Here is a 115,343-nt window from a genome sequence, read left to right as displayed (position 1 = left end):
AGGTAGGGGAACCACACGTCGTGGCGGCGCTCGTTGGTCTTGATGTAGTGGTCTTGGACCTCGACGTGGTCCTCTTCCGGGCCGGCGAGGAAGAGGGCCTGACGCTCGGGGCTCAGGGGGGCGTAGGGATCGATCTCCTCGGGGGCGGCCTCGGGGGCGGCCTCGGGATCACCCGCTGCCTCGACGTCCTGGGCGGACGCCTGGGGATCGTCCGCGTTGGCTGGCTCCTTGGCCGGGGCCTCGGCTGGAGTCTGGACAGCCTGGGCCGACTCCGGCGGCGTGTTGTCGCAGGCCAGGGGAGCCAGGGCGAAGGCGAGGAGGGCGAGGGCGCGGGCGCCGGGGAGGGCCGCGGGGGAGAGCCGACGCGAGGAGGGCATGGCGTGCAGTCTAAGCACGGCCTTCGCCCGGCCGCGAGGCGAAGATCCATGCGGCTCCGCACGGCTGTCTGGCCGCGACGAGGGCGGACCGGACCCGAGCGGGGCGCCCTGGGGCCGCGTTTGGGACCTCGGCGGATGCGTGGGGGCGAGCACCGAGACTTCCAAAGTCAATGAATCAACTCACACGCTTTTGGCTGTTGATGTGCTCGGGTGCTTGGAATAGAAACCGACCCGAGCTGTTCGCGGCCGGCCGTTGAGGGCCGGCGGGGATCCGCCGCCGGGTTGCTCCGCGGCGACCCAAACCGACACGGGGCGACTCCCACGCGAGCGCGTCCCTTCTCGAGAGATCTGACCATGAGCGAAACCCCTGCTTTTGCCGGAGCGCCGGTGACCATTCGTGCGAAGGGCGTATCGAAGGTCTACGGCGACTTCGTGGCGGTCGACAACCTGAGCTTCTCGGTCCGCAAGGGCTCCGTGACGGCCTTCTTGGGCCCAAACGGCGCCGGGAAGTCGACCACGATGAAGATGCTGACCGGATACCTCGCGCCGACCTCGGGCGAGGTCGAGCTGCTCGGCAAGGACCCCGGTGACGAGGGCTCGCGCATCGAGCTGGCCCGTCGCCTGGGCTACCTGCCCGAGAGCGGTCCGCTCTACCTCGACATGACCCCCAACGAGCTGCTGGAGTTCTTCTCGGCGGTCCGCAAGCTGGGCGAGGTCCGCAAGGCCATCGATCGCGTGGTCGAGCAGTGCGCAATTGGCGAGGTGCTCCACAAGCCGATCGGCAAGCTGTCCAAGGGCTTTCGTCAGCGCGTGGGCATGGCCCAGGCGCTGCTCTCGGATCCCGACGTGCTGATCCTCGACGAGCCGACCTCGGGCCTGGATCCCCTGCAGATCCGCGAGGTCCGCAAGCTGATCCGCGAGCTCGGCCAGCAAAAGACGATCTTGCTGTCGACGCACATCCTCCAGGAGGTCGAGGCCGTGGCCGACGCGGTCTTGATGATCTTCGAGGGCAAGCTCGTGTTCGACGGCAGCCTCGAGCAGATGCGCGGGGAGGGCGACCTCGAGCGCCGCTTCTACGAGCTCGCCGGGGTCGACTTCGACGACGACGGCGACGACGGCGACGACAAGGAGACCAACTGATGGGTGCCATCGACTTTGCGGTGATCTCGGCCATCGCCAGGCGCGAGCTGTCCAGCTACCTGGGCAAGCCCGCCGGCTACGTGTTCTTGACCCTGTTCATCGCCGCGACCGGCGCGGGGGCGTTCCTGCAGGAGGGCTTCTTCGCCCGCAACCTCGCGGACCTCGCCCTGCTCAACAAGGTCATGCCGGCGATCCTGATGCTCTTCGTGCCCGCCGTGACCATGAACGTGTGGGCCGAGGAGCGCCGCCGGGGCACCGACGAGCTGCTCATGACCATGCCGGTGCGCGACGTCGAGGTCGTGCTCGGCAAGTACCTGGGCGCGCTCGGGGTGTTCACCGTGGGCCTGGCCTTCTCGCTGGCCCACGTGGCCGTGCTCGGCTGGCTGGGTGAGCCCGACATCGGCCTGATGTTCTCGACCTACCTGGGCTACTGGCTGGTCGGCTCGGCCTTCGTCAGCCTCGGGCTGCTGGCCTCGCTGTTCAGCGCCAACGCCACGGTGGCCTTCATCCTCGGGGCCATCGGCTGCGCGGCGCTGGTGTTCACGGGCGCCGAGCCATGGGCCAGCGGCCTGGTCGGCTGCGTGCTGATGGCCAGCGTGCTGACCCTGGTCTGGGTCACGATCCAAGGCAACGCCGAAGGGGCCGGTTACGTCGCGGTGATCGGCGGCGTGATCGCGCTGATCATCTGGCTCTCGGGCACCTGGCCGGGCTTCGAAGACGCCTTTGCGATGCTCGGCGTCGACAGTCACTCCTACGGCTTCGGCGAGGGCGTCGTTCGCCTCGGCGACGTCGTCTACTTCCTGGGGATCTCGAGCGTGGTCCTCTACCTGTGCACCTTCATGCTCGGACGGAGGCATTGGTGATGGCGCCTCGTATTCACCGACTTGTTCGTTTCTTCGCCCTGGTGGTGCTGGTCGCCAGCGTCACCTACATGGCTCAGCGCAGCAACGCGCGCACCGACCTGACCTCGGCTGGACTCAGCGAGGTCACCCCCGAGACGCGGCAGCTGCTGCGCAGCATCGGGACGCTGGCCGAGGTCGAGGGCCCCGAGGGGGAGACCGAGGCCCGGGAGATCCCGCCGGTCGTGGTCACCGCCTACGTGTCCAAGGAGGTCCCGCGGCCCTACGTGCCCACGCGCAGCCGGCTGCTCAACCTCCTGCGCGAGATGGAGGCCAGCGGCGGCCCTGGGCTCACGGTCCAGATCCACGAGCCCGACGCCTTCTCGCTCGAGGCCCAGGAGGCCATGGACACCTACGGCATCGTCCCGCGCCCGTTGGTCAGCACCGAGGGTGACAAGGTCGACACGCTGCCGGTGTTCATGGGCGTGGCCTTCACCAGCGGTCCCCGCGAGGAGGTCGTGCCCTTCTTCGACCGCGGCCTGTCCGTCGAGTACGAGATCGTCCGCGCGCTCGAGGTCGTCATCCAGCCCAAGAAGAAGGTCGTCGGCGTGCTCCGCGACGACACCAAGATCATGGGCGACTTCGACCTCCAGAGCCGCCGGCGGATCCCCCGCTGGCGCGTGGTCGGCGAGCTCGAGAAGCAGTACGAGGTCCGCAGCCTCAACCCGGGCACGCCGATCGCCGACGACGTCGATCTGCTCTTCGTGCCCCAGGTCTCGAGCCTGACCCAGGAGGCCCTCGACAGCGTCCAGGCCTACCTCCTGGCGGGGCGGCCCGCGCTGATCGTCGCGGACCCGCTGCCCTTCTTCAACCCCAAGCTCGCGCCGAGCCAGCCGATGCTCCCGCCGCCTTCCCAGGGCGGGATGATGGGCGGCCAGCAGCAGGCCAGCCCCAAGGGCGACTACCGCAGCCTGCTCGCGACGATCGGCGTCGACTGGGCCGACGACCACGTCGCCTTCGACCTCGAGAACCCCGAGCAGCAGCTCTCCGACGCGCCGCGCAGCATCATCGTGCTCGGCGAGCGCGGCGGCAAGGACACCTTTGCCGGCCGCGACGAGACCATCGACGGGCTCGCGCAGATCATCGCGCTCTTTGGCGGCGACCTGCGCCCGCTGTCCGGCGGGACCACCGAGGTCGAGCGTCTGCTGGTGACCGGCAGCAAGGGCGGCTGGGACCCCTTCGGGGCCTTCGTCGACGACAGCAACTTCCTCTTCGGCCTGCAGTTTCGCGGCGTGCCGCCGACGCCCACGCGCATGGCCGCGGAGGACGCCCTCGAGAACATCGCCCTGGGCGTGCGCGTGCGCGGACAGGCCCTCGGCGGCGGCGAGGTCAACGCGATCGTGCTCGCCGACCTCGACATGTTCGCGGACAGCTTCTTCCAGTTCCACGAGCGCGGGGGTGACCTCGACGGTGACGGCCTGATCGACATGCGCTTCGACAACGTCACCTTCTTGCTCAACTGCATCGACAGCTTGTTGGGTGACGATCGCTTCATCGACCTGCGCAAGCGCCAGCCCGAGTTCCGGCGCCTGAGCAAGGTCGACGAGATGACCCAAAAGGCCAACGACGAGCGCCAGGCGCAGCTCGAGCAGGCCACCGAGGCGGCCAACGAGGAGCTCGAGGAGGCCCAGGCCGCCCTCGATCGCGCCGTCGAGGCGATCCGCGCCAAGACGGACATCGACGAGACGACCAAGCAGATCATGATCCGCTCGGCGGAGGAGGCCGAGAACCGGCGCCTCCAGGCTCAGACCGAGCAGATCGAGCGCGAGAAGGCCCAGCAGATCGACCGCATCAAGGCCGAGCACGCCCGCGCTGTCGACGAGGTCCGCGATCGCATCCGCGTCGCGGCGATCCTCTGGCCGCCGCTGCCGGCGCTCCTGCTCGGCATGCTGATCTTCCTGCGCAAGCGTCGGCGCGAGAGCTCGACCATCCCCGAGAGCCGTAAGCGGAAGGATTCGTGATCGTGATGAGGAACGCGACCCTGATCATGGTGGTGTTGGCGGGCGCTTCGCTCGCTGGGGCGGTGGCCATGCGGCCCCAGGTGATGCCGCCTCCGACCTTCGAGGACTCGGGCGAGGAGCTCTTCCCCGAGTTCCAGGACCCGAACGCCGCGGCCTCCTTGGAGGTCAAGGCCTACGACCAGGAGCAGGCCCAGGTGACCAGCTTCTCGGTCAAGCTCCAGGACGGGCTGTGGGTGATCCCCAGCCACAACGACTACCCGGCCGACGGCACCGAGCGCATGGGCAAGGCCGCGGTCTCTTTCCTGGGCGCCAAGAAGGACGTCGTGCGCAGCGATGATCCCAAGGACCACGCCGAGTTCGGCGTCCTCGATCCCGAGGGCAGCGAGGGCGAGGGCGAGGAGCGCGGCCAGCGGGTCACGATCAAGGACGCGAGCGACTCGGTCCTGGTCGACGTGATCATCGGCAAGGACGTGCCCGACAAGCAGGGCTTCAAGTTCGTGCGCTACCCCGGGCAAAACCGGGTCTACGCCGCCAAGATCGCCCCCGAGATCTCGACGCAGTTCACGGACTGGATCGAGAAGGACCTGCTCAAGCTCGACCAGGACGGGATCGTCGCGCTGCGCAGCAACAGCTACAGCGTCGACGAGAAGAGCGGGACGGTCACCGGCGACAACCCGCTCTACTTCGAGCACGTCGACAGCGGGGCCATGGGCGCCGACGGCAACCCCACCTTCGAGTGGACGCTGACGGCCCAGCCGATCTACGGACCCGACGGCGAGCTCGTCGACCTCGAGGCCCTGGCCGAGCAGATGGCCGCGCAGGGCCAGGAGATGCCGCCGCTGCCCAAGCCCCCCGAGATCCCCGCGGGCAAGGAGCTCAACCCCAGCAAGATCACCCAGGTCCTGGGGGCCGCCGATCGCCTGAAGATCGTCGGCGTTCGCCCGCAGCCCGAGCGCCTCAACGCGATCGACCTGCTCAGCAAGGGCTTCTTCGTGGGCGGCGAGCCGCCCAACCAGCGCCTGTTCGGCAACGAGGGCGAGCTCGCCCTGTACGCCGACGACGGCGTCATCTACACGCTCTACTTTGGCGAGGTGACCTACGCCAGCGGCGAGGTGCTGACCGCCGGCGGCGAGGGCGAGCTCGAGACCGACGCCGAGGGTGAAGGGGAGGGCGAGGCCGCGGACAAGGGCGCAGCCAACCGCTACATGTTCGTGTCCGTGGGCTACGACGAGCGCCGCGATCTCGGCTCGGCGGACGCCCCCGTCGCGGGCGAGCTGCGCGGGCGAGACCGGGCCGAGGCCCTGGCCGAGCGCTTCAACAAGTGGTTCTACGTGATCCCCGACTCGAGCTTCACGCAGCTGCACAAGCTGCCGGATGACTTCTGGCGGGACGTGAAGCCCGAGTAGTCGCTGTGCGCGACGCGTGAGGAAGGAGGCCGGCCCGATGGGGTCGGCCTTCTTCGCGAGCGCTCGACGCCGGCGCTCGGCAGGCCACTCGAGCGCTGGCCACCGATGTGGCGAGGAAAGCCGAGTTCGAGCTTGGCTGTGAAGCGCCGGCACGGCTCGGCAGGGCATCGAGGCTGAAGCGCCCCGAGGGACCGGGAGAGCTCAATGCTCGAGTTGTTGGCGTAGGGCCTCGGCCCGTTCGCGCCATTGAGCGGCGCTGGAGAAGTCTCCCTCCAATGCCCTCGCTGCTGCGAGGCTGTCGATGGCCGAGAGCTGGCCATGAAGATCGTGGCACGCACGATAGGCTGCGAGGGCGTGTTCGAGCGCGCTGTTGGCGGCTCGGTAGTCCTCGCTGTCGAGCCGCGCGTGCCCCAGTCGCTCGTAGGCCTGGGCGCGCTCCCGATCGCTCTTTGCGAACTCGAGGGCGCGCCGATAGGCGGCGGAGGCCTTCCTGCGGTCGGTGTCGAGGTCGCCCAGCTGGAGGCTGGCGAGGTAGGCGAGATGGCGAAGGCCCGCGTCGGCTGCGATCTGCAAGGCGCGCTCGGTATGGGCCAGACCGACTTCGGGGCGGTTGTCGAGGGCCCCCACGCGCAGGCAGGCCGCCGCGATCAGCTCGGGCGCGTTCAGGGCCTCGGCGATGCGCAGGGCCTGCGTGGCGAGGTCGAGCGCGTCGTCCGATCCAGGGAGGACATCGACCCGCTGGAGCAGCGCTCGCACGACCTCCGGGTGCTCGGGCCCATGGGCGGCCTCGCTGGCGGTGAGCGCCGCGTCGAGGTGTCGCTGAGCCGCGAGGGTCTCGCCGCGGCTGGCAGCGCGGGCGCCCAGCCAGCGGTGCAGCGCGGCCTGAACGCCCGCGTCTTCGTGGTGCTGCGCTCGCTCGAGGGCGAAGCGCACGAGGGCCTCCGACCCGGGGGCCGTGGCGACGAGGCGCGGCGTGGCCTCGCGCAGGAGCGTCCAGGCGGTGTCGAGGCCAGCGTCGAGGCCAGCGTCGAGGCCGGCGTCCCGCCGCTGCTCGAGCCAGCGCGCCGCGGCGTCGAGGTCGGCTGGGCTGCTCGGATCGGCGAGGATCCGGCGCAGGTGGGCGAGGCGGAGCGCGTCTGCATCGGGCCGGGCGTCGAGGATGGCGAGGGCCAGGTCGCGCAGGGACTCGTGGTTGCGAAAGCGCTCGCTCGTGCTCGCGCTCGCGTCGATCAGGGCGCGCGCTCGCAGCAGCGCCAAGGCTGCGGCGCAGCGCTGGGGCGGCCAGCCCGTGAGCGCGGCGGCGTCCTCGGCCGTGAACGCGCGGCGAAAGAGCGCGAGGGCGGGCCACAGCGCGCGCGGGTCGTCGGGGAGCCGCGCGAGCAGCTCGCGGGCGAGCTGGGGGAGGTCCGCGCTGAGCTGCTGTGTCTCGCCGAGCTGAGCGGCCAGGCGCAGGCTCAGGGGGACGCCCTCGACCTGATTGGCCAGGCGGCGCTGGTCGGCCGCGGTCAGCGGGCGATCCAGCGAGAGCAGCTCCCCCGCCGCGGCCGGGGAGAGGGCGCCGAGGTCGATGTGCTCGTCGAAGCGGCTGAGATCGAGGGCGCCGCGCTCGCGGCTGGTCGCCACGAAGGAGGCGCCACTGCCAGGAATGAGCCAGGGGAGCAGCGCCCCGTCATCGACGTCCTCGACGATGAAGAGCGCGCGCGAGCCCTCACTGGTGGCGACGAAGAGCTGGCGCAGCGCTTCGAGGGCGGTCGGCGGGGTGGTCCCCGGCGAGAGCTGGATGAGCAGCTGGCGCAGCAAGCTGCGCGCGCGCTGGTCTGGATCTCGATCGCCACCCTCCAGGGGGATCCGCCACACTCCGCCAGGGTAGCGGTCCGCGATCCGCGGCAGCGCGGTGCGGATCAAGCGGGTCTTGCCGATGCCGTGGGGGCCGGTGATCAGGATCCGCGCCCCGGGATCGCGCAGGCTCGCCACGAGCAGGCGCAGCTCGGCCTCGCGGCCAAAGAAGGGGCGTGGATCGGTGGTGAGCGCGGAGTCGTCGAGCCGCCAGCTGGGGCCCGATCGCGCTGCCTCCCCCCTCGCGCGGGCGACCATGTGCGGAGGCGCTTGGTCTTCGGCGCGGGGACGGATCTGGCCGCCGCGGGTGGGCGCAGTGGTTGGGCCGCGGGTGGGCGCAGTGGTTGGGCTGCGGGCGGGGGAGGGCGACCGACTGCGACGCGGGTCGGGATCGAGCGCGCTGGCAGTGCCTGTGTCCGCGCCCATGCCCGCGGCCGCGAAGCGGAACACCGCCTGGTGGATGCTCCAAAAGTCGGGCGCGTGGCGGCGAAAGCTTGCCCACGCCAGCGGGTGCATGGCGAGCACGAAGGGCGCGTCGGCCAGGCTGGAGATGACCTCGCGCTTTTGATTGAGCAGCAAGAAGCGCTCGCCGAGGGCGTCGCCATCGGCCGCGGCGGTGAGGAAGAAGACCCGCGGGCAGGGGGCCGCGGGCAGGCGATCGAGCAGGCTGGCGATGCTGGTGTCGGGCTCGAGGGCGAGGTGCTCGACGTGCAGCGCTTCCTCGCGGCCGCGCTCGTCGAGCAGCGCGCCGAGCAGCTCGCCCGCGAGCGCGTCGCGGACCTGAACCGCGAAGAAGGTGAAGCCCTCGGCGAGCTCGACGGCCGCCCACAGCCGCGCCCACTCCTCGGTGTTGCGCTCGCGGGCGAGCCAGCGCGCGCGCGCCTGCTCGCCCGCGCTCAGGAGCAGACCTCCGCGATCTGCTCCCAGGGGGGCATGACCACGCCCAGGCGATCCCAGAGCAGGGGGTGCGCGTCGTACCAAAAGTGCGAGTTGTGGTAGCGCAGCATCAGGTGGCCCTGCATCAGCGCGTCCATGCGCGCGAGGTTGCTGCGCTCCTTGGGGAAGTCGCGGTCACGGTGGACCTGGGCGAGCAGGCTCTCGTCGCTGAGGTCGAGGCCCTCGAGGTAGGTCTGGCGGACCTGGACGATGGCCTGATCCGCGATCGCGCGGGTGATCTTGCCGCCCTTGGGCACGCGGTAGATGCAGTCGATGACCAGACGCAGGAGATCGCGCATGTAGCCGCCGCTGTGCACGGCGAGCCAGGCGGGGATGCCGGGGTCGTCGAAGTGCTCGGCGGGGACGCGCTTGCGCAGGGCCGCGCACATCGCCGCGACGCCCGGGCGGTGGAGCAGGGGGCGGCCCTGATCGTCGTCGCTGCGCTCAAACACCCGGACCATCGGGAGAAAGAGCAGCTCGTGGCCAAACTGGGCGCCGAGCTCGGCGGCGCGGCGGATCATGAAGGGCGGCACGGTGTAGACGACGTGGACCGGCGGGCGCAGGTCGGCGGCGTGGGTCAAAAACGCGCCGAACCAGTGGTTGCGGTACTTCTCGCGCTCCTCCGAGCCAGAGAGGTCACCGGTGGCGCGCTTCTCGATGCCATCGAGGATGATGACCAGCGGCTCGTCTGCGTGGTCGGCCGCGAGCGCGGCCTGCTCGAGCAGACGAAACACCTTCTCGCGTAGGTCGCGGAGCTCGCCGAGGCGGCGGGCGGCCAGTTGGAACAAGGTGTTGTTGGTCGTCAGCGCGGCCTCGACCCCGACGTTGCCCACGGTAGTCGCGCTCACGCCCTCGACGGAGACCTCGCTGACGAGGAACTCGCGCACCTGCTTGGCGTACTCGGTGATCCAGCCCGAGAACTCGGTGGGCTTGCCCTCCGGGTAGAGGGAGAGGACCAGGGCGAGCAGGATGTCCTGGTGGGTGATCGGCGCGTCGTCGCGGATCCACGCGCCGGCGTCGGCGAGCACGACGCGGTGACCGAGGCCCTCGAGATCTCGGTGGAGCTGCTCGAGCTCGGTGCTCCGAGCCCGCATTGGACCGCTTGCAGCTTTTTCCCCCCTCGTGCATACAGCGCCCAAGATGGCCGAGGCGAGCGCGGAAGAGCACCACGAGCAGCGGCTGAGCTGGAAGGAAGGTCTCTTCCTGGTCGGCCCCGACCCGCTGACCTCGCCCTACTACAGCTCTGGCGCGTTGATTGCTGCGGGGGTCGGCTACGCCACCCCGCTGTTTCAGATCGGCCTGTACCTGCTGCTCTTCCTGCTGGCGCCCCTCTATGTCGAGGCGGTGCTGCTGACCTTGAGCAACGGCGGGACCTACGTGATGACCCGCTACTCCCTGGGTCACCTCGGGCGCGTGGCGATCCTCGTGGCCGCCCTCGTCGGCATCGTGATCAGCTTCTCCTACGTGGCCACGGCGATCGTCAGCTTGTTGGCCTACTCGGACTACGTCTACTCGCTGGTCGCAGAGATGCACAGCGGGGCGACGCTGGCGGCGATCGGGCTGTCGGTGATCCCCTCGATCGGCTTTGGCGTGTGGGTGATGCCCCGTCAGTGGCGCCCGGTCAGCGTCGCGGTCCTGGCCACGGCGGGGATCTCGGCGATGCTCAGCTCGGTGATGAGCACGGGGGCGGTGATCATGCTGCCGCCGCTGGTGATGCTCTTCATCCTCAACAACCAGGGGCTCAAGGAGAGCGTCAAGGTCAGCAAGACCATCTTCCTGATCAACTTGGTGGTCATGGGCATCACCATCTTGGTCTGCCTGCTCTCGCTGGTGGTCAACGGCGCCGACTTCTCGCGCTTCATCGACGGGGCCCAGCTGGCCCTCGCCGACAGCCCGGGGCTGGCTGACACCCACGAGCACCACGGCCAGATCCACTCGCTGCCTGGCTTCGCCACCTTCGGGGCCCCGCTGATCCTCGCCGGCGCCGGGGTCTCGATCCTCGGCGCCTCCGGCGTCGAGTCGGTGATGAACATCCCCGAGGAGCTCGACAACCCGCGCCGCGACATCGCCCGCATCTACCGCTGGATGCTCTCGCTGCTCCTGGGCATCGGCGGCTCCTTGAGCCTGCTGCTCTTCTTGGTCCTCGAGCCCGAGCAGCTCGCGGGCAGCGCGAGCTACCTGCTGGCGGTCCTCGGTCAGCAGGGCTTCCTGGGCGTGTTCGGCAGCGAGACCCTGGCCGGGGCCTGGAAGATCGTGATCGTGGCCAACGCCGCGCTGATGCTGATCGGCGCGTGCAACACGGGCTTCGCCGGCGCCCGCGGCCTGTGGCAGACCATGGCCCGCGACAGCTTGCTGCCGCGGATGATCCTCGACCCCAACGAGCACGGGGCCTTCTCGCGCATCCACTGGATGATGCTGATCGCGATCTTCTTGCTGGCGATCGAGGGCAGCTGGGACCTGTCGAAGCTCGAGCGCTGGTACGGGGTGACCTTCGGCCTGGTCATGTTCTCGGGGGTGATCGCCTTCATCTTGCTGCGCAAGTTCCGGTCGGAGGACCGCCGGGTCTACCGCGCGCCGCTGAACTTCAACTTTGGCGGCACCAAGGTCCCGCTCGCGGCGCTGCTCGGGCTCGTCGTGCTCGGCTACGCGCTGCTGAGCATGTACGGCTCCTACAGCGGTGAGCTCGGCGAGCTGCGCACGCTCGTGACCATCGTGGCCTTCGGGGTCGCGGGGGTGATCTTGATGTACAACCACCGCCCGCTGCTGCGCGCGGCCCACAGCTACTACCGCCGGGTGATCGACACCGTGGAGTCGACGGCGATCGAGACCGAGGACCGCACGGTGGTCGTCGCCGTCGGCTCGGTGCGCATCGGTCGGCTGATCGAAAAGGGCATCGCCCTGGCGCGCATGCAGTCCAAGGTCACCGGGATCCCCTACCGCCAGATGGTCGTGTTTCACATGAGCGAGCGGGTGACCAGCGAGACCGTCTACGAGGTCACGCGTCAGTCGATCCGCCCGGCCGGGCTGGCCCCCGACGCCACGCGGATCTTCACCCAGCTGACCGAGCTGGCCCCCGAGGAGCTGCGCGTCTACCTGGCCGTGGTCCCGCCCGTCGACCGCGAGGAGAGCGACAACCTGACCGCGGCCCTCGACAGCCTGGTGGCCTTCCACGACCAGCACAACTTCACCGGCCACATGGTGGTGGTGGGGACCTACGGCGTGGACCCGGAGCGCTTCGCGGGCCTCAACGAGCGCCTCGAGGGCTCCACCTTGGTCCCGATCCCGCTCTACGGTGAGTGATATGCTCCCGCGCGAGCGAGCATGAGCGAGCACGAGATCGGAACCATCGCTTTCCTCGGGGCCGGGACCATGGGCGCGGGGATGATCCGCAACCTGGCCAGCGCCGGCTTCGAGGTCGTCGTCTACAACCGCACCCGCGAGAAAGCCGAGGATCTGGCCCACGCCTGCGGGGTCGAGATCGCCGACGAGCCGGTGTTCGCCGCCCGCGGGGCCGCGGTGATCATCTGCTGCCTGTCCGGGGACAAGGCGACCTGGGAGGTGCTGCTCGGCGAGTCCGGTGCGCTGGCGGGGACGAGCCCTGGGGCCCTGGTCATCGACTGCGGGACGACCAGCCTCGAGCTCACCGCCAAGCTCGCCGCGGCCTGTGAGCACGAGGGCCTGGGCTTCCTGGACGCGCCGATCACCGGCAGCAAGCTCGGGGCCGAGAGTGGCCAGCTGACCTTCATGGTCGGCGGCGACGAGAGCGACCTCGATCGCGCCGCGCCGCTGTTCACGGCCATGGGCAAGCACACCGTCCACGTCGGCGACCAGATCGGCGACGGGCAGCGCGCCAAGTACTGCCTGAACATGACCCAGGCGGTGGTCCTCCAGGGCGTGCTCGAGGGCTACACCCTCGCCAAGCTGCTCGACATCCCCCTGGCCAAGGTCGCCGAGATCTTCGAGCACAGCGCCGGGAAGACCGGCGTGGGCAGCTTCAAGACGCCCTATCTGCTCGCGGGTGACTTCGATCCGCATTTTCGTCTCGACCTGATGCACAAGGATCTGCACCTGGCGCTGGCCCAGGCCGAGGCCCAGCGGGTGCCGCTGGCGGCGGCGACGACGGTGCGCGGGCTCTATGATCAGGCGGTGGCCGAGGGCCTCGGGCCGCGGGACTTCCTGGCGATGGCGACCTTGCTCGAGCGCTGGTCCGGCCTCGAGCTGCGCGAGTGAGTCGCGGGCGGCCCGAACGTTGATCGCAGGGCAGGGGGCCCCTCGCTCGTCCATGTTTTGGGCGGGTAGGGGGGCTTGGGGCTATGCTCGCTGCGATGCGTGAGGCCCTCGCCCGCTTTTTGGTCCACCTCGACAGCGAGCGGCGGCTGTCGGCCAACACGCAAAAGGCCTACGCCCGCGACGTGGGGGCCTTCTTGGACGCCGTCGAGGCTCGCCGGGGGCGCCCGGCCCGGCCCCGAGACCTGAGCGTGCGCGAGGTCCGGGCGCACCTCGCCGAGCTCCACGGCGAGCGAGCGCCGAGCACCATGGGTCGCAAGCTCTCGGCGCTGCGCAGCTTCGCCGAGTTTTGTCGCCGCGAGCGCCTGGTCGAGGACAACGAGGTCGCCCTGGTCCGCCGGCCCAAGCTGGGTCGCAAGCTCCCCGTCGCCCTCCCGGTCGAGGACGTGGGCGGGATGATCGACGGCCCCCAGCGACCAGGGGCCATCGGCCTGCGGGATCGCGCCCTGCTCGAGGTGCTCTATGGCGCCGGGCTGCGGGTCTCCGAGGCCGTGGGCCTCGATCTCGACGATCTGCGCTGGGAGGGGGAGCGGCTGACGCTGCGGGTGCGCGCGGGCAAGGGCAACAAGGATCGCGTCGTCCCGCTGGGTCGCCAGGGCGCCGAGGCGCTGCGCGCGTGGCTGGACCGACGCAGCGATCTGGAGACCCCGCGAAGCCCAGGCGCGGCCGTATTTTTGGGGGCGCGTGGCGGACGACTGGCCAGCCGCAGCGCCCGTGAGGTGGTTTACCGACGCTGCCAGCAAAGCGGCGCCCGGGCTCGGGTGGGGCCACACGGTTTGCGGCACAGCTTCGCCACGCACCTGCTCCAGAGCGGCTGTGATCTGCGAAGTATCCAGTCCATGCTGGGACACGCGAGCTTGTCGACGACGCAGCGCTATACCCACCTCGACATGGGCCGGCTGTTCGAACTCTACGAGCGAGCACATCCGCGGGCTTCGCTCGCAGGCAAGGAGGATGGGGGTGAGTGAGGCGCGAGGCGTCGAGCCGATCTCACCCCTCGCAGACGCGAGATCGGCTAAGATCGACCGGATGGCTCTCGAGCCGACCTCGCGCCTGAGCGTCAACGCCAGCCAGGATCTGCGCGCGCTCCCGCTGACCCCCCAGGAGTTCTTCCTGATCAGCCGGGTCGAGGCCATCGCCGGATCGGAGCCGCCGACGCTCTCGGAGGTCGTCAGCGCCAGCGGGCTGCCCGAGGGCGACGTCCACCGCTCCATCGCCAGGTTGATCGAGCTCGGCGCGCTGTGTGTCGAGATCGTGGCGGCCAAGCAGAGCGGGCAGAGCGGGAAGCGTCACGGCCGAGTCGAGGCGCGGATCGTCCCGCAGCCCAGCGCCGAGGCCGACGACGAGCTGCGCGCGCGTGCGCGCGAGCGCCGGAGGAGCGTGCTCGAGGCGCAGATGCGGGCGCTGCGTCGCAGCGGCGGGGTCACGGAGACGGACAAGGTCAACGCCAAGGCGTCGGCCAAGGCGAGCGCGCGGCCCTCCGCCGAGGCCGAGGAGGCCGGGCTGCCCAAGTCCAAGCTCGAGGAGGCGCGTCGCCAGGCGGCCGAGCCCGCGAAGGCCCAGCCGATCCTCGAGCGGGTCTCTCCGGTGGGCGAGGGGGATCCGCGGCTCCAGCCGGCGATCTCGATCGCCATCGAACGCCAGCGTCGCCTGCTCGCCGTGCGTGACGACCTGCGGCGGATCGGTCACTTCGAGCTGCTGGGCATGGTGCCCGTCGACGACGAGAAGGCCGTGCGCCGGGCCTTCCACGTGGTCAGCCGCGACTTTCACCCGGACAATTTCTACGGCAAGGAGCTCGGCTCCTTCCGCGAGGTCCTCGACGATCTCTTTCGGCGGGCGCGGGCGTCCTACGACTTCTTGATGGACGCGGCTCACCGCCGGGCGCTGGTCGACGCGCACCAGGAGCAGCAGCGCGCCGAGCAGGAGGCGATCGATCGCGACGCCCTGGCCCGCCGCCGCGTCGAGCAGGAGGCGATCGAGCGCGAGGAGGCCCGGCGTGCGGCCGAAGCCCAGGTCGAGGCGGAGCGCGAGGCGCAGAGGGCGCAGGAGCTCCGGGACGCCCGAGAGGCGCGTCGGCGCCAGCAGCTGCGCGATCAGGCGCTCTTGCAGCGGCGCATGCGAGGCCGGGACTATGCCCGCCAGGCGGAGCAGGAGCTCGCTCGGGAACGCTACGGGACGGCTGCAACGCTGTTTAGGCTGGCGCACGAGCACGATCCCGGGAACGAGGAGTATGAGCGGAGGTGGCGCGAGACCTTGAGTGAGGCCCGGAAGCGGCGGGCCGAGACTGGCCTCGCCCGCGGCCGGGAGCTTCGCAAGGCCGGTCATCTGCGGGAGGCCGCTCGTGCCCTGGCCGAGGCGGCCGACGCCGATCCCTCCCTCGCCAACCTGACCGAGGCCATGCTCGCCCTCTGCGAAGTCGAGCCGAATCGGGCCCGCGGCATGGCGATCATGGCACTCGAAGTCCTACAGCAAGCCGGGGCGCGGGGGCTGGTGTTTTCTCCTGGCGAGGCGGCGGCCGTGCACCAGGCCTGCGCGCGGGCGTTTTTGTCTGCGGGTCAGCTGGCCTCTGCCAAGGAGCAGGCCGAGCGGGCCCACACCCTCGCGCCGAGCAGCCAGACGCGGACCCTTCTCAACGCCATCAAACTGACCTAGCCTGATCGAGCCGCTCAGCTCGGCAACAAAAGCATGGAGAACGTCGTCGGAATCGACCTGGGGACCTCGAACTCTGTCGTGGCGATCGTCGAAGACGGCGTGCCCACGGTGATCCCCAACAAGGGCGGGTACAAGACCACGCCGTCGATGGTGGCCGTGTCCGAGAGCGGCAAGCGCCTGGTCGGACACATCGCCAAGCGGCAGGCGGTGACCAACTCGGTCAACACCGTCTACGCCGCCAAGCGGCTGATCGGGCGCAAGTGGGACTCGCCGGCCACGCGCACGGTCCAGGACTCCTGCCCCTACTCGATCGTCGAGGGCCCCCACGGGGACGTGCGCATCGTCTTGCGTGAGCAGGTGTACTCGGTGCCGGAGATCAGCGCCTTCGTGCTCCAAGAGCTCAAGATGGTCGCCGAGCAGTACCTCGGCAGCGGCGTCGAGAAGGCCGTGATCACCGTCCCGGCCTACTTCAACGACAACCAGCGCCAGGCCACCAAGGACGCCGGGCGGATCGCCGGCCTCGAGGTCATCCGGATCATCAACGAGCCCACGGCGGCCGCCTTGGCCTACGGCTTCGGCAAGGACTTCGAGCGCCGGGTCGCGGTCTACGACCTCGGCGGCGGGACCTTCGACATCTCGATCCTCGACATCGGCAACGGCGTGTTCGAGGTCGTGTCGACGGCTGGCGACACCTTCCTGGGCGGCGAGGACTTCGACATCCGGGTGATGAACTGGCTGATCCAGGTGTTCCAGGAGCGCAGCGGCGTCGACGTCCGTGACGACCGCATGAGCCTCCAGCGCCTGCGCGACGCCGCCGAGAAGGCCCGCTGCGAGCTGTCCTCGGTGCGCGAGACGCTGATCGATCTGCCCTTTTTGTACACCACGGCGGGCGGCGAGACCCACCACCTGCAAGAGAGCCTCAGCCGCGATCAGCTCGAGGATCTGACCCGCGACCTGGTCGATCGCACGGTCTCGATCTGCGAGCGGACCTTGTCCGAGGCCGGGGTCGAGCGCGGCGAGATCGACGACGTCGTGCTCGTGGGCGGCATGACCCGCATGCCCCTGGTCCAGCGCTCGGTCGCCGAGTTCTTCGAGCGCGAGCCCTGCAAGGGCGTGCACCCCGACGAGGTCGTGGGCCTCGGGGCGGCGATCCAGGCCGCCGCGCTGACCGAGGACACCCCGGAGCTGCTGCTCCTCGACGTCACCCCGCACAGCCTGGGCATCATGGTCCACGGCGGGACCTTCCACGAGCTGATCGCCCAGAACACCACGGTCCCGACCAGCGCCTCGCACATCTTCACCACGGTCCGCGATAACCAGACCTCGGTGAAGATCCTCGTGCTCCAGGGCGAGAGCGAGGAGGCCAAGCAAAACGAGCTGCTCGGCGAGTTCATCCTCTCGGGGCTGCGCAAGGCGCCCAAGGGCCAGGTCGAGGTCAAGGTCACCTTCTCGATCTCGGCCGACGGCATCGTCTCCGTCGCCGCCCAGGATCTCGACACCGGACGCGAGCAGTCGATCACCGTGACCGCGACCTCGGGCCTGACCGAGGAGGAGCTCCAGCGTCTGGTCGAGCAGAGCCAGGGCTATATGGTCGAGGTTCGAGCCAGCGAGGAGTTCGAGCGCGAGCGCCAGCGCATCGAGGGCCTCGCCGGCGAGGTCCGCGAGCTCTTCCCCCAGGTCGAGGGCATCATGAGCGGGACGAGCTTCGGCCGCGACGCCATCGCCAAGGCCCAGGCGGTGCTCGAGCGGGCCGACCGCGAGATGAAGGGCAACGACCTGCGCGCCCTCGGGGACGTGGGCGAGAGCCTCGAGCGCACGCTGAACATGTTCCGCGGCGTGGTCACCAAGACCAACCTGTCCTGAGCGACGCGGGCGCCCGCGAAGGGCAGCGCGTGCTCGACCGCCGATAGGGCAGCGTCGCCGCTGGTCGTCGCCTCACTGCTGACGGCGACGACTCGAGCGAGCGCGCCGCCAGCCGAGCAGGGGGAGCAGCGCGAGCCAGGCGAGGGGATGGCCGCCGTCTCGGCGGTCGGCGCTGCGGCAGCTGCAGCCGTCCTCGCCGAGGTCGTCTCCCGACGTGTCCTCGCCGTCGCCGGTGTCGTCGCCGATCTCGTCGCCGGAGCCCGTCGAGTCGGGGGGAGGGCCGTCTTCGGTCGAGTCGTAGGGGTCGCTGGACTCGCTGGACTCGCTGGACTCGCTGGACTCGCCCTCGGTCGAATCGCTCTCGGAGGACTCGTCGTCGGAGGACTCGTCGTCGGTGGACTCGCTCTCGGCAGACTCGCCCTGATCCGGGTCGCCCTCCTCGAGGCCGCCATCGCAGGCCTGGTCCTCCTCGCAGGTCAAAAAGGCGCAGCAGGGGTCGAACTCGACGGCCTCGACCTTGGCGGCCAGGCGCTGCTGGAGGACCTCGAGGGTGTCGAGTTCGAAGTGTGTCTCGGCGCCGCCGGATCCCCAGGCGGCCATCTGATCGAGCTGGGCGATGACCTCGGGCTGGTCGAGGGCCTCGCCCAGGCCGAGCACGTAGGTCTCGATCCCCGCCTGGGCCATGGACTCGAGGGCGGCCTGGACCTGGGCGTCCGTCGAGTAGCCGGTGTAGCCGCCATCGGTGATCAGCACGTTGACGTAGGTCGTCTGCGCGGAGGTCGGGTTGTCGGCGGCGCCCAGCTGCTGGGCGTGATACTCGGCCTGGTTGCTGGCCATGCGCTCGAGGCCGAGGTGGACGAAGGCGCCCGAGCCAGCGCAGGGGCCCTCGCCCTCACAGCGCGGCATGTGGCTGAGGGTCTGGGGCTCGAGGCAGGGGTCTTGCTGCGCGCCGTCTTGGAAGGTCCAGGTGATCGGGGCCCCGCCCCAGGGGTCCTCGCAGCCGGGCTGCTCGCAGGAGGAGAGCGGATCCAGGGCCCAGGCGATCGCGTCTTGGGTGCAGGGCCGATACTGGATCAGTACGCGCTGCTCGCCGGGGTCGGGCTGGTCGTCGCCGAACACCGAGAGCCCGATGAGGCTGAGGTCGCCGATCTCGGCGAAGCCCGCGGGGTAGGTAAAGAGCGGGCCGGCGAGGAGCTCGCGGGCCATGTCCCAGCTGGTCTCGCCCATGGCCCCGGGCGCGTCGCCGACGTTGAGGGTCGAGGACGAGGCGTCGAGCAGGACCATGATCCGCGGCTTCGAGCTCGCGCACTCGGGGACCTCGACGGCGTCGATGATCTCCAGGATGAACTCGGCCATGGGCTGCTCGAGGGCCGCGGGGGAGTCGCCCTCGAGGGCCACGCCGCTGCCCCCCGCCGCGGCGAGGGCGTCGGCTTCGGCCTTGGCCGCGTCGTCACCTGGGAAGGCCATGACCTGCGTGGCGATGCCGGCGTCCAGCAGCGCCGCCGCGCCGCCGACGGGGTCGGCCTCGGCCGGCGCGTCGACGCCATTGGGGCCGGTCCAGTCGCCCTGGGTGAACACGATCGCCATGCCCTGGCGCGTACCCATGTCCTCGGGGTGGTCGGCCGCGGTCTGAGCGAACTCGAGGGCGGCGCGCTCGAGGGCGCCCAGGGTCCAGCTGCCGATGCCCTCGCTCGCGCCCATCAGCGGCGGCGCGAGCGAGGAGAGGTGCGCGCTCAAAGGCGCGCAGTCGCGCCACACCAGCGCCTCGTCATCCCACTCGAGGTCGAGGGCGAGGCCGTCGACGAGCCCGCTGTCGTCGCCGGGGATCGTCGTCCCGGGCGCGTCGGGATCGGGGTCGTGGCCGTAGCGGAGCAGCCCCATGTAGGTGTTTTGTTCGACGAAGCCGCCCGGCTGGGTGAGGGTCTGGAGGGTCGAGACGAGCGCGTCCCAGCGGGTCTGCTGCTCGAGCGCGTCCCAGGTCTGATTCATGGCCGTGGAGTACTCGACCACGAAGAGCACCAGCGGCTTTTTGAAGGTGCACTCGCCCTCTTGGGGGCAGTCATCGCCGGCTCGGCTGGGCGCGCTCGAGGTGACGCCCACGGCGATGGCGGCGAGCAGGCCCAGTTGGAAGGTGATGCGTCGGCGCGCGGGGGTCATGCATCCCTATGTTCGAAGCGGCGCCCGGCCTTCACGCAAAGCCACGGGCGCGCTTGGTGGCCGCGCTCAGCCGAGGCCGAATTCGCACGCGATCAGCACGTCGTGCTCTCCGAGCGCGGGGGCGGGGCGATCGGGCGTGCGCCCGATCCCCTGGGTCGCCGGGCCGGGGAGCTGCAGGCTGCCGCCGTCGGGCATGGGGGTGTGCTCGAGCAGGCCGGCCGTAGCGAGCAGGGGATCCGCGCGGGCCTCGTCGAGCTCGTGGACCGGGGCCACTGGCAGGTTGGCCGCGGCGAAGTGGGTGAGCCACTCGTCGCGTGGTCGGCTGGCGAGGCGCTCGCTGACGGCGGCGGCGGTGGCCTGGCCGCGGGCGTCGAGATCGAGGCCGGACACGGCGAGCTCGGGCAGCTCGATGGCCTGACAAAAGCCGATCCAGAACTTGGGCTCGAGGCAGCCGACGCTGAGCAGCTTGCCGTCGCCGCAGCGGTAGCAGCGGTAGCAGGGCGCGCGGCCGGACAGGGCGGTCTCGCGCAGCAGCCCACCTCCGCCGGCGGCCGCGTCGGCCCACGGCCAGGTGAGCAGGGGCAGGGGACCGCTGGCCAGGGACTGGCTGACCCGCCGCCCGCGGCCGCCCGTGTTCGCGCGGCCGAGGATGGCGGCGAGCACCGAGGTGCAGGCGAGCAGCCCGGTGGTGACGTCGGCGACGAGCACCCGGGGGATCTCGTGTCCATCGCCGAGGTGCAGGCGCTGACCCGGGAGCAGGTCGAGCAGGCCCGTGAGCCCGGTGAGGTTGAGGTCGTGGGCGACGCGATCGTCACCCTCGGCGATGCCGGGGAGCGAGCAGGTGATCAGCCTGGGGTTTTCGTCCTCGACGGCGTCGAGGTCGAGGCCCCAGCGGGCGAGGGTGCCGGATCGAAAGCTCTCGATGAAGACGTCGGCGCGGCGCAGGAGGGTGCGCAGCTTGGCCATGTCGGCGGCCTCGCGCAGGTCGAGGCGCAGGGACTGTGCGCCGCGATAGTGGGCGCAAAAGCCCGCGCCCGTGCCCCCCATGAGGGGCGGGGCGGCGCGCAGAGGATCCCCGCCTCGCGGGGCCTCGACCTTGATCAGCCGGGCCCCGAGATCGATGAGCCCACGGGCGAGCACGGCCCCGGGGACCATGCGCGAGCAGTCGATGACCAACACGCCCTCGAGGGGGGGCGGCGCCGCGCTCATTGAGGATCCTGGCCAGGGCCCTTGGGGTCGCGGGGAGGGACCGTCAGCTGGGGGATGTTGGTGGCGCGCTGGGCCGGATCCGAGGCGGGCTTGGGCCGCCCGGCGGGGGGAGGCGGGAGCGCGCCGGCCTTGGCCGGAGGCGGTGGCACGGGGGCCTGGGCGGGGGTCGGCGCGGCCGGAGGCGGAGGCGCGGCGGCCATGGCCGACGGAGCCGGGCTCGCCGTGATCGGGGGCGCGGGTGGCTGGGGAGTCGGGCCTGCCTCGGGCGGGGGCGGGGCCGCGAAGGTCGGCGGCGGCGCAGCGCGAGCGCCCGATGGGTCCGCGCCGCCAGTTCCTGCGCTGGTCACGGGGGGAGCCGAGGTGACCGGGGGCGTCGAGGTGGCCGTGGGGGGCGCGGCCGTGGGGGGCGCGGCCGTGGAGGGAGCGGTGGGCGTCTGGGCCGGTGTCTGGGCTGGCGGCTGGGCGCGCCTCGCTGCGGCGGCCGTCCCTCCCGAGCCGGGGACGAGGTCGACCTCGAGCTGCTCTTTGCCCTCGCCCTCGCTCGGCGCGTCGCCGGGCGGGCGGATCTCCACCTCGAGGTCGGGCCGGGGGATCCGGTCCGTCGGCGAGTTCTCGAAGGCCTCGCGGGTGTTGGCCGCAGCCGCGCCCGTGCCCGCGCCCTCGTCTTCGTCGGGCGCGAGGGTGTCGAGCTCGGCCTGGGAGAGCTCCTCGATCTCCTCGAGCGAGGGCTCGGGCCGCGCGCTGATGGTCGAGCGCGTCGGCAGGCGCAAGAAACGAGAGATCAGCATCTCGACCTCGCGGCGGAGGTCGTCGATGTTGCCGTCGTTGTGGATGATGTAGTTGGCCCGCTGGCGCTTCTCTTCTTCGGGCATCTGCACGCGCATGCGCGCGAGCACGTCGTCGGTGGTCAGCGTGTCGCGGGCCTTGACCCGGGCGATGCGGGTGTCGGCCGAGGCCGTGACCAGGATGACGGCGGTCATCTCGTCTTGCTGCTCGAGCTTCTTTTCGAACAGCAGCGGGACCTCGTAGATCATCACGGGGTGGCCGGCCTTCTCGAGGGCGTCGAGGACCTGCTCGTAGCGCTCGCGGATCCGCGGGTGCAAGATCGCCTCGAGCTGGCGGCGGCGATCCGGCGCGTTGAACACGATCTTGCCCATGCGCTTGCGATCGAGCTCGCCGCGATCATCGAGGACCGTGGGACCAAAGGCCTCGACGACGTCGGCGAGGCCCTCGCTGCCCGGGGCCACGACCATGCGCGAGAGCTCGTCGGCAGAGACCACGGGGATGCCGTATTCCTCGAGCATGGCGGCGACCGTCGACTTGCCGCTGCCGATCCCGCCGGTGAGTCCGTAGACCTCCATCGCCTGCGAGGGTAGCAGAGCCGGCCGCGCTGGCGTCGAGCCGGTTGCCCTGCGATGGTTGGCGGCGATGGCCGGGCGCAGCAAGGGCAGCAAAGCCAATTCGGGGGTCAAGCGGGGCGGGCACCGTCCGCGCTGGGAGGTGATCGAGGCCGGCTTCGAGCTCAGCGCCCCGGGCCTCGCCGAGTGCCCCCCCGGGGACCTGGCGGAGATCGCCGTGGCCGGGCGCTCGAACGTGGGCAAGTCGAGCCTGCTCAACGCCTTCACCCGGCACACGGGCCTCGCGCGGGTCAGCCGGACCCCGGGGCGCACGCGCCTGCTCAACTTCTTTCGCCTGCGCCTGCGCGGCCCGGCGAACAGCAGCGTCACGCTGCGCTGGGTCGACCTCCCGGGCTACGGCTTCGCCAAGGCCCACCGTGAGGTCCGCGAGGCCTTCGGGCCGATGATCGAGGGCTACCTGCGCGGGCGGGAGCCGCTGCGAGGGCTGCTCGTGCTCGTCGACGCACGCCACGGCCCGCGCGACAGCGATCTGGACCTGCTCGAGTTTTGTGCGGCCGTCGAGCTGCCCTGCCTGGTCTGCGTCACCAAGTGCGACAAGCTGGGCGCGTCCGAGCGTGGCCTGCTCCCGCGGCGCTTTGGCGAGATGCTGGGGATCGACCCGCGCGACGTGCTGCTGACCTCCGCGAGCAGCGGCGCCGGCCTGACCATGGTCGAGCGCCGCGGCGGCCTCGGCTCGGAGCTCGCTCGCCTGGCCCGCGACTGGCCGGGCGCCGAGCAGCGCAGCCAGGGGGGGAGCGGGGGGAGCGAGGCGAGCGAGGCCGCAGGACAGGGGGGAGCCGATGCCGACACCGACACGGACACCGATGACGACGCGCGCGATCCGTGACGCGACCCTCGATGATCTCGACGCGATCATGGCCGTCGACGCGGCCTGCTTCCCCAAGCCGTGGTCGCGCCCGGCCTGGGTGGCCGAGATCACGGCTGGGGGCCGGGAGCGTCCGCTGGTCCTGCTGAGTGCTCCCCCGGTGGCCTTCGCCTGCGCGCCGCTGCTCGACGAGCGCTGCGAGCTGCGGCGGATCGCCGTGCTCCCGGGGCATCGGGGGCAGGGGCTGGCGGGAGATCTCCTCGCAGCCGTGATCGCACGCGCACAGGCCTCGGGCTGCGAGCGCGTCGAACTCGAGGTCTCGGCCGAAAACCAGGCCGCCCTCGCGCTCTACAAATCCGCCGAATTCCGCGTCGTAGGCCGGCGTCCGGGGTACTACAGGGACCCGCCGAGTGACGCCCTGTTGCTCGACCTGGCGCTGCGCTGATTTTGCGTGAATTGCTGACCGCGCGGGGCGCGTCCGGGTGTGGACTGCGGCCGAGCTTTCGCATATGACGAGCGCGTGCCCGCCTCCCCGGCCCAGTTCCAGGTCGAGGTCGTCGCCAACCGCGCGTTGACTGGGGGGTACTTCGTGCTCGAGATGGCCTCCTCCCAGGCCAACCCCGTAGCCGAAGCGGAGCCCGGACAGTTCGTGATGTTGCGCGGCGAGTGGGGCCGAGACCTGCTCAATGGCCGGGCCTTCTCGGTGCTCCAGCCCATCGACGACCGACGTTTCTCGATTATGGCCAAGGTCTTCGGGCGCGGGACGGCGCGCCTGCGCGATGCGCGTGAAGGCGAGCGGCTCACGGTCACGGGCCCCCTGGGCCGTGGCTTCCCTGCGGCTCCCGCCCCGGGAGACGGCCGCACGCAGCTCCTGGTCGCCGGCGGCGTCGGCTTGCCGCCGCTGCATCTGCACGCCCGGGTCGCCGCGGCGAGCGGCCGCGCGCAGGCGGTCGAGCTGTTCTATGGCGGTCGCAGCGCTGACGACCTGGTGCTCACCGAGGCGCTCGCGGACTGGTCCGTGGCCACGACCTTGGCCACCGAGGACGGCAGCCGCGGCAACGCGGGCTTCGTGACCGCGCCGCTGCTCGAGCGCGTCGAGGCGGCGGCGAGGGCAGGGGAGCGCGTCGAGCTCCTGGCCTGCGGGCCGACGCCGATGCTCCGCGCCGTGCGGGCCATCGGCCTCGAGCACGACCTGCCCACCTACCTGTGCCTCGAAGAGATGATGGCCTGCGGCTTCGGGGTCTGCCTGGGCTGCGCCGTGCCGGTCTACGGACCCAAGCCCTACAAATACTGCTGCACCGACGGCCCGGTGTTCGAGGCCAGGGAGGTGCGCTGGTGAGCAGCGAACGCCACACCAACGCGGCCGTGCCCGTCGACGAGGTCGAGCTCGGCTGCGCCTTTGGCCCGCTGAGCCTGCGCAGCCCGCTGCTGACGGCCTCGGGCTGCTTCGCCTACGGCCAGCAGTTCGCCAAGTTCATGGACCTGCGCGAGCTCGGCGGGCTGTCGACAAAGGGCATCTCGCCGCTGCCGCGCCACGGCAACCCGCTGCCGCGGATCTACGAGACCGCCTCGGGCATGCTCAATTCCATCGGCCTCGAGAACGTCGGCTGCGAGGCCTTCCTGACCGAGAAGCTGCCCTTCCTCGCCGATCTCGGCGTGAGCGTGTGGGTCAACTTCTTCGGCACGGACTTCGAGACCTACGTCGAGTGCGCCAAGACCCTCAGCGAGGGCGGCCGCGGGCGCATCGACGCGCTCGAGATGAACATCTCCTGCCCGAACATCAAAAAGGGCGGGATCGAGTTCGGCACGGTCCCCGAGGTCGCGCATCGCCTGACCAAGGCCTGCGTCGAGGTCAGCGACGTCCCGATCGTCGTCAAGCTGACGCCCAACGTCGCGGACATCGTGGGCATGGCCGACGCGGTCAAGCAGGCCGGCGCCGCCGGGGTCTCGCTGATCAACACGATCACCGGCATGGCGATCGACGTCCGCAGCCGACGCTCGCGGATCGCCACGACCTACGGCGGCCTGTCCGGCCCCGCGATCAAGCCGGTCGCCCTGCGCATGGTCCATCAGGTCGCCTCGGCGCTGCCGGGCTTCCCGATCTGCGGCATGGGCGGGATCATGACGGGCGAGGACGCCCTCGAATTCCTGCTCGCCGGCGCCCACTGTGTGCAGATCGGGACCGCGAATTTCTCCGAACCCGGCGCAGCCCTGCGGATCACCCGGGAGCTGCGCGAGCTCATGGCCGAGCTCGGACTGCGCCGCGTTCGAGAGGCGGTTGCGACCTTGGTCCCCGCCAACCCAGAACCCCCCTACGCCCCGCGCAGCCCCCACACAGAGCCGAAATAAGCCATGAGCCTGGACTCGGATGTCGACCCCCTGGAGACCGGCCTCGTCAAGATCGAGGCGATGATTCGACCCTTCAAGCTCGACGACGTCAAAGAGCGCCTCACGGAGCTCGACGTCGGCGGCATGACCGTCACCGAGGTCAAGGGCTTCGGCCGCACCGGCGGCAAGACGGAGTTTTATCGTGGCTCCGCCTACGTCATCGACTTCGTGCCCAAGATCAAGGTCGAGGTCGTGATCCCGGCCGCGCGGACCGAAGAAGTGATCGCGGCGATCCGCGAGGTCGCGGCCTCCGATCGCATCGGCGACGGCAAGATCTTCGTGCTCCCGGTGCTCGAGGCCGTCCGCATCCGCACTGACGAGCGCGGCGAGTCGGCGCTCTAATCATCAAAATTTTTCAACCCGTGTCGCCGCCAAAATTGGTGGCGGCCGATATTGACGAAACCGACCCCTCACAAAGCAAAATCATCATGAGCGAACAAACGCCCAAGACCGTCATCGACCTCATCCGCGACCAGGAGATCCGCATGGTCGATCTGCGCTTCATCGACCTGCTCGGCGCCTGGCAGCACTTCACCGTGCCCGCCCACGAGCTCACGGAAGAGGCATTCGAGGAGGGCTTCGGCTTCGACGGATCCTCGGTCCGCGGCTGGAAGACCATCAACGCCTCCGACATGCTGGTGATCCCCGACGCCGCCTCGGCCAAGGTCGATCCCTTCATGGAGGCGCCGACCCTGGCCCTGCTGGGCAACGCCGTCGACACGATCACCCGCTCGGACTACGAGCGCTGTCCTCGCTCGCTGGCTGGTCGCGCCCAGGACTTCCTGCGCTCCACCGGCATCGCCGACACCTTCTACGTTGGCCCCGAGGCCGAGTTCTTCATCTTCGACGACGTCCGCTTCGAGACCTCGACCAACCGCAGCTTCTACGCGGTCGACTCGGACCTCGGCCACTGGAACACGGCCCGCGAGGAGTTCCCCAACCTCGGCTACAAGGTCCGCCCCAAGGGCGGCTACGTGCCCGTCCCGCCCACGGACTCGCTGCACGACCTGCGCACCGAGATGGTCCTCGCCCTCGAGGAGGTCGGGATCACCGTCGAGCGTCAGCACATGGAGGTCGCCAGCGGCGGCCAGGCCGAGATCGACATCCGCTACGACAGCCTGCTGTCGCAGGCCGACAAGATGGCGTGGTTCAAGTACGTCATCAAGAACGTCGCCCGCCGGGCCGGCAAGACCGTGACCTTCATGCCCAAGCCGCTGTTTGGCGACAACGGCAACGGCATGCACACCCACATGTCGCTGTGGAAGGACGGCAACCCGCTCTTCGCCGGTGAGCAGTACGCCGGCCTGTCCGAGCTCGCCTTGCACTTCATCGCCGGCGTGCTCAAGCACGCCTCGGCGCTGTGCGCCTTCACCAACCCGAGCACCAACAGCTACAAGCGCCTGGTCCCGGGCTTCGAGGCGCCGGTCAACCTGGCCTACAGCTCGCGCAACCGCTCGGCGGCGATCCGCATCCCGACCTACTCGAGCTCGCCCAAGGCGATCCGCATCGAGTTCCGCACCCCGGATCCTTCCTGCAACCCCTACCTCGCGTTCTCGGCCCTGCTCATGGCCGGCCTCGACGGCATCCAAAAGCGCATGGATCCCGGCGAGCCGCTCGACAAGGACATCTACAGCCTGACCCCCGAGGAGCTCTCGAACGTGCCCTCGGTGCCCGCGCACCTCGCCGGTGCCCTCGACGCCCTCGAGGAGGATCACGAGTTCCTCCTCGCTGGGGACGTGTTCTCCCGCGATCTTCTCGAGGCTTGGGTCGACTGGAAGCGCAGCGCCGAGGTCACTCAGGTTCGTGGGCGCCCCCATCCCCACGAGTTCTCGCTCTACTTCGACTGCTGACCCCTCACGTGCGGATCCCGGCGCTGCTGATCCGGGACTCGCGCGGGCCGCTCTCGTGCTTGCGGGGGCGCGCCGTGCTCGGATAGGATCGAGCTCCCCATGCGGAGCTCGGACCTGTCCTGGCGAGACCGACTCGCCGTCGCGCTCGTCGAACGCACGCCGCCGCGGTCCGCCATGGCGGCCAGTCAGGCCCTCGGTGCGGCCGCCCGTTTGCCCCTCCCTCGAGCGGTGAGCCGGGCGGCCGTCTCTACATACGCTCGGATCTTCGACGTCGACCTCGGCGAGGTCGACCCCGGGCAGCTCGCCGAGGGCTTCGGGAGCTTCGACGCCTTCTTCACGCGCTCCCTCCGCGAGGGCGCCCGGCAGATCGACAAGCGCCCCGAGGTTTTGGTCTCGCCCTGCGACGGTCGGCTGCGCGAGATCAGCGAGATCGAGGCGCAGGGCGTGGTCATCGCCAAGGGCTACGGCTACGCCATCGACGAGCTGATCGCCGACGCGGCCATGGCCAAGCGCTTCGTGGGGGGGCTGCAGACGGTCATCTACCTGCACCCGCGGGACTACCACCGCGTGCACGTACCCTTCTCGGGCGTCGCCAAGCGGCTGACCTTGGTCCCCGGGCGGATGCTCCCGGTCACCGACGCCTCGGTCGCCGCCGAGCCGCGGCTCTTCGCCGTCAACGAGCGGGCCGTGCACCTGCTCGAGACCGACGCGGGCATGGTCGCGGTGGTCATGGTCGCGGCCTTCGGCGTGGGCCACATGAGCTGCGACTACCGGGATGTCGAGGCGCACCCCGAGGCCCAGACCTCGGTGGACTTCTCTCCGCCGCCCTTCCTGGCCAAGGGAGACGGGCTGGGGGTGTTCCACCTCGGGAGTACTGTCGTGTTGTTGTGTGAGCCGGGCTTCGAGGCCGCGCCGGGGCTGACCCCGGGCGATCGCCTCCGCTTCGGCCAGCCCCTGCTAACGCGGGCGGGAGGTGCCGAGTGAGCTGGGAGGTCGAGGATAACGAGTGGCTGGTGTTCCCGCGGGCGAGCACCAGCGAGGGCCCCGTCGACGCCTTCGACGGGCGGGTGCAAGAGGCGTTGACCGCTGCGCCGGTCTGGCAGGGCTCCACGCGGGTCGCGGGGACCGGCGCCGGCGCGGGTACGCCCCCGAGCAGCGACGCTGGAGGCGGGGAGGCGCACGAGGCCGACGCGCCCGCGTCGAGCATGGATCGGCCGACCCCGATCGTGCCTGTCCCCGTCGCGCCCGCGCCCGGCGTGCCTGGCTTCGCGCCGGAGGTGCCGACGCCGACGCCGATCGTCCCAACGCCGCTCGTGCCCGTCGCGGCGCCCAGCGTGCCCGCTCCGAGCGCGCCAGCGCTCTCGATCCCGCCGCTCGTCGCCCCGCCAGCCGCGGCGCCCAGCGGCGGCCTGGACGTCCAGATCTCGGACGTCCCGCCGCCGCCCACGAGCGCCGCCTTCGAGGCGCATCAGCACGAGCAGCCCTCGTACGAGAGCGGGGAGTTCATCGCCAAGGATCCGGGCGAGCAGGAGCAGGGGAGCGCGCAGGCCGGTGAGCGAGAGGCCCCGGCGCAAGAGAGCGCGGGCTTTCACATCCCCGTGCTCTCGGCCTCGGTCCCGAGCGAGCCCGAGGCGCCCGCTCAGGCGCCTCAGCCCCCCGCTCAGGCGCCTCAGCCCCCCGCTCAGGCGTCCCAGACTCAACCCCAGCAGGAGGCGCAGGGCTTCGTGATCCCGACGCTCAGCCGTCAGCCCGAGCCTGCGCCCGAGCCCGAGCCCGAGGTCCCCGTGCGCACGGGGCAGACCGTGATCGCGCCGGCACCGGAGGCGCCCGAGGTCCCCGTACGCACCGGTGACACGGTCGTGGCCGCCGCGCCCGAGCCCGTTGGGGCGAGCGTCACCTCCTCCGTCTACGACGACGATGACGACGACGGGGCAGAGGCAGAGGCGAGCGCCCCCGCAGGCGTCCAGGCGGTCGATTCGGGGGAGTTCGAGATCCTTCCCGACGAGGACACCCACGTCGAGGCGGCGCCGACAGAGCCCGAGGCGGAGGAGCCCGCGGCTGCCAGCGCCGAGGGAGACTTCGTGATCCCCGTGCTCGCGCGCGGTGAGACCAAGCCCGAGGTCGAGGCCTCGGTCGCCTCCTCTCCGGCCGCGGCCGAAGAGGTCGAGGTCGTCGAAGAGGTCGAGGTCGTCGAGGAGGTCGAGGCCGTCGAGGCGGTCGAGGTCGTCGAAGAGGTCGAGAGCCTCGACGGCGCGGAGCTGCTCGAGGAGGTCGAGGCGCCCACACCCGCGCCGGAGGTGGCGGAGGAGGCCAAGCCCCCGACGCCGCCCCCAACGGAGGGCCGCAGCCAGCCCAAGCGTCGCAAGGGCTGGTATGACGACGTCTTCACCGAGCACTACCTCTATCTCTACCCGCCGAGCTGGGACGAGACCGCCCGCCGTGACGCCGAGTTCATCAAGGCGCAGCTCGGCCTCGCCGACGGCGCGAGCGTCCTCGATGTCGGCTGCGGCGATGGTCGGCACGCCGTCGAGCTGGCCAAGCTCGGCTACCAGGTCGTCGGCTTCGACAACTCCATGGCGATGCTGCTGTCGGCCGGGCAGAACAAGGAGTTCGCCGGGCTGGACGACTCGATGGTGCAATTCGTCCACGGTGACATGCGCCAGCTCCCGCGCGAGCGCGAGTACGACGCGGTCATCAGCATCGGGACGAGCTTCGGCTACTTCGAGGAGGATCAAAACCGCAACTGCCTCGAGCAGATGCGTGATCGCCTCGCGCCCGGTGGCCGGCTGCTCCTGCACGTCTTCAACCGAGACTTCGTCGCGCCCCAGCTACCCGCGCGGAGCTGGTGGCAGGGCAAGCGCTGCATGGTGCTCGACGAGGCGGAGATGAACTTCTTCGCCAACCGTCTGCGGGTTCATCGGACCGTGATCTTCGACGACGGCCGGCAGTTCGAGCACTACATGTTCATGCGGGCCTACACGGTCCACGACCTCGGCAAGACCCTGTCGGGGTTGGGCATGCGCGTGCTCGAGGTCTCCGGCAGCCGCGAGACCCGGGGACGGTTTTACGGATCGGCTTCTCCAGAAATCTGGATCATGGCTGAGCGTAAGACCTGAGGTACTACACGGGCACACAGGAGGGTGAATCACCTCGACTAGAGTGGTGGCCGAGGCTGGCTCATGTAGTAGCCGGCGCTCGAGATTGCCGCGACAGTCGTGTCGTGTCTCGTCACCGCGCACAGTCGCGCTGGGCCCGACCTTTCGGCCAGGGGGGGCGCGCCGAGGCCGGGTGCGATTGTGAGCAGGAGGCTCGAATAAGCCAGTAACGTGGGCAAGCTCGCCACGAACACCCTTGGAGAAAACCTAGCGAGGGGCGCTGGTCAGCCCTGGGGCGGGCTTACTCGGTATGGTGTCGAGTTGGGAAGCAACTCGAACAAAGCTGGCACATCTGCGACTATCGTCACTGGCATGGCATTGGCAATGACGAACGAGTCGGAGAGCGATTGTCTCCACCGCGACCCTCGAGGAAGAGATCCTCAGCTGTCGATGTCAGTGAAGCACCACCTCGAGCGTTGTCCAGTACCTGCGGCCGAGCACCAGCGTCACCCCCTGTGTCTCACGAACTGCCTACGCAACTTCCACCAGTGCGAAGGCGTCCGAGGACGGCAGGCATGAACTTTGGGCTCGTCCTTTTTGCACCCGCTCGGGGGGAGCGACTCGCTCCTTGGGCGCCCGCACCCGTACCCTATACGAATGAGCGCTTTGTGCGCTAGGAATGAGGAACCAACATGGCACGTCGCAAGGTCACCCGGGGCGCACCCCCGCAGCTCGCACGCAGCTCGCGTAGCAAGTCCTGGCCCAGCAGCTCGCGCCGCGCTGGTCGCTCCGCCAAGGGCGAGACCGACTCGGCCAACTTCCTCAGCGTGTATTTCCGCGAGATGTCCGACCTGGACGTGATGTCTGCGGAGCAGGAGCTCGAGGCAGCCGTCCGCATCTTCGAATTGCGCAAGGTCTATTGGCGCACCTTGCTGTCCTACCCGCCCTTCATCGACGGTGTCGTCGCCTTCATCGAGTCCAAGGTCGACGCGGACGAGGTCCCCGCCAAGGAGCTCCGGGCGCTGCGCAAGGCCTCGCGCGAGCTTCGTGACCGCGAGACTCGCGTCAACAAGGACAACTACGACGAGCTCGTCAACGCACTGTCCGAGCGGATGCTCGACCTCGACGTCGACAACCTGATCGCCGAGGCGATCACCGAAGAGGTGCGCTCGCTGGAGATCGGCCAGCGCCACGGCCTGGAGCTCGCGGTCAAACCTCCGCGCGAGGGCAGCAAGCCCTTCGCCACCTACGCCAAGGACGTGCGCGGCGCCAGCCGGGCGCTCCGCCACGCCAAGAACGCGTTCGTGAAGGCCAACTTGCGCCTCGTCGTCTCGATCGCGCGGCGCTTCAACCACGGTCGGATGCCGCTTCAGGACCTGATCCAGGAGGGGAACATCGGGCTGATGAAGGCGGTGGATCGCTTCGACTACCGCAAGGGCTTTCGGTTCTCGACCTACGGGAGCTGGTGGATCCGCCACGCGATCAGCCGCGCGATCGCGGACAAGGGCCGCCAGGTCCGGCTCCCGGTCCACATGATCGACGCCTACCACAAGGTCAACAAGGCGCGGCGCGAGCTCGAGGCCAAGCTCAGCCGCGAGCCCACCCGCGAGGAGCTGGCCAAGCACACGGGGCTGGCGCTCTCGAAGATCGAGAAGATGGGGACCTTGCTGGTCGACAGCCCGGTCTCCCTCGACAAGCCGGTCTCGGACGACGACGGGCGCAAGGTCGTCGACTTCCTCGAGGACGACAACGCCGAGACCCCGGGCGAGGGGCTCGAGGCCGAGGCGCTCAACGAAGAGGTCAAGCGCCTGGTCGCCAAGCTGCGGCCGATCGAGGCCGACATCCTCCGCAAGCGCTTCGGCCTGATCGACGAGGAGGAGCTGACGCTCAAGGAGATCGGCGGGCAGTACTCGCTCTCGCGCGAGCGCATCCGCCAGCTCCAGGAGCAGGCGCTGGGCAAGATCCGGCGCGAGCTCAAGCGCCTCGAGCTGATGTAGCGCAACGCCGCGGGAGGCCTCGCGTTCATCAGCGGGGGCGTCGAGGATCCTCGGCGCCCCCGCTCTCGTATACTCGCGCGGATGCCGAGGCAGTCAGCGCTGGTGGCTTGGCTCGCGGTGGGCAGCTTGCAGCTCGCTTGCTCGGGAGCGGGCGCCGAGCTGCGCGTGGAGCCCAAGGTCGCGCGTGTTGGCGATACGCTGCGGATCCAAGGGGAGGGCTTCTCCGGCCACGGCGGGGTGATCGTGCTGGTCGCAGCGCGGCCCGCGAGCGGCGTGGTGATCGCGGCCGACGGGCTGATCCGTGCGCAGCTGACCGAGGACATCGAGCCGGGCCCGGCCACGATCGAGCTCGTGTTCTCCGATGGCGAGGTGCGCTCGGTCGAAGACGCGCTGATCATCGAAGCGAGGGCGCTCGAGCTGCGCCCGCGCCCGGAGTGAGCTGCGAGCGGGGGCTCGAGGCTCACCGAGCCAGTACGTCGACGATCCCCGGCGCACCAGGCCCGCCGAGCTTCGATGAGCCCAGCGGCGAGGCGCCCCGAGGCGCTGAGCGGGAGGCTCAGCCGAGGTCGATGCGGAAGAGCTGCTGACCGATGAGGATCAGGCTGCCAGGGCGGATCAGCTGACCTTTTCGGACGCGGATGTAGGTCCCGTTGGAGCTGCCGAGATCCTCGAGGAAGACGCCTTCGTCGTCGCCGATGATCTTGCAGTGGGTACCCGAGACGTAGCCGTCCTCGGGGAAGGTGACCTCGCCGTTTTCGCGCCCGATGGTCACGCCCTCTTCCATGATCGGGAAGCCCGCGCAGGCCTGGTCCGGGCTGACCATGACGCTGACGCGTCCCCAGTAGCCGGGGTTTGGGCTGCCCATGCGCTCGGTGCCGTCGGTGGTCGTCGCGGGCTCGGGCAGGTCTTCGTAGAGCAGGAGCTCCTGGCCGACGCGGAAGAAGTCGCGGTCGCGCAGCTCGGTGCGCCCGAAGAGCTTGAGGTAGATGCCGTTGAGCGACTGGAGGTCGTCGATGATCAGCCCCTCGCTGGTCGCCGTGAGATCGGCGTGCTGCGGATCGAGGTAGGCGTCGTCGTCGAAGGGAGCGCCGTGGGCCCGACCGATGCGCTCGGGCCCGCCCTCGATCACGAGCACGCCGCCCTCGCTTCCGTCCTCGCGCAGCAGGGCCAGGCGGACCCTGCCGGGGGTGTGCGCGCTGGGTGTTGGTGGACGCTGGTCGGCGTCCATGAACATGGTCTTGGCCGAGACGTCGAGGGGCTCGGCGGCGGCCGGAGGCGGCGGGGAGGGGACGGCCGGGGCGGGCGCTGGCGCCATGGGGGCAGGCGCGTTCGGGATCGAGTTGCCGCAGGCGCCACAGAACTTGAACTGTGGCGGGTTTTGAGCGCCGCAGTTGGAGCAGGTGCGCATCGCGTTGGCGGCGGTCGAGGGGCCGCCCGGGTGACCGTGGTGTTGCGCCTGCTGGGGCTGAGGAGGCTGGGGGGAGCCCGCGTAGGCCGGGCTGTAGGGCGCGGCCTGTCCTCGCGCCTGCCCCTGGGGGGGAGGCGGCGGCTGGCCGTAGGTGCCCTGCTGAGGCTGGCCGTAGGGCCCCGGAGGCGCTGGCGGGGGCGGAGCCTGGCCAGAGTTGACGTAGGCCGGGGTGGATGGGCGCGCGCCGGCGTTCGCGTAGCCCGGCGGGGGCGGAGGCTGACCTTGCATGGCCACGCCGGCCGGCGCCGCCATGGGAGCGGCCATGGGCGGCGCAACCGGGGGGGGCGGTGGCACGGCGCTCGCGGGGGCGGGCGCCGGAGCCGGAGCCGGAGCCGGAGGAGGGGGCGCCTGCCCGGGTGCCGGGAGCTTGGCGCCACAGCCGAGGCAGAACTTGTAGTGGTCCTGGTTTTCCTTGGCGCAGTTGGGGCAGACGATCACGGGTGCCTCACGAGATCTCGACGCGGAAGAGTTGCTGTCCGACGAACAGGTAGTCGCCGTGGAAGAGCTCCTGGGCGCCCTTGATACGGATGAAGGTGCCGTTGCGGGAGCCCGTGTCAGTGAGCAAGACCTTGGCGTCGTCAGAGAGGTCGAGCTTGGCGTGGTGCCCGGAGATGAAGCGGTCGTCGGGGAAGTCGAGGTCGTTGCCCTCGCGGCCCATGGACAAGGTGTTGCCGTTGGCCGAGCGGATCAGGCCCTCGCCGCCGCCGGCGAGCTGCTGGACGATGCGAAAGGCACCGTTTGGTCGCGGGCTGCCGTAGAAGTAGGTGCCCTGAGCGTCGGGCGCGTAGTCGGGGAGGGGGCGGCTGTCGATGTGCAGCAGCTGCTCGCCGAGCAGGAAGGAGTCGCCGTTGTCGAGGAGCACGGGGCGCTTGATCCGGACGAAGACCCCGTTGTTGTTGCTGAGGTCCTGGACGAAGAGGCGCCCGTCCTGAACGGTGAACTTGGCGTGCTCGGGGCTGAGGAAGACGTCCTCGGCGAAGCTGATGTCACCCTCGCTGCGGCCCACGAGGTGAGAGGTGCCGCTGAGGTGGTAGGTGACGCCGTCGCCACCTTCGCCCTTGATGACGACCAGGCGAGGGGTGACCGCCTGCTGCTGGAGCGCGCCAAAGAACATGGTCTTGGCCGCGGGCTTGTTGGGGTCGCCGCCGAGGGCCTGGCCGGTGGCGGCGTCGTAGCGCGGGGCGCTGGGGGGTGGAGGCGGAGGCGCGACCGCGGTGCGGGCGTAGCTCGCCTGTGGCTGCATCGGGGGCGGCTGGTTTTGCAGCGGCGAAGGCGGTGCCGCGCCCGGAGGCGCCGGCGGTGCCGGCGGACCAGGGGGGGCAGATGACGCCGCAGAGGCCTGCATCTGCGCCGCGGGGGCCAACACGGTGCCGCAGCGGCTGCAGCTCGTGGAGCGGATCGTGTTGAGTTGGCCGCAGACCGGGCACGCGAGGCCTAGTTCCATGTCTCGTGAATCCTTGCGCTGGTACCGGTGGATTGTCAACCGAGGCCCGGGCGTCAGCGGGGCGCCGGCGCGGCCAAGGCGGGTGTTCAGGGGGCGGGCGTACCCGAGCCGGAGCTGGTGCCCGCGCTGAGCTCGATGGTGCCCTCGACCAGGGGCTCGAGGCACAGCCGTGTGGGTGTCTGCGCGTGGGCCTTCGTCGTGCTCGTGGTGGCGCTGACGGGTGCGTCGGTGGCCGCAGCCTCGCCGCAGCCACGCGCGGCGACCTCGGCGGCGCGCAGCTCTGCCCGGGTACCGTTGACGCTCCGCGCCCAGGCCGAGAGCAGCGCAGCTTGGTGCTCGCGGAGCGCCGCGGGCTCGAGCGCGGGGACGTCCGGGGCGAGGTGCTCGACGAGCCAGCGCTCGATCACCGTGTCCCAGCCGCGCTGACGGGGCAGGGGAGGCGCCCCCACGCCGCCGGGGCCGACGCGCTCGGGATCGCCGAGGAGCCGCGCCAAGCTGGCGATGGCGGCGTCTCGGGGCAGGCCGCCGGGGCCAAAGTAGAGCCCAAAGAGCGCCTCGAGGCTGTCCTCGCGCAGGTGCTCACGGGTGACCTGACCGATGCGCCACGCCGCGATCGCGGCGACATAGGGATCGGCGTTGTGAAGCTGCGGGTGCAGTCGGACCACGCGGAAGTCCGGGGTCAGGGCCGCGGCCGCGAAGGCGCAGGCGCGACGAACGGGCACGCTGGCGTCGCGGGCCAGACGATCGACGACGACGAGGTCCTCGACGCGCTCGTCGTCGCGGGACAGGCGAGCGAGGCCCAGGCAGGCCAAGGTGATGGCGATCTCGTCGTCGCGGCTGCGGATGCGCTCGCGCAGGGGCGCGGCGGCCTCGGAGGCGCTGCTGCGGGCGAGCGCCCAGAAGGCGGCGGCGCGGATCGAGGACTCGATGGTGCGATCACCCACGATCTCCGCCATCACGGGGATCGACGCCGGATCGTCGAGCTCGCCGGCGGCCTGGGTCGCGGCCACGCGCGCGGCGATGAAGCGCTGACGCACCGCCCGGGTCGCGTCGCGGGGAGGCTGGAGGTTCGCGCCGGTGCGCGCGAGGTGGATGGCGGTGTCGGGGAGGGCGAGCTCTCCGAGGTGCTCGGCCGCGCTCATCCGGTTGTTGATCGAGCCGCGGGAGAGCGCGGCGACGAGCGGCCGGCGCAGCGCGGCGACGCGGTCGTCATCGCGGGCCTGGCCAGCGTCGCCGCTGCGCAGCCACAGCTCGACTTGATCGTCGTTGACGCGATCGAGGGTCGAGAGCAAGAAGTCGCGCGGCTCGTCCGCGTTGGGCTCGCGCTTGGTCCGGCGGATCGCCAGATCGAGGACGTCGTCGGTGCTCCCGGTGACCTCGGCGAGATCGAGGGCCCGGGCCCCGGCCTCGCGCATCAGGTCCGCGGGGCCGCCGGCCTCGAGCAGCTCGCGGAAGCTCGCGGCCGCGCCCGAGATGTCGCCGGTGGTCAGCTGGAGCTCGGCCAGGCGCATGCGCGTGCGCGCGTGATCGGGGTGGACCTCGAGCACGGTCTGGTAGCACCACATGGCCTGCTCGATGTCTCCGCGCCGCTCGCTGAGCTCGCCGAGGCGCAGCAGCGGGCGCACGCCGCTGGTGCCCTGCTCGAGGGCCCGGACCGCGGCGTCTCGGGCGTCCTCGGGGCGGTCGAGCTCGTGGGCGAGCTCGGTCAGCATCAAGAGCACGTCGACCTCGCGCGAGGGCGCGAGGGGGAGCAGCTTCTCGAGGGTCTGCACGGCCTCGTTGGGCTTGCCCGCGCGGCGCTGGGCCGCGGCCAGCTCCATGAGCCGGTCGGGATCGTTGGGGAACATGTCCCGGAGTTTGGTGTACATGCTGACCGCCCCGGCGTAGTTCTCCTCGCGCGAGTAGAGCTCGGCGAGCAGCAGCCCGGACTCGAGGGCCTCGGGCGAGGCCCCCGCGGCGACGTCGGCCTCGGCCGCGGCGACGATGCGGGTCCGCTTCTCGCTGCGGTTTGGCAGCCCCGGCCCGGCGAGGAGCTCGACGATGCGGGTGCGCGCCTCGGCGCGGAGCAGCTCCTGGGTGGGCTCGGTCGCGACCGCGAGCACCTTCTCCCAGATCTCGAGGGCGTGATCGGGGCGGTTGCGCTCCTCCTCGAGCATCGCCTGCAAGCGCAGATAGGTGGGCTCGCTGGGGCGCTTGCGCAGCGCCTTGTCGAGGGCGTCGAGGGCCTTGTCTCGCAGCGACCGGTCGATGTTGGCGTGGTCGGCGAGGATCTCCGCGTAGCGATACCAGCCCTTGTCGTTGGGGCGGACGAGCTTGGGCAGCTGATCCCACTGGGCGAGGGCGTCGTCGCGGCTGCCCATCTCCCACAGCTGCTCGCCGTAGGCGATGCGCGCCTCGGCGTTGCGCGGCTGGACCTTGATCAGCGTCCGGGCGGTGTCGAGGGCCAGGTCGCGCTCGTCGGTGTTGTTGTAGAACTCGATCAGCAGCAGCAGCGTGTCGGCGTTGCGCGACCCGTTTTGGCGGATCTCCGCGGCGATCTCGAGCCCGGTCTCGCGCTCGCCATTGATGATCAAGCGCTCGGCCATCTCGAGGCCGAGGCGGACCTCCTCGGCGCTCTTGCCCCGCAGCGCCCGGTACTGCTCGAGGGCCGCGGCCGACTCGCCCTGCTCCTCGAGGGCCTCGATGAGCGCGGCCCGAGCCACGGGGTCGCGGGGCGCGAGGTCGATGGCCTTGCGCAGCGCGGGGATCGGGTTTTGGCCGGCGGCCTTCTGCGCGCGGGCGAGGGCTTGCCAGGCGGCGACCTCACGCCCGTGTTTGTCGTCCTCGAGCCAGTTCGAGAGCTCGTGGACGAGGACCTCGGAGCGGGCCTCCTTGCGGTAGCAGGTCTCGAGATCTGCCCACCAACCCTCGCGCTGATCGGGGCGCCCGCGGTCGGCGTCGTCGAGCAGCTCCCACAGCAGCTTGGAAGCCTCGCCGCTGTCGCCGGCGTCGAGGCGCGCCCGAGCTCGCTCGGCGCCGAGGTCGTTGCGCGCGTCGCCCTTGGCCTTGGCGATGGCCTGGGCGTAGCGCTCGTCGGAGAGCGCGTGGTCACCCGCGGATCGAGCGGCCCTGGCGACCCGGACGATCGCGCCGGCGTCCTTTGGGTTCGCCTTGGCGATGGCCTCGGCGAGCTCCAGCGCGCGCTCGTGCATGGACGCTCGATCCGCGAGCTTGTAGGCGCGCTCGAGCAGACGATCGGCGTCTTTGGGCCGGGCGCTGGCCTCGGCCGCGAGCAGGTCGATGGCCTCGGACCAGGACTTGGCCTGCTCCAGGGCGTCGACACGCATGTCGAAGACCTGCCGCTCCCAGCGCTTGGCCTTGCCCTCGAGCTCGGCCAGGCGCGTGGCGGCGGCCGCGGGGTCACCGCTAGCGAGCTCGGCCTGGGCGCGGAGGATCTGCAGGGCCACGTCCTTGGGCGCGCGGTCGGAGGCGGCCTCGATCTTGCGGATCAGCCCGTTTCGACCCAGAGCCTTCTCCAGCGCGCGCCACTGCTTGCGGTCGAAGGGGTTGGCGCGGAGCTTGGCGAAGCGCTGCTTGACGAGCTTCTCGTCGTCGTTGTGGGTCTCGAGCGTCCAGTCGTCCCCGGGGGGAGAGGCCTCGGCTTGGAGGAGGAGCGCGAGCGTGGCGGCGAAGCTGGCGACGCCGACGATGCGGGAGCAGCAGCGGCGAAGGTGGCGAGTGGATTCGCGCGTCACGGTGGGATCCTAGCAGGGGATGAGCGGACTGCGGGGGCGGCATGGGGGACGCTCGCCTGCGACGATTGGTTCCGACCTCGCGCAAAGCACGGGGCGCCACCTCGGGGACGACGCGCCATCCACGGAAATGTTCCGATTGGGCTTGACCCCTGCGCCAGCGCGCCTACAGTCCCTGCGCCATGCCGATCTATCGCTACCGCTGCGCCAGCTGTGGCGCCCAAGAGGAGCACATCCAGAAGATCAGTGACGACCCCGTGGAGGTCTGCAGCAGCTGCGGAGGGTCCCTGAGCAAGCTGATGACCTCGGCCGCGTTCCACCTCAAAGGTGGCGGTTGGTACAAGGATCTCTACGCCACGCCAAAGGCGGGCGCAGACTCGGGCGGCTTGAGCTCGGGTAGCTCGTCGTCTGGGTCGTCTGGGTCTTCCTCCAGCGCGTCTTCGTCCGACTCTTCGTCGTCCTCTTCCGGCACCAGCGGGGGCTCGACGGGCTCCTCCGGTGGCAGCGCGAGCTCGGGTGGAACCGGTGGAACCGGTGGATCTGGCGGCTCGGGTGGCTCGGGTGGCTCCAGCGGCAAGTCGTCGGCGGCATGAGCGAGTCGGCCAAGCTGCTCGACGGTAAGGCCCTGGCCAAGCGCGTCCTCGCCGAGCTCGGGGGGCGGGTCCAGGCCTGCACCGCGGCTGGGCGCACGCCCTGCCTGGCGGTCGTGCTCGTCGGGGACGATCCCGCGTCCAAGATCTACGTGCGCTCCAAGGAGCGCAAGGCGGCCTCGGTGGGCATCGAGACCCGAGACCACCGCATGCCCGCGACGACGAGCACCGAGGCGCTGCTCGAGCGCATCGCCGAGCTCAACGCCGACGAGAGCGTGCACGGGATCCTGGTCCAGCTGCCCTTGCCCGCCGGCGTCGACGAGCGCCGCGTGCTCGAGGCCGTGGATCCGCGCAAGGACGTCGACGGCTTTCACCCCGACAACCTCGGCCTGCTGATGCTCGGCGTGCCGCGCTTCGTCGCCTGCACGCCCCAGGGCTGCATGCGCCTGATCGCGGCGTCGGGGATCGAGCTCTCGGGCAAGCGCGCGCTGGTCATCGGGCGCTCGAACATCGTCGGCAAGCCCGTCGCGCAGCTGCTGCTTCAGCAAAACGCGACCGTCACCATCGCGCACTCGCGGACCGCGGACCTCGAGGCCGAGGTCCGTGGCGCCGACGTCGTCGTCGCGGCGGTGGGCCGACCGGAGCTGGTCCGCGGCGAGTGGATCAAGCCTGGCGCCGTCGTGATCGACGTGGGCATCAACCGCGTCGACGCTGGCGGCGACAAGCCCAAGCTGGTCGGGGACGTGGCGTTCGAGGCTGCGGCCGCGCGCGCGGGCTGGATCACCCCGGTCCCCGGTGGGGTCGGGCCGATGACCATCGCCTGCTTGCTCGCCAACGTCGTCGAGGCGGCCGAGGCCGCCTCGAGCTAGGTCGCTCGGATCGGGCCGGCGTCGCTGCCCAGCTGCGCCGGGCGAGACCCACGATGAAAGAAAGGGCGTCGAGAGGCACCTGGCGCTACTGCGAGGCGCTCGACGAGGTCTGAACGAACTGGACCTGGCCGAGCTTCTCGAGCACCTTGAGCTGAAGCTCGCGCTTGTCGACCGGGGTGGGGATCACCGAGGCGAAGCGAGCGACACGCTCGCGCATGTCGGCGTCGCGGTCGTTGCACAGGGCGAGCACCGGCGGGGTCTCGTCGCGGTTGCGCAGGCTCTCGAGCAGGGCCAGGGCGTTGCGGGGGTGGCCGTCGACGTCGACGAGGACCAGATCCGAGCGACCCAGGACGTGCTCGATGCCCGACTGGAGGGCGAGCTGCCGGGTCTGGCAATTGACCAACGAGCGCAGCAGGGCGTGGAGGTGGGCCGAGGCGTGGTCGCTGCGCCCGACGAGGTCGATGCGCAGGGGCGCGGCCGAGGTCACCAGCCGATCGATGTGCTCGCCGAGCACGCCGTCGAGGTCCGCGAAGCTCAGGCCCATGCCCGCGGGCCCATCCTCGTTGTCGGCCATCCGGTTCCAGCGGACCTTGGCCTTGACCGCGACCGGGATCGAGCGCCCGGGGACCCGCAGCGAGAGCATGAGATCACTGCCCACGGGTTCGGGTTGAGGCGTGCTGATGAACAGGCCGCCGCGCGACAAGTTGGTGCAGTAGGAGACCAGGAACTGCCCAGCGTTGCGGTAGCGGACCTCGAGGACCACGCCGGCGCGTGGGTCTCGCTGGACGTGCTCACGCCGACTCGACATCCCCGCGAGCCTAGCAGCGTCCGTAGGCCAGCGGACAAAAAGTGCAGCTTTTCCTCGTGACTATCCTGCGTCTCCGAGCAGCGTATGGAGCAGGCGCTGGAGCTCGTCGAGGTCCTTGTAGGGCAGCTCGATGGTCCCGGGCCCCTTGGATGACTTCCCCGTCTTGAGGCGAGCCTGGACGCCGAGGTGCCGGCGAATTCGACCCTCGAGATCGCGAACGATGATCTCGTGGCGTTTGCGGTCGTCGTCGGGCTCGGGCTTGGGCGGCGCGGCGGGCTGGGTGCGCCGGCGGACCTCGGCCTCGGTCTGGCGCACGCTCCACGAGCGGCGGACGATCTCGGCCGCGAGCTCGCGCATGTCGGCGGCGCGGTCGAGACCGAGCAGGGCGCGGGCGTGGCCCATGCCGAGCTTGCCGGTGATCAGCAGATCCTGGACCTGGCTGGGCAATTTGAGCAGGCGCAGGGCGTTGGCGACGGTGCTGCGCTCCTTGCCCACGCGCGAGGCGAGCTCGGCCTGGGTGTAGCCGTGTAGATCGAGCAGCGCCTGGTAGGCCTGGGCCTCTTCGACGGGGTTTAGATCCGCGCGCTGGAGGTTCTCGACCAGCGCGAGCTCGAGGCGGTCGGCCTCGGGGGTGTCGCGGACGACGACGGGGACGTGGTGCAAGCCCGCGAGCTGGGACGCACGCCAGCGCCGCTCACCCGCGAGGATCTGGTAGCGAGGCTCGTCGGGGCCGCGGCCAGGCAGGGGCGTGACGATGATCGGCTGGATGATCCCCTGGGCGTCGATGCTGTCGGCGAGCTCGCGCAGGCGATCCTCGTCGAAGTGCTTGCGCGGCTGCTCGCGGTTGGCCTCGATGGCCTCGATGGGCAGCTCGCGGGGGGCTCCAGAGCCGCCAGCGCTCTGGCCGGCCGCGGCAGCGTCGCCTGTGGGGGCGGGCGGCGGCGTGGGGATCAGGGCACCCAGCCCTCGGCCGAGGGCCGTCCGCTTGGGCCGGCTCACGACTGGGCTCGCTTGGTGGTGGTGGACGCGCGGTCCCGCTGACGCTCGAGCAGCTCCTTGGCCAGGGCCAGGTAGGCCTGGGCGCCCTTGCTCTCGATGTCGTAGAGCAGCGCCGGCTTGCCGAAGCTGGGGCTCTCGCTGAGGCGGATGTTCTGGGGGATCACGGTCTCGAAGACTTGCCCGGGGAAGTGGCCCTCGACCTCGCTGACCACCTGCTGGGCGAGGTTGGTGCGCCGGTCGAACATGCAAAACACGATGCCCTCGACGCTCAGCGTGGGGTTGAGGCTCGCGCGGACGCGCTCGATGGTGCCGACGAGGGCCCCGAGGCCCTCGAGGGAGAAGTAGCGGGCCTGCATGGGGATCAGCACCGAGGTCGCGGCGACGAGCGCGTTGAGGGTGAGGATGCCCAGCGAGGGCGGGCAGTCGAGGACCACGAACTCCCAGGGCACGCCCTTGCCCTTGCCCTGCTTGGACTGGGCCTGCTTCAGGGCCCGCGCGAGCACGGACTCGCGGCCCTCGACGGAGACCAGCTCGATCTCCGCGCCGGCGAGATCCGTGGACGCGGGGACCACCTCGAGGCGCTCGAGCTCCGTGGGGTGCACGACCTCCGCGAGGGTGGCCTGACCCAGGAGCAGGTCGTAGGTCCCGCGCTGGGCGGCCCCTCGCGGGTAGCCCACCGAGGAGCTGGCGTTTCCTTGCGGGTCGAGGTCGATGAGCAGCACCCGGCGCTCGGCCGCGGCGAGGCTCGCGGCGAGGTTGACCGCCGTGGTGGTCTTGCCCTCACCACCTTTTTGGTTGCTGATCGCCAGGACTTGCGGGCCCGTCCGACTCGTGGTCGAGGGCTTGGCGCGCTTGGCGGGGTCGGAGCTGTGCTTGGCCTCAGGCACGGGGCGCTCATCCTTACCACCCGCCGCGAAGTTGGGCACCGGATCGGGGGCCGAAGAATTTCGAGTATGTTTTTTGCCTACATGTAGGACACGGCCCTACTATCCATCTCGCCGACGCCGCGCAGGGCGCAGAGCCCCTCTCTGGGCGCGCAAACAAAGTTTCTCGGCCAATACGGCCACAGACGAACAGACCAGACCTCAGGAGACGACCTGTCATGTACTTCCGCCAACGTTTCAGCAGCTTTGAGGAATTCCAGCGCGAGGCCTTCGACTACGGGGACCGCGAGTTGGGCAAGGACGAGCTCGAGCTGCTCGAGGATCTCGAGGCCGAGGAGGAGCTGTTCATCCGCCCTCGCGCCAGCCGCTGGGACTGATCGTCTCGAGTTTCGATCGCAGGGCGGCCATCGGGTCACGGCCGCCCCGTCTCGCTGCCAGGCCCCCGGCGTCGGTTGACGTCGGGGGCCGTTTTTTTGCGTCGCCGGCCGGCCGCGCTCAGGGCAGGCCGGGGCTGGCGGGCGCGACGACCCAGGCGCTGGGCAGATCCTCCGCGCCAGGGTCGACGCGGTGCAGCGGCTGCTCGTCCGTGACGAGCGGCTCGGCCTGGGGGTCCTCCCACAGGCGGTAGCTGCTGACCAGCTCGCCGAGCCCGTCCCACAGGCTGACCGGCTCGAGGGTCGTCAGGCCGCCGTCGGCGATCGTGCTGTCGTCGGTGCGCAGGACCAGGGCCTCGCCGACCTCGCCGAGGTAACCGTCGGCGACGATCAGCGCGCGGCGACCGGGGGCCAGGCAGGTCTCGGGATCGCAGCCGCCCTCGCCCTCGCGGTAGATCAGCGGATCCGTCCCGGGGGCGTCGAAGCTGTCTGCGTCGGCGATCCAGCAGTCGGCGAGATCGACCGGCTCCGTCGAGCGGTTGAGGATCTCGACGTACTCCCAGGCCTTCTCGCTGCTCGCGGGGCCGGGGGGATCGGCGTGGACCTCGACGATCTGGAGGGCGGTGAAGGGGACCGCGGCCGGGGGCACTTCTTCGCCCTCGTCGCTCGCGCCCCCCTCGTCGCCGAGATCTCCGGGGTCGCCCACGTCCGAGTCGCCCGCCTGGTCGAGGGGCAGCGGCTCGAGGACGCCGGCCGCGGGCGTGCAGGCGCCCCAGTCCTCGGCCCGATCGCTGTCGGTCGCGGGGGCGAGTCGGCACATGGACTCGCCGGATCCAGGCGTGGCGAGGGGAGCGCCCAACCAGCCCTCGCTGGTCGCAGGCGCGGCGCCGTAGACCAGGCGATCGTGGGGCAGGGCGTCGGCGCTCGGCAGCGCGATCTCGCCGTCTGCGTTGCGCAGGCCGCTGGCGTGGAGGAAGCCGGTGAAGATCACTCCGTCTTCGATCCTCGGCTCGGCGAGGCTCGGATCCACGTCCTTGGCCCAGCGCTGGATCACCAAGAGGTCGCCGGGATCGAGGCTGAGCTCCGCGAGCCCGAGATCGGTCGCGTCGAGCTCGGGCCAGCTCAGGGCCGCGAGGGCGAAGCCCGCGAGGGGGACGGGGTCGGGGCCGGGGTTGAAGAGCTCGACGAATTCCGGCGAGTCGGCGCCGCCGTCCTTGCCCTCGGGATCCACGAGCGCCTCGGTGATGCGCAGCTGGGCGAGGGCGGGATCCGGGGGGTCTTCTTCGGCATCGGGCTCGGGCAGGTGGCCGCCCTCGTCCAGCCAGGGCGTGGCGGCATCGGCCTCGCCAGGCTCCAGGCCGACGACGGGCTCGAGCGGACCCCAGGTGTCCACGGCGCCGAGATCGGGCGGGGCGGGATCCCAGGCCTCGAGCTCCGGCGCCTCGACGCAGGCGACGAGGGCGAGGCCGAGGGTCAGGAGGGCAGGGCCCTTCAGGCCGCGGGGCCAGATGTTCCGGTGGCGGATCCGTTGGGGGCAAGTGTGCAGGTGACTGGGCGAGGCGTGGTGTCGCATGCCCAGTCTTCGGCCCGGGCGAGCGACAATTGCAGGCGAGCGCAGATTGGCTCGCCGAGCCTCCTACTTTTGCTGGTCCTTGAGCTTGCGATAGAGCGTGGTGCGATCGATGCCCAGGAGGGCGGCCGCCCGGGCCTTGTTGCCGCCGGTCGCCTGGAGGGCGGCCGCGATCGCCTGCTGCTCGAGCTCCGCGAGGGGCACGACCTTCTGTGGCGAGATCCGCGGCGAGCCTCCGCGCTCGCGCTCGCCTTCGCCCTCACCCTCACCCTCATCCCCCCCATGCTGGCGCGCCGGCGCGGCGTGCTGGAGCTCCGGGGGGAGATCGTCGAGCTCGAGGGCGCGCCCATCTCCGAGCACCAAGGCGCGCTCGATGACGTTGCGAAGCTCGCGGATGTTGCCTGGCCAGCGGTAGCTGGTGAGCACCTGCATGGCCTCGGGGGTGATCGTGTCGATGTGTCGCCCCATGCCATCACCGAGCACGTCACAAAAGTGCCGGGCGAGCTCGGGGATGTCCTCGCGGCGCTCTCGCAGAGGGGGGAGTCGGGTCTGGATGACGCTGAGCCGGTAGAGAAGATCCTCGCGGAACTGGCCGCGCTCGACCATCGCCCGAAGATCGCGGTGGGTGGCCGCGACCAGGCGGACATCGACGTGGACCTCCTCGGTGCCGCCGACCCGGGTGAAGCAGCGCTCCTCGAGCACGCGCAGCATGCGAGCTTGAGTCGAGGGCGCCATCTCGGCGATCTCGTCGAGGAAGAGCGTGCCAGTGTGGGCGCGCTCGAAGACCCCGGCGTGGCGGGCGACGGCCCCGGTGAAGGCACCCTTTTCGTGGCCAAAGAACTCGCTCTCGAGCAGGTTCTCGGGCACGGCGGCGCAGTTGATGGCGACGAAGGGCCGGCTGGCTCGGGGCGAGCGCGCGTGGATCATGCGAGCGGCGAGCTCTTTACCCGTGCCGCTCTCGCCGTTGACGAGGACCGTGGCGTTGGTCGCCGCGACCCGCTCGAGGAACACGTGGAGCTTTTTGACAGCTGCCGATGAACCGACGATGCGCCCGTGACCGGGGCCGTGCGCCCCCTCTGCGCCCTGCGAGGACAACACGGCGCGCATCTGCGAGCGCTCGCTGGCGCTGTCGCCGAGGGCGTCGAGGAGCTGGGCCGCACACACGAGCAGGTTGAGGGCGCTGTCGTCCCAGCGTCCGCGGGTGGCCTCGCTGGCGCCCCCTTCGGCGTAGAACACCAAGTTGCGCGCGGGCGCGGCCATGGCCGCCTGGATGCCGCGGACCTGGACCGAGCGGCGGTCGGCGAGGTCGGGCTCGGACAGCACGTCGCGCACGAGCACGGCGCGGCTCTGGGCGAGGACGCGGCTCAGGAGCGTGCGCGAGAGGGCGAGATCGAGGACCGGCCCCGAGCTCGCGGCCGCCAAGATGTCGCTGCCGTCGGGGCTCAGCAGCAGCGCGCGGCTGGCTGGCAGGGCCTCGACGGCCCACTGGCTCGCGGTGCGATAGACCGCCTGCAAGGACGCGCAGCGGGCCAGGCGATCGCCCAGGGCCGCGAGGGCGGCCAGCCGGCTTTGTGCACCGTGACGCAGGTCGAGCTCGATGGTGCCGCGCTCGTCCGTGGTCACGCCGGGGCTCGCAACCATACTTGCAGCTGCGCTCGGTTCCGCGCCGAGAGCCTCGATCTCGAAGCCCAGGGTCGTGTTGCCCACGGTCAGCGCCGCCCCGGGCTCGAGGCGCTCGCCACCGGTGAGCGTGCGCCGTTGACCCTCTTCGAGTGTCCAGACCGGGTTGACCCCCGCGACCTCCACGAGCAACACGCCGCCGTCCTCGCCGAGGCTGAGGCTGAGGTGATGGCGTGACACGGCTTGGTCGGCGAGGCGCAGGCCTTCGCCTTCGCCCCGTCCAACGCTGAGGGTCTCGCCGCGACGAACTCGAGCGCGCAGGCCGGTGTCGGGCCCGGCACGCACGATCACGCCGAGGTGATGAACGGCCACGACCCTCGTTTTACCCGAAGGGGCGGGGCCTTCGATAGACCCTCGCTGCCGCCCCGTCGGCCGTGCCCGCGGCAGGGCTCGCCTCGCCGAGCGCTCGCGGGCGCGTCGACGGATGGGGCACAACCCCCCCTGTGGGGCCATGGAGCGCGGTTTCTTCGGTTGACAGGGGGGGGGCGGGTGATACGTTCGCAGGGTATCCGGGGACACGCCGCGCATGACTAGTACGACGCCGCAGATAGAAGAAATCAAGGACCTTCCCGAGGTCATCTCCTTGCTTCCGCTGCGCAACTCGGTCCTCTTCCCAGGCTCGATCATCCCCATCGACGTTGGTCGTCCCAAGTCGGTGAAGTTGATCGAAGAGGCGATCGCAGCCGAGCGACCGATCATCGGCATCGTCACGCAAAAGGACGCGCGCACCGAAGACCCGAGCGCCAAGGACCTGCACGAGGTCGGCTGTGCCGTCCGCATCCTCAAGGTCATCAAGCTCGCCCGCGACAACTACTCGGTGATCCTCCAGGGGGTCGTGCGCATCAAGATCGAGGAGCTCGTGTCCGACGAGCCGTTCTTGCAGGCCCGGGTCAGCGAGCTCGCCGAGATCCACCCGGTCAAGCTCGAGGCCGAGGCCCTGGTCGCGAACATCAAGGAGACCGCGCGCAAGCTGATCTCGCTGGTCCCCGAGCTGCCCCGCGAGGCCGCGGCGCTGCTCGACAGCGTCAACGAGCCCGGGCAGGTCGCCGACCTCGTCGCCTCGAACCTCGACATCGAGCCGGCCGAGAAGCAAGAGGTGCTCGAGGCCTTCGACGTCAGCGAGCGCCTGCGCAAGGTCCTGACCCTGCTCACTCGCCAGCTCGAGATCCTCGAGATCCGCGAGCGCATCAACACCCAGGTCCAAGAAGAGATGGGCCACTCGCAGCGCGAGTACGTGCTGCGTCAGCAGCTCAAGGCGATCAAGGGCGAGCTCGGCGAGATCGACGACGAGAACGCCGAGGCCGACGAGTTCGAGCAAAAGATCGCCGAGGCCAAGATGTCGGAGGAGGCCGAGAAGGTCGCCTTCAAGCAGCTCAACCGCCTCAAGCAGATGCAGCCCTCGAGCGCCGAGTACACGGTCACGCGGACCTACCTCGAGTGGCTCGTCGATCTGCCCTGGTCGGTCTCGACCGAGGACCAGCTCGAGATCGGCACCGTCCGCGACGTGCTCAACGAGGACCACTACGACCTCGAGAAGGTCAAAAAGCGGATCCTCGAGTACATGGCGGTGCTCAAGCTCAACGCCTCCAAGAAGGGGCCGATCCTCTGCCTTGTCGGGCCGCCCGGCGTGGGCAAGACCTCCCTGGGCAAGAGCGTCGCCCGGGCGATCGGGCGCAGCTTCGTGCGCATCAGCCTCGGCGGCGTGCGTGACGAGGCCGAGATCCGCGGCCACCGGCGGACTTACGTCGGCTCGCTGCCCGGCCGACTGATCCAGGCCCTCAAGCGCGCCGGGACCAACAACCCGGTGATCGTCCTCGACGAGATCGACAAGCTCGGCCACGACTTCCGCGGTGACCCGGCCTCGGCGCTGCTCGAGGTCCTCGATCCCGAGCAAAACCACACTTTCTCGGATCACTACCTCGAGGTCGCCTTCGACCTCTCGCGGGTGATGTTCATCGCCACGGCGAACACCATCGACCCGATCCCCCCGGCGCTCAAGGATCGCCTCGAGATCCTCGAGCTGCCCGGCTACACGCGCCAGGAGAAGCTGGCGATCGCCCGGCGCTTCCTGATCCCCAAGCAGATCGGCGACCACGGCCTCGACCGCGAGGACCTCGCGCTGACCTTCTCGGATGACGCGATCATGGAGGTCATCGACAGCTACACGCGTGAGGCCGGCGTCCGTAACCTCCAGCGCGAGATTTCCTCGGTGATCCGCGGCGTGGCCGTGAAGTTCGTCGAGGACGAGCTCTCGGGCGAGGTCGAGATCGCGGCCAAGGACATCCCCGACTACCTCGGGCCACAAAAATTCATGCCCGAGATGGCCGACCGCACGGCCTCGCCGGGCGTGGCCACGGGCCTGGCGTGGACGCCGACCGGCGGCGAGATCATGTTCATCGAGGCCACGGCGATGCCGGGCAAGGGCGGCCTGATGCTCACCGGCCAGCTCGGCGACGTCATGAAGGAGTCGGCTCAGGCGGCGATGAGCTACCTCAAGAGCCACTTCGACCAGTTTGGGATCGCGGCCGAGGCCCTCGAGAGCCGGGACATCCACATTCACGTCCCCGCTGGCGCCATTCCCAAAGACGGACCCTCGGCGGGCGTCGCCATCTTCTCGGCGCTCGTGTCTCTGCTCACGGGTCGCTGCATCCGCGCGGACGTGGCCATGACCGGCGAGATAACCCTGCGCGGTCTCGTGCTCCCGGTGGGTGGCATCAAGGAGAAGCTGCTCGCAGCGCACCGCGCAGGGATCCGCCGGATCTTCCTGCCAGAGCGCAACGAGAAGGACGTCGTCGACGTCCCCGAGGAGATTCGCAGCGAGATGGAGATCATCTACGCCAAGGTCGTCGACGACGTGCTCGCGGGCGCCCTCGAAGACGCCAAGGCCGACTAGATCGCCCTTCGTGCCCGCCAAGCGGCGTTCCGGCCTCGAAAAAGACGGCCTGAACGCCGCTTGACACATCAATTGACCGACTTAGGTTCGGCGCCGAAACGATTCCCGGGGCCTGCGCCGCCGCCGCTCGACCGGACCTTCGGCGCCGCTGCCCCGACAGCGCACAACCCACACCTCACAAGGATTTCAAAGCAATGGGCAAGATCATCGGTATCGACCTCGGCACCACCAACTCCGTCGTCGCGGTCATGGAGGGCAACGAGCCCCAGGTCATCACCAACGAAGAAGGCGGCCGGACCACCCCCTCGGTGGTCGCCTTCGAAGCCAGCGGCAACGTCCTCGTCGGCCAGCAGGCTCGCCGCCAGGCCATCACCAACCCCGAGAACACCGTGTTCTCCGCCAAGCGCTTCATCGGCCGGCGCTTCGCCGAGGTCGGCGAAGAGGCCAAGCGCATGCCCTTCAAGGTCGTCGCGGCCGCCAACGGCGACGCGAACTTCGACGTCGGCGGCAAGGTCTACCCGCCGCCGGAGATCAGCGCGCGCGTGCTCATGAAGCTCAAGAAGGCCGCCGAGGACTACCTGGGTGAGCCGGTCAACGAGGCCGTGATCACCGTCCCGGCCTACTTCAACGACTCGCAGCGCCAGGCCACCAAGGACGCCGGCCGCATCGCTGGCCTCGACGTCAAGCGCATCGTCAACGAGCCCACGGCGGCGGCGCTCGCCTACGGCCGGGCCAAGGGCAGCGAGGAAGAGCAGATCATCGCGGTCTACGACCTCGGTGGCGGCACCTTCGACATCTCGATCCTCGAGGTCGCCGAGAACGTGGTCGAGGTCATCTCGACCAACGGCGACACGCATCTCGGCGGCGACGACTTCGACGTGCGGATCATGGATTGGCTGCTCGAGGAGTTCAAGAAGGACACGGGCATGGACGTCAGCGGCGACAAGCTCGTCCGCCAGCGCCTCAAGGACGCCGCCGAGAAGGCCAAGATCGAGCTCTCGCACGCGACCGAGACCGACATCAACCTGCCCTTCCTGACCGCCGACGCCAGCGGCCCCAAGCACCTGCAGATCAAGCTCAGCCGCGCGCGCTTCGAGTCGATGATCGAGGACCTGGTCAAGCGCAGCATCGAGCCGGTCAAGAAGGCGCTCGCGGACGCCAAGAAGGACAAGGGCGAGATCGACGAGGTCCTGCTCGTCGGCGGCTCGACCCGCATCCCCATGGTCCAAAAGGCCGTGCAGGAGTTCTTCGGCAAGGGCCCCAACAAGGGCGTCAACCCCGACGAGGTCGTTGGTCTCGGCGCCGCGGTCCAGGCCGGCGTGCTCTCCGGCGACGTCAGCGACATCGTGCTCGTCGATGTCACCCCGCTCTCGCTGGGCATCGAGACCCTCGGCGGCGTGATGACCACGCTCATCCCGCGCAACACCACCATCCCCACGCGCAAGTCCGAGACCTTCACGACCGCGGCCGACAACCAGCCGAGCGTCGAGGTCCACGTGGTCCAGGGCGAGCGCAAGATGGCCGGTGACAACCGCACCTTGGGCAAGTTCAGCCTCGTCGGCATCCCCCCGGCCCCGCGCGGCGTGCCGCAGATCGAGGTCACCTTCGACATCGACGCCAACGGCATCGTCAACGTCTCGGCCAAGGACAAGGCGACCAGCAAGGAGCAGAAGATCACGATCACCGCGAGCTCCGGCCTGTCCGAGGACGACATCCAGCGCATGGTCGACGACGCCAAGGCGCACGAGGAGGAGGACACGAAGCGGCGTGAGGCGGTCGAGAACCGCAACCAGCTCGACGCGACCATCCTCCAGATCGAGAAGCTGCTCAGCGAGAACGGCGACAAGCTGCCGGCCGACGCGAAGACCGAGGTCGACGCGGCGCTCACCGAGGCCAAGGAGGCCCTCGAGTCCCAGGACGACGACAAGGTCAAGGCCGCCCAGGAGAAGCTGACCGCTGCCTCGCACAAGCTCGCGCAGGCCATGTACGGCCAGGGCGAGGGGGCGCCCGGTGCCGAGCCGGGGGCGGGCTTCGATCCCGGCGCCGCCGCGGGCGGAGCTCCGGGAGCCGACGCGGGCGCGAGCTCGGACGAGGGCGACGTGATCGACGCGGAGTTCGAGGAGAAGAACTGAGCTTCGCCTAGCCCTCCAAGGGCTCGCTGGCTCCCAAACGAGAGGGGAGAGGCCTTCGAGGTCTCTCCCTTCTTCTTTGCTTCAACTCACTGTACCCGGCCGCGACCCCACTGTAAGGTTGGTCCACCTCCCAACCCCAAGCGCGAGTAGAGCGAAGAGATGGCCGATACCGTACGTTGTGGACTGATTCAGTGTGCCAACCCGATCAACGACGAGAGTCGCCCCGTGGCCGAGATCTCCGAGGCCATGATCCAAAAGCACATCCCGATGATCGAGGACGCGGGCAAGAAGGGCGTTCAGATCCTCTGCCTGCAAGAGATCTTCAGCGGACCCTACTTCTGCGCCAGCCAGGACCCGCGTTGGTATGAGCTCGCCGAGCCCGTCCCCGGGCCGATGGTCGAGCGCATGGCTCCGATCGCCAAGAAGTACGAGATGGTGATGGTCCTGCCGATCTACGAGAAGGCCATGCGCGGCGTCTACTACAACACCGCGGCGGTGATCGACGCCGACGGGACCTACCTCGGCAAGTACCGCAAGCAGCACATCCCGCAGGTCGCGGGCTTTTGGGAGAAGTTCTTCTTCAAGCCCGGCACCGGCGGCTACCCGGTGTTCCAGACCCGCTACGCCAAGATCGGTGTGTACATCTGCTACGACCGCCACTTCCCCGAGGGCGCGCGCTGCCTGGGGCTCAACGGCGCCGAGATCGTGTTCAACCCGAGCGCGACGGTGGCCGGGCTCTCGCAGTACCTGTGGAAGCTCGAGCAGCCGGCCCACGCCGTGGCCAACGGCTACTACGTGGGCGCGATCAACCGCGTGGGCACCGAGGCGCCGTGGAACATCGGCAAGTTCTACGGCAGCAGCTACTTCGTCAACCCGCGCGGCGAGTTCATCGCCGAGGGCTCGGAGGACGACGACGAGCTGGTGATCGCGGACCTCGACCTCTCGCTGATCGACGAGGTCCGCTCGACCTGGCAGTTCTACCGTGACCGTCGGCCCGAGGCCTACGACGAGCTGACCAAGACCTGAGGAGGACGGCCGCGATGACTGACGCAATCGTGATCCGCGGCGGCACGGTGGTGACCGCCGACGACGAGCGCCGAGCCGATCTGTTGATCGTCGGCGAGACCATCGCGGCGATCGCCGAAGAGGACGAGACCCTCGACGCCCCGGGCGGGGCGCGGGTGATCGACGCCTCAGGGGCCTTCGTGATGCCCGGCGGCATCGACCCGCACACCCACATGGAGCTGCCCTTCATGGGCACGGTGGCCTCCGAGGACTTCTTCACGGGGACCTCGGCGGCGGCTGCCGGCGGGACCACGATGGCGATCGACTTCGTGATCCCCGACCCCCAAGAGCCGCTGCTCGCGGCCTTCCACAAGTGGCGCGGCTGGGCCGAGAAGGCCGCCTGCGACTACGGCCTGCACGTGGCCGTGACCTGGTGGGACAAGTCTGTCCACGACGACATGGGCACGCTGACCCGCGAGCACGGGGTCAACAGCTTCAAGCACTTCATGGCCTACAAGGGCGCGATCATGTGCGACGACGAGGTGCTGATTAACAGCTTTCGTCGCGCCGGCGACCTGGGGGCGTTGTGCACGGTCCACGCCGAGAACGGCGAGCTCGTGTGGGCGCTGCAGCAGGCGGTGTTCGAGGCCGGGATCACCGGTCCCGAGGGCCACCCGCTCTCGCGTCCGCCCGAGGTCGAGGGCGAGGCCGCCAACCGGGTGATCCGCATCGCCGAGGTCCTGGGCGTCCCGGTCTACCTCGTGCACACCTCGTGCATCGACGCGCTCGAGGCCGTGACTCGGGCTCGCCTCGAGGGCCAGCGGGTGTTCGCCGAGGTCCTCGCCCAGCACCTGGTCATCGACGACTCGGTCTACCGCGACCCGGACTGGGACAAGGCCGCGCACCACGTGATGAGCCCGCCCTTTCGGCCCAAGCACCACCAGGACGCGCTGTGGGCCGGGCTGCAGTCAGGCATGCTCCAGACCACGGCCACGGACCACTGCTGCTTTTGCACCCCGCAAAAGCGCATGGGCCTCGGCGACTTCCGCAAGATCCCCAATGGGACCAACGGCATCGAGGATCGCATGGCGGTGCTCTGGCACCACGGCGTGCGCACCGGCAAGCTGACGGCCAGCGAGTTCGTGGCCGCGACCTCGACCAACGCCGCCAAGATCTTCAACATCTACCCGCAAAAGGGCTCCGTCCGCGTCGGCGCCGACGCGGACCTGGTGATCTGGGATCCGAGCAAGCGGCGCACGATCTCGGCCAAGACCCACAACCAGAACATCGACTTCTCGATCTACGAGGGCATGGAGGTGATCGGGAACCCGGCGTTCACGCTCTCGCGCGGCCGCGTGGTCTACGAAGACGGCGAGCTCAAGACCACGCGCGGCGCGGGCCGCTACGTCGAGCGGCCGTGTCACGCGACCTACTGGGCAGCCCAGAACCTGCGCAACGACCTCGCGCGGGTCCGCCCGGTCGAGCGCGTGCTCCCCGAGCCAGAGCAGGAAGGGTAGGCGGGCATGGCAGGGATCGTGCCGAAGCTCGAGCTCGATCGCCCCGACCCCAGCTTGGTCAATGACGACATTCGACCGGTGGCGCTCGCAGATCGCCACTGGTCGGTGCTCGCCATGGCCAGCTTGTGGGTCGGCATGGTGGTCTGCGTGCCCACTTACATGCTCGCCGGCGGCCTGATCGATCAGGGGATGAGCTGGGGTCAGGCCGTGCTCACGGTCATGCTCGGCAACCTCGTGGTGCTCGTGCCGATGATCCTCAACGGCCACCCGGGCACCAAGTACGGCGTGCCCTTTCCGGTGCTGGCCCGGGCCAGCTTCGGGGTGTTCGGGGCCCACGTGCCCAGCCTGGCCCGGGCCCTGGTCGCCTGCGGGTGGTTCGGGATCCAGACCTGGGTCGGCGGGGCGGCGGTCTTTCAGCTGATCGACGTCATGGCCTCGGCCGACCTCGCGGCGCTCGCGGATCTGCCGGTGCTCGGCATCAACGCCGTGGAGCTGGCCTGTTTCCTGGGCTTTTGGGCGCTCCAGGTGGTGATCATCCACCGCGGCGTGGAGTCGATCCGCCTGCTCGAGAGCGCCGCGGCGCCCTTTTTGATCGCCATGGGCCTGGCGCTCTTGGTGTGGGCCTACGTCAAGGCTGACGGCTTCGGGCCGATGCTCTCGGCGCCGAGCCAGTTCGACGCGGGCGGTCCGCGCGAGGGCGAGTTTTGGTCGGTGTTCTTCCCCAGCTTGACCGCCATGGTCGGGTTTTGGGCGACGCTCTCCCTCAACATCCCGGACTTCACGCGCTACGCCAAGTCCCAGCGCGACCAGGTCCTCGGCCAGGCCATCGGCTTGCCCGCGACCATGACCTTGTTCGCGTTCATCTCGGTCGCGGTGACCTCGGCGACCACGGTGATCTTCGGCGAGGCGGTCTGGGACCCCACGGTGCTGCTCGGCAAGATGGGCGGGGGCGTCTCGGTGGTGCTCTCGCTGCTCGCGCTGACCGTGGCCACGCTGTCGACGAACATCGCCGCCAACGTGGTCTCGCCGGCCAACGCGATGATCAACGTCAACCCGCGCAAGATCAGCTTCCGCCTCGGCGGCTACGTGACCGCGGGCCTGGGCGTGGTCATCTTCCCCTGGAAGCTGCTCGAGAGCACCGACGGCTACATCTTCACCTGGCTGGTCGGCTACTCGGCGCTGCTCGGGCCGATCGGCGGGATCCTGATCACCGACTACTTCCTGGTTCGGCGCACGCGCCTCGATCTCGAGGGGCTGTACCGCCTCGATGGACCCTACCGCTACAAGGGCGGCTTCAACCCGGCGGCGCTGATCGCCTTGGTCGTCGCCGTGCTGCCCAACGTCCCGGGCTTCATCCACGCCGCCGGCTTCGTCGACGCCGTGGCCCCGATCTGGGACCAGCTGTACTCCTACGCCTGGTTCGTCGGCTTTTTGGTCGGCGGCGGGCTCTACTGGGTGTTGATGCGCGCGCAGCCCCTGGCCGACCAGGCCGACCAGGGCGGCCAGCGCGAAGAGAGCGAGACGACATGAGCGAGATCCTCGGAAAGTTCCAAGCAGACAGCTACGCGTTTTTGGCGGTCGCCCCGGCGCAAAACTGGATCGGCGGTGAGTGGCGCGAGGCCAGCACTGGCGAGCGCGCCGAGGTGATCAACCCCCGCTACGGCCGGGCCATGAGCTCCACCCCGATGTCCGCCGCGGCCGACGTCGACGCGGCGGTCTCGGCTGCTGCGGCTGCCTGGGTCGAGTGGCGGGCGTGGCCGATGCGCGAGCGCGCCCACGTGTTCTATCGCCTGCGCGACTTGATGAACGCCGAGCGCGAGTCGCTGGCCTGGCTGGTCTCCCACGAGAACGGCAAGGTCTACGCCCAGGCCCTGGCCGAGGTCGACAAGGCCATCGAGTGCGTGGAGTTCGGCTGCTCGCTGCCCAACATGGCCGGGGGGCCGCAGCTCGAGGTCAGCCGCGGGGTCCACTGCCAGCTCGTCCATGAGCCGCTCGGCGTGGTCGCCGGGGTCACGCCCTTCAACTTCCCGCTGATGGTCCCGCTGTGGATGATCCCCCAGGCGATCGTCAGCGGGAACTGCTTCGTGCTCAAGGCCTCGGAGCGCGTCCCGCTGTCGACGATCCGCCTGGCCGAGCTCTTCGAGCAGGCCGGTCTGCCCAAGGGCGTGTTCAACCTCGTCCACGGCGGCAAGGCCAGCGTCGAGGCGCTCTGCGATCACCCGCAGATCCGCGCCCTGGCCTTCGTCGGCTCCACGCCGGTGGCCAAGCTCGTCTACGGCCGGGCGGCGGCCGCGGGCAAGGCCGCGCTGTGCCTCGGCGGGGCCAAAAACCACCTCATCGTCGTCCCCGACGCGGACCTCGAGCTCACCGCCGAGAACGTGGTCGCCTCGTTCACGGGCTGCTCGGGGCAGCGCTGCATGGCCGCGGCCAACCTCGTGGCCGTGGGCGACGTCGACGACATCATCGCGGCCATCGCCGAGCGCGCGGCCAAGCTGGTCCCGGGCAGCGACCACGGGGCGATCACCTCGGCGGCCGCGGCCGAGCGCATTCGCGGCTACATCGACGCGGCCGAGCAGAGCGGGGCCAAGGTCCTGGTCGACGGCCGACAAAAGCGCGGCGAGGAGGCGGGCGGCTACTGGCTCGGGGCCACGGTCCTCGACGGTGTGCCCGCGGACAGCCCCGCGGCCCGCGAGGAGATCTTTGGACCGGTGCTCAGCATCATCCGCGTGCCCACCCTCGAGGCCGCGATCGCGTTCGAGAACGCCAGCCCCTACGGCAACGCCAGCTCGATCTACACGACCTCCGGGCACATCGCCCGCGAGGTCATGGGCCGGGTCGAGGCGGGGATGTGCGGGGTCAACATCGGCGTCCCCGTGCCCCGCGAGCCGTTCGGCTTCGGCGGCTGGAACGACTCCAAGTTCGGCCACGGTGACATCACCGGCTGGGACGGGTTTCGGTTTTGGACCCGCCCACGCAAGATCACCACCAAGTGGGCGCTGCAAAAAGACTGGACCTGGATGAGCTGAGCCGAGGAGGACCGCCATGACCATGAGCTCCGAAGAGATGATCCGCGACTGCCTCGAGCACACGATGTTCTCGTGGGCGGCGAGTGGCAAGGTCTCGCCGCTGCCCGTCGCCCGGGCCGAGGGTGTCTACCTCTACACCCCCGAGGGCGAGCGCATCCTGGACTTCAACAGCCAGCTGATGTGCGTGAACATCGGCCACGCGCACCCCAAGGTCGTCGCGGCCATGAAGGACGCGGCCGAGAGCGGGCTGCACTACGTCTACCCCGGCGCGGCGACCGAGCCGCGGGCGCGCCTGGGCAAGCGCCTGGCCGAGCTGTGCCCCGGCGACATCGACAGCTTCTTCTTCACCCTCGGCGGCGCCGAGGCCAACGAGAACGCGATCAAGGCCGCGCGGCTGTACACCGGCCGCCACAAGATCCTGTCGAGCTACCGCAGCTACCACGGGGCGACCAACGCCTGCATGCAGCTGACCGGCGACCCCCGGCGCCTGCACAACGAGCCCGGCGCCCCCGGCTTCGTCCACTTCATGCCGCCGTGGCCCTACGGCTACAGCTACGGCGCCGACGAGGACGAGATCACCAAAAACCACCTGCGCTACCTCGAGGAGCTGATCATGTACGAGGGGCCCGAGACCATCGCGGCCGTCTTCGTCGAGACGGTCACCGGGACCAACGGGATCCTGCCCCCGCCGCGCGGCTGGCTCCAAGGTCTGCGCGCGCTCCTCGATCGCCACGGGATCTTGCTGGTCTGCGACGAGGTCATGTGCGGCTGGGGTCGGACCGGCAAGCTCTTCGCCGTCGAGCACTACGACGTGGTCCCCGACATCCTGACCATGGCCAAGGGTCTGACCTCGTCCTACGTGCCGCTCGGCGCCATGGGCGTGCGCCGCAAGATCGCCGACCACTTCCGCGAGCACGTGTTTTGGGGCGGGCTGACCTACAACGCCCACGCCTTCGCTTGTTCGGTGGCGCTGGCTGCGATCGACGCCCTCCTCGACGAGGGGATGGTCGACAACGCCGCCCGGCTCCAGGGGGTGATGCGCGAGGAGATGGACAGGCTCCAGGCCAAGCACCCCTCCGTCCGTGGGGGTCGCTGCCTGGGGCTGTTTGGGATGATCGACGTGCAAAAGAACGCGGCGGGAGATCCCATTGCACCCTACGACGGGACCCACCCGGCGATGACCAAGTTGGCGGCCTTCTTCCGCGAGGAGGGGCTGTTCACTTTCGTCCGGTGGGGCAGCTTCATGTGCAATCCGCCGCTTTGCATTAGTGAGACACAGCTGCGTGACGGCTTTGCGATCATCGATCGTGGTCTCGACATCACCGACGAAGTCTTCGAAGGTTGAGTCATGCATACGCCTCGCTTCGAATTTCTGACATTGGCTGCCGCGCTGTCCCTGACCTTCGCCTGCACCGACGACGGTGGGGGAGGGAGCGACGACGAGGTCGGCGAGACGCAGACCGGGAGCGAGAGCGACTCGAGTGGGACGAGCGCCGAGGGCTCGAGCTCCGAGGAGTCGGGATCGAGCAGCTCGGAGTCGGGGAGCGAGAGCGAGAGCGAGGAGAGCACCGAGACCGAGACCGAGACCGAGTCGAGCTCGGAGAGCGAAGGGGAGAGCGCCGACACCGAGGGTGAGAGCGCCGACACCGAAGGTGAGAGCGCCGACACCGAAGGGGAGAGCTCCGAGACGACCGGTGAGGAGGAGCCCGAGTCGGACATCGAGGTGGTGATCACCAGCGACAACGCCTACGGCTTTGGCTATGGCACCGAGAGCGCCATGGCCAACTACTACGGCGGCATCGAGAACACGACCGCCGGCCAGATCTTCAACTGCAACGGCGGCCCGGAGACCTACCAGATCCCCGCCGAGGCGGCCGACAACGCCTCTTACCTCTACATCGTGACCTGGGCCGACTCCTCGACGACCCAGGGCGTGATCGCTCGCTTCCGCCGTGACGGCGGGCTGATGGGCTTTGGCGAGGACGTGCTCACCGGCGACGAGGGCTGGGAGGTCTGCGCCACGGGCTCCAACTACAACCCCGGCAGCGGCGGCCCCAGCCTCGACGTGATCAACACGAACATCGTCGACTGCAACGCCGACGCCCTGAGCCCCGACACCTCGAGCGTCGGCTGGGTCGACGACGTGGGCACGGAGTACGGCGCGGTGGTCTTCGGCGAGGACAACACCACGCCCTACGACGGCAGCGCCAAGGCTGGCAACGAGTTCCCCCTCGTGTGCCAGGACGTGATGCCCGAGGAGGCCAAGTGGATGTGGTTCAACTGGGATCCGGCGAACGTGGTCTGGCCGAACCAGAGCCCGTTTTTGTGGCCTGGCGGCTCCAACCCGGACCACCAGTTCCTGATCTTCCGCCTCGCCGCGGACCTGATCCCGGACCCGCAGTAGTGACGCGGACCGCGGCGAATTGGCGATTTTGACGGGGTCGGAGCAGACTGATCCCGTGCTTGCGCGAGCGCGGCGACGAAGCTGGGCCAGGTTGCTCTCGGCGACCGCAGGTCCAGCTTTGTCGTTGGCGCTCGCCGGCTGCGCCGCCCCGGGTCGCTGGACCGACTACACCTCCGTGTCGATCGGCCAGAGCAACGGCGGGCGGATCCACCGCCCGGCGAAGATGCCCAGGCGTGGCGAGGGCTTCGAGGTGCCCCGGACGTGGCGCGAGCGCGGCAACCAGTGGGGGACCGAGGAGCTCGTCGCCCTCGTCGAGCGCACGGCCGCCAAGGTCCGCGCCGAGTCCCCGCGCCGGGTGACCCTGGGCGTCGCGGACCTCTCGCCCAAGCGCGGGGGCAAGACCATGTGGCACGCCAGCCACCAGAGCGGCCGCGACGTGGATCTGATCTTCTACGCCGTCGACGAGCGCGGCCGGCCGATGGCCCCGCCCGCGGTCGAGATGGTCCACTTCGACGGGGAGGGCGAGCCCTTCGTGCCGCGGCAGATGAGCGCGCTCGGCTACGAGGAGCCCACCTGGCAGGCGCGGCGCTTCGACGACGCGCGCAATTGGGCGCTGGTCGAGGCTTTGCTCTCCGATCGCGCCGTCCGCATCCAGTGGATCTTCGTCAGCAACGCGCTCCAGACCCGGCTGCTGCGCTGGGCCGAGAAGAACGAGCGTCCGCGCTGGGTGATCGAGTACGCTCGCGAGGTCATGCGCCAGCCTGGCGCCTCGGCGCCGCACGACGATCACTTCCACGTCCGGGTGTACTGCTCGCGCGCCGATCGTGGCCTCGGCTGCGTCGACACGGGACCGGTCTGGCAGCACGAGAAGAAGACCTACAAGTACGCGGGGCCCGAGCGCTATGAGCCTGCGTTGACGCGGGCGATCATGGTCCGGCCGACCTTCTTTTTACACGGCTGAGGGTGGGGGCTTCGTCGAGGGGCATTGGGCCGTGGCCCTATGTAGCCTGTGCGCGCACAGCGCGAGGTGTGTTCGTAGGCTGCACTGAAGTGCAAAAACGAGCTCCTGCCGCGTCATCTGGAAAAAACCTGGAGAAACCCTGCACGCAGCGCGAGCGCGGGCCGAAGACAGGTCGTGCACGCGACGCTCTCGTCCCTGGTGACACTCCCTCGGAGCTCCAAGTTCCTGCGCAAACGACCGGTGAGGGCCGGGCTGACGGCCCGCGTCACGAGGGTCTGGAGGTCGGATGCGGTTGACAGCTCCAAGCTCCGAACGCGAACCTTTCGGGCCTTGAGGAGACTCGGCGACTACGAGCTACTGCGCAAGATCGGATCCGGCGGAATGGCCGAGGTCTGGATGGGGCGTCGTGCGGCCATGGGCGGAGCGAGCAAGGCCGTGGCGATCAAGCTGCTCGCGCGCAACGTCCTCGACGATCCGGCCTACCGCGAGATGTTCCTCGAGGAGGCGCGGCTGTCGATGCTGCTGACCAACTCCAACGTGGTCCAGGTCTTCGACGTCGGTGAGAACGACGGCGAGATCTACATGGTCATGGAGTGGATCGACGGCCTCAACTTGTCGGAGCTGCGCCGCAAGATGCTCGCCGGAGAGGACAGACTCGACGCAGAGGTCTCGGCGCACATCATCGGCGAGGTCCTGCGCGCGCTGGCCTACGCCCACGGCCTGCACCACGACGGCAGCCAGTCGACGATCGTGCACCGCGACGTCTCGCCTCAAAACGTGCTGCTCTCGGTCTCCGGTGAGGTCAAGCTCGCGGACTTCGGAGTCGCTCGCCTCGCTCGCGAGGAGACCTCGGGGATGCACGTGAAGGGCAAGCTGCGCTACATGGCGCCCGAACAGCTCAAGGGGCGCTCGCGCGAGCCCACCGTCGACATCTACGCCGTGGGGGCGATGCTCCACGAGCTCTTGCTCGGCGAGAAGTTCCGCAACACGCGAGACGAGAGCGACCTCTACTCGATGGTCCTCTCGGGTGAGTACAAGCCGCTGCCTCCAGATACGCCGGCGCCCCTGGCCGAGCTGTGTCATCGCTTGCTCGAGCCCGATCCCAAGCAGCGCATCGCCTCGGCCGAGGAGGCGCTCGAGGTCCTGCACCGCTGGCAGGGCTTCCGCAACAGCTCGATCGAGCTCGCGCGCCTGGTCCGTCGCTGGGTGGGTGTCGAGGCGCCGCGCTCCGGCATCCTGACGAGCGCGATGATGGCCGAGGCCGAGGCTCGGGGCCGAGCGCGGCAACAGGCTGCGACCGCGGACACCGCGAGCGTCGCCCTGGCCGGGTCGACAAAGGGCATCGCGGGATCCGCTCAGACCGCGACCTTGGCGAGCTCACCCTCCGAGGGCAGCGCGCGCACCGATCGTCTCGAGCCGACCGAGGTCGACGAGCCAAGCCGAGACTCGCAGCCCTCGCGCGCGCCCACCGGCGGCCACGCTGTCGAGACGCGAACCTGGGCCGCCAGCGTCGAGCAGGACCCCGGCAAGGTCACGCGCTGGATGGCGCTGATGGCTGTCGCGGTGTTCATGGCCATGGGCTTTGGCGTGCTCGGGCTCGGTTTTGGCATGGGATGGTGGGGGAATGGAGGCGACGATGTAGTCGCAGGTGGGGAAGGGGGCAGCGATGACCTGGAGGGCGTTGATGACGCAGCTGTTGGGCACGCGCTGAGCGAGACATCCTCGCCAGCGGACCTCGGCGGCCCTGCCACGGACTCGCAAGTTGCGATCGTGCCGTCATCCGAGCTCGAAGGTGACTCGACTGGGACCAGCGGCACCGGCGATCCGTCATCCGAACTCGAAGGTGACTCGACTGGGACCAGCGACACCGGCGAGAGCTCCGATGGGGAGACTGCGGACGAGGACGAGGACGAGGACGAGAACGAGGACGAGAGCGGGACCGAGACGACTGAGAAGAAAACTCAGGTGGATAGGACGCCATCGGAGATTACGTTTCTTACAGGCGACTATATGTTTGTCTACGTGAAGATCGCCGGGAAGCAGCTCTCCCTCGAGCCATCTGCGTCGATCTCGCTGCGCCCTGGAAGCTACCGGGTGCAGTTCCGGGAGATCGACGGCGAGTGGAAAAACGCCAAGAAACGCTTGAAAATCAAGGCTGGGCGCGAATACCGGGTTCGGATGAGCAAGGGCGGCGGCTTTGGTGTCCAGGAAGTCCACTGACGCTCGGTGGCCCACAGTTGGCACTGTCCTTTGGGACAATGACCTGTGGATATGTGGATAAGTTGTCTTGTCCTTTTGGACAGTCCCTGATTTGGGACTGAACATAGGATTCGATTCGTTACAGGACGCCTTCGGGATCCACTCGATCGATCCAGTCGTGGACACGCTGGATCGCTCGAATCGATCACTAAGACGGCCCTGGATGGTCGGATCTAGCGTTCCCTAGCACTCTGTTCAGGCCTCTGAAACGCAGAATATAGGCGTTTAGAGGCCATTGGCGGATGTGCGGGATCATCGAGTCTGCTCTTGTGTTCAGGTTTGGAGGTCAACGGGGCCTCTTTGATCTGAAAAAATTTGAGTGGGCGAAGAGAAAGTGCTTCTTTGAATCCACTCAATAGAGTACATTTAGGCGCTCCCAAACAGATTGATCTTCTAATCAGATCTGTCCTAGCGTCTGCGTTCGACTCTCTCCGAGTCCACTTCTCTCCTCGCGCCACTCTCTTCTCGGCTCTCTTTCTTGGCGCATCCACCCGCTCTCTCGAACGCACGATCAAGGTCATGGCCACCGCACTGTCCGAAGCGCAGCTCCGCGAGATCGAAGCCGCCAACGCCGAAGGGCTGACCTCGCAAGAGATCGTCCGGGTGTTCGCCGACCGAAAGGTGCGCTTCTCGGAGGCCAACCTTCGCCGCTACGTGCAGCTCGGGCTGGTCCCGCGCTCGTACCGTGTCGGCCAAAAGGGGCGCCACCAGGGATCCCGGGGCGTGTACCCGATCCGCGCGGTCCGGCGCATCAACTTGATCAAGAAGTTGATGGCCGAGCGCTACACGCTCGAGGAGATCCAAGACAAGTTCCTCGCCTTCAAGGACGACATCGAGACCCTCGACGACGCCAGCACCAAGCTGATCGATCGCTTCGAGGCCAAGCTCGGTGAGCTGCCTGCGACCAACCGACGCGAGCGCCTGTTCGAAGAGCTCGCCCTCGTGCGCCGAGCCGCCGCCGAGCTGCTCGACGCCGTCCATCGCCTGGAAAAGATGCTGATCCCCGCTGCCGGTGCGCGCCGCCCTCGTGGTGGCGGCGTGGCTGACCCCACCGAGCTGCTCTAACACCACACTTCTCGTCCTCGTCAGCCCTCACCACGCCAATGGTCCGCGCCTGTTCGCGCGAAGCCAGGCAGGGCTGCGTCCTCCGACTTCTCCCGACTTCTCCTCCGACCCCTGCTCGAGCGACTGCGAGACCTCCGATGATCGACACCCCGACCAACCCCGAAGCCCAGACCACGGCCCCAGCCCCGGCGATCATGCCGATCAGCGGCAGCATCCCCCCGATCCGGCGACGCTCGAAGGCCAAGACCATCGCCATGAAGCGGCTGACCAAAGAGGAGCTGCGCATCGGCGCGCTGCTCTACCCCGAGCGCAGCTACTGGCGCCCGGAGACCCGCAGCGAGTGCGCCAACGTCTCGCGGCCTTGCCCCTACGTGAGCTGCAAGTACCACCTCTACATCGACGTCAACCCGCGCACCGGCAGCATCAAGGTCAACTTCCCGGAGCGCGAGGTCTGGGAGCTGGACAACTCCTGCGCCCTCGACGTGGCCGAGCAAGGCGGCATCACCCTCGAAGAGGTCGGCGAGATCCTCAACTTGACCCGCGAGCGGATCCGTCAGGTCGAGGTCCGCGGCCTGATGAAGCTCAAAGAGGCTGGCGGCGAGGATCTGATGAGCTACCTGATGCGCCAGTAGGACGCGATCGAGCAGGGCAGGGGCGCGCGTTGCAGCGACGCCGCCGACCGAGCCCGCCATCGCCGACCTCGCACCGACCCCGCGCTCGCCCCTGCGCCCGGTCGGTGTTCGCGTTCGTGCCGACCCGCGCGCGCCCCTGCGCCCGGTCGGTGTTCGCGTTCGTGCCGTCGGGGGCTTCAGCTGCCGAGCACCGCGTGGCCGATGTCGCGGCGGAACTGGCCGCCCTCGAGCTCGATGGTGCCGAGCAGATCGTAGGCCCGGGACAGGGCCGCGCGCAGGTCCGAGCCGCGGGCGCAGGCGCCCAGCACCCGGCCGCCGTTGCTGGTCCACAGCCCAGACTGGGGATCCCGGCGCGTGCCGGCGTGAAAGAGCGCGAGCTCGGGATCCGCGTCGGCGCGGGCCATGGCGGCCTCGAGGCCGACGAGCTCGACGCCCTTCGTGGAGCGCTCGGGGTAGCCGGCCGAGGCCAGGATCACCGTCGCCGCTGGATCACCGGGGAGGTGCTCGTCGGCGAGGCTGCCCGTGGCCGCGGCCAGCAGGCGCGGGACCAGGGGCGTGCGCAGGCCGAGCATCAGCGGCTGGACCTCGGGATCGCCGAAGCGCACGTTGTATTCGATGACCTGGGGATCGCCGGCGGGGTCGATCATCAGGCCGATGAAGAGCACGCCGACGAAGGGCCGGCCGTCCTCGCGCAGGCCGGCCAAGGTGGGGGCGACGATCCGCGCTGCGACCCGCTCGCGCACGGCCGCGTCGACGATCGGCGCGGGGCAGTAGGCGCCCATGCCCCCGGTGTTCGGGCCGGTGTCGCCCTCGCCGATGCGCTTGTGGTCCTGGCAGGGCTCGAAGGTCGCGGCGTGCTCACCGTCGGTGAGCACGAAGAAGCTGGCCTCCTGGCCGCGCAGGCGCTGCTCGAGCACGACCTCGGAGCCCGCGGCGCCAAAGCGACCGCCCTCGAGGCAGGCGCGCAGGGCCGCCTCGGCCTCGGCGTGGGTCTCGGCCACGACCACGCCCTTGCCCGCCGCGAGGCCGCTGGCCTTGACCACGGGGGCCTCGTCGAACTCGCGCAGGGCCGCGAGGCCAGCGTCGAGCTCGCGCACGGTCACGTGGCGGGCCGTGGGGACGCCGTGGCGGGCCATGAACTGCTTGGCCACGGCCTTGCTGCCCTCGAGCTGGGCCGCGCTGGCGCCGGGACCGAGGGTGGGGATCTCGGCGCGGCGCAGGGCGTCGGCGAGGCCGTCGACCAGCGGGGCCTCGGGGCCGACGATCGCCAGCTCGACGGCCTCGCGGCGGGCGAGCTCGACCACGGCGCCGTGATCGTCGGCGGTGGCGAGGCAGCGGGCCCCGGGGAGCCTGGCGATGCCGTCGTTGCCCGGGGTGGCGAGGACCTCGTGGCCCTCGTGGACGCAGCGCCAGGCGAGGGCGTGCTCGCGGCCTCCGCCGCCGACGATCAGGATCTTGGTCATCGCAAAACTCCGGGGCTTTGGGTTTTGGGATCAGTGCCTGAAGTGGCGCTCGCCGGTGAACACCATGGCCATGTCGTGCTCGTCGCAGGCCGCGATCACCTCGCGGTCCTTGATCGAGCCGCCAGGCTGGATCACCGCGCGAACGCCCGCCTCGGCGGCCGAGTCGATGCTGTCGCGGAAGGGGAAGAAGGCGTCGGAGGCCAACACGGCGCCCTTGGCCAGGTCGCCGGCGCGCTTGATCGCCTGACGCACGGCCTCGACCCGCGAGGTCTGGCCGCCGCCGATGCCCACGGTCACGCCGTCCTTGACGAGCACGATGGCGTTGCTGCGCACGTGCTTGCCCACGCGCTGACCGAGGTCGAGGCTGCGCAGCTCGCCGGCGTCGGGCTTGCGAGCCGTGGGCACCTGGCCGTCGCTCGCGGCCACGCCGATGGTGTCCTCGCGCTGCATGAGCAAGCCGCCGGCCACGGAGCGCACGCGCAGCGGCGCGGGCCCGGCGTGGGCGGCGAACATCTCGGGGACCTCGAGCAGGCGGAGCTTCTTTTTCTTGGCCAGGATCGTCCGGGCCTCCTCGCTGTAACCCGGGGCGACCACGACCTCGAGGAAGGTCTCGATCAGCTTCTCGGCCGTGGCCGCGTCGACGATCTCGGTCAGCGAGACGATCCCCCCGAAGGCGCTCTCTGCGTCGGCCTCGCGGGCGCGCAGGTAGACCTCGGCGAGGCTGTCGCCGCTCGATCCGATGGCCGCGCCGCAGGGCGAGAGGTGCTTGAACACGGCGGCCGCCTTGGCGCCCTCGGCCAAGCCGGCGTGGAGGTCTCGGATCAGCCCCAGGGCCGCGTCGGCGTCGAGCAGGTTGTTGTAGCTCAGCGCCTTGCCCTGGTGGACGAGGGCTTTGTCGAGGCCCGTGGGCTCGTCGGCGGCGTAGCTGGTCGCAAAGAAGCGCGCGTGCTGGTGGGGGTTCTCGCCGTAGCGCAGCTCGACGACGGGCTCACCGGAGACGAAGAGCCCGGCCGGGACCTGCTCGGCGGGGGCGGCCTCGCCGGCGTCGTCGTAGCTCGAGAGGTAGGTGGCGATGGCCGCGTCGTAGCTGGCGGTGTGCGCGAAGGCCTTGCGCGCCATGGCCCGGCGGAAGCCCTCGGGGAGCTTGCCCGCGCTCTCGCGCAGGGTCTCGCCGAGGGTCGCGTAGTCGTCGGGATCGACGATCACGGCCACGCGCGGCCAGTTCTTGGCGGCGGCGCGGACCATGGTGGGGCCGCCGATGTCGATGTTCTCGATCGCGTCCTCGAAGCTGCACCCGGGCTTGGCGATGGTCTCGCGGAAGGGGTAGAGGTTGACGATCACCAGATCGATGGGCGCGATGCCGTGAAGCTCGAGCTCGCGCTCGTGGGCCGCGGTCGGCAGGGCCAAGATGCCGCCGTGGATCTTGGGGTGCAGGGTCTTGACCCGGCCGTCGAGGATCTCGGGCGCCCCGGTGAACTCGGACACCTTGACCACGGCCACGCCGAGCTCGCTCAGCGCCTTGTAGGTGCCGCCGGTCGAGAGCACCTCGACGCGGTGGGCGATCAAGATCTCGGCGAGCACGTCGAGCTTGGACTTGTCACTGACGCTGACGAGCGCGCGGCGCAGGGGGGCAGGCGAGGTCGACACGGCGTCCCGGTACCATAGGGGCGGTGGGGTGACCAGCGCGGGAGGGGAGTCCGCCCAAGCTCACACCCCCCGCGCCCCTCGCGAGGTCCGCTATACGGTTCACGCCTCGCTCCGCTCGCGGTATAGGGCCCCCCATGGCCAGGATTCGCGCCTTCGAGGGCCTCCGCTACGACCTCCCCCGAGCCGGGGAACCCGCTGATCTGCTCGCGCCGCCCTACGACGTCATCGACGCCGAGCAGCGGGCCGCGCTCGCGGGCGCGTCGCCGCACAACTGTGTCCACGTGATCCTGCCCGAGGCCCCCGCGGGCAGCGAGGATCCCCTGGCCAAGTATCGCGCCGGCGCCGAGGCCTTCCGCAAGCTGACGGCCGAGGCCTTCGTGCGCGACCTCGAGCCGAGCATCTACGTCTACCACCAGCGCTTCGAGTCCGAGGGCCAGACCTACACCCGCAAGGGCTTCATCTGCCTGATCGAGCTGACCCGCTTTGGCCGCGGCCCGGTGCTGCCCCACGAGCGCACCTTGTCCGGGCCCAAGCAAGATCGCCTCGAGCTCATGCGGGCCTGCGACGCCCACCTCGAGCTGGTGTTCGGGATGTTCTCGGATCCCGAGCGCGCCTGGGAGGCCGCCGTCGAGGCGGCCCGCGGTGAGCCGGTGATGGCGGTCGAGTGGGACGGGGTCGAGCACACGCTGTGGCGCGTCCACGATCCCGAGGCCTGCGCCGCGCTCGAGGCCGTGCTCGCCGATCGCAACATCTACATCGCCGATGGTCACCACCGCTACGAGACCATGTGCACCTTCCGCGACGAGCTCGAGGCCGCCGGCCGGGGCGAGGCCGCGAAGTGGGGGATGATCTACCTCAGCAACCTCGACGACGACGGCCTGGTCGTGCTGCCGACGCACCGCCTGGTCCACGGCATCGAGGCGCAGGCCCTCGACGAGGTGATCGCTCAGCTGCGGCCCTACTTCGACGTGGAGGCGCGGGCGCTGCCCGGGGATCCTGCGGACCTGCGCAGCACGCTGATCGGCGCGAGCGAGGCCGCGGACGGCCGCGCGGCCGTTGGCCTGGCGGTGCCGGGGGAGGGGACGATGCAGCTGCTGACCCTGCGCGCGGACTTCGATCCCGCCGCGGCTGGGCTGGGTGCGCTGCCCGAGGCCCTCCAGCGCCTCGACGTCGCGCTGCTCCACGAGCTCGTGCTCGAGCGCGTGCTCGGGATCAGCAAGGAAGCCCAGGCCGCCAAGACCAACCTGCGCTACTACAAGTCCACGCCCAAGGCGCTGGCCGTGGCCCAGGGCGACGACCCCGAGGGCGGCACGCAGCTGGTCTGCTTCATGAACGCGACTCCCGTCGGCGACGTGGTCGCGGTCTGTGACAGCGGCGAGGTCATGCCGCAAAAGAGCACCTTCTTCTTCCCGAAGATCCCCACCGGCCTGGTGTTCCGCGACATCGGGCGCTGAGATCATGGCGAAGGCCGAGGTCAAGGCCGCGAAGACGACGGCGATCGTCGACGCGAGCGTGTTCAACCCGTTGCCGACCGGCGCCCGCGATGGCCTGCCGGGGCCGACGCGTCGGCGCCGGGCCGTGAGCGAGGGGCTGCTGCGGACCTTCGAGGCCTGGGGCTACCGCGAGGTCGCCCCGGCGCTGCTCGAGTACTTCGAGGTCCTCGGCCGCGGCCTCGACGACGCCATGCGCGAGCGCTGCGTTCGCTTCATCGAGGCGGGGACCGGCGAGCTGATCGCCCTGCGCTCGGACGTGACCCCGCAGATCGCCCGCATGGTCGCCCAGCGCGTCGGCGGCTCGGTCCAGGCCGGCGACGCCATGCGCCTGTGCTACGCGGCCACCTTGGTCCGCCTGCCCGCGGGTCACTACGATCGCGCGGAGCTCCACCAGGTCGGGGTCGAGTACGTCGGCGACGGCAGCCCCGAGGCCGACGCCGAGCTGATCGGCCTGGCCGACGAGGCCCTGCGCGGCCAGGGCTGCGCCACGCACCGCTTCGATCTCGCGCACACCGGCGTGATCCGAGGGATGCTGGCCGAGCTCGAGCTGCCGCCCGCGGCCGAGCGCGAGCTGCGAGGTCGACTCGCGCGCAAGGATCGCGAGGGCCTGAGCGCGGCGCTCGAGCGCTGGGGCGTGCGCGGCAAGGTGGGCGAGGCCGCGGCCAGCCTCTGCGATCTCCACGGCGAGCCCAAGCTGCTGGCCGCTGCCGAGCGCAAGCTGGCGCCCCTCGGCCCCGGCGTGGGCGAGGCCGTCGCGCGCCTGCGGGCGGTGGTCGCCGCCCTCGCGGCCGAGCACCCCGGGGTCCACGAGCGCCTGCTCGTCGACCTGGGCGAGGTCCGCGGCTTCGACTACTACACGGGCATGCGCCTGCGGGTCTGGGCGCCAGGCTCGAGCGAGCCGGTGGTCCGTGGCGGACGCTACGACGACATGCTCGCGCGCTATGGCGCCTCGCTGCCGGCCACGGGTTTCGCCGTGGACCTCGACGCCCTCGAGGAGGCGCTGTTAGCCGCCGGGGTGAGCGTCGAGGGCGAGCAGGCTCTGGCGGCGCGGATGGTCGCCATCGCGCCGCCACCAAAACGGGCCAGCAAGGCGCTGCGCGCACAGCTGCGCGCGGAGGCGGCCGCCGAGGCCAGGGGCGCGCGCGCTCGGGGCTTGCGCGCCTGGATCGACACAGAGCTCGGCTTGGAGGCCGCGCAGGCCATGGCCGATCGTCGCGACGCCGCGCGTTTGAGCTGGCTGCGCGTCGACGGTCGTGAGATTGTCCGTGAGCGCTGGCGCCGACGCGCCAGCGGCTGGCGGCAGGAGAAGGTGATGCACGGGAGTTCGAATACATGAGCACGCTCGCGGTGGTCGGCGCCCAATGGGGCGACGAAGGCAAGGGCAAGGTCGTCGACGTGATCGCGGCCGAGGCCGATCTCGTGGCCCGCTACGCCGGTGGCAACAACGCCGGGCACACCCTGGTGGTCGAGGGTAAGAAGATCGTCACCCACCTGGTGCCCTCGGGCTGCACCTACCCGGGGACTCGCTGCCTGCTCGGCGCGGGCATGGTCATCGACCCCGAGGTCTTCAAAGAGGAGATCGCGGAGATCCGCGGGCAGGGGCTGCTCCAGGGCGACGAGCTGCGGGTGTCCCTCGACGCCCATGTCATCTTTCCTTTTCACAGGGAGCTCGATGGGTTGCGCGAGGACGCCTCGGCGGCGCAGACCATCGGGACCACGCGACGCGGCATCGGCCCGGCCTACGAGGCCAAGGTCGCCCGGCGCGGCATTCGGGTCCGCGACTTGCTCTCGCCCGCGCGCTTGCGCGAGCGCCTCGAGCACAACAAGCGCGCCCTCGAGCCCGAGTTCGCCCGCCTCGGCCGCGACCGCGAGATCGACGTCGATGCCCTGTGCGCACAGGCGGCGAGCTGGGCCGCGTGGATGGGCCCGATGGCCTGTGACGCGAGCGCCGAGGTGCTCGACTTCGTCGCCGCGGGCAAGCGCGTGCTCTTCGAGGGGGCACAAGGTGCCCTGCTCGACGTCGACCACGGCACCTACCCCTACGTGACCTCGAGTTCGACCATCGCCGGTGGCGTGTGCACGGGGTTGGGGATCGGGCCAACCCTGGTCGATGGGGTCTGGGGCATCACCAAGGCCTACACGACTCGGGTCGGCGCGGGGCCTTTCCCGACGAAGCTCGAGGGCGAAGCTGGAGATCGCCTGCGCGACGCGGGTGGTGAGTACGGCGCGACCACGGGGCGCCCGCGCGACTGCGGCTGGCTCGACCTCCCCGCGCTGCGCCTCGCCGCCCGGCGCAATGGCCTCACCGGCCTGGTGGTCACCAAGCTCGACGTGCTCGCGTGCCTGCCGAAGATCGAGATCTGCACGCGCTACGCGGACGACCTCGACCCCGGTCGAGACGGCTTCGACGAGGCCGCGCCGGTCTACGAGGCCGTGGGTGACTGGGCCGGCGGCCCCGAGTGGGGTGAACGCGTGAGCAAGGCTCGGCGCCCCGACGAGCTCCCCGCGCCGGTCCGCCGCTATCTCGATCGCATCGAGGAGGCGACTGGCGTGCCGATCACGATGATCTCCGTCGGTGCCGATCGCGAACAGACCATTCGCCTATCGGACGCGTTCTGAGCCCCGTGCCGCCGGCCGCCCCGCCTCGATCCACGCGCCTGCGCCCCCTCGTCGGCCCAGAGGGGGTGTGCAGGGGGTCGGGGTTCTCGGCGCCAATGCGGCGTTCCCGTGGCGCCTCGGCGCCCGTCACCAGGCTGAAACGACCACCGCGCAACCATGCGGACTCACCGCGGAACCGCCCTCAGGCCCACCTGCAACCCACCGATGAGTTTGGTGGCGAGGGGAGGGCTTCGGTGGTTGTGTGCCCACACCTCGTTCCATATACTGGCGCCCCCTCCACCGGTGGCTCCGGTCGCTCGCGTGGGCTCAACGTCCCCATGACGCCAAGCTTCAGCCTCCCAGACGTTCGGGACGCGACCGCAGCAGCGGCGCCCCGAATCTCCTTCCGGGCCGACGAACAGATCCGCAGAGGCCAGCCGGCGATTCCGGCAGAGGAACCCAGCCCATGAGAATCGAATGCGACAAGTGCGGTGCGAAGTACTCCATCGCGGACGAAAAGGTCCGCGGGAAGACCTTCAAGATCCGCTGTAAGAAGTGCAGCAACGTCATCATCGTCCGCGACAAGGCTGCGGGCGGTGACGCCGGTGCCGCTGCGGACGAGGGCGCCGCCGCAGATGAGCCCGCTGGCTGGCACATCGCAGTGGACGGCGAGACCGTCGGGCCGATCTCCGAAGACGACGTCCGCAAGCGCTACGACGCCGGTCAGATCGACAAGTCGACCTCCGTTTGGCAGGAGGGCTTCGAAGACTGGATCGAGCTCGGTCAGGTCGAGGCCTTCGCCGATCTCCCCGATCGCGCCGCGGGTGGTGCCGCAGCGGCTGCCGCTGGCGGTGCCGCCGTTGCAGCTGCTGGTGCGGCTGCCGATCCCTTCTCCGGTGGCGCCTCCGAGGACGCCTTCTCCGGCGGGAGCGGTGAGTTCGGTGGCGGCGGTGACTTTGGCGGTGGCGGTGACTTCGGCGGTGGCTTTGGCGACCAGCCCGAGGAGCCCCCGGCGGCCGCGTCTTCCTCTGCTTCGGCCGCGGCCGAAGAGGAGTCGCCCCGGGTGTCGTCGCTGACGGGTCAGCGCAACGAGAACTCGGTGCTCTTCTCCCTCGACAGCCTCAAGGCGATGGCGTCGACGGGCAAGCCGTCCAGCGCGGGCCCGGTCCGCGCCGCGCCCTCGACCACCGCGCCGGCCTCCGAAGGCTCGGGGCTCATCGACATCCGCTCCATGAGCGCGATGCTCGACGAGCAGGGCGGTGGCGGTGGCGGTGGCGGTGGCGGTGGCGAAGACGAGATGCTGCCCAGCTTTGGCGGCGGCGGTCTCGGTGGCCTCTCGGTCGAGCCGCTGGCCAGCGAGCCCACGCCCACGGTCACCCCCGAGCCCACTCCGCAGCGCTCGAACGCGCCGATATACATCCTCATCGGCCTGCTCACCGTCGGCCTCCTCGGCGCCGGCGCCTTCATCCTCCTGAAGCCGCCCGTCGAGCCCCAGATCATCGAGAAGACCATCGTCACCCCCGGCACCGTGGCCGAGAAGGACGATGACGACGACAAGGGCAAGGAGAAGGACGAAGAGGACGACGAGAAGGACGACGAGAAGGACGAGGACACCGGCGACACCGGCGAGACCGGCGACGAGGAGTCGGGCAAGTCCAGCAAGTCGGGCAAGTCCAGCAAGTCGGGCAAGTCCAGCAAGTCCGGCTCGAGCAGCGGTTCCGTGGCCTCGAGCGGAAGCAGCTCGAGCAGCGCGTCCTCGGGCTCGTCCTCGGGCAGCTCGTCCTCGGGCACCAAGTCCGGATCCTCCGAGCCCGACGTCGACTGTCTCCTCGACCCCAACTTGCCCAAGTGCAAGAAGGGCGGCAGCAGCAGCTCGTCCGGCTCGTCCTCGGCGGCGGTCGACCCCAGCTTGCCCAAGAAACTCGGCACCGCCGAGATCAAGAAGGGCATCGACTCGGTCAAGGCGCAGGCCAAGGCCTGCGGGCCCAAGAACGGGGCCGCGGCCGGCACCAAGGTCATGGTCAAGTTCTCGGTCAAGGGTTCCTCGGGCACGGTGGCTTCGGCCACGCCGACCGGCGAGCACGCCAGCACGGCGCTCGGCTCTTGTGTGGCGGCGGCCGCCAAGAAGGCGACCTTCCCCAAGTTCCAGGCGGACCAGCAGGGCTTCCAGTTCGGCTTCCGGATGTGAACCCAGCTCGACTGGAGCGGGCCTGAGCCCGCGCGAGAGGCCACCACTTGGTGGCCTCTTCGTTTTGGTTGATGGGGATTGGGCGCTACTACGCGAGGAGAGCTTCGCGGACGCGCTGGACGGTCGCCTCCACGGCCTCGTCGTCGACGCCGAGGTGCACGACCAGGCGGATCTCTGCGTACTTGTTTGGATGGCAGAGCACGCCGCGGGCGCGGATCCGGGCGCACAGCGGCTCCGCGTCCTCGCCGGCTGGGAGGTCGAAGCGCACGATGTTGGTCTGCGGCTCGATCGCGGTCCAGCAGGGGAGATCCTTCAGCTCTGCCCACAGCGCGCGGGCGCGGCGGTGGTCGTCTGCGAGGCGCGCGATGTGGTGCTCGAGGGCGTGGCGCCCGGCGGCGGCGAGCACCCCAGCTTGGCGCAGCGCGCCGCCAAAGGCGTGGCGGGTGGCGCGGGCGCGGGCGATGAAGTCGTGCTCGCCGACGAGCACCGAGCCCACGGGGCAGCCCAGGCCCTTGCTCAGGCATACGCTCACGCTGTCGGCGACGCTGGCGAGGGTACGCATGGGCAGGCCGCTGGCCACGTGGGCGTTCCACAGCCGGGCACCGTCGATGTGGACCGGACGCCTGTGGGCCTGGGCGCGCTCGAACACGGCCCGCATCGCCTCGTGCGGCCAGACCAGGCCACCGGCGAGGCCGAGGGTGTTCTCCATCCAGACCAGGCCCACGCGCGGCCAGCCGCAGCGCTCCTCGAGCAGCCGGGCCGCGAGGGTGTCGGCGTCGAAGCCCGCGCGATCGCCCAGCGCTTCGACCTGGACGCCGGACAGGCGGGCAGGGGAGGCGTCCTCGTGGACCTGGACGTGGGCCTCGGCGACGCAGGCGAGGACCTCGCCTGGGCGGGCGTGGGTGGCCACGGCGATCTGGTTGGCCATGGTCCCCGAGGGCAGCAGGAGCGCGGCGGGTTTGCCGAGCAGCGCCGCGACCTCGGCCTCGAGGGCGTTGACGCTTGGATCGTCGGCGTAGCAGTCGTCCCCGACCGGCGCGGCGGCCATGGCCGCGCGCATGGCTGGGGTCGGCTTGGAGACCGTGTCGCTGCGCAGATCGATGACCGCCGTCATGATCCGCGTTCTAGCTCGATCACGGCTGGATCAGGGATCCAGGGGCGCCGGCATCAAGGGCACGGAGTGATCGTCCTCGGGATCATCCTGCTTGGGCGGCGGCTCCTCTTCGCGCTTGGGCGGGGATGCCGGCTGCCCGCGCTCGGCGCGAACCTTGGCAGCGAGCCCGTCGAGGATGGCGTTGGGCAAGTGCACGGGCCCGGCGCTGGTGCTCACGGACACGCTCACCGAGGGCCGGCCAGAGGAGTCTTCGGTCGCAAACATCTCGAGGCTGCCAGATCCCTGGCGATCTCCCTCGAGGTCGAACTCGAACAGGATGTAGCCGGCCTCCTCGTCGCGGTCCGTCACCTCGAAGCCACGATCGATGCGCAGGTAGCGAATCGCGGTCGGCCACACCTGGGGGAAGGGGTAGCTGAGCACGCGCTGGTGCTCGATCATCGCGGCGCGGTGCTCGGGGGTGTGGGAGGCGTCGAGGGCGTCCTCGCCCTGCCCGGGAGAGGCGCCGACCTCCCGCTCGGGGATCGCGGCCACGCCCACGCAGGTCGCAAGTAGCGCGATCAGGGCGAAGGGGCCGACATGCATGCGTCGGAGCGCGCGCGCCGAGGTCATGGTCGGACGCTAGAGGGGGGTAGCGCGGCGAGCAAAATTCCGGCATTTTTGAGCAGACGCATATCGAGGCCAAGCAGCCGGGGCAAACCGCCTCATTGGCTCGTGCGTTCGGCCCAAAGTTCGTGATCTCCCGTACCGCTTCGACACGAAGCAACCTGGTAGATCGAGATCGCCCCCAGCCCCAGCGGTAGCAGCAGTCGCCCAGCAGCAGCGGAGTCCAGGACAGCATGACACGAGAAAACTCAGCCCTGATCGCGCTAGAGGAGCTCAAGAACCTCGAAGCTCAGCGAGTTCAACAAGTCGAGGACGAGCAGCGCCGCCTAGATGAAGCAGAGCGCGCGCGCGTCGAGGCCGAAGAGCGGGCCCGCCGTGAAGAAGAGGAGCGCCTGCGCCAGGAAGAAGAGGAGCGCCAGCGCGTCGAGCAGGAGGCTCGCGAGGCCAAGGAGCGAGAGGAGCGGATCCGCATCGCCGAGGCCGAGGCTCGCAGCCGCGCCGAGCAAGAGGCCCGCCTGCGCGAGGAGCAGATGCGACTCGACGCGCAGGTCAAGATGGCCGAGCGCAAGAAGACGCCCTACTGGCTCTACATCACCGCCGGCGTCCTCGCTGTCGGCCTCGCCGTGGGCGGCTACTTCCTCGTTCAAAAGCGCAAGGAGAACGAGCAGATCGCCGCCGAGAAGGCCCAGCAGGCCGAGGAGCTCGAGGCCGAGAAGAAGGCCCGCGCCGCCGCCGAGGCCGAGGCCGCCGAGCTCAAGAAGAAGCAAGAGGAGCTCGACAAGAAGGCCAAGGATCTCGAGAGCAAGCTGGCCAAGGCGACCACCGAGACCGAGCGTGCGGCCATCCTCGCCGAGCAGGCCAAGCTCAAGGAGGAACAGGACGCGCTCGACAGCAAGAAGAAGAGCAACAAGAAGAAGGGCGGCGGCAGCAGCAGCTCCTCTTCGAGCAAGTCCAAGCCGGCCACCAAGGAGCGCAAGGACAAGATCAAGCTCGGCGGTGGCGACAACCCGCTCGGCGGGCTCTGATCGAATCGGCTAGGAGCCCGTGGTGGAACCCAGCGCGGCTCCTGGCGCCGGGTTTTTCGTCGAGGGCGCGAAGCCAAAACGCCGCTGTACCGGGCGTACTGCCAGTTTTGGCGACAAAGCCCTCGGCGAAAAGACCAAGCGAGGTGTCGTGTTGGGTTTCACCACGGGCTCCTAGCTCTCAGCCAAGCTCGGGCGCGTCGGTGGGGCACTCACCGGCGCGCTCGTCGTTTGCGCTGTGCTGGTGCCACGTTGGAGATGAGCGGCGAAGAAAAGCGCTTGCGAGCGCCCGATACCCGTGTTAGTTCACCGTCCCCACGACGACCGCGGCACGGTGGCCAAGTGGTAAGGCAGAGCTCTGCAAAAGCTCTATTCGCCGGTTCGATTCCGGCCCGTGCCTAACTCGAAAAACAAAGCGAGCGAGCCAAGCGGCTCGCTCGTTTTGTTTTCGGGCCAGGCGCTGGGTCGAGGGGGCTGCCGTTGCCAGCTGAGCCTCGCTCCTGGGCCCAGTTCGCCGGTCCAGTTCGACGGATCAGTTCGCCGCGACCTCGGGCTTTTGGGCCGCTCGCCGCGGCGACTCGGGCAGCTCTTTCCACTGCAAGAAGCGCTGGGCCATCTGGTACTCGAAGTCGCCGAGCATGCCGGCGGCGATCACCTCGCGCATGTGCTCGAGGCTCGCGTCGTGCTGGCCGCCTCGCCACTGCGCTAGCCCGGCGTAAAAGTGCGCCTCGGAGCGCTGACGCGGCTCGCCGGCGGCGGCGATCAGCGCGTCGCCGTCGAGCTCACCGAGGCCGTGGAGGGCGAGCTTGCGCTGCCAGGCGTCGTTGGACGCGTCGTCGGCGTAGCTGCGCAGGCGGGCGAGGGCCTCCTCGCCGGCGTCGGGTTGCTTCAGGCGCGCGGCGAGATCGGCCACCCACAGCGAGAAGTAGACCTCGAGCTCGTCGTTGGAGCCCTCGGAGGCGAGGGCGTCCATGAAGATCTCGCGGGCCTCGTCGAGGTGGGCGTGGACGAAGGTGAAGGTCATCGCGTCGCCGTAGATCCCGACCGAGTCGGGGGCGAGGCTGTGGGCCGCGCGGTAGTCCTTCATGGCGAGGTCGATCTCGCCGAGGCTGAAGAACACGGTGACCCGGCGGGTCAGGAATTCGACGCGGACGAAGTCGGCCAGCCCGGGGTAGCCGAGCAAGGTGTTGAGCTGGCTCAGGGCCTCGCGCAGCGGCGCCTCGGCGGCCTGGGGACGACCCGCGAGGACCTCGATGTCGGCGAGCTGGACGTTGGCGCGGATCTGCCAGTCGTAGCGCTCGAGCTGATCGGAGAAGGGCAGGGCCAAGATGCGCTCGAAGGTCGCGCGCGCCGTGTTGAACTCGCCGCGCCGCGCCGCGATGGTCCCGAGCAAGGACAGGGCCATGGGCTGCGGCTCGAGGGCGACGGCCTCCTCGAGCAGGCGCTGGGCCTCGTCGACGTAGCCCGCGTCGAACTCGGCGACGGCCACGGTCATCCACGCCATGGGCAGCCCCGGCTCGACGGGCTGCTGTGGCCAGGTGTCGCGGGCGCGGGCGTGGAAGTCTTCGACGCGGGCGAGGGTCTGGGCGGCCTCGTCGGCCCCGCGGGCGCCCTCGCGCTCGAGCACGAGCTGGTAGAGTTCGGCGAGCTCACTCCACGCGCGGTGGAGATCGTTGCGGTCGCTCGCGCGGCTCTTGCCCGCGAAGGCGCGCTCGTAGTGGACGATCGCCGCCTCGTGGAGGTTGAGGGCCCGCAGCACCCGGCCGCGCGCGAGGTTGGCCGGCGGATCGCCCGGGTCGCGGGCCAGGGCCCGGCGGGACAGGTTGTCGACGATGCCCCAGCTCTGGGCGACGATCTCTTCGGGCAGGCCACCGCCAGGCTCGGGGGTGAACTCGTGGATCAGCTGGACGAGATCCGCGGACGAGCGCGCGTCGGCTCGGGTCGCGTCGGCGATCAGATCGCGCAGCGCTCGGGTCGACTCGTCGACCTCGAGGCGATCGATGGCGGCGACGGCTGCCTGGGGATCGTCGGCGCGCAGGTGGGCGCGGGCGACGAGGTAGCCGGTGTAGATCACCCGGGGATCTCGGCTGCCCTCGCGCTGGGCGGCCCGGTGGCGCTCGAGGTAGGTGTCGGCCAGGGCCTCGGTCAAAAAAGGGCTGGGGAAGACCGCGCTGGCGCCCTCGAGCAGGCGCTCGAGCACGTCGCCGTAGCGGGGATCCGTGCCGAAGGCGCCCGTGCGCTCGAGCCAGTCCTGCAGCAGCGTGTAGTCCGCTTGGGCCTGCGCGCGGGCCTCGGCGTCGCCAAAGACCTCGATGAAGGCCAGGGCGAGCAGGGCGGAGCCCTCGTCACCGCTCTGGGCGACCTGCCCGTAGACCCGACGACCGATCGCAGCGGCCTTGGGGTTGGGCTTGGGCTCGGCCAGCTCTCGGGGCAGCCACAGCCCCGCGAGCTGCTCGAGAGCGCCCACTGCGGCGTCGTCGCGGTCCTCGTCGAGGGCCTCGTCGACGTAGCCTGCGAGGTAGTCGATGAGCTTCTCGCGGAGCGCTGCGCGGCTGGCGTCTGCGGGATCGAGGAGCGCGTAGGCGTTTCGCGCGGCCTCGAAGTCGCCGAGATCGTCGATCTCGGCCGGGACCTGAAGGGAGGGCGCGTGGGTCCCCGCGGCGTGGGTCTTGGTACAGGCCGGCGCGGCGAGGAGCAGCGCCAGGGTCAGGAGCAATGGCCGACGGGGCACTCGGGGAGTGTACGGGCCAGATGCTCGGGGTGCGAGTGGCCGGCTCAGCGGCGGGCCGGGAGCTCGCGTGCGCCGATCCCACGCTCGGACCAGCGGACCGAGAAGATGATCGTGTGCACGGCCCCCACGTAGAGCGCCGCGTTGGTCGGCTGGGCCCGGCCGGCGAGCACGGCCTCGGCCGAGGCGTGGTTGATGTCGCCGCCGCTGGCCTCGAAGGCCACCGCGTCCGTGGGGTCGTAGGCCGGCGTCCTGCCGCCGGGGCCGACCCGGGTCGGGAGCGAGAGATCGAGGCCGTAGGCGGGGACCAGCGACCAGGTGCCCGAGCGCCCCGGGAGGTTGAAGCTCGTGCCGATGCTGGCGAGCACCGTCCAGCCGTCGCTGCTCGCGGCGGTCAGCGAGTCGGGGTCGACGGCCGGCGAGTTGAAGCCCGCGCCGAGCAGGAGATCGACCCGCGGGACGCAGCGCATGCGCTTGCCCGTGGTCGGATCGATGGTCGGCCCGCTGCACAGGACCTTGTAGTAGGGCAGGTTCGCGCCGACGAGATCGTCGAGGCGATAGCGGGCCCACAGCTCCGCGCCGTAGACGTCGCGCAGGCCGCGATAGATCGTCGTCTCGGACAGGGTCGAGGCGCTCTGGTCGAGGCCGACGAGCTCGAGCTGACGCCCGTCGCGGTCATCACAGCCGCCGCCTTTCTCGCTGCCGGGGCAGCGGTCGATCCAGTAGAGGTTGGCGTCGAGCTGCCAGTTGCCGATCCCGCCCGCGATGCCCACGGCGAGCTCCCGGGGCAGGGTCTCGGTCAAGGTCGCCGCGATCGCCGAGGCGCTCTCGCAGGTCGGCAGCGAGTCGTCCTCGGTGTCGTCGGAGCAGACCACGGCCTCGCCGTTGAGGGTGATCGTCCCGCCCTCGAGCAGCGGCTGCGTGCGGTAGCGGATGCCCACGGTCAGGCGGTCGCGGATCGCAAACGCGACGCCCACGGTCAGCGCGAAGTCGAGGCGGCTCGAGGGCGAGTCTCGCAGGCCGAACCAGCGCAGCTTGGTGCTGCCGCGGAAGCTCAGGCGCTCGGCGCAGTCGGGGTTCTCGACGCCGTCGACGCTGGCATCGCAGCCCTCGTCGCTCGAGGTCAGGGCGGAGTCGATGTCGCGGGCGAGGTAGGTGCGCTGGCGCGGGAAGTGGAGCGTGGCCCCGACGCTCATGAAATCGAGGGCGTTCCAGGCCAAGGAGAGATCGAAGTCCGTGCGCAGCTCGAGGGCGCCGCCTTGGCGGACCTGGGGGCAGATCCGCGAGCTGTCGAAGGTGCAGCCGATGTCGTCCTCGGGCGCGAGGTGGTAGCTCAGCGCCGAGTCGCTCGCGTAGCGGTAGCGGCCGTCGAAGGTGTGGACGGCCGCTCCGATCGCGATCGGATCGAGCAAGAAGCTCGCGCCGATGAAGTAGTCGAAGGCCGGGTTGGCGAGATCGATGCGCTCGCCGAGGCTGTCGGTGGGGGCGCCGTCGCTGTCGATGGCGAAGCGGCGCACGGACAGGTGATCCACGCCTGTCCGCAAGGTGGTCTGAAAGTTGAGCCCCGGCAGCGCGCCGAGCATCGCGGGGTTGTGATAGATGCCGGTGACCGACGCGGTCGCGGGTCCCTGGGCGTGGGCGCCAGACAGGCGATTGGCGACCCCCGGGCTCGCCTCGGCGAGCGCAGGGATCGTCCAGATCGTCGCACCCAAGGCCAGCGCCGGCACGAGGGAGCATCGCGGAGCCTTGGCGCCCGCCGGCCTCCGGGGATGGGGCACGGGCGGGAGCATAACGCTTTGCTGGCCCATGCACGTGCGTATGCGCAAAGAGCGTGCCCTCGTCGTCGGTCTGGGTCCATCGGTGGAGCGAGGGCGCCACTTCGACACGGCGCCGAGGTGGCGTTGCGGTGGCGCCCAGGGCCTCGAGAGATCCTCCGCAGGCCGAAGCCCGGCGTGGCGCGCCGGGAGGGGGGGTGCGTGGACTTTTCCCCCTAGTTGGGGTTTGACCCCCCGGCGGTGCTCGCCCTAGGATCGGGGCCGCTCGGTCCGCCGACCTCGGCCGCCGGGTTGGGTCTGCGTCGGCAGGCCAAAGGACAGCATGAACAAGACCGTCCACGAATTCGAGTGCCGAGACGACATCTGGAAGCGCGTGGAAGCGCTCGCCAAACGCCGCGGTGTCACGACTGACGAGATCGTTCAAGCAGCGCTCATTCAGCTGTTCACCCGCAAGAAGTCGGCTGCGTCCTCCTCGCCCTCACAGGAGGCGAAGACCCCGGCGCCTGGCCCGGCGCCCAAGGGCCCACCTCCGCCCAAGGGCCCGCCGCCTTCGCGCCCGGCCGGCGGTCCGCCGCTGCCCTCGGGTGGAGCGACGCGCTCGCCCGGTCTCCCGCGCCCGGGAGGTGGTGGTCGCCTGCCGCCGCCCGGTGGACGGGCACCCTCGGCTCCCCACGGCGCCGCGAGCTCTCCGCCTCCTCCTGCGCCCGCACCCGCACCTGCACCCGCGGGCCAGAACCGCCCGCTCTATCTGTTCTTCGAGGGCAACTGGTACACGGTCGACAAGGACGAGTTCGTGATCGGTCGCGGGAGCAAGTTCTCCGACCTGCCGATCAAGGACGCGAACATCTCCCGGCGGCACTGCGCCGTGGTCCGGCGCAACGGCGAGTACCTGATCAAGGACCTCGGGAGCACCAACGGGGTCGAGTTCGCGGGCCAGCGCGTCGACAATCACCCGGTCGAAGAGGGCAACGTCTACTACCTCTGCGACCACGAGCTGCGCTTCTCCTACAACCCCCCTTACTAGTCGCCCTTGGCCACCGACGCCCTCGAGGAGCTTCGCGCGTGCCTGCGCGAAGCCGCGGCCGACGGCTTCGCTGGGGTGCTCGAGGACAGCCTCGGGCCGCGCATGCGGGCCGCGACGGACGCCCTGCTCGAGCAGGGCGCCGGCGATCACGAGGCCGAGCTGCGCCACTTTCGGGGCGGGCTCGAGCGCTTCGAAGAGCGCGGTCGCCAAGATCGCAGCCGCGTGGTCGCCCACGGCCTGCGCCTGGGCATGGGCCTGGCCGCGCAGCGCAGCGACGCCCAGGGCGGACAGGCGGGGCGTGGGCGCGTGGTCAAGGCAGATCTTGGCCGACGCCTGGGGCAGGCGGCGAAGACCCGCGAGGCCCTCGAGGGCGGGAGCTTGGATGATCTCCTGGGCACCGCGGGGGAGGGGGAAGGCGAAGGCGCGGGCTCGGAGGCGACGAGCGAGGCGCCGGCCAAGAAGAAGACCAAGACGGCCGCGGCCAAGAGGAAGACCAAGGCGGCCGCGGGGAGCGAGGGGAGCGAGGGGAGCGATGCGGCCCCCAGCGCGGCCAAGAAAAAGAGCGCGAGCAAGAAGAAGGGTGCAGCCAAGAAGAAGAGCGCAGCCAAGAAGAAGAGCGCAGCCAAGAAGAAGGGCGCAGCCGAGCGCGGCCCAGATCCCACGGCGGGCCTCGACGCCGAGCTGCTCGAGCGTCTACGAGCCTCGGCGCTGCGGCGCCTGGCCAGTGTCACGACCTTGTCCGGGGTCGGCAAGCGCACGGCGGAGAAGCTCGCCGCGCGGGGCATCGAGACCATCGAAGATCTCGCCTTCTTGCTCCCCCTCGGCTACGAGGACCGCCGTCACACGGTGGCGCTACAGGAGATCGTCGAGGGCGAGAGCGCGGTCGTCGACGGGGTCGTTCGCAGCTTCCGCTCGGGTTGGTACGGCGGCCGCTACTCGGCGACGATGCGCATCGAGCAGATCCAGGAGAACGGCGCGCGGATCGGCCTCGAGGCGCGGTGGTTTCACCCGGTGGGCGGCCTCGGTCAGCGCGTGAGCACGGGCGACACGGTGCTGCTCGCGGGGGTGGTCAAGCACTTCCGCGGCAAGCTCAGCATGGTCCACCCGGAGATCCTCGATCCCGAGCTCGGCCTGGGCATCGGCCTGCGCTACCCGCAGGTCGAGGGCGTGGGCCAGCGGACCTTGGTGCGCCTGTGCCGTGCGGCCCTCGAGCGCCTGCAGGAGGCCGGCGAGCTCGCGGATCCGCTGCCGCCCGCGCTCGTCCGCCGCCACCAGCTGATCGGGGTCCTCGACGCCCTCGGCCAGCTCCACGAGCCCGACGAGGCCATCTCCGACGAGGCGCTGCGCGCCCTCCAGCGCCGCGAGAGCCCCGGCCACCGCCGCCTGGCCTTCGACGAATTCTTCTTCCTTCAGCTCGCCCTGCTGCGCCAGCGCGGGCTCTACCGCGCCGAGCCCTGCGCCCTGCCGCCGCTGGTCGAGGGCAGCTTCGACCGCGAGCGCCTGCGGGCCTGCCTCCCCTGGGAGCCGACCGCGGCCCAGTGGCGGGTGATCGCCGAGATCGAGGGCGACCTCGGCCGGCCCAAGCCGATGCTGCGCCTGCTGCAAGGAGACGTGGGCTCGGGCAAGACCGCGGTGGCCTTCGCCGCGGCCCTGGCGGTGATCGACGCGGGCGCCCAGGCGGCGATCATGGCGCCCACGGAGATCCTGGCCGAGCAGCACCTGCGCAGCATGGAGCCGTGGTGCGAGGCCGCGGGCCTGCGCATCGGCCTGCTCACCGGCTCGACGCCCAGGGCCCAGCGCACCAGCTTGCTGGCGCTGCTCGCCGCCGGCGAGATCGACCTGCTCGTGGGCACCCACGCGCTGCTCGTCGCGGACGTCGAGTTCGCCAACCTCGCCCTGGTCGTCGTCGACGAGCAGCACCGCTTTGGCGTCGAGCAGCGCGGGGCCCTGCGCGAGAAGGGGGCCGCGCCGCACCTGCTGGTGATGACCGCCACGCCGATCCCCCGCAGCCTCGCGCTCACGGCCTTCGGCGAGCTCGACGTCTCGGTGATCGACGAGCTCCCGCCCGGCCGGGTCGCGCCGGACACCCAGGTGTACGCGGGCGCGCGCTCCTTGGTCCGCGCCCGCCGGGCCCTGGTCGAGCGGGTGCTCGCTGGCGACAAGGCCTACGTGGTCTGCCCCCTGGTCGAGGCCAGCGAGGCCGTCGACGCCTCGGACGTCGAGGCGACCGCGGCGGCGATGCGCAAGCTCCTGCCCAAGCACGCCGTGGGCGTGGTCCACGGGCGCATGGTCAGCCGCGAGAAGGACGAGATCATGACCCGCTTTCGCGCGGGCGAGCTCCAGATCCTGGTTGCGACCACGGTGATCGAGGTCGGCGTCGACGTCCCCGACGCCCGGGCGATCCTCATCGAGCACGCCGAGCGCTTCGGCCTGGCGCAGCTGCATCAGCTGCGCGGTCGAGTCGGGCGCTCGGCGGGGCGCTCGAGCTGCATGCTGCACACGGCGAGCGAGGCCAACTCCGACGCCGGCGCGCGGCTGTCGGTGCTCGCCGAGAGCGGCGACGGCTTCGTGGTCGCCGAGCGCGACCTCGAGCTGCGCGGGCCCGGGGAGCTGTTTGGCACCCGCCAGTCGGGCGTGCCCAGGCTGCGCTTTGCGAGCTTCTCGGGCGAGGGCATGAAGATGCTGGTCGCCGCCCGCGAGGCGGCCCTGGCGATCGTCGAGGATGACCCGCAGCTGCGCCGCCATCCGCAGCTGCGCCTCGAGCTCGAGCTGCGCACCGGCGACGCGCAGCTGTGGGCCGGCGAGTCGGGCTGAGTCGTCTCAGCGGTTTGGGATCAGTCGTCGATCAGTCGTCGAGCGCGCCTGCGGCGATCCACTCGCGGACCAGGGCGATGCTGGTGTCGTCGAGGAGCACCGGCGCGTTGAGGGGCATGTGGCTGCCGGATCCGCCCTGGGGCTCGCAGTCGGCCAGGATCCGGTAGAGCCAGGAGCTCTCGGGATCGCCAGGCTCGACCAGAGTCGCGCCGACGTTGCCGATGATCTCGTGGTCGAAGAGCTCGGCGTGGAGGTCGGGCGCCTGGAGGTCGAGGCCCGCGGCCTGGGCCGAGGACCCGTGGCAGGCGTTGAAGGTGCAGCTTTGCTGGAAGACCACGCCGGCGACGTTGGACAAGCTGGGCTCGAGGGTGGGCGCGACGCTGGGATCGTGGTCGACGCACTCGGGCACCGGCGGGATCTCTGGATCGCCGCTGGACGGGACATAGAGGTCGCCGGACAGCTCGGTGTAGCTGGGCATGCCCTGGGCGGGGTTCTTGGCGATGACCAGCATGCCGCAGGGCGCCTCGAACTCGAGCACGCCGTCCTCGCTCTGGCCCACGGCCTGGGTGCCGCCGGTCACGGTGATGTCCATCATCACCGAGGACTCGGCCAGGCCGAGCATCACGCACATCTCCTGGTCGCCCACGCCCCAGCCGACGTTGACGTCGCGCCAGTTGTCGTAGCCGCAGGTGTAGCGCAGGCCGTCGACGGTCGAGAGGTCCAGGGGAGGATCGAAGGTCAGCCCGTTGGCGCCGCCGTTGAAGCCGTCGTGCTCGTAGACCGGCCCGTCGAAGCCCTCGCCGATGAACTCGAGCGAGAAGTAGTTGCCCAGGTAGTGGTAGTGGGGCAGCACGTAGTGCAGGACCATGTCCATCGGCCCGCCGGTAGCCGCCTCGTAGCGGGCGCCAAAGCCGTCACACTGCCCCGTGAACCGGCTCTCGGCGTTGGCCGGGATGTCGAGATCGAGGTAGCTCAGGCGAAAGGGGGTGAGCACGAGCTCGACCAGCTTGGGGTGGATGAGCGAGAGGCTCATGAACAGCTGGCTCTCGACCTCGCCGGGGCCGACGTTGAGCAGGTGCGTGCCGGCGACGACCTTGTGCCGCGCGGGGATCTTGATGACGGCGCCGTCGACCGTGCGCTGGTGCTCCTCGAAGGACTGGGTCGACTGGGCGAAGAGCACGGTGCCGGCCCCGGCCGCCGCGAGCTCGGTGAAGCCGCGGCTCGAGCAGTCGAAGAAGCCGTCCTCTCCGGGGTAGAGGTCCTCGGGGACCACGAACCAGTTGGAGTGGTGGAAGTAGCCGAAGTTGCTGAGCGTGACCTCCTGGACGTAGAGCGGGGCGTCGTTGTCCAAGGTCCACTGCACGCAGTTTTCGATCTCCTCGAAGGGCGCCAAGGTGATCGTGCCGAAGTCGTGGGTGAGCGTGGCCTCGAGCCCATCGACCCCGCCGACGTCGGTCTCGCCCTCGTCGTCATCGGGGTTTGTCGTGTCGTCGTCGTCGAGGCCGACGTCGTCGAGACAGCCCGAGAGGGCGGCGCAGAGCAAGATGGTGAGCCAGCGAGGGGAGGGGGTCATGACAGGAGGGGCGGTGAGGGGCGACGAGGGCGGGCGCGCAGGCAGAGCGCAGCGAAGAGCAAGAAGAGCAGCAGATCGTCGACCAGCCTGCCACGCGCGGGGTCCAAGGAGCAACGACCGCCCGCATCCTCGCCCTGACCAGAGTCGGCTGCCCCGGCCCCGTCCTCTGTCTCGCTTTCGTCTTCGCCCTCGCCCGCGTCGTCCTCCGTCGTGCCCTCGTCACCCTCGTCCTCGTCCTCGCCCTCGCTGGCGATGGTGACGACGGCGCTCAGGGCGTGAGCCTCGTAGTCCAGCTCGGGATCCTCGTTCGGGTGGGTGACGACGGCGCGCAGCTGCACGGTCAGCCCCCAACTCGGGGCCGGCGCCGCAAACTCGAGCTCGAGGAGCTGCTCCCCCTCGCTCTCCAAGCTCGCGCTGTGGGCCTCTGTCCACTCGACCTCGCCCTTGGAGGTCCGCCACTGGAGGCTCAACACGGCGTTTTGCGGGCCGTGAACGCAGACCGGCAGGCTCAGGGTCTCGTCCGACCACAGCACCTGGGGGGTCTCGCCCAAGGTCGCGGCGGTCTGCGTGGGCAGGTCTTCGCTGGAGTCGAGCACGCGGACCACCCAGGGGGCGCGGCGCCACAGGTTGTAGGGCGGCTCCCAGGTGTAGCCGGCGAGCATCCAGGTCCCCGCGGGGATGGAGCTGGTGTCCCAGTCGACGGGCTCGGCGGCGGCCTCGAAGCTGATCGCCCGCCGGGCATCATCGGCGGTCACGCGCTGCCAGCAGCCCGCCCACGCGACGCTGGTCTCGAGGGTCGCCTCGGGGTCGTCGAGGCGCTCGGCCGCCTCGAAGCCCGCGTCCACGCTGCGCTGGAGGTCCGCGACGGAGATGTAGCTGGGAGGCGCTGAGCCGGCGACGTACTGGCGGCACAGCGCGATGAACTGGTGCGTGCGGCAGTCCTCGAGCTCGTCGACGGACAAGCTGGTGTCCTCGGCGGGGATCTCGTAGGTGAAGCTCAGGGTTGGATCGACGCTGCGGTCGACGGTCTGAATGCAGGGGGCCTCGGGCCACAGCACGGGCGTGCGCGGGTGCTCGGTGTTGCCGGCGTGGGCGCTGGCTGGGGCTAGCGTGGGTAGCAACGCCAGCGCGACAGTGGTCGCGGCTCGGCGTGCGCGCTGCGAGGGGGCGCTCATTCAGGGGATAGCCTAGCAGGTCGTCGCCGATCCCGTGGGCGAGATGGGCGTAGCGCATCGTGACCACGATGGAGCTGTGGCCGAGCCACTCCTGGACCTGATGGATGGTCGAGGACTTCGACCACGATGACGATCTCGCCGCGATGATCCGCGGCCTGCCCGAGACCGAGCAACGGCTCGCGTACGCCATGCTCGGAAACCTCTACATCTACGCCACGGCCAGCCGCTGACCATCACTCGCGCTTGGGGTCGGCGAACAGTTCGGTGACATCGACCCCGAGAACATTGGCGAGCTTGTTGAGCCAGTCGAGGTCGGCGTCGTACTCGCCGGCCATCATGCAAACAGCTCGCGTCGATCGATGCCAGCCCTGTCGGCAACAACCGTCAACGGGATCCCCTTGGCTCGGTCAGGCGACGGAGGTTCTCGGTCACGACCTCGTGAGCAAGTGGGCTCGGCGCTGTGGGGGACAGTACACCAACTCCCCGGTATTCCACGCGATGCTCGCTGACAACATTTTCCAGGTTTCAGTTCACGGCGGATGGCTACCGAACACTTCGACTTCATCGACGACAAAGGGAGGGGGGGAACAACGCATGTTGGACCTGGCTCGCCTCGACCACGTCAATTACTCATTCTTTCTCGCCGGGGATGCTCCCGTGTTGTGGCATGTGCGCCGAGTCGAGTGGCGCGAGGAGCTGTCACAGCCCTACGAACTCGTCGTCGATCTCATCACCGATGGCGAGCTCATCCCCGTCCAGGACCTACTCGGCGGCGGGGCGGAGCTGGTCATGGAGCGCATGGGCCTGGTCCACGCGGCCTTCGGCATCATCCATCGGCTCGAGGAGCTTGGCGGCGACGGCGTCCATCACTTCGTGCGGGTCTACCTCGTCCCTGCCCTCCAGTTGCTCGACCAGCGCGTCGACACGCGGGTGTTCCAGGGCCAGACCGTGCCAGAGATCGTCGAGGCGGTGCTCGGCGAGGCCCTCGCCGAGTACGAGCGCGAGATCGACGTAGCGAGCGGGCTCAGCCAGACCTATGAGGCTCGGGACTACTGCGTCCAGTTTCGCGAGTCGGACTTCGACTTTTGCGCGCGCCTGCTGGAAGAGGAGGGCATCGCCTACTACTTCGAGGCTGACGAGGACAAGGGCTGCGAGAAGCTGATCCTCGTCGACAACAACGAAGCCTATGTCGATACGCCGATCTTGGTCGGTGGCGAGATTCCGATCATCACCGACCGCGTCGACGAGGCCGGGACGGAGTCTCTTCAGGGTCTGGAGCTGACCCTCAGCCAGCGGCAGACCAAGGTCGCGACGCGGGCCTACAACTTCAAGGCCCCCAGTGCTCTCGACGAGGGTGAGCAGGGCGGCGCCGATTCACTCGGGCGCACGCGCGAGCTCTACCTGTTCGACGAGCGCCGGCAGATCGTCGATGACCCCGTCGGAGACCCCCGCGCGGAGAGCTTCGACGGGACCTCCGTGCCCCAGCGCGAGCTGCTCGCCGAGCACCGCCTCGAGCTCGCCCAGCGCGACACTCGGACCGCCGTCGGCTCCTCCAACGTCATGGGCCTCGGCGCAGGGCGTCGCTTCACCCTCGCCAGCCATCGGCGCGATGAGCTCAGCGGGCAGACCTTCCTGGTCACCCGGGTCTTCCACGAAGGCAACGCCCCGGACGAAGAGATCGGCGGGGCCGCGGACGGGGGCCCCCGCTACGCCAATCACTTCGAGTGCATCCCCGTCGAGCAGCGCTTCGTCCCCTCGACCTTCACGCCCCGTCCGCGGGTTCACGGGGCCCAGACCGCCACGGTCATGGGGCCCGCGGACGACCCCAGCGAGGACATCCACACCGACCCGCACGGGCGCGTCAAGGTCCGCTTTCACTGGGACCGGCTCGCGCCCGAGGACGAGACCGCCTCGTGCTGGGTCCGCGTCGCGCACAGCTGGGCCGGGTCGGGCTGGGGCAGCTTGTTCATCCCGCGCGTGGGTATGGAGGTCGTCGTCGAGTTCCTCGACGGCAACCCCGATCGTCCGCTGGTGATCGGCTGCGTCTACAACGGCGAGCAGACGCCACCCTACGCCCTGCCTGATGAGAAGACCAAGAGCACGATCAAGTCGGACAGCTCACCGGGCGGAGGTGGCTTCAACGAGTTGCGCTTTGAAGACGCCAAAGGCAGCGAGGAGGTGTTTCTCCACGCGCAAAAGGACTTCAACGAGACCGTGCTCAACGATCACACCACCGACGTCGAGGCCAACCAGACGATCACCGTCGGCGCTGACCAGAGCACCACGGTCACCGGCAACCAGACCAACACCGTCAAGCAGGACCAGACCGAGACCATCACGGGGAACCAAACGATGACCGTGGAGAAGAACCGGGTCGTGACGGTGATCGGTAGCCAGAGCTTGACGATCAAGGGCTCGAAGAGCGAGGGCGGCGTCAAAGGATCGAAGCTCGACATCACCGGCGACTGGAAGGCCGATGCGTCCAACACCATCGAGCTGCAGGCGCCAACCCACATCAAGCTGACCTGCGGCGGCAGCGTGCTCGAGATGGTCCCCGGCAAGATCACCTTGACCGCTGGCGGCGGCGCGAAGCTCGTGCTCGACGCCAACGCGCTGATGTCCTCGAACGCCGGGAGCTCGGCCAAGCTCGATGGCAACGCGAAGATCTCGGCCTCGACTGGCGCGAGCGCGGAGTACACGGCCAACGCGACCATCACCGGCGCGACCTCGACAGTGCAGTCGAGCAGCGGCGGCATGGTCGAGCTCACCGCCGACGCCGTGCTGGCGGGGGCGAAGTGCACCTGCGAAGGCTCTGTCGGCAAGCTCGAGCTCGCCAGCGACGCGGACCTGTCCGGCACCAACGTCAACTCGACCGCGATGGCCAAGAACGCAGTCATGGGCGCGACCGTGGCGCTCAACTGAGGTCCACATGGCAGAGCCCAACCCCATCGAACAGCGCCTCGATCGACTCTATGAGGACTGGGACGACTTCGCGGCCGCGCCCGCCGCGAAGCTGCTGCGCTGGCAAGTCGTCGACAACGAATGGCGCATGATCGAGCTGTTCTTCCGCGTCGAAGATGAGGAAGACAGCGGGCAGCTACCCGTCATCTTCGTCCGCCTCGACGCGCCCTACCACGACGCGCGCACCTACACGCAGGCGCTCTACGACCAGCTGAGCGCGCAGATCGAGGACAGCCTCGAGCAGATCGGGGAGGGCTTCATTGCGCCACCGACGACGGGGCATGCCCTCGCTGATCTACTCGGGCTCGCCGATGCGCTCGCCGATGTCGCGGGTGAGGCCCTCGAGCTGCTCGTCTTGGTGTTCACGCCGACGGAGGTCCTCGACCCCGAGGAGTGGGCGAGCTGGCTTGGGCTGTGTGTCGACCGCATGCCCCCGAGCGTGCGCGGGATCGTGATCGACGAGCTGGGGTCCCCGACAACCGCGCCCCTCGATCATCTCGCCAATGCGCGCCCCGAGCAGCTGCGCTCGGAGCTCGCCGATCTGGCGATGCTCGACGTTGGCGTCGAGCTGGCCGATCATAGCTGTCGTCAGGGCCCAGACGCAGACTATCGCCGCTGTTACGCCCAGATGTTCGCGGCGATCGGTCGGAGCCAGCTCGACGCTGCGGTGCATGCAGGCGCCGAGGCGCAAGCCATCGCCCGCGCGCAAGGCTGGGGGCCGCTCACAGTCGCGGTCGACCTCGCCCTCGGCAGTGGACACTTGCAGACGCAAGAACATGAGCGCGCGATCGAGCTGTTCCACCGTGCGCGCGAACAGGCTCTGGAGCTGCCCGATGAGCAAGCCCCGGCGCTGGCGTTGCAGGCTCAGTTTGGCATGGGCGCCGCTGCGATCGCTGCTGGGGCGCTGCCACAGGGCGCTCAGCTCTACGCCGAGGCCGCGCAGCTCGCTGAAGCGAGTGAAGATTCCCGTTCGCAACTCGACGCGCTGCGCATGCAGGCCCACTGTCTCGAGTTCGACGGCAAGCCCGAGCAAGCCTGGCTCGCCGCGAGCGCGGGCTTTGGTGTCGCGGAAGGCATGGACGAGGAGACCCGTCGTTCGTCGACGCTCGCGTGGCTGGGCGTCGCGGCCGAGCGCCTCGCTAGCCGCGTCCACGCCCAGCCCCCCTGGCCCGAGTTGCGGACCAGGCTCGAGGCCTGGATCGGACCGAGCTGGCGGGCGCTCGGCAGCGGGGAGGTGTCGCCATGATGCCCGCGGCCAAGCACCTCGATCCCCTGTTGGGGATCGACATCCACATGATCCAGCCGCCGATCACCTGTCCGCCGATCCCGATTCCACATCCGCACATCGGCATGGTGCTCGACCCCTTCGACTACGTGCCGATCCTGGGCGCGACGGTCACTGTCGCCGGTCTCAAGCGGGCGCAAGCAGGCACGGCAGGGATCGCTATCCCCCACTTTCCGATCGGAGGAACCTTCATCAAGCCGCCGGCCAACGAGTCGGAGATGTTCATGGGGTCGGCGACGGTCTCGGTCGACGCCGACGCGTTTAGCTACCTCGGCCTGCCCGCGCTGAGCTGCCACTGCATCGGCATGCCGGCGCCGCCGCGGCCCAAGGGAGCGCCGCCCAAGTCGCTCGTGCTGCCGACGACGGTGGTGCTCTCGATCCCCATCGGCGTCACCGTCGGCGGGCCGCCGACGATCTCCTTGATGGCGCTGGGTATGCGCGTGGGCATGGCGGCGCTGGGCAAGGCCTTCAAGAAGCTACGCAAGCTGCAAAAGTCGAGCAAGCGCATGAAGGCGATCTCCGATCGGATCCACCGCGCGGCGTCGAAGGTCATGGACGATCTCGGTGTCCCGCCCAACGTCCAAAATCGCATTCATCGCTCGATCTGCACGGCTACGGGGCACCCCGTCGATGTGGCGACGGGCAAGATGTTCACCGAGTTCGACGACTTCGAGATCCCCGGCGCGCTGCCCTTTCGCTGGTCGCGGGTGTGGATGAGCTGCTCGAGCTACGAGGGCCCGCTCGGGCATGGCTGGCACCACAGCTACGACTACGCGCTCGCCGTCGATTGGGAGCGCCGCTGCATCGCCGTGCGCCTCGACGACGGACGCGCGGCGGTGTTTCCGACCTTGGAGCTGGGCGAGCAGGCCTTCGACCTTGGCGAGCGGATGACGCTGATCCGTGATGAACATGGCTACATCCTGCGCACACCATCGCGGGTCAGGTTGCGATTCGCTAGCTTGAGCGCTCATGATGGCCAATTGCGCCCAACCGAGATACACGACGAGTTCGGCGCCCACCTTCAGCTCGCTTGGACAGGCGGCCGTCTACGTAGTGTGACCGACAGTGCCGGTCGTATGTTCGAAGTCCAGTCTGATGCCGAGGGACGGATCGTTGCGATCGTCGGGCCCGATCCCGACCATCCTTCCGCACGCATGCCCCTCGTTACCTACGAGTATGACGCGCATGGTGATCTCGTTGCGACGACGGATGCTTGTGGCGCACGCGCGCGCTTTGTCTACCGAGACCACCTGCTCGTGCGCGAGACCGACCGCAACGGCCTGAGCTTTCACTTTGAGTACGAGACCATCGCCGGTGCAGCTCGCTGCGTCCGGACCTGGGGGGACGAAGACATCTTTGTTCGCACCCTCGAGTATGAGGTCGCCGAAGGGCGTACGATCGAGACCGACGGCGAGGGGCATCGCACGATCCACCAGCACGACGGTGTCCTCGTCAAAGCAACAACTGATCCGCTCGGTCATCGGACCAGCTTCGAACACGATGAGTGGGGCCGATTAACCCGCCGGACCGATCCGCTCGGCGCAAGCACGAGCTTTACCCACGACTCGCGCGGCAACCTCGTCGAGCAAGTTGGGTCGGATGGTAGTCAGATCACGCTCGGCTACGATGACTCCGACCGACTCGTCGAGCTCGTCGATCCGAACGGTGGATCCTGGCAGTGGACACGCGATGAGTATGGTCGTGCAGTCGCGCGCAGGAGCCCCGACGGCGCGACAGTCCATCTGCGCTGGCGCGGCCCCTTGCTCGAGGCGATCGCCGACGGCGTGGGAGCCACCACTGGATTCGAGTACGACGCCGCTCACAATCTCGTGGCTCTGCACCTCGCCGATGGGGGCTCGCTGCGCTGGTCCTACGATCGGCTCGGGCGTGCGCGCAGCTTCACGACCGCGACCGGCGCCGTCCTGACCCTCGTCCGGGATCGTCTCGGCCGGGTCATCGAGCGGGGTGAGGCAGACGGAACCCTGCGACGTACACGCCTCGACGGCGAGGGGCGGCCCCTGCGTATCGAGCTCCCCGATCGCGTCATCGAGCTGGCGTGGGCCGGCCTCGAGCAGCTTCGGCTGCGGCGCGAGGCCGGCGTCGAGACCCGCTTCGACTATGACAGCGAAGAGCGCCTCACCGAGCTGATCAACGCCCACGGCGACCGCTATCGATTCGAGCGTGATGCCCGGGGTGAGGTCGTGGCTGAGATCGGTTGGGCCGGCGACCGGCGCGAGCTCGTCCGCGATGCAGCCGGGAGGGTCCGGCAGCTGCGCCTGCCTGGTGGCACGGTGACCACCTACGCGTGGAACCCGAACGGCAGGCTGAGCGAGGTTGCCTACGCTGATGGAGGCTTTGAGCGCTACGAATATCGCGCCGACGGCCTCTTGACCCGGGTCAGCAACGAGACCTGCGCGGTGACCTTCGAGCGCGACGCCATCGGGCGAATCACGCGCGAGTGGCAAGACGAACACTGGATCGAGTCTCGCTACGACCTCGCGGGTGAACGCGTGGCGCTGCGTTCGAGCTTCGGCGTCGAGCTCGAGATCGAGCGCGACCCGATGGGGCGTTGGTCGAAACTCGCGCTCGACGACGGGCGCAACTCGACCTGGCGCTCGGACGTGCGCCGCGACGCGGGTGGCGCGATGCTCGAGCGCGCGGCTCCCGGGGAGGCGCGCGAGCGCTGGACCTACGATGGCCTCGGGCGACCAGCCCAGCACCACGTCGAAGCGAGCAGCGGCCTCGTCCGCGACCTTCGCTATGGCTGGGGCTTTGATGTCCGGCTTGCGCGCGTCGTCGATGCGCTGACAGGTCTCGGCACCGAATACGAGCATGACGTGCTCGGCCAACTCAGGGCCGTCCATCATCAAGACAGCGCGGACCTGCGGGTCGCTGATGCGCTCGGCAACATCTATCGCAGCCTCGAGCGGGATGATCGCGGCTACGGACCCGACGGTCGCCTCCTGTGGGCCGACGCCGAGTCTGGACGAATCCACTACGAGTATGATGCCGACGGCCGTCGTGTGGTTCGTCGCGATTGTGATGGTAGCGAATGGCGCTACAGCTGGAATGCCGCCGGCCGTCTCGTGGCGATCGAACGGCCCGACGGGGAGCTCGTCGAATTCACCTACGATGCCCTCGGTCGCCGGGTGTCAAAGAGCTTTCGGGGTCGTACGACTCGGTGGCTGTGGGATGGCGACGTCATGTTCCACGAGTGGGACGAGGTTGAAGTCAGCGAGCCTACCGACCTGCCGTTGGGCTCGCAGACCCTGGCCCTCGACGACGCGGAGCGCGAAGCTCCACGTGCACGTGGGCCACCGCCAGGCCTCATCACGTGGGTGAGCGACCCAGATACCCTCGCGCCTGCGGCCAAGCTCGTTGGTGGGCGAGCTTACACGATCGTCTGCGATCACATCGGGACGCCCACGCTGATGCTCGACGAGCACGGCCGGCGCGTTTGGCAGGCCGAGATCTCGGCGTGGGGGGAACTGCGGGTCATCCTCGGTGACGCGGCGGACTGCCCGCACCGGTTTGCGGGGCAGTACGAGGACCGGGAGACGGGGCTGTTCTACAACCGTTACCGGTACTTCGAGCCTGGGGCGGGGCAGTATCTGTGCGTCGATCCGATCCGGCTCGCCGGGGGGTTGAATTCGTTCGCATATGTGGGAGATCCTCTGTCCGAGGCCGACCCACTCGGCCTGGCCACGTGCCGCGGACGAATCCAAGCACAGGGTGGTGGTACAGAAAAATCGGTGCCTTGGACGAAAGACACCCCTCCTACCGTCTCAGAGGGCCTCGACATGCTCGACTCGCTCAAGTCGCAACTCACCAAGCCGGAATTCAAGGCCCGCAAAGAGTTGATAGAAAAAGCTCAAAAGTGGATCACCAAAGCAGGTGAAAATGGAGGTGTCTCTGCTCCCGTGTCAAAGACTTTCAAGGCCAAGGGGCCGACGGATATTCGTATTGACATCGAGATCATAACCGGAGATGCGTTTGTCCCGGGTTAGCCATAGCCTGGAGCCACTCAACCGTCTACTAGACGGCCGTCCGGGCTATTTGGCCGCAGCTCAATGGTGGTCGGAGTTCTGGAGTGACCTAGAAGACACAGACCACTGGGTTGCTCCGTGGCTGAATACCCGATTTGACGATGGATCCATGATGATGGATGGCGATGGCATCCTCAGTGCCATTAACCCTGCGCTATGTCGGGCTCTCAAAATTATCCAAGAAGAGAAACTCGCCAAGCACGGGTACGTCACCTGGTGGACTCAAGAGTGGAGCTCTGAACAGAGCAGTGCAACAATGTTGGTTTTAAGTATTGTGCCTTCGCCGAGTTCACTGTTTTTTGCTGCGGAGCTGATGCAGGCATGGGTAGTAGGCCAGCCCATTGAGGCCTCAGGTCATCAGCAGTGGAATAGCTAGCCGCTTCGAGCGCAGTGCCCAAAGTTCTGGCGGGCAGCTCACGACTGCTGAGCTTACTTACCAGTGAGTCATCCCGACCATCGGCACCGAACACTTCATTGCTCCGCTCCCTCTATGCCAACAAGGGTGAGACAGCAAGCCCCCGAGAATTTAGAGTCGTAGAGGGCGGGACCGAGTTCGGTGACCTCAGCGCGCTCCTGCGTCGAGAGGGCGCGGGCCTTGCCTCGGCGATCAGCGCTCCGATGGCGCCCGCCACGTCTTCGATCGGCACGTTGGGATCGACGCGGTGCTGATACAGAAGATCGATGTAGCCGGTCCTGAAGCCGGCGCAGGCAGCCTCGACGGCCGTTTGGATGTGGGCGAGGTGAAGCGGAGGCAGAGGGCGAGGGCGGCGATGCCCTCACGAAGAAGCTCGGGCTTGGCGCCTGGTTTCGTGCGGTAGCGAGCGACCATCGTCTCGTGTACTCCGGTCGCATCGTGGCTCGTCTGTCGGGTCGACGGCGCCCGGTCGGGTCGACAGCCCCTGGGCCTTGGGATAGCCTCCAGTGCCAATGAGCTGCCAGGGACGGCCGCCAGCGCGCACGATGAGCGGATACGAGAAGGACGGTCGGGCTTGAGCCTCTCCAGTGACCACCTCGCGCGCCTGCTCGGGCTCGTCGTGCCTGCGCTCGCGGGGGCGCTGACCGGTCGCCTGGGGCTCTTTTTCGACCCGCGGGCCGCCGTCTCGGTGCTCAACCGCTACGCGCTCTACATCGCCTTCCCCGCGCTGGTCACCCGCGGTCTGCTCCTGCCTTCGGCGGGGATCCCCGCGCAGCCCGCGTTTTGGCTGCTGTGGCCGATCTGCCTGGTGCTCTCGCTGGCGATCGCGCGGGGGATCCGGCGGCCGGCGGTCGGCCTGGGCATCTCCTTTGGCAACGTGGCCTACGTCGGCTTGCCCTTCATCGCGGCGGTCATGGGCGACTCGGTCGAGGGCCCGGCCGCGCTCGCGGTCGCGGTCCACGTCACGGGGGCGGTCACGGTGGGTCCGGCGATCTTGGCCCACGCCAGCGGTGCCGAGGGCGGGCTGCCGGCGGTGGCTCGGCGTGTCGCTCGGATGCCCCTGTTTTGGGCGCCGATCGTCGGCCTGCTCGCGCGCAACAGCCCGTCCGCCGCCCGCGACCTGGCTGGCGCCGCGCTGGCGCCCTTCGCCGGGAGCGCGTCGGCGGTGGCGCTCTTCTTGCTCGGGCTGCACGTCTACACCGAGCGCGAGCGGGTGCTGGGCGTGGGCCGTGCGGTCCTCGGCCTGGTCGGCGCCCGCATGGTGCTCACGCCGCTGCTGATGCTCGGGCTGGCCTTCGCCGCCCAGCGCCTGGGCCTGCTCGATCCCGAGCTCGGGCGGCTCCACGTGCTCTTGGCGTGCATGCCCCTGGGCATCACCACCTTCTCCATGGCCCACGACGCGGGCGTGGAGTCCGAGCGGGTCGCGGGGGCGGTCGTGCTGTCCTCACTGCTCGCCCTGGTGATGCTGCCGCTGTGGAGCCTGGTGTCTCGCCTGCTCTGAGCCGCGTGGCGCCAGACCCGTCTCGTGGTAGACCCAGGCCCATGTTTGGGTCCATCGAGCTTTGCGCACGCATCGAGCAGGCAGGCGCCAAAGACCTCGCCGAGATGGCCGAGCGCGCCGGCGGGTTCTCGCTCGCGGTCGGGGAGGGCGGCAGGGCGATCTTCGCCGGGCGAGAGTCCCCCATGACCAAGGTCCTCGGCGTCGACCTCGACCTGTCCGCGCTGCCCGAGGTCGAGCGGCGCTTCGCCGAGCAGGGCGCGGCGGTGACCATCGAGTGCCGACCCTGGCCGAGCCCGCCCTGGCCCAGGGCCTGTCCAAGGCGGGCTATCACGTGCTCGGCTTCGAGGGCGTGCTGGCGCGGGGCTGCGCGATCGAGCCGCGCGCCCTGGCGGACGGCCTGTGCATCCGCGAGAGCCCCATCGAGGAGCTCGAGCTGTGGGTCGACATCTTCGTCGAGGGCTTCGCGCAGCCCGACCAGCAGGGGACCAGGCCCGCCGAGAGCTTCCCCAAGGAGGCGCTGCGGGCGAGTCTTCGGGTCATGGCCACGACCGCGATCCGGATGATCGGGCTGGACGATGGCGTGGCCGCTGCCGTCGGATGCCTGTCGCTCGTCGACGGCGTGGCCTTCTTCAACGGCGCCACCACCTTGCCCGCGCACCGCGGGCGCGGCCTGCAGACGGCGCTGATCGAGCGCCGCTTGCAGCTCGCGGATCAGCGCGGGGCCGAGCTCGCGTGCGTGACCACGCAGCCCGGATCGAAGTCGCAGCAAAACGTGATGCGGCAGGGCTTCGAGCCGATCTACACCCGGGTGCTGATGACCAAGTCCCCCGGCTTGGCACACTAGTGTGCGCGGCAGAGGACTTGAAGGGCCCCAGGCTTGGAGCACCGGCCGCTGACTTCGTTGCTCGTCAGTCATTTGTGCCCGACAAACTCCCTCCTCGCGCCTCGTCAGCAACCGGCGGTCCGGCGCCTGGGACCCTTCAAGTCCTCTGCCGCGCACACTAGCCTGGAGGCATCAGGGCAAGAAGAGCAGCTCGCCCTCGCTGGTCGCGACGTCGACGGCGTAGTAGCCAGCCTCGCAGTTCGCGCCCACGCCGCGGTTGTGATAGAGGATTTGATTGCGCAGCGAGTCGAAAGCCACGTCGTCGACACAATTCAAATCGTGGCCTTCGATCGCGGATCCGTCGTAGAGCAGGGTCTGCTCGAGGGTGTCGAGGTCGATGCGAACGGTGGCGACGAGGCCCTGCGTGGTCCTGGAGGTCAGGAATAGGCGCTGCTGCTCGTGATCGAGGGACAGCCACTGCCAGGGGTTGTAGTTGAACACGAAGGTGACGTCCGCCCACTGCTCCGGGACCGTGGCGACGAGCTCGACCGTGCCCTGAGTGTGATCGAGGCGGATGATCGAGCCGAGCTCGGCGAGCATCAGCACGTGGTCGTCGCTGGTTGGATCCATCACCTGGTCGCGGATCTCGGCGGTCCACAGCAGGTCGCCCTCGTCGTACTCGCAAAACTCCTCGCACTCGTCGTCGTACATGAAGTAGTTGCTGTTGACCTCGAGGGTGGTCGGATCCATGCCCTTGGCTCGGTAGGTGCAATAGTCTCCGCCGCAGTTCAAGTAGTTGACCCGCAAGCTCGTGTTGGCGGCGTCGACGAAGGGCGAGTTGTACTCTGTGGCGCTGCCACAGTCGTCGCAGCAGCTCTCTTCAATCGGCACGAGCAGCTCTGTCAGGCCGTCGTCGAGGTCGAGCGAGAGGTAATCCTCGTAGACACAAGGTTGATCGTCGTTCCACCAGCTGTGGCTGGTGAACAGCAGGGCGGTGTCCAGCGAGGGGGTGAGGGCATAGCTCGAGACGTAGGACTCGGCTCCCTCGGAGGACCACGGCCAGGCGTCGATGATGTCGACCTCTTCGCCGGCGATGATGTCGACGCTGAGCAGCGTCGTCGATTGGTCGTTCGTGCGGATCCAGCGGTCATGCAGGGGATCGAAGCCGTCCATTGGCGCGAAGCCGTCCTCCTCGCCGCCGGACTCGCTCTCGCCGGACTCGCCCTCGCCGGACTCGCTGCTCTCGCTCGAGTCTTCGCTGGTGCTCGAGGACTCGCCTTCGCCGCTCTCGCTCGAGTCTTCGCTGGCGGTCGAGGACTCGCTCTCGCCCGAGTCTTCGCTGGCGGTCGAGGACTCGCTCTCGCCCGAGTCTTCGCTGGCTGTCGAGGACTCGCTCTCGCCCGAGCCTTCGCTGGTGCTCGACGAGCTTTCATCGCTGTCCTCGGTGTCATCGCTGGTCGACCCGCTCTCGTCGACGGCCTCGTCGGATCCGCTCTCGGATGCCACGGGCTCGTCTGGACCAGGGACGCAAGCCGTCGCGGCGAGGGTCAGTCCAAGGGTGAGCAGGGAGGGGGTTGTGAGCAGGGTGACGCGCCGCATGAATCTTTCCGCCTGTATTGGGAATGACATGAATGTCATGGGCGGGCAATATTGTTATTTGAAATATGATGAATGTGAGTGCCGGCGTTGGCGCGCCGAGTCGAAGATCGAAAGCACTACATGCCAGCGCTCGGTAGCGCCTTCACTCGCAGCTCGAGTGTGGAGGTGGAGGCGCCGGCGCGGGATCTGCTGGCACTCCGATGCGCGTGGGCACGCACGCGAGCCAGGGACTGGCTGCTCGAGTTGCCACGACTCGATCCGCGAGCTCCTGCGCGAGCAGGCCAAGCTCGACCTCGCCAGCAGCCCGCCTGTCCGCGCTGCCCGGGGTCGAGCGGCGCTTCGCCGAGCAGGGCGCGGCGGTGGCCATCGAGCTGCCGGCCCTGGCCGGGCCCGCCCCGGACCAGGGCCTGTCCAAGGCGGGCTACCACGTGCTCGGCTTCGAGGCGATCTACACTCGGGTGCTGATGAGCAAGCTGAGGCGCGAGGCTGCGCCGGACATCAAGGCAAGAAGAGCAGCTCACCCTCGCTGGTTGCGACGTCGACGGCGTAGTAGCCAGCCTCGCAGTTCACGGACGAGCCGAGGTTGTGATAGAGGATTTGATTGCGCAGCGAGTCGAAGGCGACGTCGTCGACACAGTCGAGCTCGTGACCTTCGATCGCCGCGCCGTCGTAGAGCAGGGTCTGCTCGAGGGTGTCGAGATCGATGCGCACGGTGGCGACGAGGCCCTGGGTGGTCCTGGCGGTCAGGAACAGGCGCTGCTGCTCGTGATCGAGGGTCAGCCACTGCCAGTAGTTCGAGTCGAGGGCGAGGGTGACGTCCGCCCACTGCTCCGGGACCGTGGCGACGAGCTCGACCGTGCCCTGAGTGTGATCGAGGCGGATGATCGAGCCGAGCTCGGCGAGCATCAGCACGTGGACGCAGGCCGTCGCGGCGAGGGTCAGGCCAAGGGAGAGCAGGGAGGCGCGCGCCGCATGAATGGTTTCAGCCTGTATTGGGGATGACATGAGTGTCAGGTGCGGGCAATGTTGTTATCATAAAATATGATGAATCCAGAGCCCGGTATTGGATAGCCGGAGCGAAGCACGAAAGTTCTCCATGGTAGCGTCTTCACTCGGTCCTCGAATGAAGCGGTGGAAGAGCGGGCGCGGGATCTGCGGGCACGCCAACGCGTGCGCGGGCACGCACGCGAGCCAGGGTTTTTGGGCCGACGCCTCGCACCCGGGTCAGCTCGTCGACGCGGGCAAAGGGTCGCGCCGCGATGATGGCCGCCGCGCGTTTGGGGCCGATCCCCGGCAAGCTGGTGAGCTCCTCGGCCGACGCCGCGTTGACGTCCACGACCTGGTCGAGGGCCGCGAGCGAGCCGGGATCCATGCGCCCGCAGCTGCCGGTGTTGCCATCCGTGGCGTCTCCAGGCCCGAGGGGACGCGTGGGATCGCTCGGACAGGCGTCGAGCAGCTCCTCGCCACAGCGCAGCTGCCCGTCGACGAGCTGGGGGCGCGCGCAGTCGAGGGGCGCGCCGAGCGTGGGCGGCCCGCTGTAGTCGCCCAGAGCCCAAAACGACGCGAAGACGAGGGCTAGAGCCGTGGCCATGGGGAGGCGGAGGGTGCCGAAACGAGATGAAGGGGGAGGTGGGGAAGGGGACTCCATGCCAGTCTATCGGCCGGCGGCGCCCCGAATTGCAGGGGGGAGCCGAAGCGTCGGGTTCAGTGCTACACACGGGGGGTGCTCGAGGATGATCCTCTGGTCTGCCACTGCCTCGCGGTCCGCGAGTCCGAGGTGCTCGCGGCGATCCGCGGCGGCGCGGTCTCGGTCGAGTCCGTGGGCGGCCTTTGCGAGGCGGGGACTGGCTGCTCGAGTTGCCACGACTCGATCCGCGAGCTCCTGCGCGAGCAGGCCAAGCGTGACCTCGCCAGCAGCCGCGCGCCCAAGTCCCTGCGCCAGCTGAGCCTCTTCGACGCCGTGGACGACGGCCAGCGCCGCAAGCAGGCGCCGGCCGGTAGCCACAAGCGAGCCGAGAACTCCTGAGCGAGCTCAGCCGCCGCGGGGCTCAGTCGGCGCGGGGCTCAGTCGGCGCGGGGCTCAGCCGCCGCGGACCAGGGCCTCGACCTCGTCGGCGGCCTTGGGTGCCTTGGCGCTGAGCACCTCCGGGCCAGCCGCGGTGATCAACACGTCGTCCTCGATGCGCACGCCGATCCCCCGGAAGCCCTCGGCCACGCTCTCGTCGCTCGCCGAGATGTAGAGCCCGGGCTCGACGGTCAGCACCTGGCCGGGGGCGAAGGGCCGCGGATCGCCGCCGAGGGTGTAGCGCCCGACGTCGTGGACGTCGACGCCGAGCCAGTGGCTGGTGCGGTGCATGTAGAAGCGCCGGTAGAGCCGCTGCTCGAGGATCGCGTCGGGCTTGGCGTCGATCAGCCCGAGCTCGGCGATGCCCTCGCACAGCACTTTTAGACAAGTCTCGTGGATCGCGTCGATGGATCCGCCGACCTCGGCGGCCGCGATCCCGGCGACGTTGGCGGCGAGCACGACCTCGTAGACGGCGCGCTGCTCCGCGCTGAAGCGGCCCGAGACCGGCCAGCTGCGGGTGATGTCGCCGGAGAAGTAGTCCCACTCGGCGCCGGCGTCGACGAGCAAGACCTCGCCCTCGCGCAGCTGGTCACGGTTGTCGACGTAGTGGAGGATCGTCGCGTTGTCGCCGGTCCCGACGATCGAGCCGTAGCCGGGTCCAGAGCTGCCCTGGCGACGGAATTCGTACTCGATCAGCGCCTCGATCTCGTACTCCCACATCCCCGCTCGGGTGGCGCGCATGGCCGCGATGTGGGCGGCGGCGCTGAGCTCGATGGCGCGGCGCAAGCTGGCGAGGGCGGCGGCGTCCTTGTGCAGACGGTCCTCGCCGATCAAGTCGCCGACCTCGCCCAGGCGCCGGGGCGGGGAGCAGCCCTCGCGGTTGCGGCGGCGCAGGCTGTGGATGGCGGTGGCGAGGGCGGTGTCGAGGGCAGGCCAGCGGCCGATCGGCAGGTAGACGGTGTCGTAGCCGTCGATGAGCTCGGGGAGCCGGGTCGCGAGCTCGTCGATGGCGTAGGCCTCGTCGGCCCCGAACTGCTCGATGGCCCCCTGCGGCCCAACGCGGCGACCGCTCCAGACCTCGGCCGCGGGGTCGCGGGGGCGCACGAAGGCCACGAAGCGCGGCGGCTCACCGGGCTGGGCGCCGGGCAGCAGCAAGGCGAGCGCACCGGGCTCCTCGAGGCCCGTCATATAGTGAAAGTCGGAGTCCGGTCGAAAGCGAAATTCCGTGTCGTTCGAGCGCGTGCGCAGCTCTCCGCCGTAGAGCACCAATACCGCGTTCTCATCGCGCAGGCTGTCGGCGAGGCGAGACCGTCGCGCGGAGTAGGTCTCGAGGTCGGGGCTGGGGCGTCGCGGCATGGCCCGAGTATGCGACGTGATCAGGGGAGAGGGGAGGGCGTGCGTGAGGCGAGGGCGCGCAGGCACGTTCGCGCGGAAGCTACGTTCGCGCAGCAGGGGTGTTCGCACGTGTTCACACGCGGCCGCACGGCTTGCCAAGGGGTCGAGCGCGTCCGATGGTTGCGCCAGATGTCTCCGCGCGAGCTGAGCAACCGTCGCATCCACGAGGTCCGCGAGGCCCTGGCCTCCTACCGCACCGCCTTGCCCGATACGGACGTCAACGTCCTGGCCAAGCTGTGCCACGCGGTGCTCGCATCCATCGATGTCCGCGATCTTCGTGATCTGCCCACGGTCGAGCTGATCGAGCAGCTCGAGTACGTGCTCGACACGGTCAAGAACCGCAAGTCTGGCCAGATCAAGGCCCAGGTGCGGCGTCGCGGCGACGAGCACATCGTGCTCGAGAGCTGCGTCGACGATAAGCCCTTCCTGGTCTCGGCCGTCCGCGCGCTGCTGGCCAGCGAGGGCTTCGAGGTCCGCTCGGCGCTCAACGCCGTGACCAAGCTGCGCCGCGATCGCCGGGGCAACCTGATCGACTTCAACTCGGGCACGCGCGAGTCGATCATCCGCGTCGAGGTCCGCGTCGACGAGGGCTACGACACCAGCGACGAGGCCCTCTCGGCGCTGCGCGAGCGCCTCGAGCAGCGCCTGCGGATCACCACCGCCATGGTCGGTGACTTCTCGGCGATGAAGGCCCACATCCGCACGCTCGCCGACGAGTACGCCGCGGCCGCGGCGATGAGCGCCGCCGAGGTGTCCGTGGATCTGCGCGAGGCCGAGGGCCTGCTGCGCTGGCTGTGCGACGACAACTACGTGATCTTCTCCGTCGAGGAGTACAACCAAAGCGGGGATCACCTGACCGCATTGGGCACCGCCTCGGTGGTCGCGCCCAAGCGCGACGAGGACCTCTTGCAGTCGGCGGCGAGCTCGGCGGAGCGCCTGGTCCGATACCAGCGCAGCCACGAGGAGTCGCCGGTCCACCGCGCTGGCAAGCCCGGGCACTTCGTGTTCACGGCGGTGTCGCGCGCCGGCGATCCCACCGGGGTCACGATCATCGACGGCCTGTTCACCTACAAGGCGCTGCACACCCCGCCCGAGGACATCCCCTACCTGCGCGGGGCGCTGCGTGACTTCCTGCGCGACCGCGAGGTCGCCGTCGACAGCCACCGCGGCAAGAGCATCACCAACGCCTTCAACTCGTTGCCGATCGAGTACCTGCTCGCCGAGTCGCGGGACAACGTCTGGGAGCTCACCGACCGGGTGCTGCGCGCCGAGGAAGAGGGCGGCAGCGACGTCCACATCCAGGTCGGCGAGGGCGGGCGCTTCGCCTTCGTGTTCGTCTCGCTGCCGCGCGAGCAGTTCTCCGAGGAGCTGCGCGTCGAGCTGCAAGAGCTGCTGCTCGCCGAGCTCGGGGCGAGCTACTCGGACTATGGCGTCTACCTCGATCGCTACGACAACGCGATCATCCACTTCTACGTGACCGCCCCGGGCCCGCTGCGCAGCATCGACACCGACAGCCTGCGCGCCAAGGTCCACGCCATGGCCAAGGGCTGGGGCGAGCGCCTGCGCGAGTCTTTGCAGCACTACGTGCGCGAGGATCACCCCTCGCTCCAGGGCGAGGAGGCCGAGACCAAGGTCCAGGCGCTCTACGCCGTCTATCACGACGCCTTCAACGAAGAGCACCGCCGCCGGGCCGCCGACGAGCGCCTGGTCGGCGACCTGCGCTGCATCGAGAACCTGCGCGAGGGCGCGCCGCTGGACTGCGACCTGTTCATCTCGCGGACCGGCGATCACCCCGGCAGCCTCAACTTGCGCGTGTTCTCCCGCGACCTGCTCACGCTCAGCGCCCAGCTCCCGGTCATCGGCAGCTTCGGCGTCGACGTGATCGATCAGTACACCCGCGAGCTCAAGCTGCCCCACGAGGTCCGCTACCAGATGCACACCTTCCGCCTCGACGTCCGCCGCGAGCGGCACCGGGCGGTGCTCGGGCGGGCGGCGGAGCTGACCCGCGGCCTGCGGGCGGTCTACTCCGGCGTCGCCGGCCGCGACCAGCTCAACCGGCTGATCGCGGTGACCAACATGCGCATCGAGGAGGTCCGGATCCTCCGCGCCTACGTGGCCTACCTCCACCAGCTCGGCGTGCCCTTCGACACCGAGCTGATCATCCAGGTCCTGGTCCGCAACCCCTCGGCCAGCCAGGCGCTGCTGACCTACCTGGCCGCGCGCTTCGATCCCAACGAGGGGCGGGTCGAGGCCAGCGCCGCGCTGCGCACCGTGGAGGCCGAGCTGCGCTCGATCGCCGACTACACCGACGACCGCGTGCTTCAGGCCGTGGCCGAGGTCGTGCGCGCGACGGTCCGCACCAACGCCTTCATCCTCGGCCCGGGCGACGCGCTGGCCTTCAAGATCAACGGCAAGGCGGTCAGCTTCGGGCCCAGCCCCAAGCCCTTCCGCGAGATCTGGGTCTACCACCCGCAGATGGAGGGCGTGCACCTGCGCGGGGGCAAGGTCGCTCGCGGCGGCCTGCGCTTCTCTGATCGCCCCGACGACTTCCGCACGGAGATCCACGGGCTGATGGCCACGCAGATGGTCAAGAACGTGCTGATCGTCCCGATGGGGGCCAAGGGCGGGTTCGTGCTCCGCAAGCCCCCGGCCGATCGCAAGCGCCTGCGCGAGGCCGGCGACAGCTACTACCAGATCTTCATCAAGGCGCTGCTCTCGGTCACCGACAACGTCGTCGAGGGCGAGCCGGTCACCCCCGAGGGCATCATCCACACCGAGGAGCCCGATCCCTACCTGGTCGTCGCCGCCGACAAGGGCACCGCCCACCTCTCGGACACGGCCAACGCGATCAGCATGAAGCAGGGCTTTTGGCTCGACGACGCCTTCGCCTCGGGCGGGTCCAACGGCTACGACCACAAGGCCACGGGGATCACCGCGCGCGGGGCCTGGGAGAGCACCAAACGCTGCTTCCACGAGCTCGGCCTCGACCCCGAGTCCGACGTGATCACGGCGATCGGCGTGGGCGACATGAGCGGCGACGTGTTCGGCAACGGCCTGCTGCGCAGCCGCAGCGTCAAGCTGCTGGCCGCCTTCAACCACATGCACGTGTTCATCGACCCCGACCCGGACCCGGAGCGCTCCTACGCCGAGCGCTTGCGCCTGTTCGAGACCCCGGGATCGACCTGGGCCGACTACGACGCCGGGGTCTTGTCCGAGGGCGGCGGCGTCTACCCGCGCAAGTCCAAGGAGGTCCCGGTCTCGGCTCGCGCCCGCGAGCTGCTCGGCTTCTTGCCCGAGGACGTGATCAGCGGTGACGAGCTGATCAAGGCGGTCATGCGCCTGTCCGTCGATCTGTTTTGGATGGGCGGGATCGGGACCTACGTCAAAGCCCACGACGAGACCCACGCCGAGGTCGGCGACAAGGCCAACGACGCCGTGCGCGTCGACGCCCGCGACCTCTCGTGCCGGGTGTTCACCGAGGGCGCGAACCTGGCGATCACCGATCGCGGCCGCGTCGAGCTCTCGCGCCGCGGCTGCCACATCTACACCGCCTTCCTCGACAACTCCGGCGGCGTCGACACCTCCGACCACGAGGTGAACATCAAGATCCTCTTCCAGCCGCTGCTCGCCGCGGGCTTCAGCCGAGACCAGCGCAACACCCTGCTCCAGGCCGTCGAGGACGAGGTCTGCGACATGGTGCTGGCCAACAACCGCTCGCAAAGCCGCATGGTCAGCTACGACGTGCGCCGCTCGATCGCCGATCTGTGGCGCTACGCCCGGACCATGGAGCTGCTGCGCGTCGAGGTCCCCTTCGAGCCCGAGTCCTTCGCGATGCCCAACGAGGACGAGCTGGCCAACCGCCACCGCAAGGGCGAGGGCCTGTTCAAGTGCGAGGGCGCCGTGCTCGGCTCCCACGCCAAGATGCTCGCCTACCGCGAGCTGCTCGCCGACGAGCCGCTGCCCGAGGAGATCGCCTTCGACCTCGTGCGCGGCTACTTCCCGGCTCAGGTCGTCGAGACCGCGAGCGAGGAGGTCCTGCGCGGTCACCTGCTCTTCCGCGAGATTGCGACCACCGTCGCCGTCAACCACATCGTCGACAGCGCCGGCTGCACCTTCTTCACCGAGATGACCACGGTCACCGGTCGCAGCTACCGCGACGTCGCCGTCGCCTACCTACAGGCCCGCGAGCTCGGCGGCGTCGGGGCGCTGCTCGACGACCTGTTCGCGCTCGAGGACAAGCACGCCCAGGAGGGCGTCTACCGGGCCATGGAGCGCATCGGCTTCGCCCTCGAGGACGCGGCCTTCTACCTGCTCGGCCCGATCGCCGAGGGCGGGGTGCTCCGCACCGAGCGTGCGCGGGTGCTGCTGTCCAAGGTCGTCGACCTGCTCCCGCCGAGCTCTCGCCACCGCGCCCGCTACAACCGCCACGTCCGCCAGCTGACGGAGAAGGGGGTGCCCGAGGCCCTCGCCGAGGCCGTCGCCCGCCTGCGCTTCTTGTCGCCGGTGCTCGACACCTTGATGATCGCCCGCCGCGAGGACGCTGATCCCGAGGCCGTCCTGCGCGTGCGCTTGGGCGTCTCCGATGCCATGCGCATGTCCGAGCTCCAGTCGGCCATCTCGCGCATGGAGCTCGCCTCTCCCTGGGACGGCCCCGCGGTCCAGTCGCTGGGTCGCCAGCTCGAGTTCCACACCCACAAGATGACGCTGCTCGTCGAGGACGAGGGCGTCGAGGCGATGATCGAGGCGCACGGCCTGACCAAGGTCCAGAAGCTGATCGGCCAGTGCCTCGACGGCGACGTCACCGTTGCGAGCCTGGTGATGCTCGACGGCCAGCTGCGCCGGCTGCTCCCGCCGATCCGCGGCACGGCGGCCTGAGAAGGGCTGCTTTAGAGCCCCCCGCGGTGCGTTGGCGACTGGGGCCACGCACCGCGGGGGGCTAAAGGTGCTACAGGCGCTCGAGGCCGGCGAAGAAGTAGCCAGTCTCGAACGCAGCCGTGTCCTCGGCGTCCGACCCGTGGGTCGCGTTGCGCTCGATGCTGGTCCCAAACTGCCCGCGCAGCGTGTCCTTGGGCGCCTCGGTGGCGTTGGTGGGGCCCATGAGGTCGCGCCAGCGCTTGATGGCGTTGTCGCCCTCGAGGACCATGGCGACGATCGGGCCTTCGGTCATGAAGGTCACGAGGTCGTTGAAGAAGGGCCGCTCGGCGTGGACGTGGTAGAAGCCGCGGGCTTGCTCGGTGGAGAGGTGCAGGCTCTTGATGGCGACCAGGCGCAAGCCGGACTCTTGGATCGCGGCGATGATCTTGCCTTGGTGGCCAGCGGCGACGGCGTCGGGCTTGATGAGGGCGAGGGTTCGTTGCATGGCGGGCGGAAGCTAGGGGCTCCTCGGAGCTTTGTCCAGGCGGTGTGGTGGCCTATGACCCTCACCCTGGGTTTGGCGCGCGTGAGCCTGCTTGGGGCCTAGAGATCTCGTGAGCCCTTCGCGCCACCAATAAAATCGCGCGGGGGTGTCCAGAGTGTGCCTGGTGTCCGTTCAGCGGGCCGCCCTCGTCATGACCCGATCTCGCAGCGGGGTTACCCTCCGACCATGGAGACGGACACCTCCGCCCCCGCGCCGGGCACGCCCAGCGACGACTTCGCCCACCTTCACCTGCACACCCAGTACTCGCTCCTCGACGGCGCCATCCGCATGAGCGACCTGTGTGCCAAGGTCAAGGAGCGGGGCATGAACTCGGTCGCGATGACCGACCACGGCAACATGTTCGGGGCCGTGCAGTTCTACCAGCAGGCCAAGGCCCACGGGGTCAAGCCCATCTTCGGCTGCGAGGCCTACATGGCCGAGGGTGACGCGCCGGCCAGGACCGACCGCAAGAACTACCACATCGTCCTCCTGGCCAAGAACGAGGTCGGCTACAAGAACCTCCAGCGCCTGGTCAGCTATGGGCACCTGCAGGGCTTTTATTACAACCCGCGGATCGACCGTAAGACCCTGCGCGAGCACAGCGAGGGGCTGATCGGGCTGTCGGCCTGCCTGGGCGGGCACATCTCGCGGCTGATCAACGCCGGCGAGATGGACAACGCCCGCGAGCGCGTCCAGGAGTACGCCGACATCTTCGAGCCGGGCAGCTACTTCCTCGAGCTCCAGCCCAACGGCATGGCGCTGCAAGAGAAGGTCAACGCGACCTTGGCCCAGCTCGGCCGCGACCTCGGCGTGCCCACGGTAGCGACCAACGACTGCCACTACGTCGACCAGCGCGAGGCCCACGCCCACGAGGTCCTGATGTGCATGGGCATGGGGCGGACGATCAACGACCCCAAGCGGGTCAAGCACGACTGCGACGCCTACTTCATCAAGACCCCCGAGCAGATGTGGAGCTACTTCCACCAGTACCCGGAGGCGATGGCGAACACGGCCCGGATCGCGCAGATGTGCAACGTCGAGCTCGAGCTCGGCCAGCCGGAGCTGCCCGACTTCACGCTCCCCGAGGGCGTCGAGAGCGAGGTCGCGTACCTCGAGATGGTCGCCAAGCGGGGCCTCGAGGAGCGCCTCGCCGAGCTGCGCATGCTCGGACGCAACCCCGACCCCGACGTCTACATGCAGCGCCTCGAGCGGGAGCTGGGGATCATCATCGACATGAAGTTCCCCGGCTACTTCCTGATCGTCTGGGACTTCATCCGCCACGCCAAGAAGATCGGCGTGCCCGTGGGTCCGGGGCGTGGCTCCGGCGCGGGCAGCCTGGTCGCCTACAGCATGCGGATCACCGACATCGATCCGCTCCAGTACGACCTGCTCTTCGAGCGCTTCTTGAACCCCGAGCGCGTGTCGATGCCCGACTTCGACATCGACTTTTGCATGGACCGCCGCGAGGAGGTGATCCGCTACGTCACCGATCACTACGGCGCCGAGCGGGTCGGGCAGATCGCAACCTTCCACAGCCTCAAGGCCCGCGGCCTGCTGCGCGACGTCTGCCGGGTCATGGAGAAGCTCCCGGCCGAGGCCAACGAGCTCGCCAAGATGGTCCCCGAGGGCCCCAAGGTCTCGCTCTCGCTGTGCATGGCGGACCCCAAGGAGATCCGCACCAAGATCAAGAAGAACCCCGAGCTCGCCGGCAAGCTCGAGGGCAAGCTGCAGATCGCCGAGGCCGCCAGCAAGCTGCGCGCGCGCTGTGAATTCGACCCCAAGGTGCGCGAGATCGTCGAGATCGGCTGCTCGCTCGAGGGCCTCAACCGCCACGCGGGCATGCACGCCGCGGGCATTGTGATCGGCAACCGGGCGCTGACCGAGCACGTGCCCTGCTTCAAGGCCGACGACAAGATCGTCACCCAGTACACGATGACCGACGTCGAGCAGGCCGGGCTGGTCAAGTTCGACTTCCTGGGCCTCAAGACCCTGACGGTGATCAAGCACGCCGTCGACCAGATCAACGGCCTGCCCAAGCCGTGGCGCTGCGATCCAACCAGCGTCGGCGAGGACGCCCAGGCGATCTTCGACATCGACAAGATCCCCATGGACGACGCGGCGGTCTACGCGATGATCTCGCGCGGCGAGACCACCGGCGTGTTCCAGCTCGAATCCACGGGCTTCAAGAAGCTGCTGCAGAAGCTCCGGCCCGACAAGTTCGAGGACATCATCGCCGCCGTGGCGCTCTATCGCCCGGGCCCGCTCGAGGGCGGCATGGTCGATCAGTTCATCGACTGCAAGCACGGCCGGCGCAAGATCGAGTACCCGCACGACCTGCTCGCCGAGGTGCTCCGCGAGACCTACGGCGTGTTCGTCTACCAGGAGCAGGTCATGCTCGCCGCGCAGATCCTCGCCGGCTTCTCGCTCGGCGGCGCGGACTTGATGCGCCGCGCCATGGGTAAGAAGAAGGCCAAGGAGATGGAGCGCCAGCGCGCCCTCTTCGTCGAGGGCTGCGAGAAGGTCAACGGCATCGACGCCAAGAAGGCCAACGAGATCTTCGACTTGATCGACAAGTTCGCCGGCTACGGCTTCAACAAGTCGCACTCGGCGGCCTACGGCCTGATCACCTATCAGACCGCCTACCTCAAGCACCACTACCCCGAGTGCTTCATGTGCGCGCTCATGACCTGCGACAAGGACAAGAGCGAGAACGTGGTCAAGTTCATCGCCGAGGCGCGGGCCATGGAGATCACGGTGCTGCCCCCCGACGTCAACGAGTCGGCCTCGGACTTCAACGTGGTCGTGCGCCCGCGGCCCGAGGAGCCCGAGGACGAGGCGGGGGAGGGCGACGACAAGAAGGCCAAGCAGGCCAAGGAGGCGCGCAAGCGCAAGGCTCGAAAGCGCAAGCTGGCCCGCAAGGTGCCGCCCGACGAGATCGCGGCGATCCGCTTTGGGATGGGCGCCGTGCGCAACGTCGGCGGCAACGCGGTCGAGTCGATCCTCGCCGCGCGGGCCGAGGACGGGCCGTTCGAGAGCATCTTCGAGCTGTGTCGGCGCGTCGACCTCAAGCGCGTCAACAAGCGCACGCTCGAGGGCCTGGTCCACTCTGGCGCCCTCGACGGGGTGTCCGGGGGGCACGGGCGCGCGCAGCTGGTCGCCGCCATCGACAGCGCGGTCGACCAGGGCCAGAGCAGCCAGCGCGACCGCGAGAGCGGGCAGACCGGGCTGTTCGCGGCCTTCGCCAGCGAAGAGGTCTACAGCGAGGATTACCCCCAGGTCGCCGAGTGGACGCCCAAGCAGCGCCTGCTCGCCGAGCGCGACGCCCTGGGCTTCTACCTCACCGGCCACCCCCTCGACCGCTACCAGCAAGACGTCGATCGCCACGCCACTGCGCGGATCGGCGGCCTGCGCCAGGAGCAGGTCGGCGGCGAGCTGGTCTTGGGTGGGGTGATCTCCGAGCTGCGCCAGGTCACGACCAAGGCCGGCAAGACCATGGGCTTCTTCCAGCTCGAGGATCAGTTCGGCCGCGTCGAGGTCATCGTGTTCCCGCGCACCTGGGCCGAGCAGACCGACGCCGAGGACCCGGAGTCGCCCAGCTGGGGCGACTGGCTCCACGGCCACGGCGAGGACCCGGTGTTCGTCACCGGTAAGCTCGAGGCCGACACCAACGAGACCGGGGAGGTCAGCCGCTACAAGTTGCTGCTGTCCAAGGTCGAGCCGATCGCCGAGGTCCGCGAGGCCCGCACGCGCAAGGTCAAGCTCAGCTTGCGCGCGGAGCAGCTCGACGATCGCCGCATGCTCGGGCTCAAGCACCTCGTGGCGGACCACCGCGGGCAATGCACCATGGAGCTCGAGGTCGTCGTCCCCGGGCGCTATCAGACCAAGCTGGTGTTCGGCGACGAGTTCAAGGTCAAGGCCGACGACGCGCTCTTTTTGGCGCTCGAGCGCCTCTTTGGCGGGCCCGTGGCCTCGCTGGCCTGAGCGCGGCGACCAGCCTGGGCCGGTGGCCCTCGCTGGCACTGCGGGCTGCGAACGCGCCCCCGCCGAGGGAACGGTGACGGCGGGCGCGCGGCCCTGATAGGCTGTGGCTCCAGGAGGGCGCATGCAGATCCAAGCCTACGGGGGCACCGACGTCGGCCGCCGGCGCAGCCACAACGAGGACACGATCTTGGTCGACGAGGGCCTGGGTCTGTTCATGGTCTGTGATGGGATGGGCGGGCACGCGGCCGGTGAGGTCGCGTCGAAGACCGCCGCCGAGGCGGTGCGCCGTCGCGTCGGCGCGGGTGTCGAGCTGCTGCGTGGCTTCGACGGATCCGCCCAGGCCTGCGAGCAAGTCGAGGCGCTGCTGCGAGACGCCATCGCCGAGGCATCGGCGGAGGTCTACGACCTCGCCCGCGGCGACGATGGCCGCCACGGCATGGGCACGACCTGCATCGCGCTGCTCGTGGCGCGGGCGCCCTCGGGGGCGATCAAGGGGATCATGGGCCACGTCGGCGACAGCCGCATGTACCTCGTCCGCGAGCAGGGCGTGTGGCAGCTGAGCCAGGATCACACCTTCTTCAACGATGCCGTGCGCCACGGCTTGATGAGCTACGAGGTCGCCAAGGCCAGCCCCTGGGCAGGTCAGCTCACCCGCGGCGTGGGGATCCAGCGCAACGCGGTCGTCGACACCCTGGTCTTCGACATCGTCGAGAGCGACACGATCTTGCTGTGCTCCGACGGGCTGACGGCCTACATCCACGAGCACCACGAGTTGGCGTCGATGCTCGCGGATCCCCGTGTGGACCGTCTCCCGGCCAGGCTGATCTCGGTGGCCAACGAGCGCGGGGGAGGGGACAACGTCAGCGCGGTGGTCGTCCGCGGCGCGCCGGAGCTGCCTGCTCAGCTCAGCGACTCGCGCCGGCGCGATCAGGTGACCAACGACCTCCGGACCCTGCGCCACATCGCGCTGTTCATGGACCTCAGCGACGCCGAGCTCGTCCGCATCTATCACCGCTTTGGCGAGGCGGACTATCCCGCGGGCAGCGTGATGATCCGCGAGGACGACAACACCGACAGCCTGTTCATCCTCGTCGAGGGCAGCGCGACGGTCAGCAAGGGGGAGCGGCAGATCAGCACGCTCACCCGCGGGGCGCACTTTGGCGAGATGGGCCTGCTCAATCAGCGCCCGCGCTCGGCGACGGTCACCGCGACCTCGCCGGTCCACGCCCTGGTCCTCGAGCGCGCGGGCTTCAACGACGTGCTGCTCCAGGACACGAGCTTGGCGGCCAAGCTGCTCTACAAGCTCGCGCAGATCCTGAGCCTGCGCCTCGACGAGACGATCAGCGTCGAGCTCGACGACCTCGCCGCGCGCAGGACCGTCGAGCTCGGCGTGCTCTCGCCTTTTCGGCGGAGCTGAGCCAGGACCGAGAGCTCGCCGACGTCGGCCGCTGCTCAGGCTCCGAGGGGCACACCTTTGGTGCTCGAGGGCGGCGACCAGTCGGAAGACTCGCCCGGGCGAGCCTTTCGGCGCTCTTCGTGCCTTCGGTGTGTCCGCGGCCGCGCGCTGGAGCGCACTCTAGTGTGCGCGGCAGAGGACTTGAAGGGTCCCAGGCGCCGGACCGCCGGTTGCTGACGAGGCGCGAGGAGGGAGTTTGTCGGGCACAAATGACTGACGAGTAACGAAGTCAGCGGCCGGTGCTCCAAGCCTGGGGCCCTTCAAGTCCTCTGGAGCGCACACTAGCTGCGCTTGGAGGGCTTCTTCTTGGCGGCAGGCTTCTTTGCCGCGGACTTCTTGGCAGCGGGCTTCTTGGCGGCAGTCTTCTTCTTCGCCGCGGGCTTTTTGGCAGCGGGCTTCTTGGCGGCAGTCTTCTTCTTCGCCGCGGGCTTTTTGGCGGCGGGCTTCTTGGCGGCAGTCTTCTTCTTGCTGGCCGGCTTCTTTGCGGCGGGCTTCTTCGCCGCGGACTTCTTCTTACTGGCGGGCTTCTTGGCAGCGGGGCTCTTCTTGCCAGCCGACTTCTTCTTGCCGGCCGACTTCTTCTTGCCAGCCGACTTCTTCTTGGCCGCAGCTCG

The 115,343-nt window shown here is 69.5% G+C and carries 82 protein-coding genes and 1 tRNA gene (2 of these 83 cut by a window edge); 53 read left to right on the top strand and 30 right to left on the bottom strand.

Going from position 1 to position 115,343, the window contains the following annotated elements; genetic code table 11:
* Window positions 1-377, bottom strand: partial view of a hypothetical protein gene (locus G6O69_RS30095; RefSeq protein WP_172306917.1) — the 5' end (the start) only. Its footprint begins 841 nt before the window's first position; 377 of the gene's 1,218 nt are visible here — the first part of the coding sequence; its start codon is at window positions 375-377; its stop codon lies off the left edge, out of view.
* A gap of 354 nt (window positions 378-731) precedes the next feature.
* Between G6O69_RS30095 and G6O69_RS30090 the strand changes: the two genes are divergently transcribed.
* From G6O69_RS30090 to G6O69_RS30075, 4 genes are read left to right on the top strand one after another with little or no spacing between them, the layout of a single operon-like run.
* Window positions 732-1,517, top strand: coding sequence for an ABC transporter ATP-binding protein (locus G6O69_RS30090; RefSeq protein WP_172306916.1), 786 nt, complete (start codon window positions 732-734; stop codon window positions 1,515-1,517).
* Entirely contained in the window at window positions 1,517-2,380 is an 864-nt protein-coding gene (locus tag G6O69_RS30085) for an ABC-2 transporter permease (RefSeq protein ID WP_172306915.1), read from the top strand. The genes G6O69_RS30090 and G6O69_RS30085 overlap by 1 nt, the downstream gene beginning before the upstream one ends.
* Window positions 2,380-4,377, top strand: a complete 1,998-nt coding sequence (locus G6O69_RS30080; RefSeq protein ID WP_176397168.1) for a Gldg family protein — start codon at window positions 2,380-2,382, stop codon at window positions 4,375-4,377. Before G6O69_RS30085 ends, G6O69_RS30080 begins: the two co-directional genes overlap by 1 nt.
* Window positions 4,378-4,382: 5 nt before the next feature.
* Window positions 4,383-5,783, top strand: coding sequence for a DUF4340 domain-containing protein (locus tag G6O69_RS30075; protein WP_172306913.1), 1,401 nt, complete (start codon window positions 4,383-4,385; stop codon window positions 5,781-5,783).
* 201 nt (window positions 5,784-5,984) lie between these two features.
* Here G6O69_RS30075 and G6O69_RS30070 read toward each other — a convergent pair whose 3' ends face one another.
* Window positions 5,985-8,600 (bottom strand): hypothetical protein, encoded by a 2,616-nt coding sequence (locus G6O69_RS30070; protein WP_172306912.1) that lies wholly within the window; start codon window positions 8,598-8,600, stop codon window positions 5,985-5,987.
* A complete protein-coding gene (locus tag G6O69_RS30065) occupies window positions 8,516-9,649 on the bottom strand; it encodes a hypothetical protein (protein ID WP_172306911.1) in 1,134 nt (377 codons plus the stop codon). The genes G6O69_RS30070 and G6O69_RS30065 overlap by 85 nt, the downstream gene beginning before the upstream one ends.
* Window positions 9,650-9,695: 46 nt before the next feature.
* Between G6O69_RS30065 and G6O69_RS30060 the strand changes: the two genes are divergently transcribed.
* The 5 genes from G6O69_RS30060 (at window position 9,696) to dnaK (G6O69_RS30040) (ending at window position 17,357) form a co-directional block, all read left to right on the top strand.
* Window positions 9,696-11,855 (top strand): amino acid permease, encoded by a 2,160-nt coding sequence (locus G6O69_RS30060; protein WP_172306910.1) that lies wholly within the window; start codon window positions 9,696-9,698, stop codon window positions 11,853-11,855.
* A gap of 21 nt (window positions 11,856-11,876) precedes the next feature.
* A complete protein-coding gene (locus tag G6O69_RS30055; protein WP_172306909.1) occupies window positions 11,877-12,785 on the top strand; it encodes an NAD(P)-dependent oxidoreductase in 909 nt (302 codons plus the stop codon).
* A 95-nt stretch (window positions 12,786-12,880) separates the two neighbouring features.
* Complete coding sequence (locus tag G6O69_RS30050) at window positions 12,881-13,810, top strand: tyrosine recombinase XerC (RefSeq protein WP_172306908.1); 930 nt, start codon at window positions 12,881-12,883, stop codon at window positions 13,808-13,810.
* 61 nt (window positions 13,811-13,871) lie between these two features.
* The gene (locus tag G6O69_RS30045) at window positions 13,872-15,494 is read left to right on the top strand and encodes a hypothetical protein (protein ID WP_172306907.1); all 1,623 of its coding nucleotides are present in this window, start codon (window positions 13,872-13,874) and stop codon (window positions 15,492-15,494) included.
* Between the two features lie 33 nt (window positions 15,495-15,527).
* Window positions 15,528-17,357: a molecular chaperone DnaK gene (dnaK, locus tag G6O69_RS30040; RefSeq protein WP_172306906.1), complete on the top strand. Its 1,830-nt coding sequence runs from the start codon at window positions 15,528-15,530 to the stop codon at window positions 17,355-17,357.
* 72 nt (window positions 17,358-17,429) lie between these two features.
* On the opposite strand, the gene G6O69_RS30035 is transcribed toward dnaK (G6O69_RS30040), so the two are convergent.
* The 3 genes from G6O69_RS30035 to coaE all read right to left on the bottom strand — a co-directional run bounded on the left by G6O69_RS30035 (window position 17,430) and on the right by coaE (window position 22,084).
* Window positions 17,430-19,514, bottom strand: coding sequence for a flagellar biosynthesis protein P (locus G6O69_RS30035; RefSeq protein ID WP_172306905.1), 2,085 nt, complete (start codon window positions 19,512-19,514; stop codon window positions 17,430-17,432).
* Window positions 19,515-19,580: 66 nt separating this feature from the next.
* A complete protein-coding gene (locus tag G6O69_RS30030) occupies window positions 19,581-20,723 on the bottom strand; it encodes a CoA transferase (RefSeq protein ID WP_172306904.1) in 1,143 nt (380 codons plus the stop codon).
* Entirely contained in the window at window positions 20,720-22,084 is a 1,365-nt protein-coding gene (coaE, locus tag G6O69_RS30025; protein WP_172306903.1) for a dephospho-CoA kinase, read from the bottom strand. Before coaE ends, G6O69_RS30030 begins: the two co-directional genes overlap by 4 nt.
* Before the next feature lie 67 nt (window positions 22,085-22,151).
* Here coaE and yihA point away from each other — a divergent pair, with 67 nt between their 5' ends.
* The 10 genes from yihA (at window position 22,152) to G6O69_RS29975 (ending at window position 32,714) form a co-directional block, all read left to right on the top strand.
* On the top strand, window positions 22,152-22,967 hold the full coding sequence (yihA, locus tag G6O69_RS30020) for a ribosome biogenesis GTP-binding protein YihA/YsxC (protein ID WP_172306902.1): 816 nt from the start codon (window positions 22,152-22,154) through the stop codon (window positions 22,965-22,967).
* The gene (locus G6O69_RS30015; RefSeq protein WP_172306901.1) at window positions 22,945-23,391 is read left to right on the top strand and encodes a GNAT family N-acetyltransferase; all 447 of its coding nucleotides are present in this window, start codon (window positions 22,945-22,947) and stop codon (window positions 23,389-23,391) included. Before yihA ends, G6O69_RS30015 begins: the two co-directional genes overlap by 23 nt.
* 75 nt (window positions 23,392-23,466) lie before the next feature.
* Window positions 23,467-24,285, top strand: a complete 819-nt coding sequence (locus tag G6O69_RS30010; protein WP_172306900.1) for a dihydroorotate dehydrogenase electron transfer subunit — start codon at window positions 23,467-23,469, stop codon at window positions 24,283-24,285.
* 68 nt (window positions 24,286-24,353) lie between these two features.
* The gene (locus G6O69_RS30005) at window positions 24,354-25,295 is read left to right on the top strand and encodes a dihydroorotate dehydrogenase (protein ID WP_172308361.1); all 942 of its coding nucleotides are present in this window, start codon (window positions 24,354-24,356) and stop codon (window positions 25,293-25,295) included.
* A 3-nt stretch (window positions 25,296-25,298) separates the two neighbouring features.
* Window positions 25,299-25,676 (top strand): P-II family nitrogen regulator, encoded by a 378-nt coding sequence (locus G6O69_RS30000; protein WP_172306899.1) that lies wholly within the window; start codon window positions 25,299-25,301, stop codon window positions 25,674-25,676.
* An 86-nt stretch (window positions 25,677-25,762) separates the two neighbouring features.
* The gene (gene glnA, locus G6O69_RS29995) at window positions 25,763-27,184 is read left to right on the top strand and encodes a type I glutamate--ammonia ligase (RefSeq protein ID WP_172306898.1); all 1,422 of its coding nucleotides are present in this window, start codon (window positions 25,763-25,765) and stop codon (window positions 27,182-27,184) included.
* Between the two features lie 99 nt (window positions 27,185-27,283).
* Window positions 27,284-28,168: an archaetidylserine decarboxylase gene (asd, locus tag G6O69_RS29990; RefSeq protein ID WP_176397167.1), complete on the top strand. Its 885-nt coding sequence runs from the start codon at window positions 27,284-27,286 to the stop codon at window positions 28,166-28,168.
* Window positions 28,165-30,300: a class I SAM-dependent methyltransferase gene (locus tag G6O69_RS29985; RefSeq protein ID WP_172306896.1), complete on the top strand. Its 2,136-nt coding sequence runs from the start codon at window positions 28,165-28,167 to the stop codon at window positions 30,298-30,300. Before asd ends, G6O69_RS29985 begins: the two co-directional genes overlap by 4 nt.
* Before the next feature lie 671 nt (window positions 30,301-30,971).
* Entirely contained in the window at window positions 30,972-32,276 is a 1,305-nt protein-coding gene (locus G6O69_RS29980) for a sigma-70 family RNA polymerase sigma factor (RefSeq protein WP_172306895.1), read from the top strand.
* Between the two features lie 81 nt (window positions 32,277-32,357).
* Window positions 32,358-32,714, top strand: a complete 357-nt coding sequence (locus G6O69_RS29975) for a hypothetical protein (RefSeq protein WP_172306894.1) — start codon at window positions 32,358-32,360, stop codon at window positions 32,712-32,714.
* A gap of 118 nt (window positions 32,715-32,832) precedes the next feature.
* Here the strand turns inward: G6O69_RS29975 and G6O69_RS29970 are convergent, their stop codons facing one another.
* From G6O69_RS29970 to G6O69_RS42430, 3 genes are all read right to left on the bottom strand, one after another.
* Window positions 32,833-34,182 (bottom strand): FHA domain-containing protein, encoded by a 1,350-nt coding sequence (locus tag G6O69_RS29970; protein ID WP_176397166.1) that lies wholly within the window; start codon window positions 34,180-34,182, stop codon window positions 32,833-32,835.
* Window positions 34,183-34,189: 7 nt separating this feature from the next.
* Window positions 34,190-35,188: an FHA domain-containing protein gene (locus G6O69_RS29965; RefSeq protein ID WP_176397165.1), complete on the bottom strand. Its 999-nt coding sequence runs from the start codon at window positions 35,186-35,188 to the stop codon at window positions 34,190-34,192.
* 86 nt (window positions 35,189-35,274) lie between these two features.
* Window positions 35,275-38,922: a tetratricopeptide repeat protein gene (locus G6O69_RS42430; RefSeq protein WP_172306891.1), complete on the bottom strand. Its 3,648-nt coding sequence runs from the start codon at window positions 38,920-38,922 to the stop codon at window positions 35,275-35,277.
* A gap of 179 nt (window positions 38,923-39,101) precedes the next feature.
* Between G6O69_RS42430 and G6O69_RS29955 the strand changes: the two genes are divergently transcribed.
* A complete protein-coding gene (locus tag G6O69_RS29955) occupies window positions 39,102-39,512 on the top strand; it encodes a zinc ribbon domain-containing protein (protein WP_172306890.1) in 411 nt (136 codons plus the stop codon).
* Window positions 39,509-40,378: a bifunctional methylenetetrahydrofolate dehydrogenase/methenyltetrahydrofolate cyclohydrolase FolD gene (gene folD / locus G6O69_RS29950; RefSeq protein WP_172306889.1), complete on the top strand. Its 870-nt coding sequence runs from the start codon at window positions 39,509-39,511 to the stop codon at window positions 40,376-40,378. Before G6O69_RS29955 ends, folD begins: the two co-directional genes overlap by 4 nt.
* 85 nt (window positions 40,379-40,463) lie before the next feature.
* On the opposite strand, the gene G6O69_RS29945 is transcribed toward folD, so the two are convergent.
* The 3 genes from G6O69_RS29945 to G6O69_RS29935 are packed head-to-tail and all read right to left on the bottom strand — an operon-like array spanning window position 40,464 to window position 43,072.
* Complete coding sequence (locus G6O69_RS29945) at window positions 40,464-41,186, bottom strand: TIGR02266 family protein (RefSeq protein WP_172306888.1); 723 nt, start codon at window positions 41,184-41,186, stop codon at window positions 40,464-40,466.
* 60 nt (window positions 41,187-41,246) lie between these two features.
* Window positions 41,247-42,185, bottom strand: coding sequence for a ParB/RepB/Spo0J family partition protein (locus G6O69_RS29940; RefSeq protein ID WP_172306887.1), 939 nt, complete (start codon window positions 42,183-42,185; stop codon window positions 41,247-41,249).
* A complete protein-coding gene (locus G6O69_RS29935; RefSeq protein ID WP_172306886.1) occupies window positions 42,182-43,072 on the bottom strand; it encodes a ParA family protein in 891 nt (296 codons plus the stop codon). The genes G6O69_RS29940 and G6O69_RS29935 overlap by 4 nt, the downstream gene beginning before the upstream one ends.
* Window positions 43,073-43,287: 215 nt before the next feature.
* Here G6O69_RS29935 and G6O69_RS29930 point away from each other — a divergent pair, with 215 nt between their 5' ends.
* Window positions 43,288-43,446 (top strand): hypothetical protein, encoded by a 159-nt coding sequence (locus tag G6O69_RS29930; RefSeq protein WP_172306885.1) that lies wholly within the window; start codon window positions 43,288-43,290, stop codon window positions 43,444-43,446.
* Between the two features lie 118 nt (window positions 43,447-43,564).
* Here G6O69_RS29930 and G6O69_RS29925 read toward each other — a convergent pair whose 3' ends face one another.
* Together G6O69_RS29925 and G6O69_RS29920 are read right to left on the bottom strand one after the other, a co-directional pair.
* Window positions 43,565-45,016, bottom strand: coding sequence for a lamin tail domain-containing protein (locus tag G6O69_RS29925; RefSeq protein ID WP_172306884.1), 1,452 nt, complete (start codon window positions 45,014-45,016; stop codon window positions 43,565-43,567).
* Window positions 45,017-45,079: 63 nt separating this feature from the next.
* Complete coding sequence (locus G6O69_RS29920) at window positions 45,080-47,005, bottom strand: sigma 54-interacting transcriptional regulator (protein WP_172306883.1); 1,926 nt, start codon at window positions 47,003-47,005, stop codon at window positions 45,080-45,082.
* A 214-nt stretch (window positions 47,006-47,219) separates the two neighbouring features.
* Between G6O69_RS29920 and lon the strand changes: the two genes are divergently transcribed.
* The 12 genes from lon to G6O69_RS29860 all read left to right on the top strand — a co-directional run bounded on the left by lon (window position 47,220) and on the right by G6O69_RS29860 (window position 64,587).
* A complete protein-coding gene (gene lon, locus G6O69_RS29915; protein ID WP_172306882.1) occupies window positions 47,220-49,586 on the top strand; it encodes an endopeptidase La in 2,367 nt (788 codons plus the stop codon).
* Between the two features lie 194 nt (window positions 49,587-49,780).
* Window positions 49,781-51,718: a molecular chaperone DnaK gene (gene dnaK, locus G6O69_RS29910; RefSeq protein WP_172306881.1), complete on the top strand. Its 1,938-nt coding sequence runs from the start codon at window positions 49,781-49,783 to the stop codon at window positions 51,716-51,718.
* 159 nt (window positions 51,719-51,877) lie between these two features.
* On the top strand, window positions 51,878-52,744 hold the full coding sequence (locus G6O69_RS29905) for a nitrilase-related carbon-nitrogen hydrolase (protein ID WP_172306880.1): 867 nt from the start codon (window positions 51,878-51,880) through the stop codon (window positions 52,742-52,744).
* A 14-nt stretch (window positions 52,745-52,758) separates the two neighbouring features.
* Window positions 52,759-54,240: a dihydropyrimidinase gene (gene hydA, locus G6O69_RS29900; protein ID WP_172306879.1), complete on the top strand. Its 1,482-nt coding sequence runs from the start codon at window positions 52,759-52,761 to the stop codon at window positions 54,238-54,240.
* 6 nt (window positions 54,241-54,246) lie between these two features.
* Window positions 54,247-55,770, top strand: a complete 1,524-nt coding sequence (locus G6O69_RS29895; protein ID WP_172306878.1) for an NCS1 family nucleobase:cation symporter-1 — start codon at window positions 54,247-54,249, stop codon at window positions 55,768-55,770.
* Entirely contained in the window at window positions 55,767-57,266 is a 1,500-nt protein-coding gene (gene mmsA, locus G6O69_RS29890) for a CoA-acylating methylmalonate-semialdehyde dehydrogenase (RefSeq protein WP_172306877.1), read from the top strand. The genes G6O69_RS29895 and mmsA overlap by 4 nt, the downstream gene beginning before the upstream one ends.
* Before the next feature lie 16 nt (window positions 57,267-57,282).
* Window positions 57,283-58,611, top strand: coding sequence for an aminotransferase class III-fold pyridoxal phosphate-dependent enzyme (locus G6O69_RS29885; protein WP_172306876.1), 1,329 nt, complete (start codon window positions 57,283-57,285; stop codon window positions 58,609-58,611).
* Between the two features lie 3 nt (window positions 58,612-58,614).
* Window positions 58,615-59,670 (top strand): hypothetical protein, encoded by a 1,056-nt coding sequence (locus tag G6O69_RS29880; RefSeq protein WP_176397164.1) that lies wholly within the window; start codon window positions 58,615-58,617, stop codon window positions 59,668-59,670.
* 55 nt (window positions 59,671-59,725) lie between these two features.
* Entirely contained in the window at window positions 59,726-60,631 is a 906-nt protein-coding gene (locus G6O69_RS29875; protein ID WP_176397163.1) for a penicillin-insensitive murein endopeptidase, read from the top strand.
* A gap of 330 nt (window positions 60,632-60,961) precedes the next feature.
* Complete coding sequence (locus G6O69_RS29870) at window positions 60,962-62,851, top strand: serine/threonine-protein kinase (RefSeq protein WP_172306874.1); 1,890 nt, start codon at window positions 60,962-60,964, stop codon at window positions 62,849-62,851.
* Between the two features lie 558 nt (window positions 62,852-63,409).
* Window positions 63,410-63,955 carry a MerR family transcriptional regulator gene (locus G6O69_RS29865; RefSeq protein ID WP_172306873.1) on the top strand — a complete coding sequence of 182 codons (546 nt, stop codon included), beginning with the start codon at window positions 63,410-63,412 and terminating at the stop codon, window positions 63,953-63,955.
* Window positions 63,956-64,092: 137 nt separating this feature from the next.
* Window positions 64,093-64,587 (top strand): sigma factor-like helix-turn-helix DNA-binding protein, encoded by a 495-nt coding sequence (locus G6O69_RS29860; protein ID WP_255215909.1) that lies wholly within the window; start codon window positions 64,093-64,095, stop codon window positions 64,585-64,587.
* 176 nt (window positions 64,588-64,763) lie between these two features.
* Here G6O69_RS29860 and purD read toward each other — a convergent pair whose 3' ends face one another.
* Together purD and purH are read right to left on the bottom strand one after the other, a co-directional pair.
* Window positions 64,764-66,050 (bottom strand): phosphoribosylamine--glycine ligase, encoded by a 1,287-nt coding sequence (gene purD / locus G6O69_RS29855; RefSeq protein WP_172306872.1) that lies wholly within the window; start codon window positions 66,048-66,050, stop codon window positions 64,764-64,766.
* A 30-nt stretch (window positions 66,051-66,080) separates the two neighbouring features.
* Complete coding sequence (gene purH, locus G6O69_RS29850) at window positions 66,081-67,697, bottom strand: bifunctional phosphoribosylaminoimidazolecarboxamide formyltransferase/IMP cyclohydrolase (RefSeq protein ID WP_346017100.1); 1,617 nt, start codon at window positions 67,695-67,697, stop codon at window positions 66,081-66,083.
* Between the two features lie 134 nt (window positions 67,698-67,831).
* Here purH and G6O69_RS29845 point away from each other — a divergent pair, with 134 nt between their 5' ends.
* From G6O69_RS29845 to G6O69_RS40720, 4 genes are all read left to right on the top strand, one after another.
* Entirely contained in the window at window positions 67,832-69,151 is a 1,320-nt protein-coding gene (locus tag G6O69_RS29845) for a DUF1015 domain-containing protein (protein WP_172306871.1), read from the top strand.
* A 4-nt stretch (window positions 69,152-69,155) separates the two neighbouring features.
* Window positions 69,156-70,526 (top strand): ATP phosphoribosyltransferase regulatory subunit, encoded by a 1,371-nt coding sequence (locus tag G6O69_RS29840; RefSeq protein ID WP_172306870.1) that lies wholly within the window; start codon window positions 69,156-69,158, stop codon window positions 70,524-70,526.
* Window positions 70,523-71,809 (top strand): adenylosuccinate synthase, encoded by a 1,287-nt coding sequence (locus G6O69_RS29835; RefSeq protein ID WP_172306869.1) that lies wholly within the window; start codon window positions 70,523-70,525, stop codon window positions 71,807-71,809. The genes G6O69_RS29840 and G6O69_RS29835 overlap by 4 nt, the downstream gene beginning before the upstream one ends.
* Window positions 71,810-72,254: 445 nt before the next feature.
* Entirely contained in the window at window positions 72,255-73,976 is a 1,722-nt protein-coding gene (locus G6O69_RS40720; RefSeq protein WP_172306868.1) for a GYF domain-containing protein, read from the top strand.
* 88 nt (window positions 73,977-74,064) lie between these two features.
* On the opposite strand, the gene G6O69_RS29825 is transcribed toward G6O69_RS40720, so the two are convergent.
* Window positions 74,065-75,090 carry a GntG family PLP-dependent aldolase gene (locus G6O69_RS29825; RefSeq protein ID WP_172306867.1) on the bottom strand — a complete coding sequence of 342 codons (1,026 nt, stop codon included), beginning with the start codon at window positions 75,088-75,090 and terminating at the stop codon, window positions 74,065-74,067.
* A gap of 30 nt (window positions 75,091-75,120) precedes the next feature.
* Window positions 75,121-75,699 carry a hypothetical protein gene (locus tag G6O69_RS29820; protein ID WP_172306866.1) on the bottom strand — a complete coding sequence of 193 codons (579 nt, stop codon included), beginning with the start codon at window positions 75,697-75,699 and terminating at the stop codon, window positions 75,121-75,123.
* 227 nt (window positions 75,700-75,926) lie between these two features.
* On the opposite strand from G6O69_RS29820, the gene G6O69_RS29815 reads away from it, so the two are divergent.
* Together G6O69_RS29815 and G6O69_RS29810 are read left to right on the top strand one after the other, a co-directional pair.
* The gene (locus G6O69_RS29815) at window positions 75,927-76,718 is read left to right on the top strand and encodes a hypothetical protein (RefSeq protein ID WP_172306865.1); all 792 of its coding nucleotides are present in this window, start codon (window positions 75,927-75,929) and stop codon (window positions 76,716-76,718) included.
* Between the two features lie 325 nt (window positions 76,719-77,043).
* A tRNA-Cys gene (locus G6O69_RS29810) sits at window positions 77,044-77,115 on the top strand.
* 132 nt (window positions 77,116-77,247) lie between these two features.
* Here the strand turns inward: G6O69_RS29810 and G6O69_RS29805 are convergent.
* Entirely contained in the window at window positions 77,248-79,446 is a 2,199-nt protein-coding gene (locus G6O69_RS29805) for a hypothetical protein (protein WP_172306864.1), read from the bottom strand.
* 44 nt (window positions 79,447-79,490) lie between these two features.
* A complete protein-coding gene (locus tag G6O69_RS29800) occupies window positions 79,491-81,221 on the bottom strand; it encodes a hypothetical protein (RefSeq protein WP_172306863.1) in 1,731 nt (576 codons plus the stop codon).
* A gap of 319 nt (window positions 81,222-81,540) precedes the next feature.
* On the opposite strand from G6O69_RS29800, the gene G6O69_RS29795 reads away from it, so the two are divergent.
* Together G6O69_RS29795 and recG are read left to right on the top strand one after the other, a co-directional pair.
* Window positions 81,541-82,242, top strand: a complete 702-nt coding sequence (locus G6O69_RS29795; RefSeq protein WP_172306862.1) for an FHA domain-containing protein — start codon at window positions 81,541-81,543, stop codon at window positions 82,240-82,242.
* Window positions 82,243-82,248: 6 nt separating this feature from the next.
* Window positions 82,249-85,056, top strand: coding sequence for an ATP-dependent DNA helicase RecG (recG, locus tag G6O69_RS29790; protein ID WP_172306861.1), 2,808 nt, complete (start codon window positions 82,249-82,251; stop codon window positions 85,054-85,056).
* A 31-nt stretch (window positions 85,057-85,087) separates the two neighbouring features.
* Here recG and G6O69_RS29785 read toward each other — a convergent pair whose 3' ends face one another.
* Both G6O69_RS29785 and G6O69_RS29780 read right to left on the bottom strand, forming a co-directional pair.
* Complete coding sequence (locus G6O69_RS29785; protein WP_172306860.1) at window positions 85,088-86,629, bottom strand: hypothetical protein; 1,542 nt, start codon at window positions 86,627-86,629, stop codon at window positions 85,088-85,090.
* Window positions 86,626-87,804 (bottom strand): hypothetical protein, encoded by a 1,179-nt coding sequence (locus G6O69_RS29780; RefSeq protein ID WP_172306859.1) that lies wholly within the window; start codon window positions 87,802-87,804, stop codon window positions 86,626-86,628. Before G6O69_RS29780 ends, G6O69_RS29785 begins: the two co-directional genes overlap by 4 nt.
* A gap of 104 nt (window positions 87,805-87,908) precedes the next feature.
* Here G6O69_RS29780 and G6O69_RS40715 point away from each other — a divergent pair, with 104 nt between their 5' ends.
* The 5 genes from G6O69_RS40715 to G6O69_RS29755 all read left to right on the top strand — a co-directional run bounded on the left by G6O69_RS40715 (window position 87,909) and on the right by G6O69_RS29755 (window position 96,472).
* The gene (locus G6O69_RS40715; protein WP_255215908.1) at window positions 87,909-88,034 is read left to right on the top strand and encodes a hypothetical protein; all 126 of its coding nucleotides are present in this window, start codon (window positions 87,909-87,911) and stop codon (window positions 88,032-88,034) included.
* Window positions 88,035-88,398: 364 nt separating this feature from the next.
* Window positions 88,399-90,726, top strand: a complete 2,328-nt coding sequence (tssI, locus tag G6O69_RS29770; protein WP_176397162.1) for a type VI secretion system tip protein TssI/VgrG — start codon at window positions 88,399-88,401, stop codon at window positions 90,724-90,726.
* 7 nt (window positions 90,727-90,733) lie between these two features.
* Complete coding sequence (locus G6O69_RS29765) at window positions 90,734-92,011, top strand: hypothetical protein (protein WP_172306857.1); 1,278 nt, start codon at window positions 90,734-90,736, stop codon at window positions 92,009-92,011.
* Window positions 92,011-96,057, top strand: a complete 4,047-nt coding sequence (locus tag G6O69_RS29760) for a DUF6531 domain-containing protein (RefSeq protein ID WP_176397161.1) — start codon at window positions 92,011-92,013, stop codon at window positions 96,055-96,057. Before G6O69_RS29765 ends, G6O69_RS29760 begins: the two co-directional genes overlap by 1 nt.
* Before the next feature lie 148 nt (window positions 96,058-96,205).
* Window positions 96,206-96,472, top strand: a complete 267-nt coding sequence (locus tag G6O69_RS29755) for a hypothetical protein (RefSeq protein ID WP_172306855.1) — start codon at window positions 96,206-96,208, stop codon at window positions 96,470-96,472.
* Window positions 96,473-96,584: 112 nt separating this feature from the next.
* On the opposite strand, the gene G6O69_RS42425 is transcribed toward G6O69_RS29755, so the two are convergent.
* Window positions 96,585-96,827 carry a hypothetical protein gene (locus G6O69_RS42425; RefSeq protein ID WP_346017158.1) on the bottom strand — a complete coding sequence of 81 codons (243 nt, stop codon included), beginning with the start codon at window positions 96,825-96,827 and terminating at the stop codon, window positions 96,585-96,587.
* Between the two features lie 258 nt (window positions 96,828-97,085).
* Between G6O69_RS42425 and G6O69_RS29745 the strand changes: the two genes are divergently transcribed.
* Both G6O69_RS29745 and G6O69_RS29740 read left to right on the top strand, forming a co-directional pair.
* On the top strand, window positions 97,086-98,012 hold the full coding sequence (locus G6O69_RS29745; RefSeq protein WP_172306854.1) for an AEC family transporter: 927 nt from the start codon (window positions 97,086-97,088) through the stop codon (window positions 98,010-98,012).
* Window positions 98,013-98,286: 274 nt separating this feature from the next.
* A complete protein-coding gene (locus G6O69_RS29740; RefSeq protein WP_172306853.1) occupies window positions 98,287-98,856 on the top strand; it encodes a GNAT family N-acetyltransferase in 570 nt (189 codons plus the stop codon).
* A gap of 171 nt (window positions 98,857-99,027) precedes the next feature.
* Here G6O69_RS29740 and G6O69_RS29735 read toward each other — a convergent pair whose 3' ends face one another.
* The 4 genes from G6O69_RS29735 to G6O69_RS39470 form a co-directional block, all read right to left on the bottom strand.
* On the bottom strand, window positions 99,028-100,434 hold the full coding sequence (locus tag G6O69_RS29735) for a hypothetical protein (RefSeq protein WP_176397160.1): 1,407 nt from the start codon (window positions 100,432-100,434) through the stop codon (window positions 99,028-99,030).
* Between the two features lie 142 nt (window positions 100,435-100,576).
* Window positions 100,577-100,849 (bottom strand): hypothetical protein, encoded by a 273-nt coding sequence (locus tag G6O69_RS29730; RefSeq protein ID WP_176397159.1) that lies wholly within the window; start codon window positions 100,847-100,849, stop codon window positions 100,577-100,579.
* An 83-nt stretch (window positions 100,850-100,932) separates the two neighbouring features.
* Complete coding sequence (locus G6O69_RS29725; protein WP_172306851.1) at window positions 100,933-101,439, bottom strand: hypothetical protein; 507 nt, start codon at window positions 101,437-101,439, stop codon at window positions 100,933-100,935.
* A 103-nt stretch (window positions 101,440-101,542) separates the two neighbouring features.
* Entirely contained in the window at window positions 101,543-102,025 is a 483-nt protein-coding gene (locus G6O69_RS39470; RefSeq protein ID WP_217909941.1) for a helix-hairpin-helix domain-containing protein, read from the bottom strand.
* A gap of 132 nt (window positions 102,026-102,157) precedes the next feature.
* Here G6O69_RS39470 and G6O69_RS29715 point away from each other — a divergent pair, with 132 nt between their 5' ends.
* Window positions 102,158-102,460, top strand: a complete 303-nt coding sequence (locus tag G6O69_RS29715; protein ID WP_217909940.1) for a (2Fe-2S)-binding protein — start codon at window positions 102,158-102,160, stop codon at window positions 102,458-102,460.
* Window positions 102,461-102,514: 54 nt separating this feature from the next.
* On the opposite strand, the gene G6O69_RS29710 is transcribed toward G6O69_RS29715, so the two are convergent.
* A complete protein-coding gene (locus G6O69_RS29710; protein ID WP_172306850.1) occupies window positions 102,515-103,855 on the bottom strand; it encodes an aminopeptidase P N-terminal domain-containing protein in 1,341 nt (446 codons plus the stop codon).
* A gap of 168 nt (window positions 103,856-104,023) precedes the next feature.
* Between G6O69_RS29710 and G6O69_RS29705 the strand changes: the two genes are divergently transcribed.
* Complete coding sequence (locus G6O69_RS29705) at window positions 104,024-108,769, top strand: NAD-glutamate dehydrogenase domain-containing protein (protein WP_172306849.1); 4,746 nt, start codon at window positions 104,024-104,026, stop codon at window positions 108,767-108,769.
* A 70-nt stretch (window positions 108,770-108,839) separates the two neighbouring features.
* Here G6O69_RS29705 and ndk read toward each other — a convergent pair whose 3' ends face one another.
* Complete coding sequence (gene ndk, locus G6O69_RS29700) at window positions 108,840-109,253, bottom strand: nucleoside-diphosphate kinase (protein WP_172306848.1); 414 nt, start codon at window positions 109,251-109,253, stop codon at window positions 108,840-108,842.
* Between the two features lie 225 nt (window positions 109,254-109,478).
* On the opposite strand from ndk, the gene dnaE reads away from it, so the two are divergent.
* Window positions 109,479-113,273 (top strand): DNA polymerase III subunit alpha, encoded by a 3,795-nt coding sequence (dnaE, locus tag G6O69_RS29695; protein WP_172306847.1) that lies wholly within the window; start codon window positions 109,479-109,481, stop codon window positions 113,271-113,273.
* A gap of 121 nt (window positions 113,274-113,394) precedes the next feature.
* On the top strand, window positions 113,395-114,690 hold the full coding sequence (locus tag G6O69_RS29690; protein WP_172306846.1) for a cyclic nucleotide-binding domain-containing protein: 1,296 nt from the start codon (window positions 113,395-113,397) through the stop codon (window positions 114,688-114,690).
* A gap of 320 nt (window positions 114,691-115,010) precedes the next feature.
* Here the strand turns inward: G6O69_RS29690 and G6O69_RS29685 are convergent, their stop codons facing one another.
* On the bottom strand, window positions 115,011-115,343 hold the end of the coding sequence (locus tag G6O69_RS29685) for a tetratricopeptide repeat protein (protein WP_172306845.1). 1,311 nt of this gene lie beyond the right edge of the window; only the last 333 of its 1,644 coding nucleotides appear in the window; the start codon falls outside the window, past its right edge; the stop codon is at window positions 115,011-115,013.

The organism is Pseudenhygromyxa sp. WMMC2535, from assembly GCF_011083025.2.
This window is presented reverse-complemented; position numbering and strand designations above follow the sequence as displayed.

What these genes read in the sequence shown, in the direction of transcription:
- G6O69_RS30090 (WP_172306916.1), top strand. Translation starts at nt 732, where the DNA reads ATGAGCGAAACCCCTGCTTTTGCCGGAGCGCCGGTGACCATTCGTGCG.
- G6O69_RS30085 (WP_172306915.1), top strand. Translation starts at nt 1,517, where the DNA reads ATGGGTGCCATCGACTTTGCGGTGATCTCGGCCATCGCCAGGCGCGAG.
- G6O69_RS30080 (WP_176397168.1), top strand. Translation starts at nt 2,380, where the DNA reads ATGGCGCCTCGTATTCACCGACTTGTTCGTTTCTTCGCCCTGGTGGTG.
- G6O69_RS30075 (WP_172306913.1), top strand. Translation starts at nt 4,383, where the DNA reads ATGAGGAACGCGACCCTGATCATGGTGGTGTTGGCGGGCGCTTCGCTC.
- G6O69_RS30065 (WP_172306911.1), bottom strand. Translation starts at nt 9,649, where the DNA reads ATGCGGGCTCGGAGCACCGAGCTCGAGCAGCTCCACCGAGATCTCGAG.
- G6O69_RS30060 (WP_172306910.1), top strand. Translation starts at nt 9,696, where the DNA reads ATGGCCGAGGCGAGCGCGGAAGAGCACCACGAGCAGCGGCTGAGCTGG.
- G6O69_RS30055 (WP_172306909.1), top strand. Translation starts at nt 11,877, where the DNA reads ATGAGCGAGCACGAGATCGGAACCATCGCTTTCCTCGGGGCCGGGACC.
- G6O69_RS30050 (WP_172306908.1), top strand. Translation starts at nt 12,881, where the DNA reads ATGCGTGAGGCCCTCGCCCGCTTTTTGGTCCACCTCGACAGCGAGCGG.
- G6O69_RS30045 (WP_172306907.1), top strand. Translation starts at nt 13,872, where the DNA reads ATGGCTCTCGAGCCGACCTCGCGCCTGAGCGTCAACGCCAGCCAGGAT.
- dnaK (WP_172306906.1), top strand. Translation starts at nt 15,528, where the DNA reads ATGGAGAACGTCGTCGGAATCGACCTGGGGACCTCGAACTCTGTCGTG.
- G6O69_RS30035 (WP_172306905.1), bottom strand. Translation starts at nt 19,514, where the DNA reads ATGACCCCCGCGCGCCGACGCATCACCTTCCAACTGGGCCTGCTCGCC.
- G6O69_RS30030 (WP_172306904.1), bottom strand. Translation starts at nt 20,723, where the DNA reads ATGAGCGCGGCGCCGCCCCCCCTCGAGGGCGTGTTGGTCATCGACTGC.
- coaE (WP_172306903.1), bottom strand. Translation starts at nt 22,084, where the DNA reads ATGGAGGTCTACGGACTCACCGGCGGGATCGGCAGCGGCAAGTCGACG.
- yihA (WP_172306902.1), top strand. Translation starts at nt 22,152, where the DNA reads ATGGCCGGGCGCAGCAAGGGCAGCAAAGCCAATTCGGGGGTCAAGCGG.
- G6O69_RS30015 (WP_172306901.1), top strand. Translation starts at nt 22,945, where the DNA reads ATGACGACGCGCGCGATCCGTGACGCGACCCTCGATGATCTCGACGCG.
- G6O69_RS30000 (WP_172306899.1), top strand. Translation starts at nt 25,299, where the DNA reads ATGAGCCTGGACTCGGATGTCGACCCCCTGGAGACCGGCCTCGTCAAG.
- glnA (WP_172306898.1), top strand. Translation starts at nt 25,763, where the DNA reads ATGAGCGAACAAACGCCCAAGACCGTCATCGACCTCATCCGCGACCAG.
- asd (WP_176397167.1), top strand. Translation starts at nt 27,284, where the DNA reads ATGCGGAGCTCGGACCTGTCCTGGCGAGACCGACTCGCCGTCGCGCTC.
- G6O69_RS29980 (WP_172306895.1), top strand. Translation starts at nt 30,972, where the DNA reads ATGGCACGTCGCAAGGTCACCCGGGGCGCACCCCCGCAGCTCGCACGC.
- G6O69_RS29975 (WP_172306894.1), top strand. Translation starts at nt 32,358, where the DNA reads ATGCCGAGGCAGTCAGCGCTGGTGGCTTGGCTCGCGGTGGGCAGCTTG.
- G6O69_RS29965 (WP_176397165.1), bottom strand. Translation starts at nt 35,188, where the DNA reads ATGGAACTAGGCCTCGCGTGCCCGGTCTGCGGCCAACTCAACACGATC.
- G6O69_RS29955 (WP_172306890.1), top strand. Translation starts at nt 39,102, where the DNA reads ATGCCGATCTATCGCTACCGCTGCGCCAGCTGTGGCGCCCAAGAGGAG.
- folD (WP_172306889.1), top strand. Translation starts at nt 39,509, where the DNA reads ATGAGCGAGTCGGCCAAGCTGCTCGACGGTAAGGCCCTGGCCAAGCGC.
- G6O69_RS29945 (WP_172306888.1), bottom strand. Translation starts at nt 41,186, where the DNA reads ATGTCGAGTCGGCGTGAGCACGTCCAGCGAGACCCACGCGCCGGCGTG.
- G6O69_RS29930 (WP_172306885.1), top strand. Translation starts at nt 43,288, where the DNA reads ATGTACTTCCGCCAACGTTTCAGCAGCTTTGAGGAATTCCAGCGCGAG.
- G6O69_RS29925 (WP_172306884.1), bottom strand. Translation starts at nt 45,016, where the DNA reads ATGCGACACCACGCCTCGCCCAGTCACCTGCACACTTGCCCCCAACGG.
- lon (WP_172306882.1), top strand. Translation starts at nt 47,220, where the DNA reads ATGACTAGTACGACGCCGCAGATAGAAGAAATCAAGGACCTTCCCGAG.
- dnaK (WP_172306881.1), top strand. Translation starts at nt 49,781, where the DNA reads ATGGGCAAGATCATCGGTATCGACCTCGGCACCACCAACTCCGTCGTC.
- G6O69_RS29905 (WP_172306880.1), top strand. Translation starts at nt 51,878, where the DNA reads ATGGCCGATACCGTACGTTGTGGACTGATTCAGTGTGCCAACCCGATC.
- hydA (WP_172306879.1), top strand. Translation starts at nt 52,759, where the DNA reads ATGACTGACGCAATCGTGATCCGCGGCGGCACGGTGGTGACCGCCGAC.
- G6O69_RS29895 (WP_172306878.1), top strand. Translation starts at nt 54,247, where the DNA reads ATGGCAGGGATCGTGCCGAAGCTCGAGCTCGATCGCCCCGACCCCAGC.
- mmsA (WP_172306877.1), top strand. Translation starts at nt 55,767, where the DNA reads ATGAGCGAGATCCTCGGAAAGTTCCAAGCAGACAGCTACGCGTTTTTG.
- G6O69_RS29885 (WP_172306876.1), top strand. Translation starts at nt 57,283, where the DNA reads ATGACCATGAGCTCCGAAGAGATGATCCGCGACTGCCTCGAGCACACG.
- G6O69_RS29880 (WP_176397164.1), top strand. Translation starts at nt 58,615, where the DNA reads ATGCATACGCCTCGCTTCGAATTTCTGACATTGGCTGCCGCGCTGTCC.
- G6O69_RS29865 (WP_172306873.1), top strand. Translation starts at nt 63,410, where the DNA reads ATGGCCACCGCACTGTCCGAAGCGCAGCTCCGCGAGATCGAAGCCGCC.
- G6O69_RS29860 (WP_255215909.1), top strand. Translation starts at nt 64,093, where the DNA reads ATGATCGACACCCCGACCAACCCCGAAGCCCAGACCACGGCCCCAGCC.
- purD (WP_172306872.1), bottom strand. Translation starts at nt 66,050, where the DNA reads ATGACCAAGATCCTGATCGTCGGCGGCGGAGGCCGCGAGCACGCCCTC.
- G6O69_RS29845 (WP_172306871.1), top strand. Translation starts at nt 67,832, where the DNA reads ATGGCCAGGATTCGCGCCTTCGAGGGCCTCCGCTACGACCTCCCCCGA.
- G6O69_RS29840 (WP_172306870.1), top strand. Translation starts at nt 69,156, where the DNA reads ATGGCGAAGGCCGAGGTCAAGGCCGCGAAGACGACGGCGATCGTCGAC.
- G6O69_RS29835 (WP_172306869.1), top strand. Translation starts at nt 70,523, where the DNA reads ATGAGCACGCTCGCGGTGGTCGGCGCCCAATGGGGCGACGAAGGCAAG.
- G6O69_RS40720 (WP_172306868.1), top strand. Translation starts at nt 72,255, where the DNA reads ATGAGAATCGAATGCGACAAGTGCGGTGCGAAGTACTCCATCGCGGAC.
- G6O69_RS29825 (WP_172306867.1), bottom strand. Translation starts at nt 75,090, where the DNA reads ATGACGGCGGTCATCGATCTGCGCAGCGACACGGTCTCCAAGCCGACC.
- G6O69_RS29820 (WP_172306866.1), bottom strand. Translation starts at nt 75,699, where the DNA reads ATGACCTCGGCGCGCGCGCTCCGACGCATGCATGTCGGCCCCTTCGCC.
- G6O69_RS29815 (WP_172306865.1), top strand. Translation starts at nt 75,927, where the DNA reads ATGACACGAGAAAACTCAGCCCTGATCGCGCTAGAGGAGCTCAAGAAC.
- G6O69_RS29795 (WP_172306862.1), top strand. Translation starts at nt 81,541, where the DNA reads ATGAACAAGACCGTCCACGAATTCGAGTGCCGAGACGACATCTGGAAG.
- G6O69_RS29785 (WP_172306860.1), bottom strand. Translation starts at nt 86,629, where the DNA reads ATGACCCCCTCCCCTCGCTGGCTCACCATCTTGCTCTGCGCCGCCCTC.
- G6O69_RS29780 (WP_172306859.1), bottom strand. Translation starts at nt 87,804, where the DNA reads ATGAGCGCCCCCTCGCAGCGCGCACGCCGAGCCGCGACCACTGTCGCG.
- G6O69_RS40715 (WP_255215908.1), top strand. Translation starts at nt 87,909, where the DNA reads ATGGTCGAGGACTTCGACCACGATGACGATCTCGCCGCGATGATCCGC.
- tssI (WP_176397162.1), top strand. Translation starts at nt 88,399, where the DNA reads ATGTTGGACCTGGCTCGCCTCGACCACGTCAATTACTCATTCTTTCTC.
- G6O69_RS29765 (WP_172306857.1), top strand. Translation starts at nt 90,734, where the DNA reads ATGGCAGAGCCCAACCCCATCGAACAGCGCCTCGATCGACTCTATGAG.
- G6O69_RS29760 (WP_176397161.1), top strand. Translation starts at nt 92,011, where the DNA reads ATGCCCGCGGCCAAGCACCTCGATCCCCTGTTGGGGATCGACATCCAC.
- G6O69_RS29755 (WP_172306855.1), top strand. Translation starts at nt 96,206, where the DNA reads ATGATGATGGATGGCGATGGCATCCTCAGTGCCATTAACCCTGCGCTA.
- G6O69_RS29735 (WP_176397160.1), bottom strand. Translation starts at nt 100,434, where the DNA reads ATGCGGCGCGTCACCCTGCTCACAACCCCCTCCCTGCTCACCCTTGGA.
- G6O69_RS29725 (WP_172306851.1), bottom strand. Translation starts at nt 101,439, where the DNA reads ATGTCATCCCCAATACAGGCTGAAACCATTCATGCGGCGCGCGCCTCC.
- G6O69_RS39470 (WP_217909941.1), bottom strand. Translation starts at nt 102,025, where the DNA reads ATGGCCACGGCTCTAGCCCTCGTCTTCGCGTCGTTTTGGGCTCTGGGC.
- G6O69_RS29710 (WP_172306850.1), bottom strand. Translation starts at nt 103,855, where the DNA reads ATGCCGCGACGCCCCAGCCCCGACCTCGAGACCTACTCCGCGCGACGG.
- G6O69_RS29705 (WP_172306849.1), top strand. Translation starts at nt 104,024, where the DNA reads ATGTCTCCGCGCGAGCTGAGCAACCGTCGCATCCACGAGGTCCGCGAG.
- ndk (WP_172306848.1), bottom strand. Translation starts at nt 109,253, where the DNA reads ATGCAACGAACCCTCGCCCTCATCAAGCCCGACGCCGTCGCCGCTGGC.
- dnaE (WP_172306847.1), top strand. Translation starts at nt 109,479, where the DNA reads ATGGAGACGGACACCTCCGCCCCCGCGCCGGGCACGCCCAGCGACGAC.
- G6O69_RS29690 (WP_172306846.1), top strand. Translation starts at nt 113,395, where the DNA reads ATGCAGATCCAAGCCTACGGGGGCACCGACGTCGGCCGCCGGCGCAGC.